This is a genomic window from Pseudomonas sp. Kh14 (assembly GCF_900291005.1).
GTDB lineage: Bacteria > Pseudomonadota > Gammaproteobacteria > Pseudomonadales > Pseudomonadaceae > Aquipseudomonas > Aquipseudomonas alloputida.
The window spans coordinates 1-113366 of the sequence record NZ_OLKJ01000012.1; the positions used below are offsets into that span (position 1 = coordinate 1).

Below are 113366 nucleotides of genomic sequence, written 5' to 3' on the forward strand. Positions count from 1 at the left end.
CGCCGATGGTAGTGTGGGGTTTCCCCATGTGAGAGTAGGTCATCGTCAAGATTCATTTCGCAAAACCCCTATCTGCGTATGCAGGTAGGGGTTTTGTCTTTGTGGGCAAAAAAACTCGACCTGTTCGAATCACTGCGGGAGCGGGCACGCCCGCTCCTGCGGCCTGATGGCGTTCGGCCGTTTCATGTACGCGTGATATCGTTCCCCTCTCAGCCATCAGCGCCTCCAGAGACCTTCCGATGCTCAACACCGCCCATCTCCATCCTGGCTTCATGATCGTCCACGGCAACCGCCTCGACGACCTGCGTAGCCTGGTAGTGAGCTGGATGCGTCGCTACCCGCTGGCGCCTCTGGAAAACGAAATTGCCCTGGTGCAAAGCAATGGCATCGCCCAATGGCTCAAGCTGGCCCTGGCTGAAGATCCGCTGGAAGATGACCAAGGCGGCTGCGGCATCGCCGCTGCAATCGATGTACAACTTCCCGGTAGCTTTATGTGGCAGCTCTACCGCAGCGTGCTTGGCCGTAGCGAAATTCCCGAAGTGTCTCTGCTCGACAAGGCACCACTGACCTGGCGGCTGATGCGCCTGTTGCCAGCGCTCATCGAGCGCCCGCATTTCGAGCCACTGCGGCGCTTCCTCACCGACGACAGTGACTTGCGCAAGCGCTACCAGCTCGCCGAGCGCCTGGCCGACCTGTTCGACCAGTACCAGGTCTACCGTGCCGATTGGCTCAAGGACTGGGCCACTGGTGAGCACGCCATCAACACGGCCCGCGGCGAGCGCAAAGTTTTGCCGCCAGGCAACCGCTGGCAAGCCGAGTTGTGGCGAGCATTGCTGGAGGATGTTGGCGAGCAAGGCATGGCGCAAAGCCGCGCCGGGGTACACCAACGTTTCATCGAGCGCATCAACAGCCTGGAGCAGGCGCCTGCAGGGCTGCCACCGAGGGTGATCGTGTTCGGTATCTCTTCGCTGCCGGCCCAGGCCCTGGAAGCGCTGGCAGGCCTGTCGCGTTTCAGTCAGGTATTGCTGTGCGTACACAACCCATGCCGCCACCACTGGGCCGATATCGTCGCCGACAAGGACCTGCTGCGCCACCAGTACAAACGCCAGCAACGCAAGCAAGGCATGCCCCTGCAACTGGACGACCAGACGCTGCACCAGCATGCCCACCCGTTGCTGGCAGCCTGGGGTAAACAAGGCCGCGACTACATCAACCTGCTCGACAGCTATGATGACCCAGGCAGCTATCAGGGCGTGTTCAGCGACGGCCGCATCGACCTGTTCAGCGACGGTTCGCCCACCACGCTGCTCAACGAACTGCAGGACGACATCCTGGAATTGCGCCCGCTCGCCGAGAGCCGCGAACGGTGGCCGCCAGTCGACACCACAAAAGACCGCTCGATCCGCTTCCATATCGCGCACAGCCCGCAACGTGAAGTGGAGATCCTCCACGACCAGCTGTTGGCCCGCTTCAGCGCCGACCCGACTTTGCGCCCGCGCGACGTGATCGTCATGCTGCCGGACATCGACACTTATGCGCCGCATATCCGCGCCGTCTTCGGCCAGTTGCAGCGCAACGACCCGCGCTACATCCCGTTCACCCTGACAGACCAAGGCCAGCGTGGTCGCGAGCCTTTGCTGATTGCGCTTGAGCACCTGCTCAAACTGCCTGACAGCCGCTTCGCGGTCAGCGAAGTGCTCGACCTGCTGGACGTGCCGGCAGTCCGCGCCCGCTTCGGCATCCGCGAAAACGACCTGCCCACCCTGCACCGCTGGATCGAGGGCGCTGGCATCCGTTGGGGCCTTGACGCCGAGCAGCGGGCGAGCCTGGGCTTGCCCGCCGGGCTTGAACAGAACAGTTGGCGTTTCGGCCTGCGCCGCATGCTGTTGGGTTATGCCGTGGGGGTGGGTGAGGCCTGTGATGGCATTGAACCCTACGATGAAATCGGTGGCCTGGACGCGGCACTGATCGGCCCGCTGGTCGCGTTGCTCGATGCGCTCGAAGTCGCCTGCCAGGCCCTGTCCGAGCCTGCCACCGTCAGCCAGTGGGGCGAGCGACTACATGCCTTGCTGCACGTGTTCTTCCTCGCCGAGGACGAGGGTGATGAATTCCTGTTGATGCAGTTGCAGGATCTGCGTGATAGCTGGCTTGAGGTGTGCGAGACCGTCGGCCTGCACGACCCCCTACCGCTTACCGTGGTGCGTGAAGCCTGGCTGTCGGGCCTCGATCAGGGCAAGCTGTCGCAACGTTTCCTCGCCGGCTCGGTCAACTTCTGCACACTCATGCCCATGCGCGCGATCCCGTTCAGGGTGGTCTGCCTGCTGGGCATGAACGATGGCGACTACCCGCGTGCGCAGCCACCGCTAGACTTCGACCTGATGGCCAGCGACTATCGCCCCGGCGACCGCTCACGCCGCGAAGACGACCGTTACCTGTTGCTTGAAGCGCTACTGTCAGCACGTGATCAACTGTATGTCAGCTGGGTCGGGCGCAGTATCCGCGACAATAGCGAACGCCCGGCCTCGGTGCTGATCGGCCAGTTGCGCGATCACATCGCTGCGGGTTGGCATTTGGCCGACGCGCAGCAGGGCCAGCCCGCGAAACCGGGCGAGCAACTGTTGCACGCACTGACCCAGGAGCACCCGCTGCAGCCGTTCAGCCCTCGGTACTTCCAGAAGGGCAGCCCACTGTTCAGCTATGCCCATGAATGGCAGGTGCTGCACCAGCAGGGTGAGGCAGACGAGCAGAGCGAGCCGGGCTTGCCGCCTTATCAGGACGCTGAAGCCCTGAGTCTGCACCAGCTGAATGACTTCTTGCGCCACCCGGTACGGCACTTCTTCAGCCAGCGTTTGAAGGTGTACTTTGAGGCGCTGGAAGCGCCGACCCCGGACGAAGAGCCCTTCGTCCTCGATACCCTGCAACGCTACGGCGCCAGTGAAAGCCTGCTTGGCGCCGCCTTGGCCGAACCGGACAACGCCGAACAGGCCTTGCGCGCCCAGGCCCGACGGCTGCAGGCCTGCGGTTTGCTGCCGCTAGCAGGTTTCGGCGAACTGCTGCAAAACGAGTTGATCGAACCGCTGCCGGACCTGCTGCAACGTCACCAGCAATTGCTGCAACGCTGGCCACAGCTGGTCGAGGGCGCTTTGCCGGTGCATTTCGAGCACGGTCAGCACCGTCTGGAGGGCTGGCTGGGGCGGGTGTTCCAGGCGGAAGATCAGAGCCTTCTCAGCATCACCACAGTACCCAACACCATCAGTGCCGGGCGCAACAACCTCAAGTGGCATCGCCTTATCGCGCCCTGGGTTACGCATTTGGCGGCCTGTGCAGCGGGCTACCCCTATAACAGTGCATTGGTAGCCAGTGACCTGACCCTGTTGCTTGCACCGCTGCCGCAAGCGCTGGCCGCGCAACTGCTGGGCGACCTGTTGGTGGCCCGTCAGGCGGCAATGAATGCGCCGTTGCCAGTCGCGGCCAAGACCGCGTTCGCCTGGTTGGCCCAGGACGATGCCGTTAAAGCCATGGCCGCAGCAGCTCGCGCCTACGAAGGCGACGAACGCACCAGCTTTGGCGAGCGGAGTGAAAGCATTGCCTTGGCCCGCCAGTTCCGGGACTTTGCAGCACTCACTGCTGACGAAACGTTTGAAGGCTGGTGCGAAACCTTGTATCGCCCGTTGTTCACCGCCCCTTGGCAGACCTTGGGCAACCCGGAGAAAGGCGCATGACCCAGGACCGTCCTCTGGCACTGAGTTTCCCCCTGCACGGTAGCCAGCTGATCGAGGCCAGCGCCGGCACGGGCAAGACCTTCACCATTTCGGCGCTGTACCTGCGCCTGATCCTCGGTCACGGTGGCGAACAGGGCTTCGAGCGCGAGCTGCTGCCACCGCAGATCCTCGTGGTGACCTTCACCGACGCCGCCACCAAAGAGCTGCGCGAGCGTATCCGCGCCCGCCTGGCTGAAGCCGCACGGTTCTTCCGTGGCGAGCTGGAAGGCGCCGATCCGCTGTTGCACCAACTGCGTGACGATTACCCACAAGAGACTTGGCCGCGTTGCGCCGGCCGGTTGGAAATCGCCGTGCAGTGGATGGACGAGGCTGCGGTATCGACCATCCATGGCTGGTGCCAGCGCATGCTGCGCGAGCATGCCTTCGACAGCGGCAGCCTGTTCACCCAGACCCTGGAAACCGACCACAGCGAGTTGTTGGGCCAGGTCATGCGCGATTACTGGCGGCGCTTCTGCTATGGGATGCAAGGTGACGCACTGGCCTGGGTGCGCGGCAACTGGGGGAGCCCCGACGCTTTGCTGCCACGCATTCGCCCACTGTTCGGCCGTGTGCGCGCCCAGCAGAATGGGCCAGAGCCCGCTGCGTTGATCCAGGCATCGCTGCAGCAACGTGGCGCACAGTTGGCCCGGATCAAGGCGCCATGGGCACAGTGGGCCGAGGAACTGCGGCAAATCTGCCGCGATGCGCTGGCCGCCAAACAGGTCGACGGCCGCAAGATGCAAGCCCGTTACTTCGAGCCCTGGTTCGACAAGCTCTGCGCTTGGGCCAGCGATGAGCAACTGGTAGAGCTCGACTTGGGCACTGGCTTTACGCGGCTGACCCCGACGGGCATGGCCGAGGCCTGGAAGGGAGAACCTCCCGAGCACCCAGCCCTCAACGCCATGCAGCACTTGCAGCAGCAACTGCAGGCACTGGACAGCCCGGATGCTCCGCTGCTCGAGCACGCCGCCAGTTGGGTATCGGCGCGTTTCGAAGTGGAGAAGCGCCGGCGTGCAGAAATGGGCTTCGACGACATGCTCGTGCGCTTGCAGCACGCGCTCGCCAGCGAGGCCGGCGAGCGCCTGGCCAGCCTGATCCGTGAGCAGTTCCCGGTAGCGCTGATCGACGAATTCCAGGACACCGACCCGGTTCAGTACGGCATTTTCGAGCGCATCTACCAGATCAGCGAAAACCGCGCAGAAACCGGCCTGTTCATGATCGGCGACCCCAAGCAGGCGATCTACGCCTTCCGGGGTGCCGACATCTACACCTACCTTGCCGCGCGACGCGCTACCAGCGGCCGCCTGCACAGCCTGGACACCAACTACCGCTCCAGCAAAGCCATGGTGGCGGCGGTCAACCAGGTGTTCCTGCAGGCCGAGGCGCGTGAAGCGGGGCGGGGTGCATTCCTGTTCCGCGAGGCCGATGACAACCCGCTGCCATTCATCGAGGTGCGCGCCAAGGGGCGTGGCGAACAGCTGCTGATTGACGGTGAAGTCAGTGCAGCCCTGCAATGCTGGCAGCTGGAAAGTGAAGAGCCAGTCTCCAGCAGCGTTTACCGCCAGCAACTGGCCGCCAGTTGCGCCAGCCATATTGTGGCCTTGCTCAATGGCGGCCAGCAGGGCACGGCGGGTTTCCAGAATGCCGAAGGCGAATTGCGCGCTTGCTTGCCCTCGGACATCGCCATCCTGGTGCGCGATGGTCATGAGGCGCAGATGGTCCGCGCCGAACTGGCCGCACGCGGGGTGCGCAGCGTCTACCTGTCTGACAAGGACTCGGTGTTTGCCGCCCAGGAAGCCCACGACCTGCTGGCCTGGCTGAAGGCCTGCGCCGAGCCTGACTCAGAGCGCCTGCTCAAGGCTGCTTTGGCCAGCCTTACACTGGGCCTGTCGCTGGCTGCGCTGGACCGGCTTAACCAGGACGAGCGGGTCTGGGAAAGCTGGGTGATGCGTTTTCGCCTGTACCGCGACACCTGGCAGCGCCAGGGGGTGTTGCCGATGTTGCGCCACTTGCTGCATGACTTCCAGCTACCGCGCACGCTGATCCGCCGCAGTGATGGCGAGCGGGTGCTGACCAACCTGCTGCACCTGGCCGAGCTGCTGCAGCAGGCCGCCGGCGAGCTGGACGGCGAACAGGCGCTTATCCGCCACCTGGCCGAGCACCTCGCCAGTTCCGGTCAGGCCGGTGAAGAGCAGATCCTGCGCCTGGAGAGCGACGAACAGTTGGTCAAGGTGGTGACCATCCACAAGTCCAAGGGCCTGGAATATCCCTTGGTCTACCTGCCATTCATCTGCACCAGCAAACCGGTGGATGGTAGCCGTCTGCCGCTGGCCTGGCATGACAGCGAAGGTAATGCCCACCTCACCCTCACACCCGATCAGGAGCAGATCGAGCGAGCTGACGACGAGCGCCTGGCCGAAGACCTGCGCCTGCTCTACGTGGCCCTGACCCGCGCCCAGCATGCTTGCTGGCTGGGTGTTGCCGACCTCAAGCGCGGTAATTTGAAGAGCTCGCAGCTGCACCGCTCGGCGTTTGGCTACCTGTTGGGGGGCGGCCTTGCCTTGGCTGGTTCGGCGCAGCTGACGGACTGGTTGCAGGCTCTGGCGGCAAGTTGCCCGCACATCAGTTGCCCAGGCCTGCCGCAGGCGGATGAGCAGATGTATCGCATGCCACACGCCGAACGTGAGCTGTTGCCAGCACGCAGGCCACGCCATGCGGCTGCCGAGCACTGGTGGATCGCTTCGTACAGTGCCCTTCGTGTCGGCGATCAGACACTCGGCGCCGACAGCTCGCAGGCCCAGCAACTGCTGGATGACGAGGTGCCCGATGCCCAGGTGTTGCGCGAGGTCCCGGCCGACAGCGGCGATATCCATCGCTTCCCACGGGGGCCTAACCCCGGCACCTTCCTCCATGGTTTGCTGGAGTGGGCAGGTCGTGAGGGCTTCAGCGAGGTCAGCGCTAACCCTCAACTGATCGAGCGCACCGTTGGCCAGCGCTGCAACCGCCGTGACTGGGCCGGCTGGATCCCCACCCTGAGCCACTGGATGCAGCGTTTGCTGGGCGAGGCGTTGCCGCTGCCGGGCAGCGACCAGAGCGTAACGCTGGGCCAGCTGCGTCATTACCAGATCGAAATGGAATTCTGGTTCGCTAGCCACCGGGTCGACGCAGAACAACTCGATCGCCTGGTGGCCCGCCACACCCACCCCGGTCTGGCGCGCCCAGCAGCGCAGCCGACAGTGCTCAACGGCATGTTCAAAGGGTTCATCGACCTGGCGTTCGAGCTGGACGGGCGTTACTACGTGACCGACTACAAGTCCAACTGGCTGGGTGCGGACATCCAGGCCTACGATGCCATGGCCATGGAAAAGGCGATTCTTGAGCACCGCTACGACCTGCAGTATGTGCTGTACCTGCTGGCCCTGCACCGGCAGTTGCGCGCGCGGCTGGCGGACTACGATTATGACCGCCATGTTGGCGGCGCCCTGTTCATCTTCCTGCGCGGTGCCAGCAGCAGCGGCCACGGCGTGTACCACGCCAAGCCACCGCGTGAGCTGATCGAAAGCCTCGATGCACTGTTCCGTGGCGAGCACGCGCCGGTACAGCAGGACCTGTTTGCCGGAGTTGCGCCATGAGCCGAAGCCTTGTCGACCTGTTGCCCACCCCGTTGCACGCAGAGCACCTGCTGGCGCTGGCACCACAGCACAACAGCGCTGATCTGCTGCAATTACTCGACCGCTGGGTTGAGCGGGGCTGGCTACGTGCCCTGGACCGCGCGTTCGTGTCGTTCCTGGAGGAGCGTGCCCCCGGCAGTGATCCCTTACTATTGCTGGCAGCGGCGCTGGCCAGCCACCAACTGGGGCACGGACATGTCTGCCTCGACCTGCAACAAACCTTGGCCGAGCCGGATTTCGCCCTCTCGTTGCCGCCGGAAGGTGACGCCCTTATCGGCCCTTTGCTACTGCCATCGCAACTGCTGGCCAACCTTGACTTGAATGCCTGGCTTCAGCGCATCAGCGCCAGCCCGCTGGTGGCCGCAGGTGATACGCCTGGCCAGCAAGCGCGGCCACTGGTACGCAGTGGCGAGCGCCTTTACCTGCGCCGTTACTGGAGTTACGAGCGGCGCATCGACCAGGCCCTGCGCCAGCGCCTGAGTCAGGCCGAAGCACCGCCTGCGGACCTGCCAGAGCGCCTGGCGCAACTGTTCGAGGGCGGTGCGCCAGCTGGCCAGGTGGACTGGCAGAAGCTCGCCTGCGCCTTGGCCACCCGGGCCGGTTTCAGCATCATCACTGGCGGACCCGGCACCGGCAAGACGACCACCGTGGTGCGCCTGCTGGCGTTGCTGCAGGCGCCGGCAGTGGAGCAGGGCAGGCCACTGCGCATCCGCCTGGCTGCGCCGACCGGCAAGGCCGCTGCGCGCCTGACCGAATCCATTGGCCAGCAAGTCGAGCGCCTGCAAGTCAGCGCCGAAGTACGCGGGCAAATCCCCACTGAAGTCAGCACCGTGCATCGCCTGCTCGGCAGCCGCCCGGGCTCGCGGCATTTCCGCCATCATGCTGGCAACCCGTTACCGTTGGACGTGCTGGTGGTCGACGAAGCGTCGATGATCGACCTGGAAATGATGGCCAACCTGCTCGATGCCTTGCCGCCGCGGGCGCGTCTGGTGCTGCTGGGCGACAAGGACCAGTTGGCCTCGGTCGAGGCCGGCGCGGTACTGGGTGACCTGTGCCGGGATGCTGAGGAGGGCTTTTACTCGCCGGCGACTGCAGCGTGGCTTCAGCAGGTCAGTGGCGAGTCGCTGGCCGGCAGTGGCCTCAAGGCCGGCGATGAGCAGCGTCACCCGCTGGCCCAGCAGGTGGTGATGCTGCGTTTTTCACGGCGTTTCGGTGAAGGCAGCGGAATTGGCCAGCTGGCCAGACTGGTCAATCGTCAGGACGCTCACGCGGCGCGCAACCTGCTGGCCGCGCCGCCTGCCGACGTGCACAGCCTGTCGCTCAAGCACGAACAGGATCGTGCGTTCGACCGCCTGTTACTCGACGGCCTGAACCGCGGTACCGATGGACCGCAAGGCTACCGCAGCTACCTGCGCACCCTTGGCCGTTACCGGCCGGCACTTGATACCGCCTTTGACGACCCCGCCTGGGAGCAATGGGCGGGCAAGGTGTTGCGCAGTTTCGAGGATTTCCAGTTGCTGTGCGCGGTGCGCCGGGGCGCCTGGGGTGTCGAAGGCCTCAACGAGCGGGTGGCGCGGGTGCTGCACAATGCCGGTCTGATCGACAGTCATCAGCCCTGGTACGAAGGGCGCCCGGTGTTGGTGACCCGCAACGACTACGGCCTTGGCCTGATGAACGGTGACATCGGTATTGCCCTGCGCCTGCCGGATGAGCATGGCCAGCCGCTGCTGCGTGTGGCGTTCCCGCGCAACGACGGCAGTGGTGGTGTGCGATTCGTTCTGCCGAGCCGGCTCAACGAAGTGGAAACGGTGTTCGCCATGACCGTGCACAAGTCGCAAGGCTCGGAGTTCAGCCACACAGCCCTGGTGCTGCCGGAGGCGCTCAACCCGGTGCTGACCAAGGAACTGGTGTACACCGGCATCACTCGGGCCAAGCACTGCTTCAGCCTGGTCGAGCCACGGCAAGGCATTTTCGAAGAAGCGGTGGCGCGCAAAGTACGGCGTATTTCCGGGTTGATGCTCGAGCAGGTCTAGGGCCATGAGACCCATTACACGTGGCTGCAGGCTCATACAATAAAGCGGCCATGTGCTATCGTTGCGCCGATATCGGAAGGGGCTTAAAGGGATTTCCCACATGAACGTGGCCGCAAGGCGAGTGACAAGCTGTGCGCTTTCGCTATTGCTGGCCGTCCTGTTCCTTTCTGCAGGCGCTGCCCAGGCAGACCCCGGCACAACCTCCGCCCAGGTACAGCAACGCGCCAAGGCGGTCACCCAGGTAGTATTGGGTATCTTCAGTTACGCCCGCTGGCCCGTCGATCCTTATCCTTTACGCCTGTGCCTGGTCGGCCCGACCGAGTACGCCGACGATCTCATCAAGGGCCATGTCCAGGCGTCTGGCAGACCGCTGCAGGTGCGGCGCCTGCTGGCAGAGGACACCCAAGTCGCCCAGGCCTGCGATGCCCTCTACATTGGCAAGCTTGACCAGGGCCAGCGCGATCGGCTGTTCCAGCGTATCGGCGGCCACCCGGTGCTGAGCATCAGCGAGGCGGATGACCCCTGCACGGTCGGCAGCCTGTTCTGCCTGCGGGTCAGCGACCAGCAGGTGGCCTTTGAAGTCAATCTCGACTCGGTGGCACGCTCTGGCGTGCGCATTCACCCCAGCGTGCTGCAATTGTCGCGGCGCCGGGCGGAGCAGCCATGAAGCCGACCCGCAAGCGTACCGTGCGCCCGACCCTGCGATCGGTGCTAGGCCGTGGCCACCTCAGCGTCGCCCTGCTTGCCGTTGGCCTGGCGGGTATCTCCCTCACCCTGCTGGGCGTGCTCGCCCTGCGTGTCTATGCCAACCATAACCTGCAGTTGATCGCCCGCTCGATCAACTACACGGTAGAGGCAGCGGTGGTGTTCGATGACAGCGCCGCCGCCAATGAATCGCTGGCGCTGATTGCCAGTACCGAAGAAGTGGCCGAGGCCAAGGTCTTCAACAACGAGGGCGAGCAACTGGCGCACTGGCAACGCGACAATACGGGCATGCTCGCGCAGCTGGAGGTGCAGGTTGCCAGCGCCTTGCTGGATGAGCCGGTCATGTTGCCGATCGTGCACCAACAACAGCAGGTCGGGCACATCGAGCTGGCAGGCCAGGGCAGGAGCCTGTTGCTGTTCCTGCTCAGTGGCTTGGCCGGTATCCTGTTCTGCACGGTCCTCAGCGCCTTGGCTGCCCAGTATCTGTCGCGGCGCCTGCTCAACGATATCACCCGCCCGCTGCGTGGCCTGGCCAGTGTCGCCCATGCCGCCCGCCGCGAGCGCAGCTTCGACCGGCGCGTGCCAGAAGCGCCGATTGCCGAGCTGAACGAGCTGGGTAACGACTTCAATGCCCTGCTGGATGAACTGGAGGTGTGGCATAGTCACCTGCAGAGCGAAAACCAGACCCTGGCCCATCAGGCCAGCCACGACAGCCTGACCGGCTTGCCCAACCGCGCCTTCTTTGAAGGGCGCCTAAGCCGCAGCGTGCTGAATGCGGCGCGTCAGCAGGACCACCTGGCACTGCTGTTCCTCGACAGCGACCACTTCAAGCAGATCAACGACACCCTCGGCCACGCCGTGGGTGACGAGGTGTTGATCAGCGTGGCCGAACGTGTGCGCGCCCAGCTGCGCGAGCAAGACCTGGTGGCGCGCCTGGGGGGCGACGAGTTTGCTGTGCTGCTGACGCCTTTGCATACGCGCAAGGACGCCGAACACATTGCCGAGAAGATCGTTGCCAGCATGAAGCTGCCGGTGCAACTGGACAGTGGCCGCAGTGTCTCCACCTCGCTAAGTGTCGGAATTGCCTATTACCCGGATGACGGCGCTGACCCCGCCAGTCTTCTGAATGCCGCCGATGCGGCAATGTACCAGGCCAAGCGCAAACGCCGTGGCCATTGGCAAGTGGCGCAGATGGAACGGTCCGCCAACGAAATCAGGAACAGGAGTTGAACCCGTGATGCAAGCTTTACGTTTTCCGCTTTGGGCCTTGTTGCTCGCCCTGCTGGCGCTGACGGGGTGCCAGAGCGCCCCCCCGAAAGGCCTTACCCCAGAACAGATTGCCGTGCTCAAGCGCGAAGGTTTCACCCCGACCGATGAAGGTTGGGCCTACGACTTGTCTGGCAAAGTGCTGTTCGGCAGCGATCTGGACAGCCTCAACGGCCAGAGCCAGGCGATTGTCGAGCGCATCGGCAAGGCGCTGCTCGGCGTTGGTATCCAGGGCGTGCGGGTGGACGGGCATGCCGACTCGTCGGGCAAAGCGGCGTACAACCAGCAGCTGTCCGAGCGCCGCGCGCAGAGCGTGACCAAAGCGCTGGTCGGGGTTGGCATGCAGGCGCAGAACATTCAGAGCCGTGGCCTGGGCAGCAGCCAGCCGGTGGGGGACAACCGCACCAGCGCTGGGCGTACCGAGAACCGTCGGGTGTCCATTGTGGTTGCGTCCTACTGATCGTTGCCGCTCGGGCTGTCACATATCCCCTGTAGGCGCTGGCAACGCGGCCTGGCACCGGCTTCGCCGGTGTTCGCGGGCAAGCCCGCTCCTACAGGGGCTGTGTTGCCTTCGGAAATGCGCAGGCCCATCAGTCCTGGGCGAAGCGCATCTCGCGGGTTTGCCCCATCAACAATGGCGCATTCGCCTCGGTCACCCCGCGGATGTAATCCCACAGCAGGGTAATGCGTTTCAACTTGCGCAAATCCTCCCGGCAATACATCCAGAACTGCCGCGTCACTTCGATCTCCTCCGGCAGCACCGTGACCAATCGCGGGTCCTGCGCGGCGAGGAAGCACGGCAATATCGCCAGCCCACGCCCCTGCAGCGCTGCCGTGTACTGCGCGATCACGCTGGTACTGCGCAAGTGCGCGCTGGCGTTGGGAATCAGGTTGGCCAGGTACAGCAGCTCGGAGCTGAACGCCAGGTCATCCACGTAACTGATGAAGGGGTGTTTGGCCAGATCCGTCACCTGGCGGATCGGCGTGTGGCTGTCCAGGTAGCCCTGGGTGGCATACAGCCGCAGGCGGTAGTCGCACAGCTTGCAGCACACATAAGGCCCGTGCTCGGGCCGCTCCAGCGCGATGACGATGTCCGCCTCACGCTTGGACAGGCTGATGAAGTGCGGCAGCGGCAGGATGTCCACCGAAATCGCCGGGTAGGCGTCGACGAAGTGGCTTAGCTGCGGCGTGATGAAAAAGCTGCCAAAGCCCTCCGTGCAGCCCATGCGCACATGGCCCGACAACGCCACCCCCGACCCGGACACCTGCTCGCAAGCCATGTGCAGCGTGCTCTCGATCGACTCGGCATAGCCCAGCAGGCGCTGGCCCTCGGCGGTCAGCACAAAGCCGTTGGTCCGCGACTTTTCGAACAGCAAGGTGCCCAGCGCGCCCTCCAGCGAGCTGATGCGTCGCGACACGGTGGTGTAGTCCACGCTCAGCCGTTTGGCGGCACTGCTGGCCTTGCGGGTGCGAGCCACTTCGAGGAAGAACTTCAAATCGTCCCAGTTGAGCGCGCTCAGGGATGTGAGGTCTTTTTGCATGATGATCCGGTTTTTTTGTGCGTTCTTGTTGGATGTTTGCACATCTATACTCGAAACAAGCCTCAGGACGCCACCTCGCGTTTGCCCGGCGCTGGCGATCTCGTCCCGACAACAATTCCAAGGAGAACGCAGATGAACGCACCGCAATCCCCTAACAGCACCAAGGTCGAGCAGGTCAAGCTGCTGATCGACGGCCAGTGGGTCGAGTCCAAAACCACCGAATGGCGTGACATCGTCAACCCGGCCACCCAAGAGGTGCTGGCGCGCGTACCGTTCGCCACCGTCGAGGAAGTCGACGCAGCCGTGGCCGCTGCTCACCGCGCTTTCCAGACGTGGCGTAACACCCCGATCGGCGCGCGCATGCGCATCATGCTCAAGCTGCAGGCACTGATCCGCGAACACACCAAACGCATTGCCCAGGTGCTCAGCGCCGAGCAGGGCAAGACCCTGGCCGACGCTGAAGGCGATATCTTCCGCGGCCTGGAAGTGGTCGAGCATGCGGCGTCCATTGGCACCCTGCAGATGGGCGAATTTGCCGAGAACGTCGCCGGCGGTGTCGATACCTACACCCTGCGCCAGCCGATCGGCGTATGCGCTGGCATCACCCCGTTCAACTTCCCGGCAATGATCCCGCTGTGGATGTTCCCCATGGCCATCGTTTGCGGCAACACGTTCGTGCTCAAACCGTCCGAGCAGGACCCGCTGTCGACCATGCTGCTGGTCGAGCTGGCGCTGGAAGCTGGCGTACCGGCCGGCGTGCTGAACGTGGTGCACGGCGGCAAGCAGGTGGTGGATGCCATTTGCACCCACCAGGATATCAAGGCGATTTCCTTCGTTGGCTCTACTGAAGTCGGCACGCACGTGTACAACCTCGGCAGCCAGCATGGCAAGCGTGTGCAGTCGATGATGGGCGCCAAGAACCACGCGGTGGTGCTGCCTGATGCCAACCGCACGCAAACCATCAATGCGCTGGTCGGTGCTGCCTTTGGCGCGGCGGGCCAGCGCTGCATGGCCACCTCGGTGGCGGTGTTGGTGGGCAAGGCCCGCGAATGGTTGCCGGATATCAAGGAGGCTGCCAGCAAGCTCAAGGTCAATGCTGGCTGTGAGCCGGGCACCGACGTTGGCCCGGTGGTATCCAAGCGTGCCAAGGAGCGTGTGCTGGGCCTGATCGAAAGCGGTATCAAGGAAGGCGCCAAGCTGGAACTTGACGGCCGTGACGTCAAGGTGCCGGGCTACGAGCAAGGCAACTTCGTCGGCCCGACCCTGTTCTCGGGCGTGAAGACCGACATGCAGGTGTATACCCAGGAAATCTTCGGCCCGGTGCTGGTGACCCTGGAAGTCGATACGCTCGACGAGGCCATCGCCCTGGTCAACGCCAACCCGTTCGGCAACGGCACCGGCCTGTTCACCCAAAGCGGCGCTGCAGCCCGCAAGTTCCAGAGCGAAATCGATATCGGCCAGGTCGGCATCAACATCCCGATCCCGGTACCCGTACCGTTCTTCAGCTTCACCGGCTCGCGGGGTTCCAAACTCGGTGACCTCGGCCCGTACGGCAAGCAAGTGGTGCAGTTCTACACTCAGACCAAGACCGTCACTGCTCGCTGGTTCGATGACGACAGCGTCAACGACGGTGTGAACACCACCATTAGCCTGCGCTAAGGAGTACGTCATGCGTATCGCATTCATCGGCCTGGGCAACATGGGCGCGCCCATGGCCCGCAACCTGATCAAGGCCGGGCATCAGCTGAACCTGTTCGACCTGAACAAGGCCGTGCTGGCCGAGCTGGCAGAACTGGGCGGGCAGATCAGCCCCTCGCCCAAGGACGCGGCGGCCAACAGCGAGCTGGTGATCACCATGCTGCCGGCCGCAGCCCATGTGCGTAGCGTTTACTTGAACGAGGACGGCGTACTGGCCGGCATTCGTCCTGGCACGCCGACCGTTGACTGCAGCACCATCGACCCGCAGACCGCACGTGATGTGTCCAAGGCCGCAGCGGCAAAAGGTGTGGACATGGGGGATGCGCCGGTTTCCGGTGGTACTGGCGGCGCGGCGGCCGGCACCCTGACGTTCATGGTCGGCGCCAGTACCGAGTTGTTTGCGAGCCTCAAGCCGGTACTGGAGCAGATGGGCCGCAACATCGTGCACTGCGGGGAAGTCGGTACCGGCCAGATCGCCAAGATCTGCAATAACCTGCTGCTAGGCATTTCGATGATCGGCGTGTCCGAGGCCATGGCCCTGGGGAACGCGCTGGGTATCGATACCAAGGTGCTGGCCGGCATCATCAATAGTTCGACCGGGCGTTGCTGGAGCTCGGACACCTACAACCCGTGGCCGGGCATCATCGAAACCGCTCCGGCATCGCGTGGCTACACCGGTGGCTTTGGCGCCGAACTCATGCTCAAGGACCTCGGGCTGGCTACCGAAGCGGCACGCCAGGCACACCAACCGATGATTCTCGGTGCCGTGGCCCAGCAGTTGTACCAGGCCATGAGCCTGCGAGGCGAGGGGGGCAAGGACTTCTCGGCCATCGTCGAGGGTTATCGCAAGAAGGAGTGATGCAAGAGGTGGACTTCATCGCGGGCCAGGTGGCCTTCCCTCTGTAACTGCGCACCAGAGGGAAGGGCGCCTGCTCCGCGATTTTTTTCGTCCACGCCCACAGGTATTGCGCGGCAGTGGTAGGAGCGGGTTCACCCGTGAATGCTGCAGAAACCTCACCGCCGCATTCGCAGGTAAACCCGCGCCTGCAAATTAGGCGAACACGAAATACTTACGTACAGTCTCGACCACTTCCCAGGTACCTTTCATGCCTGGCTCGATCACGAACACATCACCCGCTTTCAGGTGTTTCGGTTCTTCGCCTTCCGGGGTGATGATGCAATAGCCATCGAGGAAGTGGCAGAACTCCCATTTATCGTAGTTGACCTCGAACTTGCCCGGGGTGCAGATCCAGGTGCCCATGATCTTGCTGCCGTCGGCCGACAGGTAGGCATTGAGGTTGACGGTGTGCGGATCGCCGCCGATGCGCTTCCACTTGGTGGCGTCCACGACCGGCGTCGGGCAGGTTTCGCGCAGGACGGTGATGAAATCGGACATGGCACAACTCCTGGTGACTGGCTGAATGACTGGTCACCATAGGCCCAACGGCCGAGCCGCAGTTGCCTGGGCTCGACGTCCAGGTGTCTGACCGCGCTATGCCAGGCGGTTTACCTCGACAGTGATGTGCGCCAACTCTTCGTGCACGGCCAGGGCCTGGCGCACGCTGTCGGCGTTCAGCGCGGCGTGGGTGGCCAGACCAAGAATGCAGGCGTATTGGTCCTTGCCCACCCGCCACACGTGCAGGTCGGTGATGCTGGCCGGCACCGGCAACTGCGTGACCACTTCGCGGATTTCTTCCACCACTGGCGCGTCCATCTCCGCATCCAGCAGCACCCGCCCGGTATCGCGCAGCAGGCCGCGGGCCCACAGCGCCACCAGCAACGCACCCACCAGGCCCATGACTGGGTCGAGCCAGCTGGCGCCCCAGAACTTGCCGGCCAGCAGGGCCACGATTGCCAGCACCGACGTAGCGGCGTCGGCCATCACATGCAGGTAGGCCGAGCGCAGGTTCAAGTCGTGATGGTGGTGGTCAGGGTGATGATCGTCGCCATGGTGATCATGATGGTGATGGTCATCGCGCAGCAGCCAGGCGCAGATCAGGTTGACGGCCAGGCCCACCACCGCGATTAAGATTGCCTCGTCATAATGGATTGGTCCCGGTGCCAACAGCCGTTCCACCGACTGGAACACCATCAGCCCGGCCACGCCCAGCAAAAGCAAGGCGCTTGAGTAGCCGCCGAGAATCTCGATCTTCCAGGTGCCGAAGGCAAAGCGCCGGTCACCTGCATAGCGCCGAGCGGCAGCGTAGGCCAGCAAGGACAGGCCAAGTGCCAGAGCGTGGGAGCTCATGTGCCAGCCGTCGGCCAGCAGCGCCATGGAGTTGAAGTACCAGCCTCCGGCAACCTCCGCCACCATCATCACTGCGGTCAGCCAAACCGCCAGGCGGGTTTTGCGCTCAGCGCCCAGGTTGCTGGTGTGGAACTGGTGGCTGTGCTGCCAGCGGTCTGAGGTTTGTGTCGCCATGGTTTATCATGCTCCCGGAAGATCGAGAAGAATACTATACCCCAGTATACCTAGCATGGTGTGAAACCCAATGGCACATACCCTGAAGAGCAAGAAGCAGCTGTTGACCCGGGTGCGCAAGATCAAAGGCCAAGCCGCCGCCCTGGAGACGGCGCTGGAGCAGGACAAGGACTGCCTGGCGATCCTGCAGCAGATCGCTGCCGTGCGCGGCGCGGTGAACGGGCTGATGGCCGAGGTGATGGAAGGGCACATCCGCGATCACCTCGTGGCGGACGGCCTGAGTGCCGAGGAACGGCAGGACGAGGCAGACAAGGTGGCAGCGTTGCTGCGTTCATATCTGAAGTAGGAGGTCGCCGTACCCTTTCACGAATACCCCAGGGGGGTATCAATACCTTCACGGTCCGAGCGGTACGCGAACGAGTTTGTGGAAGCAGGCCAGCGAAGGCTGTCAGTGGGTAAGGGTGGATACCAGTCCGGCGGCATAGCCTGGTAATGCCGCGAAATCCCGCGCGCACACCAGCAGCCGGCGGTTGGCCCATGGCTCCTGCAGCGCCGCCCAGTGCAACGGCAGCATGCCTTGCCAACGCTGCACCGCTGCCAGCGGCACCACCCCGATTCCAGCCCCGCCCGCGACCATGCGGATCACCCCATCAAACCCCTCCGCACGCACCCGAACCTGCATGCGCTGCCCCTCGTGCAGCGCTTGCTCTTCCAGGTACAACCCCAATGCACTGCCGGCCCCCAGGCCGACATAGCCATGGGCCAGGCTGTCGACGAAACTTGGCGCCAGCGCACTGGCCAGGGGGTGGCCCGGTGGAGTCACTAGCACCAGCGGGTCGTCTCGAAACGGCCGGGTCTGCAGGTGCTCGCTGGGGGCGGCTGTGGACACGATGCCCAAGTCGGCCATGCCTTGGGTAATTGCCTGCACGATGCGCAAACTCGGCAGCTCTTGCACATCCACGCTGACGCCCGGGTTTTCAGCCAGGTAGCTGGCCAGCAGTTCGGGCAGGTATTCGGTCAGCGCAGCGGTGTTGCACAGCAGGCGCACCTGGCCTTGCTGCCCTTGTGCGTATTGGCCCAGGTCGAACTGCAGGCGTTCGACCTGCTGCGTTATCAGCCGTGCATGTTGCAACAATGCCTGGCCAGCCGGCGTTGGTTGTACGCCACGGCGGTTACGTTCCAGCAAGGGAATGCCCAGCGATGCTTCCATGGCGCGGATGCGCGCACTGGCCGCTGGCAGCGACAGATGGCTGCGGCCGGCGCCGGCGGTAATGTTGCCGCACTCCACGGTGTGCTGGAACAGCTTGAGGTCGATCAGGTCGAAATGCATGTGGCTCTGTCCGGGCAAGAGGCTGGCTGAGTATATGGCAGATTCTCACGTCGCCCGGGGCACGGCATCATCGGCCCATGACTACCTTGCTCGCTTTCTACCAGAACATTGGCCCGGCTCTGTCGTTGCTGGTTGTACTGACCTTTCTGCTGGCTGGCGCAGTGAAGGGGGTCATCGGCCTGGGCCTGCCGACCATTGCCATGGGCCTGTTGGGCCTGGCTATGCCGCCGGCGCAGGCTGCCGCGTTGTTGATCGTGCCCTCGACACTCACCAACCTGTGGCAGCTGGCCAGCGGCGGGCACCTGCGAGGGTTGTTGGTCCGCCTGGGGCCGATGCTGGCATTGATTTTTGTCGGCACCTTGCTGGGCAGCGCCTGGCTGGGAATCAACACTGGCCCTTGGGCTGCGCATGCGCTGGGGGGCGCCTTGCTGGTCTATGCGTTGTATGGGGTGGTCGGCCCGGGCTTGCAGGTAGCCCCGGGACACGAGCGCTGGCTGGGACCGCTTTGCGGTCTGGTCACGGGCGTTGTCACCGCGTCAACCGGGGTGTTCGTGATGCCAGCGGTGCCTTACCTGCAGAGCCTGGGCTTGAGCCGCGAGCAGATGATCCAGGCCCTGGGCCTGTCGTTTACGGTGTCGACCCTGGCCTTGGCCCTAGGCCTGGCCGGGCAGGATGCCTTGGGTGGCCAGGCGCTGGGGGCGTCGCTGCTGATGCTGGCGCCGGCCTTGCTCGGCATGCTGGCGGGCCAGTGGCTGCGTCAGCGGATCAGCGCGCTGCTGTTCAAGCGTTGCTTTTTCATCGGCCTGGCCGCCCTCGGCGGCCACCTGCTGATCAACGGTTAGCGGACGAAGTGCTGAGCATGTCGACCCTCTGGATATCGAAATCGCGCTCCAGGTAATCCATGCGTTTTTCGAAGAAGGCAGCCATGTGCGGGAGGGCCGAGTGCACGTCCAGCGCGGCCTTGTCGGCCCACACTTCGAAGAACACAAACAGGCTCGTGTCCTGCTGGTCGCGCAGCATGTGGTATTCGATGCAGCCGGGTTCCTGGCGGCTTGGCTCGACGTAGGGACGGAACAGGTTTTCGAACGCATCAGCCATTTCCGGGCGGGTCTTGGCTTTGAGGATAAAGGCGAACGGCTCACTCATGGGGCGCTACTCGGTGATGGGTGGAGACGCTATTCTAAGGCAATAATGTATTGCCCATTCGTGACTTCTGGTCAATTGTATTTTGCCCCGTCACCGCTGTATCCCGCCTCCGCGAGCCTCTAACCTGCCGGCATCAATTTTTGATTCGGCCGTGGAGGCCAGCATGAAAAAGATCCTTCTGCTCAACGGTGGTAAACAGTTCGCTCACTCCGAAGGCCGTCTCAACGCGACCTTGCACGAAGCGGCTATCGCTCACCTGGACCACGCCGGCTTCGACGTGCGCCAGACGTTCATCGATGGCGGCTACGACGCCCAGGAAGAGGTGGAGAAATTCCTCTGGGCCGATGTGGTGATCTATCAGATGCCCGGCTGGTGGATGGGCGCGCCGTGGACCGTGAAGAAGTACATCGACGACGTGTTCACTGCCGGCCACGGCAGCCTGTATGCCAATGACGGTCGTACCCGTTCGGACCACTCGCAGAAATACGGCAGCGGTGGTCTGGTGCACGGCAAGCAATACATGTTGTCGCTGACCTGGAACGCGCCGCAGCAGGCGTTCGATGACCCCAGCGATTTCTTTGAAGGCAAGGGGGTGGATGCCGTGTACTTCCCGTTCCACAAGGCCAACCAGTTCCTGGGTATGACCGGCCTGCCGACCTTCCTGGCTGTGGATGTGATGAAGCGCCCGGATGTGCCGGCGGCGTTGGCAGCTTATGAGGCCCATCTGGACAAGGTGTTTGGCAAGGCACAGTAATTTTATGTCTGTACCAGCCTCTTCGCGGGCTTGCCCGCTCCCACAGGTATTACGCAGGTTTCAAGGACTTTGCAGTACTTGTGGGAGCGGGCAAGCCCGCGAATAGGCCCGTACAGGCGCCGCTGGACTTGGCCTCGACAAGCGGTTATCTAATCCTTGCACAGACCAACCACAGGCCCTGATGTGAAAACCCGATCCGAAGAACTCCAGGTATTCGTCGCCGTCATCGACTGCGGCTCGATTTCCGCTGCTGCCGAGCAGATGGGCCAGACCCCGTCTGCCGTCAGCCGCACCCTTTCGCGCCTGGAGGGCAAGCTGGGCACCACGCTGGTCAACCGCACCACCCGGCGCATGGACCTTACCGAAGAGGGGCGCTACTTTCTTGAGCGCTCGCGGCTGATCCTGCAGCAGATGGACGAGATGGAAGAGCGTCTGTCGATGAACCGCCAGACCCCGACCGGGCGATTGCGCATCAATGCCGCTGCGCCGTTCATGCTGCATGCCATCCTGCCCTGGATCGGCGAGTTCCGCCGCCAGTACCCAGGCATCGAGCTGGAGCTCAACACCGACGACCTGATCATCGACCTGCTGGAGCAGAGCACTGATGTGGCGATCCGTATCGGAGAGCTGGCCGACTCCAGCCTGCACGCGCGCAGCCTGGGTTGCAGTCCGGTGCAGGTGCTGGCCAGTCCGGCCTACCTGGAGCAGCACGGCACGCCACGGCAGGTCGAGGAGCTGGCCGACCACTGTCTGCTCGGCTTCAGCCAACCTGAATCGCTCAATCACTGGCCGCTACGCCACGCTCAGGGCGATCGCTGGAGCATCCGCCCGGCGCTGGTCGCTTCCAGCGGCGAAACCCTGCGCCAGCTGGCGTTGGCCGGGGAGGGCATCGTCAGCCTGTCGCACTTCATGACCCACGAAGATATCCGCACAGGGCGCCTGCAGGTGCTGCTGAGCGAGGCCAACAATGGCTACCGTCAGCCGATCCACGCGGTGTATTACCGCAACACCCAGTTGGCGCTGCGCATCCAGTGCTTCCTGGACTTCATCCAGCGCAAGCTGGCGATGTACGCCTGCTGAGTTGCCTGATCGCGACAAATCCTGTCCACAGGCGGCGAAACTTCCGACGGTTGATTGCACAGTCGAAGCGCTTCGGCCTTACTGACTGCTCAACAAAAACAACACCAAGGAAGTGTCATGCGTATGGTCCCGTTCCAGTACCTGGCTCTCGCAGCCGCGATCCTGAGCTGTTCCTCGGTTTACGCCGCCACCCTGGAGGGTGGCGCGGTGGCCGCCCCCGATCAATATGGTGCACAGGTGGCCGCCGATATTCTGAAAAAGGGCGGCAACGCGGTGGACGCGGCAGTCGCGACTGCCTTCACCCTGGCGGTGACTTACCCGGAGGCCGGTAATATCGGCGGTGGCGGCTTCATGACCCTGTTCGTCGATGGCAAGCCTTACTTCCTCGACTACCGCGAAGTCGCGCCCAAGGCCGCCACCCGCAACATGTACCTGGACGACAAGGGCGAGGTCATCGAGAACCTCAGCCTGGTCGGGGCACGCGCAGCAGGTGTACCCGGTACGGTAATGGGCCTGTGGGAGGCGCACCAGAAGTTCGGCAAACTGCCTTGGAGCGAGTTGCTGACCCCGGCCATCGGCTATGCGAAAAACGGCTTCAAGGTGGCGGAAAAGCAGTACCAGTACCGCAACGATGCCCAGGGCATGTTCAAGACGGCGACCAACTTCAACGATTACTTCGGCAACATGAAGGTCGGCGAGCTGTTCAGGCAGCCGGAAATGGCCCAGACCCTGGAGCGTATAGCCGACAAGGGCGTGAGCGAGTTCTATCAAGGCAAGACCGCCGATTTGCTGGTGGCGCAGATGCAGGCTGACAAAGGCCTGATTACCAAAGATGACCTCAAGGATTACAAGGCGGTATGGCGTGAACCGATGGCCGTGAGCTGGCGTGGCAATGTGGTGTATACCGCGCCACCGCCGAGCTCAGGCGGTGTGGCACTGGCCCAGTTGCTGGGCATCAAGGAAGACCGCGCGGCCGACTTCAAAGGGGTGGCGCATAACTCGGCGCAGTACATCCACCTGTTGGCCGAGATCGAGAAGCGGGTGTTCGCCGACCGCGCCGACTACCTGGGCGACCCGGCCTTCACCAAGGTGCCGGTGGACCAGCTGGTGGCCAAGGATTACCTGGCCAACCGCGCAGCCCAGGTCAACCCGAAGGCCATTTCCGCAACCGACAAAGTCAAGCCGGGCCTTGAACCGCACCAGACCACGCATTTCTCGATCGTCGACAAGCAGGGCAACGCGGTCAGCAATACCTACACCCTCAACCTCGACTACGGCAGTGGCGTCGTGGTGAAGGGTGCCGGTTTCCTGCTCAACGACGAGATGGATGACTTCAGCGCCAAGCCGGGGGCGGCGAACGCCTTTGGCGTGGTCGGCGGTGATGCCAACGCGATCGAACCGGGCAAGCGCATGCTGTCGTCGATGAGCCCCAGCCTGATGACCCGCGATGGCAAGGTCGAGCTGGTTATCGGTACCCCGGGTGGCTCGCGGATCTTCACCTCGATCTTCCAGGTGATGAACAACCTGTACGACTACGGCATGCCGCTGGACAAGGCGGTGGCGGCGCAGCGCGTGCACCATCAGTTGCTGCCCAAGGACACCATCTACTTCGACAGCTATGCGCCGCTGACCGGGCGGGTAGCTGAGGAGCTGAAGAAGATGGGCTATGTGCTGGAGGACCAGGGCTGGGAGATGGGCGACATCCAGGCGATCCGCGTCGATGGGGCGAAGCTTGAGACCGCTTCCGACCCACGTGGGCGTGGGGTGGGGATGATCGTCAAGTAGTGCCTGTGAGCACGCCGGGAGGGCTTTGCCCTCCTATCGCGACACAAGGCCGCTCCCACGAGGACCTGCGTACGTCGATCAATATGGGAGCGGCCTTGAGTCGCGAAAGGGCCGCAAAGCGGCCCCAGGTTCCAACGGTCAGACGCGGAATTGGCTGACCAGTGTCTGCAACTGCCCACCCAGCCGCGCCAGCTCCACACTCGACGCTGCCGTCTCGTCACTGGCTGCTGCGGTCTGCTCTGACACATCACGCACATTCAGGATGCTTCGGCTGATCTCTTCAGCCACCGCACTCTGCTGCTCTGCCGCCGCAGCAATCTGCTGGTTCATCGACTGGATGCTCGATACCGTACTGGTGATGCTCTCCAGCGATGACCCGGCCTTTCGCGCCAGTTCGACGCTGCTGTCGGTCAGGGTACGGCTGCCCTGCATGGCATTCGCCACTTGCTGGGTTCCGTGCTGCAGGCTGGCAATCAGCTCTTCGATCTCTTCGGTAGACTTCTGCGTGCGCTGGGCCAGGCCGCGCACTTCGTCGGCAACCACGGCAAAGCCACGGCCTGCCTCGCCGGCACGCGCTGCCTCGATCGCTGCGTTGAGCGCCAGCAGGTTGGTCTGTTCGGCCACCGACTTGATCACGTCCATCACGCTGCCGATTTTCTGGCTTTCCTGCTGCAGCAGGTTCATGGCCTCGGTGGAGCGGTGCATGTCCTCGGCCAAGCGTTCGATCTGGCCAATCGCTTCGCCCACCACGCGGTCGCCGGCACGGGCTTCGTCATCGGCTCCGGTGGCTGCATGTGAGGCCTGCTCGGCATTGCGCGCCACTTCCTGAACGGTAGCGGCCATTTCGTGCATGGCGGTGGCCACCTGGTCGGTCTCGACTTTCTGGCTGTTGGCGCCCGCGCTGGTCTGTTCGGTGACTGCCGACAGCTCTTCGGCGGCGCTGGCGATCTGGGTGACGCCATCGCGGATGCCGCTGATCAGCTCGCGCAGGGTGGTGCCCATGCGCGCGATGCCTTGCTGCAGCACGCCCAGTTCGTCACGGCGGGTGACGCGCATGTGCTGGGTAAGGTCGCCACTGGCGATTTTTTCCACGGCCACCAGGGTGTCTTGCAACGGGCGGGTGATCTGGCGGGTGATCAGCACCGCCGCCAGTACGCCGACCAGCAGCGCCAGCAGTGTGGCGATGGCCTGCAGGCTGCGGGCCTGGGTACTCTCGATGTCACGGCGCTCTAGCTGGATCTGGTACAGCGCGTCACTGCGCTTGACGATGTCGGCGCCCTGCACGGTCATTTCGGCGCGCGAGGTGGTGATGTTGGCAACCGCGTCGCGGAACTGGCGTACGGCGTCACGATAGGCCAGTACCGCGTTTTCGAACTGTTGCAGGCGCGCGTCTGCGCTGGGCAGCTGGCGCTTGAGGTTGTCGGTATCGGCCAGTGCTGCATCCAGCTGGCGCAAGGCGGCCTGCTCGTTGGCGCTGCTGTTCTCGGCGATGTAGCCACGCACATCGATGCGTACCTGCAGCAGTTGCTGGCGGGCCTTGCTGATCAGCTGGTACTGGGCCAGACGCACGCTGTCAGCCTCGGGGCGAGCCATCACCTCCTGGCTAAGCGCATCCATGGCCTGGTCGGCGCGAATGGCCGAGCTGTCCATGGAAACGCGCGCTGCGCGGGTGGCGTCGTAGCCCTGGCGCATCTTGTTCAGCGACAGCTTGTAGGCACTGATGGTATCGCCCAGCTCACCCAGCAGCTTGACGTTCTCCGGGCTTTTGAAGGTGGTGGCCAGGTAGGCCTGCTGCTTGCTGAATGCGTCCAGCTTGGCCAGGGTGTTGGCGGCGGCGGTATCGTCGCCGTTGGCGATCATGTACTGCAGGCGCGCAATGCGCAGATCGGTGAGGTCCTTGTTCAGCTGGCCAATATCGCCCATCCAGTTGCTACGGTCGATCAGGCTGCCCAGGCTGGTCCAGCCGGTGAGGGCCAGCAGGCCAGTGAGGACCAGCACCAGGCCGAAGCCCAGGCCGAGTTTAAGGTTGACGCTGATGTTGGCGAACCAGCTGTTCATGCACGCTCTCCAGAAGTTGATTTCGCTCTCTTGATCTTCGATCGCGAGGCGTTGTTGTTCTGGATGCCCGCTGATTCGTGCAGGGGTTATCGGCCATGATTGGGGAAGCTGAAACGCTTTTTCAGCAAAATATCAGCAAGACGGTCTCACTCGCTCCCTGTTGGGCCTGGGATCAGAGGGTGCGTGCGCTGAAGGTGTCGCAGCGGTTCACTTCACCTTCGGCAAACCCGGTCTTGAACCAGCGCACCCGCTGCGCCGAGGTACCGTGGGTGAACGAGTCCGGCACTACGCGGCCGCGGCCTTGCTGCTGCAGGCGATCGTCGCCAATGGCATTGGCCGCATTCAGCGCTTCCTCGACATCGCCTGGCTCCAGCCAGTTCAGGCGTTTCTGCGCCTGGTAGGCCCATACACCGGCCAGGCAGTCAGCCTGCAACTCCTGGCGCACCAACAGGCCGTTGTCGCCCTCCATGCGCTGGCCGGCGCGTCGTGCGGCATCGACCTTTGCCGAAACGCCCAGCAGTGTCTGCACATGGTGGCCGATTTCGTGGGCGATCACGTAGGCCTGGGCGAAGTCGCCAGCTGCAGCGAAGCGGGTTTCCATTTCACGGAAGAACGACATGTCCAGGTACACCCGCTGGTCCGCCGGGCAATAGAACGGCCCGACCGCTGCCGAGGCAAAACCACAGGCCGAATTGACCTGGCCGCTGAACAGGACCAGTTTGGGGTCACGGTATTGTTTGCCGGCCTGGGCGAACAGGGCTTTCCAGGTGTCCTCAGTGTCGCCCAGAATCGAGGCGACGAACTCGGCCTGCTGGTCGTTGGCCGGGGGGGCCTTGGCGCTTGTACCACTGGGGGCCGTTTGCTGTTGCTCCATCTGGCCGGTGAGCTGGCCAAGAATCTGCAGCGGGTCCTGCCCGGTGAGCCAGCCGATGCCGACGATCAGCAGAATCGCCCCGAGCCCCAGCCCCTTGCCGCCGCCGAAGCGCATGCCGCCACCGCCACCTTCGCCCCGGGCATCGACCACGTTGTCGCTGCGTCGGCCTTTTCGCCATTCCATGAATGCTCTCCCGAGCGTGAAACAAGAAGTCAAAGATTAGTTCAGGAAAGCGGCAGGTGTCAGGCAAAGGTGTTAAGCCATAACCATTTGGTTATGTATGAGGTGGTCGATTTCAATATTCATCGCGCGCGACCTGCCGGAAACTGCAAGTCCGCCTGCCACGCCCAGGCGTTCTCATAATTCCAAGAGAGGAAACCGGCATGCCCGCCCAGGACAACAGCCGCTTCGTGATCCGTGATCGCAACTGGCACCCTAAAGCCCTTACGCCTGACTACAAGACCTCCGTTGCCCGCTCGCCGCGCCAGGCACTGGTCAGCATTCCGCAGTCGATCAGCGAAACCACTGGTCCGGACTTTTCCCATCTGGGCTTCGGCGCCCACGACCATGACCTGCTGCTGAACTTCAATAATGGTGGGCTGCCCATTGGCGAGCGCATCATCGTCGCCGGCCGTGTCGTCGACCAGTACGGCAAGCCTGTGCCGAACACTCTGGTGGAGATGTGGCAAGCCAACGCCGGCGGCCGCTATCGCCACAAGAACGACCGCTACCTGGCGCCGCTGGACCCGAACTTCGGTGGTGTTGGCCGGTGCCTGACCGACCGTGACGGCTACTACAGCTTCCGCACCATCAAGCCGGGCCCGTACCCATGGCGCAACGGCCCGAACGACTGGCGCCCGGCGCATATCCACTTCGCCATCAGCGGCCCATCGATCGCCACCAAGCTGATCACCCAGCTGTACTTCGAAGGTGACCCGCTGATCCCGATGTGCCCGATCGTCAAGTCGATCGCCAACCCGCAAGCTGTGCAGCAGTTGATCGCCAAGCTCGACATGAGCAACGCCAACCCGATGGACTGCCTGGCCTACCGCTTCGACATCGTGCTGCGTGGCCAGCGCAAGACCCACTTCGAAAACTGCTGAGGACCCCGCCATGCCAATCGAACTGCTGCCGGAAACCCCTTCGCAGACTGCCGGCCCCTACGTGCACATCGGCCTGGCCCTGGAAGCCGCCGGCAACCCGACCCGCGACCAGGAAATCTGGAACTGCCTGGCCAAGCCAGACGCCCCGGGCGAGCACATTCTGCTGATCGGCCACGTTTACGACGGAAACGGCCACCTGGTGCGCGACTCGTTCCTAGAAGTGTGGCAGGCCGACGCCAACGGTGAGTACCAGGATGCCTACAACCTGGAAAACGCCTTCAACAGCTTTGGCCGCACGGCTACCACCTTCGATGCCGGTGAGTGGACGCTGCAAACGGTCAAGCCGGGTGTGGTGAACAACGCTGCTGGCGTGCCGATGGCGCCGCACATCAACATCAGCCTGTTTGCCCGTGGCATCAACATCCACCTGCACACGCGCCTGTATTTCGATGACGAGGCCCAGGCCAATGCCAAATGCCCGGTGCTCAACCTGATCGAGCAGCCGCAGCGGCGTGAAACCTTGATTGCCAAGCGTTGCGAAGTGGATGGGAAGACGGCATATCGCTTCGATATCCGTATTCAGGGGGAAGGCGAGACCGTTTTCTTCGACTTCTGAGGTGAAGCTTGGGGCCGCTTTGCGGCCCATTCGCGGGCAAGCCCGCTCCTACAACGATCTGCGTACGCCGAGCAATGGGCTGTACGCCGATCAATGTAGGAGCGGGCTTGCCCGCGAATGGGCTGCAAAGCAGCCCCGGCGATACAACGATCAGCGCCGAACCAGCAGAACCCCACTCTCCATATGGTGGGTATACGGGAACTGGTCAAACAATGCACAGCGCTCGATGCGGTGGGTGTCCTGCAACTGGGCAATGTTCGCTGCCAGCGTTTCCGGGTTGCACGAGATGTACAGGATGCGTTCGAAACGCCGGGTCAGCTCGCAGGTATCCGGGTCCATCCCGGCCCGCGGTGGGTCGACGAACACGGTACCGAACTGATAACTCTTCAGGTCGATGCCTTCCAGGCGACGGAACGGCCGCACCTCATTCAGTGCCTGGGTCAGCTCCTCTGCCGACAAGCGTACCAGCCGCACGTTATCCACAGCGTTTTCGTCAAGGTTGCTCAGGGCGGCATTGACCGACGTCTTGCTGATTTCGGTGGCCAGCACCTGGCGTACACGCGTGGCCAGCGGCAGGGTGAAGTTGCCGTTGCCGCAATACAGCTCCAGCAAGTCATCCTCACGCTCGCCAATGGCCTCGAAGGCCCAGCTGAGCATCTTCTGGTTCACTGCGCCGTTGGGCTGAGTGAACGCACCCTCCGGCTGGCGGTAACTGAACACGCGGCCAGCCACATCGAGTTTTTCCACCGCGTAGTCGCGGCCGATAACCAGGCGCTTGCCCTTGGAGCGGCCGATGACGCTCACCCCCAGCGCTTCAGCCAGTTGCCGGGCTTCCACTTCCCAGGCCTCGTCCAGCGGGCGGTGATAGCACATCGTGATCATCGCATCGCCAGCCAGGGTGGTGAGGAACTCCACCTGGAACAGGCGGTTGCCCAGTTCTTCGCTGGCCTGCCAGGCTGCCTTCAGGCGTGGCATCAACGCGTTGATGCGTTCGCTGGCAATGGGGAAATCGTCGATCAGGATTGCTTTGTGCTTCTCGCCCGGGGCGAACATGGCGTAGTGGCGCTGGCCATCCTCGCGCCACAGGCGGAACTCGGCGCGCAGGCGGTAATGCTCGCGCGGTGAGTCGAAAACAGCCGGTTCCGGCGCGCCGAATGGCGCCAGCAGCTCGCGCAGCCGGGCCACCTTGGCGTCCAGTTGGGTGGCGTAGGAGGAGGGGTCGAAAGCAGCACTCATGCGTTGAACCAGCCTAGCTTGATGACGAACAGGATGGAAAGGATCACCAAGGCCGGGTTCAGGTCGCCACGGCGGCCGGAAATCAGTTTGACGGCGGTCCAGGCGATGAAGCCGAAGGCGATGCCATTGGCGATCGAGTACGTCAGCGGCATGGCCAAGGCAGTTACCACCACCGGTGCAGCTTCGGTGACGTCGTCCCAGTTTATTTCCGCCAGGCCCGAGGCCATCAGCACGGCGACGAACAGCAGCGCCGGGGCCGTGGCGAACGCCGGCACGCTACCGGCCAAGGGGGCGAAGAACAGCGCCAGCAGGAACAGCACGGCAACCACGATGGCCGTCAGGCCGGTACGGCCGCCGGCGCTCACACCCGCAGCGGACTCGATATAGCTGGTGGTGGTCGAGGTGCCCAGCAGGGAGCCGGCCATGGCGGCGGTGCTGTCGGCGATCAGGGCGCGGCCCATCTTCGGCATGTGGCCGTCCTTGCCCATCAGGCCGGCGCGCTTGGCCACGGCGATCAGGGTGCCGGAGTTGTCGAACAGGTCGACGAACAGGAACGCGAAGATCACGCTGATCAAGCCCACATCAAGGGCACCGGCGATGTCCAGCTGCAGGAAGGTGGGTGCCAGCGAAGGTGGCATCGACACGATCCCCCCGAACGGCGTGACGCCCATGGCGATCGACGCGACGGTGACGGCCAGGATGCCGATCAGCACCGCGCCGCGCACTTTCAGCGACTCAAGGCCGACGATCAGGAAGAAGCCCAGTGTGGCGAGAATCACCGAAGGCTGCTTGAGGTCGCCCATGCCCACCAAAGTGGCTGGGTTATCGACGACGATGCCGGCATTATGCAGGGCGATCAATGCCAGGAAGAGGCCGATACCGGCGGCAATCGCCGAACGCAGCGGCAGCGGGATGCTGTTCACGATCCACTCGCGGATGCGGAAGATCGACAGCAGGAAGAACATCACCGCCGACAGGAACACGGCACCCAGTGCCACCTGCCAGGTGTGGCCCATGTGCAGCACCACGGTGTAGGTGAAGAACGCGTTCAGGCCCATGCCCGGTGCCAGGGCGATCGGGTAGTTGGCAATCAGGCCCATGGTGGCGGAGCCGATGGCTGCTGCCAGGCAGGTGGCGACGAAGATCGCGCCCTTGTCCATGCCGGTCTCGCCGAGGATGCTCGGGTTGACGAACAGGATGTAGGCCATGGCCAGGAAGGTGGTGACGCCCGCGAGAATCTCGGTGCGCACGTTGGTGTTGTGTGCTCTTAGTTGAAACAGCCTTTCCAGCATGCCCGCTCCCCAAGGCGCCCCCGGCGCCATGAATGTATCGACCCCATCAGCAAAGCACAGACCGTACCGGATGCCGTGGTTTTGTGTGGGGAGGAAAAAAGCCGCGCATCATACCAGCATGCATGGCGGGGGCCTATGGCCGTTGGGGAATGGGTTTTTCTGGCCCTTCACGGATAAAGTCCCCTGCAGGCGCGGGCTTGCCCGCGAACAGGCCGGCACTGGTGACGCATCACCCGTTATGCAACCGGTCCCGCTTGGCCAGGGTAGGGAACAGTTTTATCCACACCCCGGTCACCACCAAGGTGCCCACCCCGCCCAGCACTACCGCCGGCACTGTACCAAACCAGTGCGCGGTCACTCCCGATTCGAACTCACCGAGCTGGTTCGAGGCACCGATGAACAAGCCGTTCACTGCGCTCACCCGCCCTCGCATTTCATCCGGTGTCTCCAGCTGCACGAACGAGCTGCGAATGACCATGCTGATCATGTCTGCCGCACCTAGTACCACCAGTACCGCCAGCGAGAACCAGAACGACGTCGACAGGCCGAAGGCGATGGTCGCCACGCCGAACACGCCGACCGCAGTGAACATCGTCCGCCCGACGTTGCGCTGGAACGGGAAGCGCGCCAGCCAGAGCGACATCAGCAACGCCCCCACCGCTGGCGCCGAGCGCAACAGGCCAAGGCCCATCGGCCCGGTCAGCAGGATGTCCTTGGCAAATACCGGCAGCAACGCGGTGGCTCCGCCCAACAATACGGCGAACAGGTCCAGCGAGATGGCGCCGAGGATGTCGGGCCGGCTGCGAATGAAGCGGATGCCAGCCAGCAGCGATTCGATGCTGGCGCGCCCGCGCTGTGCGATCTGGCCGCGCGCCTGCAGGGTCAGGGTCAGCACGCAGGCAATGGCGTACAAGGCCACCGTCGGGCCGTACACCCACATGCTGCCAAAGGCATACAGAAAGCCGCCCACCGCCGGCGCCACGATGGTCGCCGACTGGGTGGCCGAGGCCGACGCCGCCACTGCCCGCGGGAACAGCCCGGCCGGTACCACATTGGGCAACAACGCCTGGGTTGCCGGCATTTCGAATGAGCGGCTGGCGCCGAGCAGGAAGGCCAGGGCAAAGATCAGTTCGCGGGTGACGTTGTCGGTGGCACTGCCCACCGCCAGCGCCAGGGCAATCAGCCCCTGAAGGCTCTGGCACAGGGCGGCGACCTTGCGTCTGTCATAGCGGTCGGCGACATGGCCGGTGTGCAGCATGAACAGCACCCGTGGGGCGAACTCGACCAGGCCGACCAGGCCCAGGTCCAGTACGTTGCCGGTCAATTGGTAGAGGTGCCAGCCGATGGCCACGGTGAGCATCTGGAAGCCGCTGGCGGTGAATACGCGGGCCAGCCAGAAGGCCAGAAAAGGACGATGGTGACGCAACAACTGCGGTGCGGAATCGGACATCGGAAACCAGGGGCCTCGGCGCAGTAGAGGGGGGCGCAGCGTATCATCTGTTTGTAACAAACGGTTACTGTTTGCTCAGGTCGGCACTTTTCTACTGTTAATCAAAGAGGGTGAGGCAACAGGTCACGCGGCAATCCACCACACGGCCCACCGGGCCATTCGGGACTATGCTTCCTAGCATTAATTGATCTGGGTCAATCGTTCCAGATCAATGAAATGGCCGTCTGGCCGGAATCCCTGCGATCGAACAGAACAATTCCAACACGCCGTACTCGACCCAGTGGGGGCAGTGGGCGACTGGGGCCACAAGCCCGGACGCCGGATTATCTGAAGAGGAAGCACCATGTTCGGAATAGAGGCCTTAGAGCTCGCCCGAATGCAGTTTGCCTTTACCGTGTCGTTCCACATCCTGTTCCCGGCCATCACCATTGGCCTGGCCAGCTACCTGGCAGTCCTCGAAGGCCTATGGCTGCGGACCCACAACCAGGTCTACCGTGACCTCTATCACTTCTGGTCGAAGATCTTCGCCGTCAACTTCGGCATGGGCGTGGTCTCCGGACTGGTCATGGCCTACCAGTTCGGCACCAACTGGAGCCGCTTCTCCGACTTTGCCGGTGCCGTCACCGGCCCGCTGCTCACCTACGAAGTACTGACTGCGTTCTTCCTCGAGGCGGGCTTCCTGGGCGTCATGCTGTTTGGCTGGAACCGCGTCGGCCGTGGTCTGCACTTCTTCTCCACGGTGATGGTCGCGCTCGGTACGCTGGTCTCGACCTTCTGGATTCTCGCCTCGAACAGCTGGATGCAAACGCCGCAAGGTCACGAGATCATCGATGGTCGGGTGGTGCCGGTGGACTGGTTTGCGGTGGTGTTCAACCCCTCCTTCCCCTACCGCCTGATGCACATGGCCACTGCCGCGTTCGTGTCCACCGCGTTCTTCGTCGGTGCCTCGGCGGCCTGGCACCTGCTGCGCGGGCGTGACAACCCGGCCGTACGCAAGATGCTGTCGATGGCCATGTGGATGGCACTGATCGTCGCCCCGATTCAGGCAGTGATCGGCGATTTCCACGGCCTCAATACCCTCAAGCACCAGCCGGTGAAAATTGCCGCGATCGAAGGCCACTGGGAGAACGTGCCCGGTGAGCCGACTCCGCTGATCCTGTTCGGTATTCCCGACATGGAGGCCGAGACTACCCGGTTCAAGATCGAGATCCCGGCGCTCGGCAGCCTGATCCTGACTCACAGCCTGGACAAGCAGGTGCCGGCGATGAAGGAGTTTCCGCCCGAGGACCGGCCTAATTCGACCATTGTGTTCTGGTCGTTCCGGATCATGGTCGGGCTTGGTTTCCTGATGATCTTCGTTGGCCTGTGGAGCCTGTGGTTGCGCAAACGCGGCACGCTGTACAGTTCACGCCCGTTCCTGCATGTGGCCCTGTGGATGGGGCCATCCGGGCTGATCGCGGTGCTGGCCGGCTGGTTCACTACCGAAATTGGCCGCCAGCCCTGGGTGGTGTACGGCCTGATGCGCACGGCGGACGGTGTTTCCAACCACAGCTACGCCCAGCTCGGCTTCACCCTTGTGGCATTCGTGGTGGTGTACTTCGCCCTGTTTGGCACCGGCCTTGGCTACATGATGCGCCTGGTGCGCAAAGGGCCGCAGACCGGTGAGGGTGACGAGCACACTCCGGGAGGCCCAGGCCAGAAACGCACGCCGGCACGGCCTTTGTCCGCCGCCGATGATGGCCGCGAGGCCACCTCTGCCAGCCTGAACAAGGGGAACTGAACCATGGGTATCGACCTTCCACTGATCTGGGCCGTGATCATCATCTTCGGCGTCATGATGTACGTGGTGATGGACGGATTCGACCTGGGGATCGGCATGCTCTTCCCCTTCGTCAAGGGCGAGCAGGACCGTGATGTCATGATGAACACTGTCGCGCCGGTATGGGACGGCAACGAAACCTGGTTGATCCTGGGCGGTGCCGGACTGTTCGGGGCCTTCCCGATGGCGTATGCCGTGGTCCTCGAGGCCCTGTACCTGCCCCTGATCCTGATGCTGATCGGCCTGATCTTCCGGGGCGTGGCCTTCGAGTTCCGCTTCAAGGCCAAGGCTGACAAGCGGCATATCTGGGACAAGGCTTTCATCTGGGGTTCACTGATCGCCACCTTCTTCCAGGGCGTGGCGCTGGGCGCGTTCCTGGAGGGGTTCAAGGTGGTCGACCGGCATTTTGCCGGTGGCACCCTGGACTGGCTGACGCCGTTCAGCCTGTTCTGCGGGCTGGGGTTGATCGTGGCCTACACCCTGCTGGGTTGCACCTGGCTGATCATGAAGACCGAAGGGCCGCTGCAGCAGAAGATGCACGATATGGCCCGGCCGCTGGCGCTGGTGCTGCTGGTGGTGATCGGTATCGTCAGCCTGTGGACGCCAATCGCCTACCCGCAGATTGCCGACCGCTGGTTCAGCATGCCCAACCTGATCTGGTTCATGCCGGTGCCGCTGCTGGTGCTGGTGACCTTCTACGGGTTGCTCAAAGCGGTGGCACGCAACGCGCACTACACGCCGTTCCTGCTCACGCTGGTACTGATCTTCCTTGGTTACAGCGGCTTGGGAATCAGCCTGTGGCCTAACATCATCCCGCCGTCGATTTCGATCTGGGATGCCGCAGCGCCACCGCAAAGCCAGGGCTTCATGCTGGTGGGTACCCTGTTCATCCTGCCGTTTATCCTCATGTATACCTTCTGGAGCTACTACGTGTTCCGCGGCAAGGTGACCCACGAAGACGGCTATCACTAGGAGGGCCGCATGATGGCTGGCAAGCATGGTTTGGAAGACAAGAAACCGCTGTGGCAGCGACTGGGTTGGCTGTTGCTGATCTGGGCGATGAGCGTCGCAGCGCTGGGTGTGGCGGCCTGGGTGATGCGGCTGTTCATGGGGGCGGCGGGCCTGACCACACACTGATAAAGAGCGGCAGCGGGCTTGCCCGCGAAGCAGGCAACGCGCTAGATGGCACCGGCGTTGCCGGTGTTCGCGGGCAAGCCCGCTCCTACGGGGGCGGTGGCGCGCTTACTTGCGGGCTTTCAGAATGACGAACTTGGGCGTTGCCGCCACCTGCTCCACCCCCCGGAACAACCGCGCCAGCTTGCTGTGATAGCCCAGGTGCCGGTTACCCACGATGTACAGCGCCCCACCTACCACCAGCGCCTCACGCGCCTGTTGGAACATGCGCCAGGCGAGGAAATCGCCTACTACCTGCTGTTGGTGGAACGGCGGATTGCACAGCACCACGTCCAGCGACTGTTTCTCCAGCCCGGCCAGGCCATCGGCCGCAAAGAAGGTCGCCGGGCGCTCGCCCAACGCTGCCAGCCAGTTCTCCCGCGCCGATTGCACTGCCATGTACGACTCGTCGACCAGGGTGTACTCGGCCTCCGGGTTGGCCAGGGCGCTGGCGATCGCGAGCACGCCGTTGCCGCAGCCCAGGTCCGCCACCCGCGCACGGCCGAGGTCGCGTGGCAGATGCGGGAGGAACGCCCGCGTCCCGATATCCAGGCCTTCACGGCAGAACACGTTGGCGTGGTTGACCAAGTCAAGAGCCGGCGCGTCGAGGCGGTAGCAGCTGGGGTAGGGGGACTTGGCGAGCGGCCGCTCGGCAACCGTTGCTGTCAGCAAACGGGCCTTTTTCAGGGCCAGCGAAGCCTGTACGGGGCCGATATACTTCTCCATCAGGTCGCCGGCCGCCCGCGGCAGGTGCTTGATCATCGCCCCGGCAATCACCTGCGCACCGGGTGCCAACTGGCCTTGCAGGCGGATCAGTTGTTCTTCGAGCAGGGCCAGGGTCTTGGGCACACGCACCAGCACCCGGTCGAACGGGCCTTGCCAGTGTTCGCTGGCCGGTACGAACGGCACGCTGTCGAATGGCAGGCCATTGCGCGCCAGGTTCTTTTCCAGGGCCAGGTGCCCCAGGTGCGAGTCACCGCTGCTGACCACCTGCAGCTGGCCCGCAAGGCTTGCGGCCAGGGCACCGAAGCTGTCATTGAGCACCAGTACCCGGCAATTGGCGTCGGGTGCCTGATCGTGTAGCTGCGCAAGCAGGTACTCGTCGGCGGCATCGAAGGCCTGCAACGGGTCGTTGGCCTGCTCCGGCTGGCGGATCAGGTCGAGTTCGGCGTAGGGGGTGGTCAACAGGGGCATGGCGTCTGGCTCGGGTACGAAACTGCCCGTTGCGGTTCGCGCCGGGCTTTGCCGGGCGATTCTACAGGGCTTTGCCCAAGGTCGCAGGTTTGAAGGTCAGATCCAGCCACGCAAGGCGGCAATGGCAATGGCTCCGGCCTTGTTGGCTGCGTTGGTCTTGGTGATCACGCTGCGGATATGGAAGTTGACCGTGCTTTGCGACAGCGAGAGGATGGAGGCAACATCGGCAGCGGTCTTGCCGGCGGCAGACCATTTCAGCACTTCCAGTTCGCGCTCGCTCATTTTCGGCTGGGGTGGGCATAGCGCGTTCAGATGGTGCTCGCCCAGTACCGCGTGAAGGGCGTGGCACAGCCACTGCACACTCCCGGCTTTGTCGTACAGTTCGACCTCATCGATGGGGCCGTTTGGCCGAGCGACACTGATCTGGCTTTCGTTGTGCTGCTGATCGTGAAGCGACTGTGTCCAGCCGTGGCGCAAGCCATGCAGGCAGGCCATTTCGCGAAATTGCGGGGCTTCCTTGTAAAGCTCATCGGTCCACAGCACCGGCATCGTCGAGCTGTGGCTCAGGTTCGCCGCCGGGTCCTGCTTGTAGAAGTCGTCGCGCTGGTAGCGCTCGATCCACTCACTTGGGTAGTTGCTATAGAGGTACAGCCTTGGCGTTTGCGTAGCGATCTGAATGCGGATGTTCAGCCCAAGGTAATCCATGTCCAGGTCCTGAGCCAGATGGACTGCAATGTCGAATAGCTTCTGCGGGCTGCGTTCGCTGACGAACGCCTGAAGATACTCGGGTTTCCAGTGAAGCATCTGAAACACTCCTTCGGGTGCACAGGATCCAATCCGTTTGAGTACCCGGATGATTGTAGGAAAAGACCTACCATCCTGTTGGGATTTTTTTGTTATAGCGAACAGGATTTTCTGCGAGTTCGGCACGTTCATCCTGGATGAGGCCCTACAAAGCGGTGGTTTTTATCCTGGCCACTTTAGGCGACACTGTGCACACGCCAACCCTGGAGCCCGATATGACCGCTAGCGCCGAAAAGTTCACTCGCCAGACACTGCTTGATGTTCAGCCACTGACGCCGAACCTCTTCAGCCTGCGGGTTACGCGCGATGCGGGGTTCCGCTTCCGTTCCGGCCAATTCGCCCGGCTAGGTGTGACCAAGGCCGATGGTAGTGTGGTGTGGCGCGCCTATTCCATGGTCAGCGCCCCCCATGACGAGCACCTGGATTTCTTTTCCATCGTGGTGCCAGGTGGTGAGTTCACCAGTGAGCTGAGCCGTTTGGGTGCAGGCGATACGTTGCTGATCGACCGCCAGGCGTTCGGTTTTCTCACCCTCGACCGCTTCGTCGGAGGTCGTGACCTGTGGCTGCTGGCTACCGGTACCGGCATTGCGCCATTTATGTCGATCCTGCAGGACTTCGAGGCCTGGGAGCGCTTTGACAGCATCAAGCTGGTGTATTCAGTGCGCGAAGCGAAGGAGCTGGCCTATGTGGATGAAATTGCCGGCCTGGAACAGCGCGATTACCTGGCCGAGTACGCGGGCAAGTTGCAGTTCATTCCCGTGGTGACCCGTGAACAGCACCCCGGGGCCTTGAATCAGCGCATTACCACGTTGATCGAGAATGGCGAGCTGGAGAAGGCGGCAGGGCTTGAACTGTCGCCGGAGCATTCGCGGGTGATGCTGTGCGGTAACCCGGAAATGATCGACGAAACCCGCAAGGTCCTCAAGGCGCGAGACCTGCAACTGAGCCTGAGCAAGCGGCCCGGGCAGGTGGCTGTCGAGAACTACTGGTAAGACAATTGCGGCCGTTGTGGGCCTGTAGGCGCGGGTTCACCCGCGAAAGGGCCGGCCCTGCTGGCCAATTTCCACCCGCCGTTCACCGTTGCCGCCGCCACCGTATTCGCGGGTAAACCCGCTCCTACGCAGATTGGTGATGGACACACATCGGTGGTTGGACACAGGCCGCCGTGTAGGAGCGGGTTTACCCGCGAACACCGGCAGAGCCGGTGCCATCCACCGCACTGGATTCTTCGCCAGCATGCCCGCTCCTACAGCGCCCCCGGCAATTTCAAGGCAAGCGATTCTGGTTCTGCGTCTTGAGCAAATCGCGGATTTCGGTCAGCAGCGTCTCTTCAGCCGAAGGCACAGGCGGCGTAGTCGGTGCCACGGCTTCTTCACGCTTGAGCTTGTTGATCGCCTTCACGCCCATGAAGATGGCAAAGGCCACGATCAGGAAGTCGATCACGGTCTGGATGAACTTGCCATACGCCAGCATCACCGCTGGCACGTCACCTTCGGCAGCCTTCAGGGTAATGGCCAGGTCGCTGAAGTCCACGCCACCGATCAGCAGGCCCAGTGGCGGCATGATCACGTCGCCGACGAAGGACGAGACGATCTTGCCGAAGGCCGCGCCGATGATGATACCGACCGCCATGTCGACGACATTGCCTTTGACTGCGAAAGCCTTGAACTCGTTGAGCACGCCCATGTTTGGTTCCTTGTAACAAAAGGTGAGGTTAACGCAGTGTAAGCCACTTAAACGCTTCATGCGTTGTGTTCAGGGCTACTGACTGCAGTTAGAACGAATAGTTTTGTCGCATCTCGAGGCGTTCGAGACACGTCCTGCTCGGTTATCATGGCGAATTTTTCCAGGAGACCCCACTCATGGCCAAGGCCAAGCGCTTGTATGGCTGCACCGAATGCGGCGCGACCTTCCCCAAATGGGCCGGCCAGTGCGGCGAATGCGGGGCCTGGAACACCCTGGTCGAAACCATGATCGAAAGCGGCGGCGCTGCTGCACCCAGTAGCGGCCGCGCTGGCTGGACAGGGCAGCAGGCGCAGATCAAGACCCTGGCCGAGGTCAGTGTCGAGGAAATCCCGCGTTTCACCACCAGCAGCACCGAACTGGACCGTGTGCTGGGTGGCGGCCTGGTGGATGGCTCGGTGGTGCTGATTGGCGGTGACCCCGGCATCGGCAAATCGACCATTTTGCTACAGACCTTGTGCAACATCGCCGTGGGCATGCCGGCACTGTATGTCACGGGGGAGGAGTCGCAGCAGCAGGTGGCCATGCGCTCGCGGCGGCTGGGCCTACCCCAGGACCAGCTCAAGGTGATGACCGAAACCTGCATCGAGACGATCATTGCCACGGCGCGGGTCGAGAAGCCGCGGGTAATGGTGATCGACTCGATCCAGACCATTTTCACCGAGCAGTTGCAATCGGCCCCGGGCGGCGTGGCCCAGGTGCGCGAAAGCACAGCGTTGCTGGTGCGCTATGCCAAGCAAAGCGGTACGGCAATCTTTCTGGTCGGCCACGTTACCAAGGAAGGCTCGCTGGCTGGCCCAAGGGTGCTGGAGCACATGGTCGACACGGTGCTGTATTTCGAAGGTGAGTCCGATGGCCGGCTGCGCTTGCTGCGGGCGGTCAAGAACCGCTTTGGCGCGGTCAACGAGCTGGGCGTGTTCGGCATGACCGATCGTGGCCTCAAGGAGGTATCCAACCCGTCGGCGATCTTCCTCAACCGTACTCAGGAAGAGGTGCCGGGTAGCGTGGTGATGGCAACCTGGGAGGGTACCCGGCCAATGCTGGTCGAGGTGCAGGCGCTGGTCGACGATAGCCATCTGGCCAACCCGCGGCGGGTAACCTTGGGCCTGGACCAGAACCGTCTGGCCATGTTGTTGGCCGTGCTCCACCGCCATGGCGGTATCCCGACCCATGACCAGGATGTGTTTCTCAACGTGGTCGGCGGGGTGAAGGTGCTGGAAACGGCTTCGGACCTGGCGCTGCTGGCGGCGGTGATGTCCAGCTTGCGTAATCGGCCACTGGCCCATGGTTTGCTGGTGTTTGGCGAGATCGGCTTGTCGGGCGAGGTACGGCCGGTACCCAGTGGCCAGGAGCGCTTGAAGGAAGCGGCCAAGCACGGCTTCAAGCGTGCCATCGTACCCAAGGGCAATGCGCCGAAAGAAGCGCCTGCGGGGTTGCAGGTGATTGCCGTTACCCGCCTGGAACAGGCGCTGGATGCATTGTTCGAATAGCGTGCAGGAGCGAGCAAGCTCGCTCCTGCAACCCGTCAGTGCTCGGCAACGGCCGTGCGCCTGACCGTTTCATTGCCATGCTCGTCCAGTTCCAGCATCGGTACTTCGTTACCCTCGGCATCGAACAGCTTGCCATCTTTGAAGTAGTCCCCATCACGCAGCGCGGAAATGTCCGAATACTGGATGGTGCGCTCATAGGCTGCAGCGAACACTGACTGGTTTTCCGAGTTGCCGGTGGTGAAATGGTTGAAGATCAGGTTCAGCAGGATGGCCATGATCGCCGCCGAGCTGATGCCGGAGTGGAAGATGGTCTCGAACCAGTTCGGGAAGTGGTGGTAGAAGGTCGGCGCGGCAATCGGGATCATGCCGAAGCCCAGCGAGGCCGCGACGATGATCAGGTTGACGTTGTTCTTGTAGCTGACCTTGGACAGGGTGCGGATACCGCTGGCCGCCACGGTACCGAACAGCACGATACCGGCGCCGCCCAGTACCGGGGTAGGCACGGCGGCAATCACCCGGCCCATGACTGGCAGCAGGCCGAGTACCACCAAAATCACGCCGCCGGTAGCCACCACGTAGCGGCTCTTGACGCCGGTCACGGCCACCAGGCCGACGTTCTGGGCGAACGCGCTCTGGGTGAACGAACCGAAAATCGGCGCCAGGATGCTCGATGCCATGTCGGCGCGCAGGCCGTTGCCCAGGCGCTTGGAGTCCACCTTGGTGTCGATGATCTCACCCACGGCGAGGATATCGGCCGACGTTTCCACCAGGGTCACCATGATCACGATGCACATCGACAGGATCGCGGCGATGTGGAACTCCGGCATGCCAAAGTGGAACGGCGTGGGGAAGGCGAACATCGGGCCTTCGCTGACCTTGCTGAAATCGGTCATGCCCAGTGCCCAGGCGATCAGCGTGCCAACCACCATGGCCAGCAGGATCGACAGGCGTGAGATGGTGGCGCTGCCAAGCTTGCTCAGCAGCAGCACGATGGCGAAGGTCAGCCCGGCCAGGCCGATGTTGGCCATGCTGCCGAACTCCGGCGAGGCGCTGTTGCCACCCATCACCCAGCGTGCGGCAACCGGCATCAGGGTCAGGCCGATGGTGGTGATGACGATACCGGTCACCAGCGGCGGGAAGAACTTGGTGATGCGCGAAAACACCGGTGTGATCAGAAAGCCGATCAGCGATGCAGCCATGACCGCGCCGAGCACCCCTGGCAGGCCACCGCCCCCCTCGCTGCTCAGGATCGCGCCCATGGTCGCCACACCGGCGAACGACACGCCTTGCACGAGTGGCAACTGGCAACCGAAGAATGGCAGGCCAAGGGTCTGCAGCAGGGTGGCAAGGCCACCGGCGAACAGCGAGGCGGCGATCAGCATGCCGATTTCGGCACCATTCAGGCCCGCGGCCTGCCCCAGGATCAGGGGTACTGCGACGATCCCACCATACATGGTCAGCACATGCTGCAGACCATAGGCCAGGTTGGCACCAAGGCCGAGGTTTTCATCCTCGGGTCGCTTGGCGGGAGACGTGCTAGGGGACGTAGTCATGGAGCAGGCTCTCTGTTTATTGTTGTGCCGCTACTGTAGACACTTCCTACAATTGATTGCTACAAGAATTGTATACAATATTTTGATCGGAGCGCGAACAGATCCGGCTGCAGGGTGTGTTAAAACCCAATGCAGAAGGCGTACCAACTTGGCAGAAGCTGTATTGGAAGGGTGTGTACAAAGCATCGCTACCCAGGCTTAAAGCTGTCTGGGTAGACAAGAAACACCAGGCGGGAAGGCTATTAGCTAGCTAAGAGATTTCATTATTCGATGAGTTCGCGCAGCTCACGCATCATTTCGGTGCTGTCAGCCACGTTCAACTCCACAAGACGGTGCAAATGGCTCATCGAATCGAGGTCAATGTACAGGCAGATGAAGCCCAGGCGGTCCGGTTCTTCGTGGCGCAGTTCGACCTGCATCTGCACACGGGCATCTTCGTTCAGCTCGATGATGGCGTCGAAGTCCTGAGTCAGGTCGGCATCCCAGCCTGCGGGGCGTTCGATCAGCAAGCCTTTGAGTGAAAGGTCCAGCAGTTTTGCAGGCCAGCGTTTCAGCCCCTGGCGCAGCTCGATGGGGGCATCGAAGTCGATGCGTTGAAAGCGGCGGCGTTCGTCATGATCGCTCATGGCTTGGATCCTCGAATAGGTCATCAGGTGTCATCCTGACTATAGTTAGAGTTGCATGTGCATCAGGTACTGCAATCTGGCCGCAGAGGCTCTAGAACGAAGCAAGTGTGGCAATGCTGCTTGACTGGCCCTAGACTCGGTGGGCGGTCTTTCCAATCCACCAGCTGGAAGCTAACCATGAACAACAATAATAGCCTGCTACGCCATATTCCGTGGCTGGCGCTGGCAGTCATAGGCGCCTGCGCACTGGGTGTGGTTGCCCTGCGTCGCGGCGAGGCGATCAACGCCTTGTGGATCGTGGTCGCGGCGGTGGCCATCTACCTGGTCGCCTATCGTTACTACAGCCTGTTCATCGCCACCAAGGTGATGCAACTCGACCCCCGCCGTGCCACCCCGGCGGTGCTCAACAATGACGGCCTGGACTACGTCCCGACCAACAAACACATTCTTTTCGGTCACCACTTCGCTGCCATCGCCGGCGCAGGCCCCTTGGTCGGGCCGGTACTCGCCGCGCAAATGGGCTACCTGCCCGGCACGTTGTGGCTGATCGCCGGCGTGGTGCTGGCCGGTGCGGTGCAGGACTTCATGGTCCTGTTCCTGTCTACCCGCCGCAATGGGCGCTCGCTGGGCGACATGGTGCGTGAGGAGATGGGCAGAATCCCGGGTACCATCGCCCTGTTTGGCTGCTTCCTGATCATGATCATCATCCTCGCGGTGCTGGCGCTGATCGTGGTCAAGGCCCTGGCCGAAAGCCCATGGGGCATGTTCACGGTGATGGCGACCATCCCGATCGCGATGTTCATGGGCATCTACATGCGCTACATCCGCCCGGGCCGCATTGGCGAAATCTCGGTCGTTGGCGTGGTACTGCTGCTGGCCTCGATCTGGCTGGGGGGCGTGATCGCTGCAGATCCGGTGTGGGGCCCGGCGTTCACGTTCACCGGCGTGCAGATCACCTGGATGCTGGTGGGTTACGGCTTTGTCGCCGCCGTGCTGCCGGTGTGGCTGGTACTGGCGCCGCGGGATTACCTCTCGACCTTCCTGAAGATCGGCACCATCGTTGGCCTGGCCATCGGTATCCTGATCATCGCGCCCGAGCTGAAAATGCCGGCGCTGACCCAGTTCACCGACGGCACCGGCCCTGTGTGGAAGGGGACCCTGTTCCCGTTCCTGTTCATCACCATTGCCTGTGGTGCGGTGTCCGGCTTCCACGCGCTGATTTCCTCGGGGACCACTCCGAAGCTGCTGGATAACGAAACCAACGCCCGCTATATCGGCTACGGCGGCATGCTGATGGAATCGTTCGTCGCCATCATGGCCATGGTTGCGGCCTCGGTGATCGAACCGGGCGTGTACTTCGCCATGAACAGCCCGGCGGCAGTAGTCGGTACCGATGTCGCGTCGGTGGCGCAGACCGTCAGCAGTTGGGGCTTCCTGATTACACCCGAGCAGCTCGAAGCCGTTGCCCGTGACATCGGCGAGCACACCATCCTGGCCCGTGCCGGCGGTGCGCCAACCCTGGCGGTCGGTATCGCGCAGATCCTGCACCAGGTGTTGCCAGGTGAAAACACCATGGCCTTCTGGTACCACTTCGCGATCCTGTTCGAGGCGCTGTTCATCCTCACGGCGGTAGACGCTGGTACTCGTGCCGGGCGCTTCATGCTGCAGGACCTGCTGGGCAGCTTCGTGCCTGCACTCAAACGCACCGAATCGTGGGGGGCCAACCTGCTCGCCACCGCTGGCTGCGTGGCGCTCTGGGGCTATCTGCTGTACCAGGGCGTCATCGACCCACTGGGTGGCATCAACACCTTGTGGCCGCTGTTTGGTATCTCCAACCAGATGCTGGCCGGTATCGCCTTGATGCTCGGTACTGTGGTGCTGATCAAGATGAAGCGTCAGCGCTACATCTGGGTCACCCTGCTGCCGGCCGTATGGCTGCTGATCTGCACCACGGCTGCAGGCCTGATCAAGCTGTTTGACCCCAATCCGGCTGTCGGCTTCCTGGCCCTGGCCAAGAAGTACAGCACTGCGCTGGACGCCGGCCAGGTACTGGCCCCGGCCAAGGACATCGGGCAGATGCAGCACGTGATCTTCAACGCCTACACCAACGCGGGCCTGACGATCTTGTTCCTGCTGGTGGTCTTCAGCATCCTGTTCTTCGCCATCAAGGTCGGCTACGCCGCCTTGGGCCGCAAAGAACGTAGCGACAAGGAAACCCCGTTCCAGGCGTTGCCTGACGCGTAATCGAGAGGACTGCAATCATGTTCAACGACTTGGGTCGACTGGGCAAATACCTGGGGCAGGCAGCCCGCCTGATGGTCGGCATGCCCGACTACGACAACTATGTCGAACACATGCAGAAAACGCATCCGGACAAGCCGGTGATGAGCTACGAGGCGTTCTTCCGCGAACGTCAGGAAGCACGTTACGGTGGCAAGTCAGGGCCCAAGTGCTGTTGAGCCTGCGGTACGTGTAAACCTGTGGGAGCCTGGGTAACCGGCTCCCACAGTCATTTTCAGATTCAGGAGTATTTTGCGTGCAGACGCCCATTCCCGTAACCGTCCTCACAGGCTTCCTCGGTGCCGGCAAGACCACCTTGCTCAAGCACATGCTCAAGGCCGAGCATGGCCTGAAGCTCGCCGTGATCGAAAATGAATTCAGCGAGGCCGGCATCGACAGCCAACTGCTGGGTGACCAGCCGGTGCAGGTCATGACCTTGGCCAACGGTTGTGTATGTTGCAGCATCCATGGCGACCTGACTCGCGCGCTCTACCTGCTGCTTGAACGCCTGGATGCCGGGGAAATCGCTTTCGATCGCCTGGTGATCGAATGCACCGGCCTGGCCGACCCGGCGCCGGTAGCGCAAACGTTTTTCATCGACGAGGAGCTGCGTGAGCGCTACATCCTCGACGGCATCATCACCCTTGTCGATGCCGCGCATGCCGAACTACATCTGACCCAGACCATCGCTCAGGCGCAGGTCGGCTTTGCCGATCGTCTGCTGCTGAGCAAGACCGACCTGGTTGAGCCTGCTGCGGTTGAAGCCCTGCGCGAACGCCTGGTCCGCATCAATAGCAGGGCTGCGATCCGTGTGGTTGAGCACGGCTGCATCGACCTGGCTGAATTACTGGATGTGCGAGGTTTCAACCTCAACCCCGACCTTGGGGTGAACCTGAAACCGATGTTGCGACCGGTGCTCAAGCCTGCCACCCCGGACCGTATCTCCACGATGGTGCTGCGTACCGAAGCCCCGCTGGATATCGACCGCCTCAGCAACTTCATGAATGAGCTGCTGGAAACCCACGGCAAACAGCTGCTGCGCTACAAGGGCGTACTGAACATTGCCGGCGAGGAGCGCAAGCTGGTGTTTCAGGGCGTGCTCAAGCTGTATGGCTTCGACTGGGACGCCGAGTGGGCTGCAGGCGAAGCGCGCGAGAGCGTGATGGTGTTCATTGCCGATGAACTGCCCGAGGCTACGATTCGGGCTGGCTTCGAGGCAATGGCTGCGGGCTGAGCCGCTGCGGCGCCTGCCCCGCGAACCACTGCGGCCATGAGCTGCGGTGGCGGGTTTCGACCTCGATGCACGGGATCAGGCGTTCGGTCAGCACAGCGGTTTGCCGCACTGCTTTGGCGGTGCGGTACTTGACGCTGTGGATGCACTCGCGGTCGCCGAACTCGCAGCGGTTCAGGGCGGTTCCGCCGCAAGGGCCATTGGCCAGGCCTTTAGGGCAGGTTTCCGGGCAGATATACAAGGTGTCTTCCAGGCGGCAACGGCCGCAGGTGTCGCAACCCACCAGCGGGCGCTTCACACTGCGCTCCAGCGTGTGCAGCACGTGTGCGCCGACGCGTGTACCCCACAGAGGCTGGCGCACCGCCCAGCCGAAGGCCTTGCTCAGGCTGTTGCGCCGGCTGAACAGCAGTGCGTGCATGCCATGCATCAGGTGATAGCGGGCTTTTTCCTTGAGTGAGGCATCGACCCGAGACTCGCCCAGGCGCCAGCCAGCCTGTGGCGGATGGAAGGTCACCGCCGGCAGGCCAGGCATCTGCCAGCTGGCGTGCCAGGCCGGTGCCCATTGCTCCAGAGACTGAACCTGGGTTTGCCAGTGCTCGATACGGGCCTCCAGGGCCAGCAGCTGTTCGAGTGTGTGAACCCCTGACAGGTGCACACCGGCGTACCCCATCAGCTTTGTACCGATAATCTGCAAGGCCAGGCGGTCAACACTGCGCGCCTGGGCAAAGGCCTTGGACTGCGCCGTCTCCGCTTCGAGCATGTCGCGCATGGATGGCGTGACAGTGACGCCGGCCACGTGGTCGAGCATCGCCGCGCGCCCGTGGGTGAGGCTCATGAGGCAGGCCAGCATGGGCTTGGGTGAGGCCTGACGGCGCATCCAGTGTATGGCTTCCTGATGCTTGGCGGCATCGAAGCCCAGCTGCAAGGTGAGGAAGTCAGCCCCCGCTGCCAGCTTTTTCTCGGCCTTGAAATACTGGGCGCCGCCTTCTTCCTCGTGGTACTTGAACGGGTTAAGCGCCGCGCCCAGCAGCCAGTGCGGGCAGGCCTGGCGAGCAACCTGCAGGGCGGCGACCGATTCCAGATAACGCACCGGGCGCTGGCCAGGTTCATGGCCGGGCAGGCGGTCGCCAGTCAGCAGTAACAGCTGGTCGAGGCCGGCGGCGTCCATGCGCTGCAGTTGGGCGAGCAGGTGGTGGCGCTCGCGATCCTTGCCTGAAAAATGCGGCAGGGCGGGCACCGGGTTGCTGAACGAGGCGAGGGCGTCCAGCGGTGACATGTCCAGCGGGCTGCCGACACGATCACCGATGGCCACGGTCATGGGCCAGCCGCATAGGTGCGCACGGGCCATGATCGCTTCCATGGCGGCAAAGCGTTCTGCGGAAGGCTTGGGGACGAACTCCATTACGCAGACGAAGTTCTGTTCGCGCAGGGCGGTTTTCAGCAGGCTCATATTGGCCGGGCACCTGGTGTGGTCAGGGTGGCATTGTGCGGCAGAAGGCGAGCCGGGTCATGTCCGGATGCGCAAGGTGGTGATCTGAATGAGACATGGGGCGCGAAGACCATGACAGCATGATCATGAAGATTTCTTGGGTTCATCTCAAATTTAATGAGTTTGTCTCAATACCCCGCCAGCCGGAGAATCCCCTTCATTCATTCAAGCATGCTGAAGGGACAAGACATGGCACTGGCACATAACCTGGGCTTTCCACACATCGGCCGTGACCGCGAGCTGCGTGCCCGCCACTGGCAGGTGCAGAAAGACGCTGGCATCGAGCTGCTGCCGGTCGGCGATTTCGCCTGGGACAGCCACGTGCTTAGCGCAGGCGATCAGCCGTTCATTCTGAACTGGGAACCACTGTTCGATGAAGTGGAGCACGCCAAGGCACTGGGTCATGCAGTCAAGCCGGTAGTGATCGGCCCCTTGACCTACCTGTGGCAGGGCCAGACCCTGGGCGGTGACTTCGACAAGCTGGAGCTGCTTGACCGCCTGCTGCCCGTGTATGACCAGCTCCTCAACCGCCTGGCCGCGCTGGGCGTTGAATGGGTGCAGATCGATGAACCCATCCTCGCTCAGGCGCTGCCCCAGGACTGGAAAAACGCCTATGAACGCGTCTACAACATCCTTCAACGCGCACCGTTGAAGAAGCTGATCGCCACGTACTTCGGTGGCCTGGAGGGCAACCTCGGCCTGGCCGCCAACCTGCCGGTCGATGGCCTGCACGTCGATCTGGTTCAGGCGCCCGAGCAGTACCAGACCATTCTCGACCGCCTGCCGGCCTACAAGGTCCTGTCGCTGGGCCTGGTCGACGGTCGCAACGCCTCGCCCTGCGATCTGGGCAAGACCCTGGGGCTGCTGCACGAAGCCCATGAACGCCTGGGTGAGCGGCTGTGGTTGGCGCCGGCCTGTTCGTTGCTGGAGAGTCCAGTGGATCTGGCTGTGCAGAAGTGCCAGGAAGTGGCGGTGCTGGCCGCTTCGCTGGAGCAGACCCGAGCCGCGGCTTGATCATTTGCTGCCTGTGCCGGCCCTTTCGCGGGTAAACCCGCTCCTACAACGGCCTGCGCCCGATCACCGATGTGTGCCCACCACCAGTGTAGGAGCGGGTTTACCCGCGAATACGGTGGCGGCTGCAACGGTGAACGACGGGTGGGAATTGGCCAGCAGGCCCGGCCCTTTCGCGGGTGAACCCGCTCCTACGACGGCCTGCGCCCGATCACCAATGTGTGTCCACCACCAATCTGTGTAGGAGCGGGTTTACCCGCGAATACGGTAGCGGCGGCGACGGTGAACGACGGGTGGAAATTGGCCAGCAGGCCCGGCCCTTTCGCGGGTGAACCCGCTCCTACGACGGCCTGCGCCCGATCACCGATGTGTGTCCACCACCGATCAGTGTAGGAGCGGGTTTACCCGCGAAGAGGCCGGGCCTGCTTGAATCAATCAGCGCTCGATGGCCAGCGCCACCCCTTGTCCACCACCAATGCACAAGGTCGCCAGGCCTTTCTTGGCATCCCGTTTGATCATTTCGTGCAGCAGGGTCACCAGCACCCTGCACCCGGAAGCACCAATCGGGTGGCCCAGGGCAATCGCCCCTCCATTGACGTTAACCCGCGCGGCATCCCATGCCAGCGCATTGCCCACGGCCAGCGCCTGGGCGGCAAAGGCTTCGTTGGCTTCGATCAGGTCCACTTCGGCCAGTTGCCAACCGGCCTTGTCCAGGCAACGCTGGGTCGCCGAAACCGGACCAATGCCCATGATCGCGGGGTCTACCCCGGCACTGGCGTAGGCGGCGATCTTCGCCAGTACCTGCAAGCCCAAAGCCTCGGCCTTCGCTGCGCTCATCAAAAGCACGGCGGCGGCGCCGTCGTTCAGGCTGGAGGCATTGCCTGCGGTGACGCTGCCGTCCTTCTTGAAGGCCGGGCGCAGTTTGGCCAGGGACTCGGCGGTGGTGTCCGGGCGTGGTTGCTCGTCACGGGCAAAAACCTTGGGCTCTCCCTTTTTCTGCGGCAGCACGATGGGGGTGATTTCAGCGTCGAAACGGCCAGCCTCGATCGCTGCCACTGCCTTGCGCTGCGATTCGGCAGCAAAGGCATCCTGCTGCTCACGGCTGAGGCCGTACTTGTCCACCAGGTTTTCGGCAGTGATGCCCATGTGGTAGTCATTGAAGGCATCCCACAGGCCGTCCGTGATCATGCTGTCGATCAGTTGGCCATGGCCCATGCGCTGGCCGGTGCGGGCCGAGGGCATGACGTAGGGGGCAAGGCTCATGTTCTCCTGGCCACCGGCAATCACCACTTCGGCATCGCCACAGCGGATCGCCTGGGCGGCCAGGTGCAGGGCCTTGAGGCCCGAGCCGCAGACCTTGTTCAGGGTCAGGGCCGGTACGCTGAAAGGCAGGCCAGCCTTGATTGCTGCCTGGCGTGCCGGGTTCTGACCGGCACCGGCAGTGAGCACTTGGCCGAGGATGACTTCGTCGACCTGCGCCGGGTCCAGCCCGGTTTGTTTCAGCAGTTGCTTGATCACGGCGGCGCCGAGGTCGACCGCAGGCACTGTGGCCAAGGCGCCCTGAAAGCTGCCGATGGCGGTACGGGTTGCGGCGACGATCACCACGTCGTTCATGTTGTTGTTCTCCGTGCAATGGGCGTAGTGCCGCCAGCATCGGCGGGTTTGGCTTATTTGTTAAGTTTGTTTTTCTTTCTGATTGATGTGAAAAGCAAATCAATGGCTGGCGAAGGTTCTAACCAGCCAATCTGGATTTCCTGCAGCCATGACCCTCCTGCACAGACGAACTCTGGTTTTGCATCCCTCTGATCACCCCGTAATATGTGTCGGATAACCTGCGGGGGTAGTCTCACCCTCTGATCAATCGGAATCGCCCCAAGCGGCGCTTTCCTGGCATAAACCTGACGAGGTACAGACATTGGCCATCATTCATCCTAAGGTTCGCGGTTTCATCTGCACCACGACTCACCCGAAGGGCTGCGAGCTCAACGTCCGTGACCAGATCGAAGCCACCCGCAAGCTGGGCGTACGCGAGGATGGCCCGAAGAAGGTCCTGGTCATCGGTGCTTCCAGCGGCTACGGCCTGGCTGCCCGCATCACGGCGGCCTTCGGCTTCAAGGCCGACACCCTGGGCGTGTTCTTCGAAAAACCAGGCACCGAGACCAAGGCCGGCACTGCTGGCTGGTACAACGCTGCCGCCTTCGACAAGTTCGCCAAGGCCGAGGGCCTGTACAGCAAGTCGATCAACGGTGACGCCTTCTCCGACGAAGCCCGCGCCAAGGTCATCGAGCTGATCAAGAACGAAATGGGTGGCAAGGTCGACCTGGTCATCTACTCGCTGGCTTCGCCCGTGCGCAAGCTGCCGCAGACCGGTGAAGTCATTCGCTCGGCACTCAAGCCGATCGGCCAGCCATATAAGTCGACCGCCATCGACACCAACAAGGACACCATCATCGAGGCCAGCATCGAGCCGGCCACCGAGCAGGAAATTGCCGACACCGTCACCGTCATGGGTGGCCAGGACTGGCAGCTGTGGATCGATGCGCTGGCTGGCGCCAATGTACTGGCCGAAGGCGCTCGCACCGTGGCCTTCAGCTATATCGGCAGCGATATCACCTGGCCGATCTACTGGCACGGTGCACTGGGCCAGGCCAAGCAGGACCTGGACGAAACCGCCCTGCGTCTGAACCAGAAGCTGGCCGGTGAAGTGAAAGGCGGCGCCAATGTGGCGGTGCTCAAGTCGGTGGTTACCCAGGCCAGCTCGGCCATCCCGGTGATGCCACTGTACCTGTCGATGGTCTTCAAGATCATGCAGGAGAAAGGTGTTCACGAAGGCACCCAGGACCAGCTCGACCGCATGTACCGCGACCGTATGTACCGTACCGACGGTGCGCCGGCAGAGGTCGACGAGAAGGGGCGCCTGCGCCTGGACGACTGGGAACTGCGTGACGACGTGCAGAACGCCTGCAAGGCCCTGTGGCCACAGGTGACCACCGAGAACCTGTTCGAGCTGACCGACTATGCCGGTTACAAGAAGCAGTTCCTCAACCTGTTCGGTTTCGAGCGCGCTGACGTCAACTACGACGAAGACGTGGCCACCGATGTGAAGTTCGACTGCGTCGAGCTGTAATCGGATCAGCCTGCACCGGCCTCTTCGCGGGTGAACCCGCTCCTACAGGTCTCCACCCCTGTAGGAGCGGGTTCACCCGCGAAGAGGCCGGTACAGGCTACAAAATATTTGCTAGTTTTGGCGCACAACGACAGGGAATGCGCCATGAGTAGCCTCACCCAACCTGCTACCCCATTTCGCCACCCCGCGGCCGACGGCTACCGCCTCGGCGGCTTCTGCTGGCGCCACGCCCAACCTGACCCCCAGCGCCCGCTGGTGATCATCAACGCTGCCACTTCGGTACGCTGCCGCTATTACGCCCGCTTTGCCGACTACCTGTTCGCCCACGGCTGCGATGTGCTGACCTACGACTACCGTGGCATCGGCGAATCCCGGCCGGCGTCGCTGCGTGGTTTCCAGGCCTCCTGGAGCGACTGGGGCCGGCTGGATTTCGAAGCCATGCTGGCGCATGCGGCAGCGCATTTTCCAGGTCAGCCGGTGGACGTGGTGGGGCACAGTTTCGGCGGTTGTGCAGTAGGCCTGGCACCGTCGGCTGGCCTGATCCGTCGGGTCGTGATGGTTGGCGCGCAGTTCGCCTACTGGCGCGACTACGCGGCCAACCAGCGCTGGCAGCTGTTCGGCAAGTGGCATGTGGTCATGCCGCTGTTGACCCGGGTATTCGGCTACTTTCCCGGCAAGCGCCTGGGTTGGCTGGAAGACACGCCATACGGCGTGGTGCACGACTGGAGCACGCGTACCCCACGTTATGAGCACCGCCCCAGCGGGCGGGCGTTGGCGGCGCTACCGTTCGCCCAGGTGCGTGCGAAGACGCTGGCCATCAGTCTAACGGACGACCCTTTCGGGACCGTAGCGGCAACCAAGCGTTTGTTGGGTTATCTGCAAAGTGCCGAGCGCCAGCACCTGCGCATTGCACCTGTGGATATCTCGGTCGAGAAAATTGGCCATTTCGCGTTCTTCCATGACCGGTTTCGCGAAAACCTGTGGCCGGTGGCCTTGCAGTGGTTGCGGCAGGGGAGGCTGGAAGGTGGGGGGCCTGGCACCATTATCGATTGATGGTGGGTGCTGGATCGTGGGGCCGCAAAGCGGCCCCGGCAATCTCAAGCCTTGCGCGCAAGCGGCTGCGCAGCGAACTTCACGCCCGCCAGTCCGTGTTTGATCAGTGCACGGATGTTGCCATGGTCGCTGCCCTCAGGCGTGGCCACCACATCACGGTAGTGCTCGCCGAAGGCCAGCAGCGCTTCCTGGTCGCTCAGCCCTTCAAGCAAGGCCAGGCCCAGGGTTTTGCACGAACCTTCGTTCTGCCCTGCCGCATTCTCCACGCCGCCGTTGTTGAAGGCCTGTGGCTGGTAGCTGTAGTTGTCGGCAATGAACGCCAAGGTATCGGCAAATACATGTTGGCCGCTGGCCAGGCTTGCGCGCAGGGTATTCAGGTCAGTCACGAGGTTTTCCTTTTTCGAACGCCGCTTGTTGTTCGGCGCTGGCTTCTTTCTGGTATTGGGCTTTCCACTCGGCGTAGGGCATGCCGTACACCGCTTCGCGGGCATCATCCAGGCTCAGGTCCAGCTGACGCTCGTCAGCGGCGGCCTTGTACCACTTGGACAGGCAGTTGCGGCAGAAACCGGACAGGTTCATCAGGTCGATGTTCTGTACATCGGTGCGCTTTTGCAGGTGTTCGACCAGGCGCCGGAACGCGGCGGCCTCGAGCTCGAGCTGTTGCTGTGGGGTCATGGTCTTCTCTCAAGTCATGCGGTTCTTCAGGTGGCGGCCACCGTTGATGACCACCTGGCTGCCGGTGCTGTACTGGCTGGCGAGCAGGTACTTGACGGTCTCGATCAGCGGGCCGGCGCCGGGTTCGAACTCCAGCAGGGCCTTTTTCAGGGTTTGCTGGCGGTAGGCGTCGTCACCCCCTTCCTTGAGGATCAGCAGCCCAGGCAGGATACCGTTCACACGCACCTTGGGCGCATATTTTTCGGCGAATGACAGCACCATGTTCTGCAGCGCGGCCTTGGTGGCGGCGTAGCCGATGTGGCTTTTACTGCCGCGCGAGGAGGTTTCGTCGCAGATGTGGATGATGTCGGCCTTTTCCACCTTGGCCAGCAGGTCGCCCAGGGCCAGGTTGAGGTGGTAGGGCGCTTCGACGTGCAGGCGGAACATGGTCTCGAGGTTGTCGAGGCCGTCGTCGAGCCATAGCGAGGCGTTGTGGATGATGGCGCGCAGTCCGTCGTAACGATCGTGCAGGTGATCGATCAGCGCCTGGCGGTCGCCCGCCTGGCACAGGTCGGCCTGAAACTGCACGATGTTGGGGTGGGCTGCCTGCGGCTGGATGCTGCGGCTGGCACTGACCACCGTATGGCCGGCCTGTGCCAGTTCGAGGGCCAGGGCCAGCCCGACGCGCTGGCTGGCTCCGGTAACGAGAATGGGGCTGTTCATGTTCGGGGTGGTCAACTTGTCTGTCCTTTGGTTGCCACCCAGCATACCCGAACTGTTTCCCTGTTGTATGGCCTGGCCTCAGCGGCTGCGCAAGGCGCCGGCAGTGGCCGGGGAGGCATGCAGCCAACTGGCTAGCAGGCGGGTGGACAGCGGGATGAACAGGTACACCATGACCGGCGTCAGGGCCAGGGTGCTGAGCAGTACCCGGGGCACGAGGTCGAGCGCCGTCAACCAATGGCCGAACACCAGGTTGAAGGCCAGCGAAACTGGGAAAAACGCCAGCCAGATGGCCACGGCCTGCTTCCAGCGTGGCGGTTTCTGCACCGTGTTGGTGCCGAACCAGTCGTCGATACCGCTAACGCGCGCCTCTTTGGGGCGTTCGAACAGACCGTTGCCGCGTTGTAACCATGCGCGGCGAGAGGCGGAGTGCTCCCAGGCATGCAGCGTCGGCTCGTCGCTGAAGCGGAAGATGATCTGAAATTCGTCGCCATCCCGGGGCGGGGCAAGGATGCCCGAGCCGAGGTAGCCAGGGAAGTCGGTGGCCAGCTGTTCGCCTTCGTGCAGCCAGGCCAGCAGGTCCTGGTAGCGGCCATGGGCGGCGCGGCGCGACACCATGAGGGTGACGGGTGGGGTAGACATTGTGTATCTCCTGGCAATGGGGCTGGCGGGTAGCTGGCCCTTTGGCTGTGTGGCCCGGGGTGGTGGGCGACGCAGTCGTGCATGCAAGAATCGGGCACGCATTATCGCGAAGTTGCGTTCCTCGGCAACTATCAGCTGGCAAACGGTGGGTCCAACAGACCGACACAGTCGTAGTAAGCTATGTGCACAGTTTTTACGCACTCAGGGTACTTCGTGCAGATGAACGAGCAGGGACGTAAACCGGTGATCGATGCGAGTTTCGAGCAGCAGGAGCTGTTTCCGATTCGTGAAGTGTCACGCTTGACCGGTGTCAACGCCGTGACCCTTCGCGCCTGGGAACGCCGTTATGGGCTGATCCAGCCCATCCGTACCGACAGTGGTCACCGCCTGTATTCCCTGGCTGATATCGATGAAATCCGCCGTATCCTCGGGTGGCTGGAGCGCGGCGTGGCGGTCAGCAAGGTGGGCAGCATTCTTGCTCGCGGACATGCTCTCTCCGGGCAGGCTGGCGGCGCGGTGGACGCCTGCCTGCGCTGGCAAAACCAGATTCGCCTGGCGGTACAACACTTCGATGTGGAGAGCCTGAATCGCCTCTATGACGAGGTGTTCGCGGCCAGCACCCTGGACCAGGTTTTCGCCGATGTGTTCATGCCGGTTTGGCATGACATGGTCGTTCGGCAAGGCGGCTATGGGCAGGCCAGCGAATGGCTGTTCTATGACCAGTTCCTGCGCGGTCGGGTTTTCGCCCGTTTGCAGCTGGCCCGTGTGCCGTGTAGCCGCACTGTGCTATTGGCGCCATTGCCGGGGCAGTGCCATGAGCTTGAATTGCTGGTAACCAGCCTGATCCTGGGTAGCGATGAAACACGCGTGATCCCGCTGGCGAACGGGCAGCCGCTGCAAGAGCTTGCGCTGGTCTGCGAACGGCTGAAGCCGGACGCTTTGGTGCTGTTTTCCCATCCGTCGCCCACAGTAGAACTCACCCGGCACCTCAAGCGCCTGGCGTCGATGCTGGAATGCCCGTTGTTACTGGCCGGTGAAGCGGCGGAAGCGGTACAGGACAGCCTGGCTGGCAGCCCTGTAGCCTGCCTGGGCGCGCAGGGCAGTGTGATGCGCCAGCGCTTGCGGCAGTTTCTGGCCCGTCAGCTCGATACTTGAGTGTGCAGCTCGGGGTGGGCGTGGCGGTGGGCCTGGAGGATGTAGTCGCGCAGGCGTTCGATTTCTTCGGCCGGGCTTTGGCCGAGGTCATAGGCAGCCAGGTCCGTGCCGATGCGCCGTCCCAACACGCCATGCAGTTCGATCGGGGTGATGCCGCCCGGGGCGAAGCGCAGCTCGAAGCGGGTGGGTGCTGTTGGCAAATCACGGACTTCCAGCAGCACACCTTTGAAGGAAATCTCGCGCACCCACAGGCCGCTTGCCTCGTCATGGGCATTGAGCAGTGCGCTCGGCTGGTCCAGCGACAAGCGCCATGGGCGCAGCATGGGGCCGTCTTCGTAGATTTCCGGTGAGCCCAGCTGCAGGTGCAGGGCGTGGAACTCGTCCTCTACCAGCTGCAGCGGAAAACTGATCTGCTGGTTGTTGAACTGGGCCTGCAAGGTCACCTGCTCGTTAGCCACCAACCGGGTGAGCAAGCTTTGTATGCGGCGGTCGCCATTGACCAGCAGGCTCGACATAGTGTCAGCCAGGTTAAGTTGCGGCGAATGCTGCATGTTCTGTATGAAATCCAGCTCGTCCTGGGTCAGGAGCGCGTCTGCTTGCATAATCGAACTCGGTGGTGGCGATTTCTTCAACGGAATTGACCGTGCGTGGCGGACTTGGTTCAGGCGCGTTCGTCGGGTTTCGGACGAGCGCGCAGTTCTGCCAGCTCCCGTTCCAGTTCGACCTGGCGGCTGACGTCCTTCTGGATGCCGATGAAGTAGGTGCGCTGGTCGAAGTCGCTCTTCACCGGCGTGATCGACAACTCGTTCCAGAAGGCGCTGCCATCCTTGCGATAGTTGCGCAGCACTTCGCGACATGGGCGGCCCTCGGCCATGGCCTTGCGGATGCGTGCGCGGCCAAGCTGGTCACGGTCGTCACCCTGCAGGAACCGGCAATCCTGATAGAGAATCTCGTCACGGCTGTAGCCAGTGAGGCATTCGAAAGCGGCGTTCACGTAGATCAGGATGGTGTCGTCGCCTTCCTTTTCGGCAACCACGATGCCGTCATTGGACGCATCGACCATCGATTGCAGCAATTGCGCGTTGATCATGTCCGGGCCATTGGTAAAGAAAAACGGAAGATGGCGACGTGGGTAACGGCGGCCTTTTGCCAGCGTTGAATGCTAGTATCCTACGTTTTCACTCAGTTTCGGAATCCTCTACCCGATGAAAGTCGCCATTATTTCCGGCTCGGTCTACGGCACCGCCGAAGAAGTCGCCCGTCATGCTGAATCGCTGCTCAAGGCGGCGGGGTTCGAGGCCTGGCATGCTGCGCGTGCCACCCTTCAGGATCTTCAGGGCTTTGCCCCCGACGCCTTGCTGGCCGTGACCTCTACCACCGGCATGGGGGAGTTGCCGGACAACCTCATGCCGCTGTACAGCACCCTTCGTGACACACTGCCCGCGGCCTGGCGCGGCCTGCCTGGCGCGGTGATCGCCTTGGGCGACTCCAGTTACGGCGATACCTATTGCGGTGGTGGCGAGCAGATGCGTGAGCTGTTCGCCGAACTGGGCGTGCGCGAAGTGCAGCCAATGCTGCGCCTGGATGCGAGCGAGACGGTGACCCCGGAGGCGGATGCCGAGCCTTGGCTGGCTGAGTTGGCGAGCGCACTGAACGCCTGACCCGGCACCTGTGCAGGCGTGTTAGCCGAGGGGCTCGCGCAACAAGGCCAACCACGCCTGCGCCGCCCGTGACAGGTAGGCGCCGCGTCGCCAGATAAACGCGATATCCCAACGCAAATCCTCCTGCGCATTCAACGGCACACGCACCACCCCGGGGCGCTCCAGCGCTTTTGCCACCACCCGGGGCAGCATCACCACGCCCTGGCCCGCCGCCACCAGCGCCGCCAAAAAATCCGCCTGGCCGCTGCGCCCGCCTTCCTTGGGGGTGAAGCCCTGCTGCTGGCACGCCTTCAGCAGCCGGTCGTTGAGCACGAAACTGCGCTGGTACAGCAGAAACGGTGTGTCGGCCAGTTGCCCCAGGCCCACGGCGTCCAGGCCCGCCAGGGCATGGCCAGCCGGCAGCAAGGCATCCAGTGGTTCGTTGCAGAAGGGCTGGTAGTCGAATGCCTCGTCGGTGGGCGTCAAGCAGCCGCCCAGTTCCAGTTCGCCACTTCTGACGGCCTGTTCGACGCTGCGGCTGCCGCCTTCAAGCAGCTGGATGGCGATGTTCGGATGGCGCCGCCGGTACTCGGCGAACAAGCCGGCGAACAACGTGTCGCTGCCAAGCATCGGCAAGCCCAGGCGTAGTTCGCCACGCTCCATCTGGCTGAGATCGTCCAGCTCGTTGAGCAGCGCCTGGCGCTGGCGCAGCAGGGCTTCGCCACGCTCCAGCACGATGCGCCCGGCAGCGGTCAGGTGCAGGTGCGACGCCTGGCGCTCCAGCAGCGGCTGGCCCACATCTTGCTCAAGCTGGGCCACCTGCTTGCTTACGGCCGACTGGCTGATGTGCAGTGTCTGTGCCGCCTGGGTAAAGCCGCCGCGGTGGACCACTTCGATAAAGCTGCGAAGTTGTTTGAATTCCATTGCTTCGATTCCATTCTGGAATGGTAGGCAGTCTAACAATTCGCTTCTGGCCTAGACAGCCAAATCTTAAAATGAGGGCCTGTCGAGGAACCCCGCCATGAATCCTGCATTATTGAAAAAAGCCCTGCGCCTGCTCGTCGAGCTGGCGGTTATCTGTGCCCTGTTCCTGCTCGGTGGCCAGATTGCCAGTTGGCTGGGCTGGCCGATCCCCGGCGGTGTGATGGGCCTGGCACTGCTGTTGATACTGTTCGCTTCGGGTGTGCTCAAGCCGGCCATGCTGCAATTGGGGGCCGGCTGGCTGATGGCTGAGATGCTGTTGTTCTTCATCCCGGCGCTAATGAGCCTGCTCGACTATGGCGCACTGATCCGTGAAGAGGGCTGGCGCATCTTGCTGGTGATCGCCGTGAGCACGCTGATGGTGATGATAGTGACCGCCATGACCGTTGAGATGGTGTGCCGCTGGAGGCTGCGCCGTGAGCCTTGAACCCATGCCGCTGTTCTGGTTGGCCTTGACCTTGCTGGCTTACCTGGGCAGCCGTTGGTTGTATCGGCGTAGCAAGCGCTACCTGCTGTCGCCGTTGATCCTGGTGCCGGTGTTGCTGCTGGGTGTGGCCGTGCCGCTGCATACGGCCTATGCCGAGTATGCGCGCAACACCCACTGGTTGATGGGTGTGCTCGGCCCGGTGACTGTAGCTTTCGCGGTGCCGATCTGGCAGCAGCGGGCCATGCTGGCGCGTCATTGGCCGGCCCTGATGGTGGGCATGGTAGCCGGCAGCAGTGCCTCGATCGCCAGCTCCTGGGGGTTGGCGCACCTGTTGGCGCTGGACAGCGCAACCAGCCTGTCGCTGGTGCCGCGCTCGATCACCACGCCATTTGCCATGCCCCTGGCCCATGACCTGGGTGGGGTGCCAGAACTGACCGCGGTGTTCGTGATGTTCACCGGCGTGCTCGGTGCCATGTTCGGCGGTGTGCTGTTGCGTTGGCTGCCGCTGCGTACGCCGTTGGCACGGGGGGCGCTGTTCGGTGTTGGCGCGCATGGTGCCGGGGTCAGCCGGGCGCAGGAAGTGGGCCGTGAGGAAGGCTCGGTGGCCGGCCTGGTGATGGTCCTGACCGGGCTGCTCAACCTGTTCGCGGCGCCTTTGTTGGCCTTGCTGCTCTGACCGTTCGTGCCACTGACTCGCTCAGTCATCAAGCTGGCTGGCAACGCAAGTTCCAGCCAATGGGCTGCTGGCTAGACTTTGCGTCGACATAGAGAGCACATGTAAGTGCCGAGGTGACATGCAATGACCGCAGCCTTGCCCTATTCCGCCAATACCCCTACACCGGGACCCATCTGATGCCTATGGCCGAGATTCCATTGTGCGTCTGGCGTACCCGGGCACAGAGTTTCATGTTCCGGGGCCAGAGCATCCGCTACTGGACCGCAGGGCAAGGAGAGCCTCTGCTTCTGTTACACGGTTTCCCCACCGCCAGTTGGGACTGGCACTACCTGTGGGGCCCTCTGAGCCAACGTTTCCGGGTGATCGCTTGCGACATGCTCGGCTTTGGTGATTCGGACAAGCCCGTCGATCACACTTACAGCCTGATGGAGCAGGCAGACTTGCAGCAGGCATTGCTTGCCCATCTGCAGGTCGCGCAGCCCGTGCACCTGCTCGCCCACGACTATGGCGGCAGCGTGGCTCAGGAACTGTTGGCGCGACACCATGAGCAGCGTGCCGGCATCGCCAGTTGCGTGTTTCTCAACAGCGGGCTGTTCCCCGAAAGCTGCCGCATGCTACTGATCCAGAAGCTGCTGCTCAGCCGGTTTGGCTGGCTTGTCGGGCGCTCGTTCGGGCGTGACGACCTGGTGCGTAATGTGATGCAGGTGTATGGCCCCTGCACCCATCCCAGTGAAAGCGCGCTGGATGATTTCTGGAGCCTGATCGCTGCCAACCGGGGCACGCGCATCCTGCACAAGCTGGTGGGTTACATGCCGGAGCGCAGGTTGCACCGCGAACGCTGGGTCGGGGCGATGCAACGAAAAGGCGTGCCGCTGCGCTTGATCAATGGCGTGGTCGACCCGCTTTCCGGCGCGCACATGCTTGAGCGCTACCGGCAACTGGTGCCGGAGCCGGACACCGTGCAGTTACTGGGCATTGGCCATTACCCGCATACTGAAGCGCCGGTGCAGGTGCTGCGCCACTACCTGGCCTTTCGTGAGCAGCTGCTGAGCTTCTACCCGCCGAAGGTGGCGTGGTCATGACGAGACTTTGAGCGGACAGCCAGGGTACATGTTCAGACGCCAAAAAAAAGGCCGCTGCAAGCCGCAGCGGCCAATCGAGACGTCAGATCAAGGAGCTTCAAAATCTACGTCGGTGAACCTGGCAGGCTTGCAAGGCGGGGGGGGAGAGCCCTTCAAGCCGGCCAGTGAGTCAAGAATAAGCGCTTGATCCGTCAGGAAAAATAGCTTCTGTCGACATTCACCGTTACGTTTCAGGCAACAGTGCCAAGTGCTGGGTAAGCTTCCCTGCGCTATTGCCTTTATCATCCGTTCACTCTGCTGCTTCGGTAATTTTGGAGCACAGTTCATGTCTTTCGATTTCAATCTTGGCACCCCCGATCTCGGTGAAGGGTGCCCAGATGCACGCTCTGTGAAAGAACAGGTGAAGGCCATGATGGCTCACGCCCAGGAGCTGCAACAACTGATGGCTACGGTTGTGCAACTGGCCAGCCTGATCCCCGAGGCTCATCGACAACAGTTCACCGAGCAGAAGCGTTTACCGTTGGCGGTTGTCGAGTCGCTTGTGCCGCAAAGGCAGGCGGTTCTTGACCGGTGGTGGGAGCAACAGTCCAGATTAAGTACGAAGCCACTTACGCTGGCGTCCCATTTGATCCAGCTGATGTTTGCTGAAACGCGCCTCAAGGCCCTTACGTTCAAGGCCTGGGAAGCCGGTATCGAGGCCCTTGAGCAGGACGGGGACATAAACAAGCATGAGGTGTATCTGGTTGCCGGAGATTTGCGCTTTCGCTTGCCGGGTGTCGTTGCCAGCAGTCATGACCTCGAACAGAACCCCGACGCACCTGCGGATTTTCTGGTCTACAGCCTGGCCAGCGGTTGCTGGTTCGACACTGAACGCGCGCGCGCAGCCCGTGAGCTCGCCCCTGCCTTTGCTGAAGGCAGCCCGTTGCGTTGGCTGTTGTCTTCGCAAGAGCGGGCGGCGTTGTCTACAGAGGGTTTGACACTCGATTTCGTGCCGCTGCAAGTGCCACTTCACAGGTATTTCATCCGTGATCTACGAGCTATCCAGCTTAAGGCCACCCAGCGCAGCCTACGGGTCAAGGTCGACGACGCGCGGCGTCTGGCCCAGCTCGACAGTGCGGCTCGGCTTGAGCCTCTGGTGGCTGCGCTGCAGAAACGTGCGACGCGGCATGTGCGAGCTTACCGCACCAGCCTGCTGCCCGAATGGCGGCGGTTCATGCAGGGCGAGGAACTGCAAGCCTATCGACATCTGGAAGATGACTTGCAGGTGAAGGAGAAGCGTTGCGCCGAGCGTCTGGCGCAATGGCGCGACCTGCGCAGCTTCGCCAAGAAACAGGTCAAGCAAGCCCTTGGCCTGGATATCGACCCCGAGCAGGTACGACTGCGTGTCAGTCACGTCGATGACCCTGAGCAGGCGATGAAGTACACCCTGCTCGATTGGGCGCTGAGTGGTGGCTACAGCGGGGGCCAGCTCAAGGTCGAAGTCCTGGGGGAGCGGCACCGTTCATTGTTGGGGAATATCTCTATCCAGAGCGTGATCGAAAAACTGGATTTGCGCGTGAACTACGTCAAACAGATCCGTACGCTCTATGACGACGCTTTGACCATGGCCGCACTGTGTGAGGTGCTTGATGCGCGGCTGGCGCTGGCCAATCAGGCCGCTCGTCATCAGGGTTTTCACACAGCGGCGTTCGATCTGTTGCACCACGCACGCCTGGGGAAAATGCAGGCCAATGTCATCAGCGCCGGTCTGGTTTGCCTCGATGGTGCGCAAACGCCCTTGAAGGACCTGCTGTGCCTGGTGCAGGGCGATCAGTACCTGCTCTATGCCCCTGGGGCGCCGGGAGGCGATTTTCATCTTTTCGACTCACTCCAGGAAATGGCGCTCGAAATCGGTAGCTGGACCTTGTTGCCGGTAGGCAGTAAGTACCTGCTGGGGCAATGCTCGCGGGCCCAGCATGATTCGCTCAAACGCCATTTGCGCAAGGTCGAGATGCTGCCCACCGACTGGTCCATGCACAGCGTGACGCTCGCGCCGATCAAGTCGCAGCAGTGGCCGGATGTGCTCAATGCTCTTGCCAGGCGCAAGATCATTGCCCTGATCGAGGATCAACAGGCCACCACGCCAAGCTGGTTCATCAAGGCCAGTCGTACCGAGCAGCAGGCACTGGTTGATACCGACCAACTGCTCAAGCTTGCGCAGGCCAGGTACCAGTCGCTGATGAAGATGCCGAGTTTTCGCACCTTCGCCCATCGACAGGTGACGGAAAAGATCAATTCATACCCGGGCAATCGCGGCGGCCCGATCAACCCGGATCAGGTATTGATAGCGCTGGAAGAGGATGCTTTTCGCACACTGACGCAGACCGTCATCAAAGGGTACCCCACGTATTACAATTTTTCCGGCTTTGCCCGCATCACCTCGGCTAACGGCCAGGATATCTCGCACCTGAGCCCGGCGCTGCTGGGGAGCTACATCCGTGCTGCCGACCTGGGCAGCAAGTACATCGAAGAAGTGAAAGCGCAGTTACTCGACCGCTCCAAGCCGGAATATGAAAGGCTCAGGCAGTGTTATCGCACGCTCTTTGCTTTGAAGATCAGGCGTGCCGTGCTCAGCGAGAAACTTCAGGGCAGCTTGTCGGGCCGCCATGCGCAGTGGCTGGAGTCGGTGATCGACACTTTTTCGGGAACCTCGATCGACGCGGCGTGCAGCCTTTATCCGTTGTGGATGGACGATTGCCCCGTCCAGGGTGCCTACCTGCTGAAACATGCTTGGGACCGCGAACTTGAGCCCCTGGTCTATCTGCCGGAAATCGCACAAGGCCCCACGCTGCGGACCCTCAGCGAGCTGGCAAGCACCTGGCGTGAGCACGACTTGGCAGGTTATTGCCAAGACCGCGTGCCGTTATCGAGCCAGTCGCGCTTGAACGCATTGATCGAAGAGCAACTGCGCGCCGGAGATGGCATTGGGGTGGTGCTGGATGCCGTCGCCCGAGGCAGGGGAGTGCGGCCGCCGATAGGGGAGATCGGGCATATCGGGGATCCTGTCCAGGACCTTGAAAAACGTATCAGGCGGATGATCAACGAAGCCGCTGAAGACAGCGCCGGTGCTGCCGAGCGTATTTCGGCCGTGGTGGTGGAGTGGGGGATCGTACTGGCAGGCATCCTCTGCGTGCCGTTTCCGCCGGCGGCCATGGCCGTCGGGCTGTTCTGTGCGGCCAGGTCCTTTGTCACCGGGGCCATCGCGTGGAGCGATGGCGACCGCTCTGCCGCCTTGCTGTCGTTCGCGGCGGGGGTTGCAGGAACGGTGGCTTCCACGGGGGTTTTGGCGCGGCTGTTCGGTGCCGCGCAGAAATACATCACCGTACTTTCCCGGGCAGAGGTGTCGCAGCCCACGGCCTTCTCGCGTGTGATCGGGCGGCTATGCGATGACTACAGCGATTTGGTGAGCGAGGTGGCACCCGCCCTTTATGACGGCTTCTCTCAGGAACTGCTCTGGCTCGTCGAGGAGGAAACACAAGACGTCGAGGCGCAGTGTGGGTTGCCCGCGTAACCCATGCGCCAGCTCACGGTTCGTGCGGCCGTGAGCAGGCGCTGCGCCGCCGGCCCATGTTCATCGGCATGGAAGATCGACGTCGGCCCGACCACGGTCATCACCGCGGCGATCTGCCCCATGGCGTTGAATACCGGCGCCGACAGCGCATCCACCCCCGGCATCAGCAGGCCATGCACATGGTGCAGGCCCTGTTCGCGGATGCCGGCCAGCAGTGTGTGGTAGTCACTGGCGGTTTGTTGCAATGCGGCCAGTTCCCTGTCGCGCAGTTCCTGGGTTTCTCGCTCGGGCAGGTAGGCGGCGAATACCAGCCCGGTGGACGAGCTGAGCAACGGCAGCACCGAACCGATCTGGGTCACCACGGTGACCGCGCGCACGGCAGGTTCGATGCTTACCACCGTGGCCCCCTGGTTACCCCACACGGCGATGAAGCAGCTTTCGTTGAGTTCATCTCGCAACTGCGACAACGGCATTGCCGCCACCTTGAGCACATCGATGCTGCCCAACGCCGCCAGCCCCACCCGTAATGCCTCACGCCCCAGCCCGTAATGGTTGGTGGCCGCATCCTGTTCGGCAAAACCACTTGCGATCAGCGCCTGCAGGTAGCGATGCACTTTGCTCGCAGGCATCTGCACGTGCTCGGCCAGGCGTGATAGTGACGTCGAGGGTGAGAGTTCAGCGAGGGCCTTGAGGATATCGGTGCCGACTTCCGCCGAGCGGACCTTCTGCTTGCCGGTGTCGGTGGAGGCGTTGGCTTTGGCCATGGGAGGGGAGGTTCCGGGTTTATCGTGTCGCCTTTATAGCTTGACGCCTTGAACGGAGCAAATTACGTTATTCGTAATCTGATTACGATAAAAACAAAACCCGGAGGCATCGATGAACCGCGACACGTCGCCCGACCTTCACTACCTGAGCGGCTTCGGCAACGAATTCGCCAGCGAAGCATTGCCCGGGGCGCTGCCTGTCGGGCAGAACTCCCCGCAGAAGGCCCCGTATGGCCTGTATGCCGAGCTGCTGTCGGGCACGGCGTTCACCATGACCCGCAGCGAGCTGCGCCGTACCTGGCTGTACCGCATTCGCCCTTCTGCCTTGCACCCACGCTTCGAGCGCCTGGCGCGCCAGCCGCTCGGCGGGCCACTGGGTGGCATCAACCCCAACCGCCTGCGCTGGAGCCCGCAGCCGATTCCTGCTGAACCGACCGATTTCATCGAAGGTTGGCTGCCCATGGTTGCCAACGCCGCAGCGGAAAAACCGGCTGGCGTGAGCATCTACATCTATCGCGCCAACCGGTCCATGGAACGGGTGTTCTTCAACGCTGACGGTGAGCTACTGCTGGTGCCGGAACAGGGTCGCCTGCGTATCGCCACCGAACTGGGCGTGATGGAGGTCGAACCGCTGGAAATTGCGGTGATCCCACGTGGCATGAAGTTCCGCGTCGAACTGCTCGACGGCCAGGCCCGTGGCTACATCGCGGAAAACCACGGTGCGCCGCTGCGTCTGCCGGACCTGGGCCCGATCGGCAGCAACGGCCTGGCCAACCCCCGCGACTTCCTCACGCCCGTGGCCCACTACGAAGAAGCCGAAGGCCCGGTGCAACTGGTACAGAAGTTCCTGGGGGAACACTGGGCCTGCGAGCTGCAGCACTCGCCACTGGACGTTGTGGCCTGGCATGGCAGCAACGTGCCGTACAAGTATGACCTGCGCCGCTTCAACACCATCGGCACGGTCAGCTTCGACCACCCGGACCCCTCGATCTTCACCGTGCTCACCTCGCCAACCAGCGTGCATGGCATGGCCAACATGGACTTCGTGATTTTCCCGCCACGCTGGATGGTGGCCGAGAACACCTTCCGTCCGCCATGGTTCCACCGCAACCTGATGAACGAGTTCATGGGCCTGATCAATGGCGCCTACGACGCCAAGGCCGAGGGCTTCCTGCCGGGTGGTGCCTCGTTGCACGGGGTGATGAGTGCCCATGGCCCCGACGCCGAAACCTGTGAAAAGGCCATTGCCGCTGACCTGGCGCCACACAAGATCGACAACACCATGGCCTTCATGTTCGAGACCAGCCAAGTGTTGCGCCCGAGCCTGCAAGCCCTTGAATGCCCGCAATTGCAGGCCGACTACGATAGTTGCTGGGCGACTTTGCCGAGCACCTTCAACCCGAACCGGAGATAACCCATGAACCACTCTGCCAATGCCCGTAGCTGGGTCGAGCACGCCAACGGGCACAGCGACTTCCCCCTGCAGAACCTGCCATTGGGCATCTTCAGCCGGCCGGGTGAAGCCAGGCGCTGTGGCGTGGCCATCGGCGACGCGATCCTCGACCTGGAGGCGGTGCTGGCCGCCGGGCTGTTCGACGGGGCGGCCAAGGCCGCCGTTGAAGCCACCCGCGGCGGGGCTCTGAACGCATTCTTCGCTTTGGGCCGCAACGCCCGCGTAGCCCTGCGCGAGCGTTTGCAGGTGCTGCTGGGCGAGCACAGCGAACACCAGGCAGCCCTGAAGCCGGCGCTGCTCCCGGCCAGCGACTGCCAGCTGCACGTGCCAGCGCAGATCGGTGACTACACCGATTTCTACGTTGGTATCGAGCATGCGAAGAACGTGGGCAAACTGTTCCGCCCCGACAACCCACTGCTGCCCAACTACAAGTACGTGCCGATCGGTTATCACGGCCGCGCCTCCACCATCCGCCCGTCCGGCACCGACGTGCGTCGGCCCAAGGGTCAGACCCTGCCGGCCGGGCACACCGAGCCGAGCTTCGGCCCTTGCGCTCGTCTGGACTACGAACTGGAACTGGGTATCTGGATTGGCCAGGGCAATGACATGGGCCAGGCAATTCCGGTAGGTGATGCCGCCGAGCACGTAGCCGGCCTGTGCCTGCTCAACGATTGGTCGGCGCGCGATATCCAGGCTTGGGAATACCAGCCACTGGGGCCGTTTCTGTCCAAGAGCTTCATCACCACCATTTCGCCCTGGGTGGTCACCGCCGAAGCGTTGGAGCCGTTCCGCTGTGCTCAGCCGGCACGCCCCGAAGGTGACCCGCAGCCGCTATCGTACCTGCTGGACAAGCGCGACCAGGCCAGTGGTGCATTCGATATCGAACTCGAAGTGCTGCTGCTGACCGAGCGCATGCGTGAACAGGGCATTGCCCCGCACCGCCTGACCCTGAGCAACACCCGCAGCATGTACTGGACCGTGGCGCAGCTGGTGGCGCACCACAGCGTCAACGGCTGCCAGTTGCAGCCAGGTGACCTGTTCGGTTCGGGCACGCTGTCGGGCGCCACGCCGGGATCGTTCGGTAGCCTGCTGGAGATCACCGAAGGCGGCAAACTGCCGGTCGAGCTGGCCAGCGGCGAGGTGCGCAAATTCCTCGAAGACGGCGACGAAATCATCCTGCGTGCCCGTTGCACACGTGACGGCGTAGCCAGCATCGGTTTCGGTGAATGCCGCGGCACGGTCATCGCAGCCAACTGAGGAGGCAGGGGTATGGAGCTGTACACCTATTACCGTTCCACCTCGTCCTACCGGGTGCGCATTGCCCTGGCACTGAAGGGGCTGGCTTACCAGTCCCTGCCGGTCAACCTGCTGCAGGGTGAGCAGCGCGGCGAGGGCTATGTAGCCGTCAACCCGCAGGGCCGCGTACCGGCCTTGCGCACCGACGGTGGTGAGGTGCTGGTGCAGTCGCCGGCGATCATCGAGTACCTGGAAGAGGTTTATCCACAGCCTGCGTTGCTGCCGGCCACAGCCGAGGCACGGGCCAAGGTACGTGGGGTGGCGGCCATCATTGGTTGCGACATTCATCCGCTGCACAACGTCAGTGTGCTCAACCGGCTGCGCCAGGCCGGTCAGGATGAGGGGCAGGTCAACCAGTGGATCGGCCACTGGATCAGCCAAGGGCTCGCGGCAGTGGAGCAACTGATTGGCGATCACGGTTTCTGCTTTGGCGATACGCCAGGGCTGGCGGATGTGTATCTGATCCCGCAGTTGTATGCGGCCGAACGCTTCAACATCGACCTCGCCAGCTTCCCGCGCATCCTGCGGGTTGCCGCACTGGCGGCCGCGCACCCGGCGTTCGCCAAGGCCCACCCCGCCCAGCAGCCGGACAGCCCGGCTCAGTGAAGTGAACGGTTCGCCGCCGGAAGCTTGCCGATTCGCTCGGACAGCTTCAGGCGCTGGACCGGGTCTTCCGTCAGCAGCAATGCATGCTCCAGGTCGAAGCGCTCGGCCTGCGGGCAATCCAGATGATGGTAGAGCGAGGCGCGGGTCATGTAGTCGCTCACCTGCACTGGGCCCAACTGCATGATCCGCTCTGCATCGATCAAAGCCGCCAGGTGGTTGTCGTTACTGATGTGCAGTTGGCGCAGGTTGCGTGACAGGCGTTGCAGTATCTGCAGCGGGCTGGCGCTGCGAAGGTGCTCGGCTGTCAGCGCCAGGTGCGGGCCGAACTGGCGCGCCAGCAATTCTCGGCAGTCGCTGGGGTATAGGCGCCGGCCGCCACAGGGATCGAGCAGGTGGTCGGCACCCGGCACGCGCAGCAGGAAATGGCCAGGGAAGCCCACACCCTCCAGCGGTATGGACAGGCGCCTGGCCAGTTCCAACGCGAGGATGGCCAGGGTCAGTGGTTGGCCGCGGCGGCGCTGCAGTACCTTGTCCATCATCGCCGCATGGGGGCGCAGGGGGTGATATTCATCCTGCTGAAAGCCCAGTGCATTGAGCTGGCGCAGCAATGGCTGGGCCAGTTCGCATAGGGGAAGCATCGGCAGGTTGGCGCTTATCTCGCGCTGCAGGTCGTGCAGCGCAGCAAGGCTGGCCGCGGGCTCGACACCAGGATCGTGCTCGGCGGCAATCCACAATGCGGCTTCCAGCAGGTCGACAGGCTCGCGTTCCAGGCAGGCCAGGCAGGCTTGACGTGGCTTCATGGGGCATCTCCACACACGTTTGAGTATTAGCCGTGGCGCGTGGTTTCGTCCAGTGGTCCGGCGGCGGCGTCAACGCCGAGGCCATGCCTATACTGGAAGGAGCACCTCGCAGGGGAGCCAGTCGATGTTCGCGCTGATGCAAAGCACCCGTACCCAGTCACTGCACCTGTTCAATGACCCGCCTACGGGCCTGAAAGCCGTTGTGGCAATCCACAGTGAGCATTTGGGCCCGGCCATGGGGGGGTGCCGCTACCTGCCTTACGCCGATGACGAAAGCGCCATGACTGACGCGATTCGCCTGGCCCAGGGCATGAGCTACAAGGCAGCACTGGCCGGCTTGCCGATGGGAGGTGGCAAAGCGGTGATCATGCGCAACCCGCATGTGGAAAACCGCGCCGCGCTGTTCGAGGCCTTTGGCCGCTTCATCGATACCTTGCATGGGCGCTTCATTATCGCCGTGGACAGTGGCACCTCTACCTTGGACATGGACTGCATTGCCCACAGCACGCCCTACGTGACCAGCACCACTGCGTCGGGCGACCCATCGCCACATGCGGCGATGGGGGTGTTCGCGGGCATACGTGCCACAACCTCGTTCCGGCTGGGCAGCGATGACCTGAGAGGCTTGCGGGTAGCGGTGCAGGGATTGGGCAATGTCGGTTATGCACTGGCGGAGCAATTGCATGCGGTGGGCGCGGAGCTGCTGGTCAGCGACCTGGATCCGGGGCGTGTGCGACTGGCGATGGAGCAGTTCGATGCCAAACCGGTGACCAACGATGCGTTGATCAGTACCCCTTGCGATATCTTTGCACCCTGCGGCGTGGGCCCGGTACTGAACGGGCAGAGCGTGATGCAACTGCGTTGTGCGGCAGTCGCGGGGGCGGCCAACAACCAGCTGACCACCTTGCAGGTGGCGGACCAGCTGGAGTCGCGCGGTATATTGTATGCACCTGACTACGTGATCAATGCCGGTGGGCTGATCTATGTAGCACTCACCCACCGTGGCGAAGACCAGCGCACCATTACTGCGCACCTGGCGCGGATCCCTTCACGGCTGACCGAAGTGTTTGGCCATGCGCAGGCGGAGAAGCGTTCGCCGGCAAGGGTGGCGCAGATGTTGGCGGAGCGGTTGTTGTATGGCTGAAGGTTGATGATGGGGTGGGCCACTTCGCGGGTGAACCCGCACACCTCCAGCGATATCACTCGGCAGCAGTACCCTCAAGCAGTTCGGCCAACGCATCCGGCTGGTTTTTGAACGCCCGGGCGAACACATCGCGGTTCTTCGCCATGTAAATTCCGGCTTCCTCGACCTGTTGCTCGCTCAGCGACGGCACCGCCTTGTGCAGCACTTCGGCCAGGCGCTCGGCCAGTTCGAGCATCTTGTCGTGACGGTCTGCTTCGGCCTTATCCATGAACAAGCGCTCCGGGTCGCGGCTGCTGCGGTACACCACTTCGACGGCCATTCATCACCTCTATGCCTTTTTGCTGGTTGCGTTGCGATTTACTGTATCTATATACAGTAATGGCAATGCCGGTTGGTTCGCAAGCAGAAATTGTAGCGTGGCATAGACCGAGCGCTGCGGGTGCGCCTTTGCCAGGAACCATTTTCTAGAAACGGATGTAGGAACGGGCTTGCCCGGGAATGGGGTGGCGGCTGCGACGGTGAATGACCGGGAGATATTGGCCGGCAGGTCCGGCCTATTCGCGGGTGAACCCGCTCCTACAACGGGTTTGAGCTGCGCCCCGGATGTTGGACATAAAATCCAACATCCGGGGCGCAGCTCAGTTTTTGGCGACACCACCGATTGACGAATGCGGTGGCGGGTTCGACGGTGAATGACCGCGGGATATTGGTCGGCAGGTCCGGCCCTTTCGCGGGCACGCCCGCTCCCACAGGTACTGTGCAAGTCTTGACGACTGTGGTGACCCTGTGGGAGCGGGCGAGCCCGCGAAGAGGCCGGCCCTTCCGTCACATTAACCAGCCTTAGTGCGAAGTCCTGGGCTCAGCGGGCATCTGCACCTGAACCAGTGCCGACTCAAGCAGAGCCCGCAGCGCCTCCAGTTCATGCATCGTGCCACGCCTCAAGGTGCCTTGCGGCAATCGGTCGCCTTCCAAGACAGGGGCTTGGCCCTTTAACTGCATGGCACAAGCGTCACATCAGCGACGCATCATCCTTAAAGACGTATCGGGGAATGGAACATCGTGAACATCAAATGGGCAGAAAAACTGCGCAAGGGCCTGCACGGCTCGGCCGACTCGCTGGGCAACCTGTGCGTCGAGGCGTTCCATTACCTGGCGCTGTTCGGCATTGGCGCCATCACCGCCTACGCGGCAGTGGTGACGTTCCTGGACATGCTGGGCAAGGGCGGGATCAGTGTCGATGACATCCTGCTGTTGTTCATCTACCTGGAGCTGGGGGCGATGGTGGGGATCTACTTCAAGACCAACCACATGCCGATCCGCTTCCTGCTGTACGTGGCAATCACCGCACTCACTCGCCTGCTGATCGGCGATGTTTCGCACCACAAGGCACCGGATGAAGGGCTGCTGTACCTGTGCGGCGGCATCCTGCTGCTGGCGTTCTCGATCCTGGTGGTGCGCTACGCGTCGTACCGCTACCCCTCGACCAAGGTGCTGGACGCCAACGGCAAGGCAGTGGAGGAGGGCAAGTAGCCCTCAGTTGGCAACGAAATGGCGCGGCTCGTGGCGGGCGTCACGGGTCAGCGCGGCCAGCACTTGCAGGGGGTTCTGGCTGAGTTCGATCGCAAGGCCCAGGCGGATGCTGTCGATCACCCGTTGCAGGCGCACCGGGTCGTTGCGTTGGGCCGGGGTGATGAGGCGTTTGGCGACCACGCCGGCGTCGTCGGACAGGGTCAGCATGATGCTGCCGTCGAGGTTGGCAATGCTCAGGTTCACCCGGTATTCGGGGGCGAATGCAGCACTGATTCGTTCGAATGGGTTGTTCATGGTCTTGCTTCTGCGGTGAGTGATGCAGAGGTTGACCGGGACGTTCGCACGTTGGTTCAGCGCCATTGATCGGCACAAACGAAAACGCCCGGCTCAAGGCCGGGCGTTTTGCATTGCCGATCAGGCGTCCGGGTCACTCAGTTCCAAGGCGCCGCGCTTGCTGCGCAGTTTGCCGTAGAAGTGCTCCAGCGCGTGATTGAGCTTGGTGGCGGCACCGTCGACTGCCTGGTCCAGCGAACTGGCGGTGTGGGTCACGGAAATCGGTTGGTGGCCTTTCGGGCGAGCCTCCATCTGGCAGCGTTTGTCATGCGGTCCGGGCTTGACGCCGTTCTCGTCGCGCAGGTGAACCTCGATGCGGGTGAGGTCTTCTTCGTAACGTTCCAGCGAGTTCTGCAGTGTGCTGCGGACCCACTGGTCGAGCCGGGCGTTACCGTCGAAATCGTTGCTGCTGTTGACCTGGATTTGCATGATTCAATCCTTATTCAGCTTGCTCGCATGGAGACGCGCCTAGGCCCTTGAGACCCTTGGAATTTCTGCGCCTCTTGACTCTAAGGTCAGGCAACTGCGGAATGAATTCAAGCCCTTTTTGAAAATAAATTTCTTGTTGCAGATTGGCTGACTGCGGCATGCCGCTCCGTCGGCCAATCGGCTGGCGGGTTCTGGGCTTTGCTTATGAGAATTGAAATCATTATTATTGCAGCCTTTAAAACGCCCGGACCCCGCCATGACGCGCAAAACCGCCGGCCTTCCCCTCAGCTATCGCCTGGCCGTGACATCCCGTAGCCTGGCCGCGCTGCTGGGCGGCTACTTGCTGGCGTCGATGGCCAGCGTCTGTATTGCCTTGCTGGCGCCACTGCCCAAGGTCGATGCCACGCTCACCGGCCTGCTGATGTCGTTCGTCTTCTACCTGCTGGCGTTCATCTGGTGTTTCGCCTGCCGCAGCGCCTGGCGTGCCTGGTTGGGCGTATTGGCGCCAAGCCTGCTGCTGGGCGTGATCAGCGGCGTTGCCTACTGGATGAAAAACCCATGAAAGAAGGCTTCCGCCAGGCCATGGCCTGGCTGCACACCTGGACCGGCCTGATCTTCGGCTGGCTGTTGTTCGCCATCTTCCTTACCGGCACGCTGTCGTACTTCAAGGAAGAAATCACTCATTGGTCGCAACCTGAAGTGCGCAGCCATGCCCTGGACCCGATCAACAGCCTTGCTGTCGCTCAACGTTACCTGCAGGACAATGCAGGGCATTCGAGTACCTGGTTCATTCGCATGCCGAACGAGCGGGAGGCCGCCTTGAGTGTGGGCTACCGCGACCCCAGTGGCGGCCCGCGTGGCTTCGTCAGGAAAACCCTCGATACCCAGACCGGCCAGCCGGTGGAAGCACGTGACAGCCGCGGTGGTGAGTTCTTCTACCGCTTTCACTTCCAGCTTCAGATGCCTTACCCGGTTGGTCGTTGGCTCTCGACGTTCTGCGCTTTCATCATGCTGCTGGGGTTGGTCACCGGCATCATTACCCACAAGAAGATCTTCAAGGAGTTCTTCACCTTCCGCCCTGGCAAGGGGCAGCGTTCCTGGTTGGACGGGCACAACGCCATCGGCGTGCTGGTGCTGCCGTTTCACCTGATGATCAGCTACAGCAGCCTGGTGCTATTCATGTACATGGTGATGCCGGCGGGCATCATGGCCAGCTACGGCAATGATACCGACAAGTACTTCAACGACCTGTTTGGCCGCAACGATGCGCCCAAGGCGGCCCAGGTGGCCACGCCGCTGGTAGCGCTGCCGAGCCTGTACGCCAAGGTGCAGGAGCTGCAGCCGGGGGCGCGTGTCGGCAACATCCAGGTGCAGAACCCGGGCGACAGCAATGCCCGCGTCACCTTCACCCAATCGGCAGCCGACCACGTGGCTTATCGGCGCAGTGCCAACTGGACATTCGATGGGGCCAGTGGTGCGCTGTTGGGCCAGGGCAAGCCAGAGAGCGGGGTAATGATGACCGCCTTCAGTTTTGCCGGCCTGCACATGGGTAACTTTGCCGGGCCTTGGCTGCGCTGGCTGTACTTCTTCTTTGGCGTGGCCGGTACTGCGGTGATTGGTACCGGGTTGGTGATGTGGTTGGGCAAGCGCCAGCTCAAGCACGCCAAAAACGGACATATGCCAGGTGAGCTGCGCCTGGTCGAAGTGCTCAATATTGCCAGCATGAGTGGCTTGTTGCTGGCGGTGGCGGGCTTCTTCTGGGCCAACCGCCTGGTGCCCTTGGCTGTCGAAGGCCGGGCCGACTGGGAGGTCAGTGCTTTCTTCATCGCCTGGGGCCTGTCGCTGGTGCACGCCGTGCTGCGTAGCGGGCGCAAGGCCTGGGGCGAGCAACTCGCGCTGGGGGCGCTGGCCTTCGCCCTGCTGCCGTTGCTCAATGGCCTGACGACTGGCAGGGGCTTGAACCATTCGGTACCGGAGGGCGACTGGGCCATGGCCGGCTTCGACCTGACAGCCCTGGGGGCCGGCCTGTTTCTGGCCTGGCTGGCCCGCAAGATGCTGGCCAGCCCCACGCCCGTAGCCAAGCGCGCCGCGCGTGCGACAAAAAAGCCGAGCGTTGAAACGGTGGGGGCGAGCTGATGCTGGGTAATGCACTGATCGCCTTTGCAGGCTTCGTTGCCCTGTGCCTGGCGATGGAAAAGCACTTCAGCGACTTGCTCGGGCGCAAGCCGCGCCCGCGCCACTTGCACCTGTTGCGTGTCGCAGGTTGGCTGCTGCTGATACTGTCGCTGGTGCTCAGCGTGCACCAGCGTGGCTGGGCCCTCGGCCTGGTGGAGTGGACCGCGGTGATGATGGCCGGGGTAACACTGTGGGTGTTCGGCCTGCCGTACCAGCCTCGTCTGCTGCTGGGCCTGGCCGCCGCCAGCGTGGTGCTGGGCCCGATGCTCGCCGTGTTTGCCGTGTGACCCCCGTGAGCGAGCCAGGGGATATCATCGAGCCTCACGCTGACAGCGCAGGCGCACGTGCACGTTTCGTCCAGGTGTTCCAGGCCCAGCGTGCGCGTATGGAGGCGCTGGTGAGTCGTCGAGTCGGCTGCCGCGCCACCGCTTCGGACCTGGTCCAGGAGTTGTTCCTGCGTTTCTGGCGTCGCCCCGAGGTCAAGGTCGAGGCGCTGGACACATACCTGCTGCGTTGCGCGGGCAACCTGGCCATAGACCACCTGCGCAGCGAAAGTAGCCGCGAACGCGTGGCCGAAGCCGCTGTGCCGGTGAGCGAGGCGAGCCTGGCCCAGGCCCCTGAACAGGCCGTGGAGGTCGACCACGACTTGCAGCGTATCGAGGCCACCTTGCGTGCCTTGCCCGAGCGCACCCGGCAGATCTTCCTGCTCAACCGCATTCACGGCTGCAAGTACAGCGAGATCGCCAAAGCCATGCAGCTGTCACAGAGCGCCGTGGAAAAGCATATGATGCGCGCCCTTGAAGCGTGCAAGGCGAGTGTTGCCGAGCCCGCGTCCACCCCACGCCGGCCAGGGAGCGCCCGTCGATGAGCCGTTTACCGCCGATCACCGAAGCGCAGTTTCAGGCTGCCCTGCAATGGCTCAACCGGATCAACGAGCAACCCGGGCAAGCCGAAGGGGCGGCATTCAAGCGCTGGTTGCTGGCCGACCCCGCGCACCGGGCAGCTTATGAACAGGCCCAGGTGCTGTGGCAGAAAAGCGCCGCCCCGGCGGCGCGGCTGGCGGACGAGGAACAGGACGCCCTGCAGCGCTACCTCGATGCCATGGCCAGACCACCCGCTCGTGGCGGCTGGCGGCGGGTGGCAGGGCTGGCGTTGGCAGCCTGCCTGGTGCTGGCCGTGGGCGTCGCTGGTGGTTGGCACCCAGGGTACTGGTTGCAGGACCTGCAGGCGGACTACCGCAGTGCCGGGCAGATTCGCCAGGTGACCTTGGCCGACCAGTCACAGGTGACGCTTGATGCAGGTAGCGCCATTGCGGTCGATTTCGCCCAGGGTGAGCGCCGTGTGCGGTTGCTGCATGGCGCGGCGTTCTTCGAGGTTACTCATACCGGTGAGCCGTTCCTGGTGGAAGCTGCCGGCGGCGAAGTGCGGGTGCTTGGCACCCAGTTCGAGGTGCGTGAGCAAAGCGAAGGCGCCCAGGTGACGGTGCGTAGCGGGCGTGTGGGTGTCAGCCCCGCGCAGGGCACTTTGGCGCGAGAACTGACAGCCAACCAGCAGGTGGCCTACAGCGCAGGCAGGGTAGGCGACACCTTGGCTGTGGACAGTGACAACCGCCTGGCCTGGCGCCAGGGGTGGCTGAACTATTACCAGGTGCCGCTGGCGCAGGTGATAGATGACCTTGGGCGTTATTACCCGGGGCGTATCCTGTTGCTCGATGGTGACCTGGGGCAGCGCAAGGTCAGCGGCAGTTTCCCGGTGGCCGAGCCGCTGCTGGCGCTGGATTCGCTGGGCAAGGTGATGGGTTTCTCGCGGCAGACCGTGTTGGGGCGTTTGACCCTGATTCGGTAGTTGCCTGTGCCGGCCTCTTCACGGGTAAACCCGCCCCTACAGCCCCCCCTGTAGGGGCGGGTTCACCCGCGAAGAGGCCGGCACAGCAAAAATATTCTCAGGCAACAGGTGAAGTAACAGCAGGTGGCCTCCGTGTAATGGTCGCGCGCCCCCCTGTAGGAGCGGGTTTACCCGCGAAGAGGCCGGCACAGCAAAAAATATTTCAGGCAACGGGTGAGGTAACAGCACGTGGCATCCGTGTAATGAGTGAAAGTGCGATTCATTCGCAGTAATCACCCTCTCACAGGTCAGCGTCCATGAAGTTCTCCCCGCGTTGCGTCCCTCTCTGGTTCGGCCTTGCTGCGCTCCCGGCCTTCGCTGTCGCCCCCCTGGCAAGCGCCGCCGAGCAGCTGCAGGCCTATGCCTTCGCCCAGCCGGCCCAACCCTTGGCCCAGGCCCTGAACGCCTTCAGCCGTACCACTGGCCAGAGCGTGGTCTACACCCTCGAGCTGCCGGGCGTGCAAGCGCCAGCGCTGAATGGTCGGTTCAGCGCCGAGCAGGCGCTGCAACAACTGCTGGGCAACGCTGGGCTGGCCTGGCGCCGCGTCGACGCACGTACCCTGACCCTCGAACCTGCAGACACCTCCGGAGCCCTCAGCCTGCAGGCCACCACCGTGACCTCGCAACTGGACGACTACAGCTACCAGCCCCCGGCCAGCGCTTCGATCATGCGCGGGCAGGGCCCGAACCAGGACATCCCCCAGGCGATCAACGTGGTACCGGCCCAGGTCATCCGCGACCAGGCCCCGCGCAACCTTGATGACGCCCTGGCCAACGTCAGCGGCATTACCCAGGGCAACAACTTCGGCGGCACATCCGACACGGTGATGAAACGTGGCTTCGGCGACAACCGCGACGGCTCGATCATGCGCGATGGCATGCCCGTGGTGCAGGGTCGCAACCTCAACGCCAGCACCGAGCGCGTCGAAGTGCTCAAGGGCCCTGCTTCGCTGCTGTACGGTATCCAGGACCCGGGTGGGGTCATCAACGTGGTTAGCAAGCGTCCGCAGTTGCAGCAGTACAACGCCCTGACCGTGCGCGGCTCGACCTATGGCAGCGGCAAGAACGGCAGCGGTGGCGGGCTCGACAGCACGGGCGCACTGGGTGACAGCAACTTCGCCTACCGCCTGGTCGTCGACCACGAAGACGAGGACTACTGGCGCAACTACGGCGTGCACCGCGAATCGCTGGTGGCGCCGTCGCTGGCCTGGCTGGGCGAAGACACCCAGGTGGTGCTGGCCTACGAGCACCGTGAATTTCTCTATCCGTTCGACCGTGGCACCGCGTTCGGCAACAACGGCCACCCGCTGAACATCCCTGCCACGCGCCGCCTGGACGAGCCGTTCAACGACATGGAAGGGCGCTCCGACCTGTATCGCCTGGAAGTCGACCATCAGCTGGCCGATGACTGGAAGCTGCACTTCGGCTACAGCTTCAATCGTGAGACCTACGATGCCAGCCAGGTTCGCGTGACCGGCGTCAACGAAACACAAGGCACGCTGACACGCAGCATCGACGGCACCCACAACGCCATGAGCCGTGACCAGTTCGTGACCCTGAGTCTCAATGGCAATGTCGAGCTGGCGGGAATGCAGCATGACCTGCTGTTCGGCATCGACCATGAAGACCGCAAGATCTTTCGCGGTGACCTGATTCGCCAGACGTCTCAGTCCACGTTCAGTTATCTGGACCCGGTCTACGGACAGGAAGTGGAGGGCACCAACGTGCGAGCCAGCGACAGCGACCAGACCGACAAGCTGCGCACCGATGCGCTGTTCGTGCAGGACGCGCTGCACCTCGATGAGCACTGGATCCTTGTAGCAGGTGCGCGTTTCCAGCAGTACGACCAGTACGCTGGCCGCGGTCGCCCGTTCAAGGCCAATACCGACATCAGTGGCCAGGCCTGGGTACCCCACGCCGGTATCGTATACAAAGTCGACGACCAGCTCTCGTTCTATGGCAGCTACAGCGAGTCGTTCAAGCCCAACTCGACCATCGCGCCGCTGACCGGCAATGTCGTGCTCGACTCCTCGGTGGCACCTGAGGAGGGCAAGTCGTGGGAGCTGGGCGCCAAGCTCGACATGCCAGGCCGCATCACAGGCACCCTGGCATTGTTCGATATCACCAAGCGCAATGTACTGGTCTCGAACTTTGACGCCGTCACCCGCGAGACGGTCTACAGCAATGCGGGTGAAGTCAGTTCACGCGGTGTGGAACTCGACGTGACCGGCCAGCTCAGCGAGCGCTGGAGCCTGATCGGCAGCTATGCACTGACCGATGCCAAGGTCACCAAGGACCCTGATCTTGAGGGCAATCGCCTGCAGAACGTGGCCCGGCACAGCGGCTCGCTGTCGGCGGTGTATGACTTTGGCAGCCTGTTTGGGGGTGACCGGCTGCGCTTCGGTGCCGGCGCCCGTTATGTGGGCGAACGTTCGGGTAACGCGACCAACACCTTCGACCTGCCGAGCTATACCGTTGCCGATGCATTTGCCACTTATGAAACCAAACTCGACGAACACAACGTGCGCCTGCAACTGAACGTGAAGAACCTGTTCGACAAGGTGTATTACAGCTCGGCGGTGAACCAGTACTTTGTGGCGATTGGCGATGCGCGGCAGGTAAGTTTGTCGAGCACCTTCGAGTTCTAGGCAAATGGGGCCGCAGAGCGGGCGCGGTTTCAGGTGAAAAAGGCCTTGCGGTATTCGCCAGGTGTGGCCCCCAGGGCTTGGCGAAACCGGTTGCTGAAATGGCTGGCACTGGCAAACCCGCACAACAAGGCAATTTCCCCCAGCGGTAACACGCCCAGCCGCAACAGCTGGCATGCCCGGTGCAGCCGCCGGGCCAGCAGATACTGATGCGGCGGGAGCCCGAAACTGGCGCGGAACATGCGCGCAAAGTGGTATGCGGACAGATTGCAGCGCAGCGCCAGCTCGTCCAGGGTGATGGGCTGGTCCAGGTGTGCCTCGAGGTAGTCGACCAGCTGCCGGCGCAGGTTTGGCGCCAGCCCGCCTTTCAGGCGCAGGCCTTGGCGCAACCCGACCTGGCTGAGCAGCGCATGGTCAACGATCTCGTGCGCCAGGCTGCTGGCCAGCAGGCGCTCGCCGGGCGCGTCCCAGTCCAGCTGGATCAGTTGACGAAAGCGGGCAGCCTGCTGCGGGTCGTCCAGAAAGGTCGCTTCCTGCAGTTGCAGCTCGCGCGGTTCCCGGTCGAGCAGGCGCACACAGCCCAAGGCGAACTGCGCCTCGCTGACATACAGGTGTGCCAGGCGGATCGCGCCATTGACGACCCAGTTCGATTCCTGCCCGGCCGGCATCACGCACAGCTTGTCGGGCGCACCTTTGTCGGCCGGGCGCTGGCGGCGGAAGGTGCCGGTGCCGTCGGCGATGTAGCACGACAGGGTGTGATGGCTAGGCGCCTGGTAGTCGCGCGCATCGTCACGGTTACTCCACAACGCCGCCGCCAGTCCGTCGCCCAGGTGCGCGCTCAGCTCCAGCCTGGCGTTGGGCGAGGCATGCATGGCGTTGAACACTTGCAACTGGGTGAGTGGCGTCATTGGCGGGTCCTCCTGCCTGCCATCCTACTGCGCCCTGGATCGAGTGACAGCTACCGGCGCAAGAAAAGCGCAAGTTCGTGCAAGCAGACAGAGGCCGATCGAAAGAACACTGGTGATCCCTGTAGGAGCGGGTTTACCCGCGAAGCGCCGGGCACCGATTTCCAAAGGCCCAAGGAACCGCCACCATGAACCTGTCACTCTACCTGCTCACCGTCCTGATCTGGGGCACCACCTGGATCGCCCTGAAACTCCAGCTAGGCGTGGTCGCGATCCCGGTGTCGATCGTCTACCGCTTCGCCCTGGCCGGCCTGATCCTGTTTGCTTTCCTGTTGATTACCCGCCGGCTGCAACCCATGAACCGCCGTGGCCACCAGATCTGCCTGGCCCAGGGCCTGTGCCTGTTCTGCGTCAACTTCATCTGCTTCCTCAGCGCCAGCCAGTGGATCGCCAGCGGCCTGATCGCGGTGGTGTTCTCAACCGCCACACTGTGGAACGCGCTTAACGCTCGCATTTTCTTCGGCCAGAAAATCGCCAGCAATGTGCTTGGCGGTGGTGCCTTGGGCTTGCTTGGCCTGGGTCTGCTGTTCTGGCCGGAGCTGTCGCATCACGCAGCCAGCCGCGAAACCCTGTACGGCCTTGGCTTGGCCCTGTTGGGCACGCTGTGCTTCTCGGCCGGCAACATGCTGTCGAGCATGCAGCAGAAGGCCGGGCTCAAGCCGATGACGACCAATGCCTGGGGCATGGTCTATGGGGCGGTGATGCTGGCGGTGTTCTGTGTGGTCAGCGGCGTGCCGTTCAGCATGGAGTGGAATGCGCGCTATATCGGTTCGCTGCTGTACCTGGTGGTGCCGGGGTCGGTGATTGCCTTTACTGCCTACCTGACCTTGGTCGGGCGCATGGGCCCGGAGCGGGCAGCTTACTGCACGGTGTTGTTCCCGTTGGTGGCGTTGAATGTGTCGGCGGTGGCTGAGGGTTACCAATGGACGGCGCCGGCCTTGCTCGGCTTGGTGGCTGTGATGGCGGGGAATGTGCTGGTGTTTCGCAAGCCCCGGGCCAGGGTGGCTGAGGGTGTTGTGGTCGCCAAATAGTGATGCTTGCCTGGGCCGGCCCTTTCGCGGGTAAACCCGCTCCTACAGGGCAGTGCACACCCTTTGTAGGAGCGGGTTTACCCGCGAAGAGGCCAGCACAGGCACTCCAAATTGTAGGAGCGGGTTTACCCGCGAAGGGGCCGGCACAGGCACTCCAAATTGTAGGAGCGGTTTTACCCGCGAAGGGGCCGGCACAGGCACTCCAAATTGTAGGAGCGGTTTTACCCGCGAAGGGGCCAGCACAGGCATTCCAAAACGGTCAGCCCTTCCACACCTGCGGGTTCACCAGGTCCCGCGGCCGCTCGCCCAGCAGCGCCGCACGCAGGTTGTCGATCGCCCGGTTGGCCATGGCCTCTCGGGTTTCGGCAGTAGCCGAACCAACGTGCGGCAGGGTCAGCGCATTGGGCAGCTTGAACAGCGGCGAGTCGCTCAGCGGTTCTTTCTCGTACACGTCCAGGCCTGCGCCCCGAATGGTGCCGGCCTGCAGCGCCTCGATCAACGCCGCCTCATCCACCACCGGCCCACGGGCAATGTTGATCAGGAACGCGCTCGGCTTCATCAGCTTCAGCTCGCGGCTGCTGATCAGCTTGCGGGTGGCATCGGACAACGGCACCACGATGACCACGAAGTCGGCTTCGGCCAGCAACTGATCCAGGCTGCGGAACTGCGCGCCCAGCTCCTGCTCCAGCGCGGTCTTGCGGCTGTTGCCGCTGTACAGGATCGGCATGTTGAAGCCGAAGCGGCCACGGCGTGCCACTGCTGCACCAATGTTGCCCATGCCGACGATGCCCAAAGTCTTGCCATGCACATCGCTGCCGAAGTGGGCCGGGCCCACGGTGGCCTGCCAGTTGCCGGCCTTGGTCCAGGCATCCAGCTCGGCGGTGCGCCGGGCGCAGCCCATGATCAGCGAGAAGCCCAGGTCGGCGGTGCTTTCGGTCAGTACGTCGGGGGTGTTGGTCAGGGCGATGCCGCGCTCGTTGAAGTAGTCGAGGTCGTAGTTGTCATAGCCGACCGACACGCTGGACACCACCTCCAGCCTGGCCGCACCTTCAAGCTGCGCGCGGCCGAGCTTGCGGCCAACGCCGATCAGGCCATGGGCTTCGGGCAGGGCTTCGTTGAACTGGGCGCTGATGTCGCCAAGCTTGGGGTTGGGCAGGATCACGTTGAAGTCTTGCTGCAGGCGTTCGGCCATGGCCGGGGTGATACGGCTGAAGGCCAGGACGGTCTTTTTCATCGGGCAACTTCTCTGCTAGGCGGGGTGGGGGGCTGTGCTGGTCCCTTCGCGGGCAAGCCCGCTCCTACGGGGGGCGCGGTGCCTTGCAGGAACGGGCTTGCCCGCGAAAGGGGCGGAACAGGCGAAATCAATGGTTAGCAACCTACCATTGTCAGCCCCCGCAATGCAGCAGCTTTTTAGTTGGCGATCAGCACCTGATGGGTTTTCAGGTCTGCCTCATGCGCGGCAAGAATCTCTGGCAGCGAGTTGCGCAGGTACTCCACCCAGGTCTTGATCTTGGCATCCAGATACTGCCGCGATGGATAGATGGCATACAGGTTCAGCTCCTGCAGGCGATATTCGGGCAGCACCCGCACCAGGCTACCGTCCCGCAGGCCCTCGATAGCCGAATAGATCGGCAGCACGCCTACGCCCATGCCACTGCGGATCGCAGTCTTCATGGCATCGGCGGTGTTCACCATGAACGGCGAACTGGTGATGTTGACCATCTCTTGGCCTTCCGGGCCATCGAACAGCCACTTCTCCAGCGGTATCACCGGGCTGACCATGCGCAGGCAGGCGTGCTTGAGCAGGTCGGCAGGCTTGTGCGCCACGCCATGCTGGGCGATGTAGGCGGGCGAGGCACAGACAATGCTGTAGGTGATGCCCAGGCGCTGCGAAACGAACCCCGAGTCGGGCAATTCGGTGGCCAGCACGATGGAGACGTCATAACCCTCGTCGAGCAGGTCGGGCACGCGGTTGGCCATGGTCAAATCGAAGGTCACGTCCGGGTGCGTTTCGCGGTAGCGGGCGATGGCATCGACCACGAAGTGCTGACCGACCCCGGTCATCGAATGCACCTTCAACTGCCCGGCCGGGCGCGCATGGGCGTCGCTGGCTTCGGCCTCGGCTTCTTCGACGTAGGTAAGAATCTGTTCGCAACGCATCAGGTAGCGCTTGCCGGCTTCGGTCAGCGCAATGCGGCGGGTGGTACGGTTGAGCAGCCTTGTTTGCAGATGGGCTTCCAGGTTGGAGACCGCCCGCGACACGTTCGCGGTGGTCGTATCCAGTTGCGCCGCAGCGGCAGTGAAGCTGCCGAGTTGGGCTACGCAACTGAAAGCACGCATGTTTTGCAGGGTGTCCATGGGTCACTCTCGAGGTAGAGGACAAAATTGTGTCACGAAGTAACTTAGAAAAGAGAAAAAGTTGCCTTCGACCAAAGGCGGATTATCGCTGTTTTGGTAACAAAGATTCGCAGGAATCTGTGCTTATCGCCAGTGCTGCCGCCCCCTAGAATTGCCCGGCCCCCTTCACCTCTTCCTCGGGAAATCGCAGCTGTGCCGCGTCGCATCATCAGAACGCTCAAGGCGTTCAGTGCCTGTGCCCTTGCCCTCACCTTGAGCGGCTGTATCGGAACCTGGGGCATTGCCCCGCAAAGCAAGACGCTGCAAGCCAATACCTTGACTACCGACGCGGCCATTCGCGAAGCCGCGACCGACGCCCACTGGCCTGACCAGCAGTGGTGGCATGCCTATGGCGACCCGCAGCTGGACCGCTGGATTGCCCTGGCCGTGGCCGGTAGCCCGAGCCTGGCCATGGCTGCGGCGCGGGTGCGCGAAGCCAAGGCTATGGCCGGTGTGGTCGAGTCGGCGGAAAAGCTCCAGGCCAACGGCCAGTCTACGCTCAAGCGCCACAACTGGCCGGAAGACCAGTTTTATGGCCCCGGCGCGTTGTCGGGTGCCAACACCTGGGACAACAACGCCGCCATCGGTTTCAGCTACGCCCTTGACCTGTGGGGGCGCGAGCGCAATGCCAGCGAGCAGGCCGTGGACCAGGCGCACATGAGCGTGGCCGAAGCCCGCCAGGCGCAGCTGGAACTGCAGAACAATGTGGTGCGTGCCTACATCCAGTTGAGCCTGCATTTTGCCCAGCGCGATATCGTCAAGGCCGAGCTGGAGCAGCAAGAACAGATCCTGGCCTTGGCCAAGCGCAGGCTGGATGCCGGCATCGGCACCCACTTCGAAGTCAGCCAGGCCGAAGCGCCGCTGCCGGAAACCCACCGCCAGCTCGACAGCCTGAACGAAGAGATTGCCCTGACCCGCAACCAGCTGGCGGCACTGGCAGGCAAGGGCCCGGGCGAAGGCGCCCAGTTGCAGCGCCCGACCCTGGCCCTGGCTGCACCGCTGAACTTGCCGTCGAACCTGCCGGCCGAATTGGTTGGCCAGCGCCCCGACGTAGTTGCCAGCCGCTGGCAGGTGGCCGCACAGGCGCGGGGTATCGACATCGCCCATGCCGGCTTCTTCCCCAACGTCGACCTGGTCGGCAGCCTGGGCTTCATGGCCACCGGCGGTGGCCCGCTGGAATTCCTCACCGGGCGCAAGTTCAACTACAACGTCGGCCCTGCCATCAGCCTGCCGATCTTCGACGGTGGCCGTTTGCGCTCGCAGCTGGGCGTGGCCTCCGCCAGCTATGACGTGGCCGTGGCGCGCTACAACCAGACTGTGGTCGGTGCGCTGAAAAACATCTCCGACCAGTTGATCCGCCGCGAGTCGATGAAAGAACAGTCGCACTTCGCCGCCGAGTCGGTTGCTGCCGCGCAGAAAACCTACGACATCGCCATGGTCGCGTTCCAGCGCGGCCTTACCGACTACCTGAACGTACTCAACGCGCAGACCTTGCTGTTCCGCCAGCAGCAGGTGCAGCAGCAGGTGCAGGCCGCCCGCCTGGTCGCCCATGCCGAGCTGGTCACCGCCCTGGGTGGTGGCCTGCAGGCCGGTCAGGATGCGCCGAAAGAGGAACGTCAGGCAGCACCTAAGACCCCGGCCACCCTGGCCATTTTCGACAAGAAGCCGGATAACGCCGAATGAGCACTTCCAGTTTGCCCGCGCGCTGGCTGCAAAGCCTGGAATGGCGCCGGGGCTTCTTTGCCTGGGCGCGCACCGACGGCGTGACCTGGGTGTACATCTTCAAGGTGCTGGCCGCTGCGTTCATCACCTTGTGGCTGGCCATGCGCCTGGAGCTGCCGCAACCGCGTACAGCGATGATCACTGTTTTCATCGTCATGCAGCCGCAAAGCGGGCATGTGTTCGCGAAAAGCTTCTACCGGGTGCTAGGCACCCTGGCCGGCTCGGCGATGATGGTGGCGCTGATTGCCATCTTTCCGCAGAACACCGAGCTGTTTCTGCCCAGCCTGGCGCTGTGGGTGGGCCTGTGCTCGGCTGGTGCCATGCGCTACCGCACCTTCCGCGCCTATGGTTTCGTGCTGGCCGGCTACACCGCAGCGATGATCGGCCTGCCGGTGCTGCAACACCCCGACCAGGCGTTCATGGCAGCGGTATGGCGGGCGCTGGAAATCGCCCTGGGTATTCTGGTGTCGACCTTCGTCAGTGCCGCGATCCTGCCGCAGTCGGCCAGCGCCGCAATGCGCAACGCCCTCTACCAGCGCTTTGGCGTGTTTGCCGGGGTGGTGGTGGAGGCCCTGCGTGGTGACAGTCAAAAGGACCGCTTCGAGAGCAGCAACGTGCGGTTCGTGGCAGAGGCCGTGGGCCTCGAGAGCCTGCGCAACGTCACCGCTTTCGAAGACCCGCACATGCGCCGTCGCAGTGGCCGGCTGGTGCGCATGAACAGCGAGTTCATGGCCATCACCACCCGCTTCAATGCCTTGCACCGTTTGCTGGAGCGCCTGCGTGCCCGTGGCCCGCTGCAGATCGTCAGTGCCATCGAACCGGGCCTGAACACCTTGGTGGAGTTGCTGCAGCCCTATGTGGGCCGGGCGTTGACGGACGCCGATGCGCTGCGCCTGACCCTGGAGCTGGCCGCCTACAAGGAAGGCCTGCAGGCCCAGGTGCGAGGGCTGCGGGCTGAGTACCTGGCAACTGACCCCAGCGAATCCGACCTGCTCGATTTTCACACCGCGTTCGAGCTGCTGTACCGCTTCGTCGACGAGATGTTGAGCTACGCCGAAACCCATGCCTCGCTGGCCGCGCACAAGCACGAGCGCGAGCAGTGGGACGAGCCCTACGTGGCGCAGACCAGCTGGCTGGTATCGCTGGCGGCCGGTGTGCGCGCCTCGGCAGTGCTGTTGCTGCTGGGCAGTTACTGGCTGCTCAGCGATTGGCCCAGTGGCGCCATGATGACCCTGATCGCCACGGTCACCGTATGCCTTTCGGCGGCGTCACCCAACCCCAAGCGCATGTCGTTCCAGATGGCTTGCGGCACGGCCATCGGCGCTTTTGTCGGCTTCTTCGAAACCTTCTTCGTGTTCCCCTGGATCGACGGTTTCCCGCTGCTGTGCATGGTGCTGGCGCCTGTGTTCGTGCTGGGCGCGTTTCTTTCGTCGCGTCCTGCCTATGCCGGTTATGGCATCGGCCTGCTGGTGTTCTTCGCGATTGGTTCGGTGCCGAACAACCTCACCGTTTATGACCCGTACACCTTCATCAACGACTACATCGGCATGGTGATCGGCATGTTCGTCTGTGCCGCCGCCGGCGCGATCATCCTGCCGCCCAACAGCCGCTGGCTGTGGAGCCGCCTGGAGCAGGCGTTGCGCGAGCAGGTGCTGTTCGCCATCAGCGGCCGCCTGCGCGGGCTGGGCTCGGCCTTCGAAAGCCGCACCCGCGACCTGCTGCACCAGGCCTATGGCCTGGCGGCCGGCAAGCCGCAGGTGCAGAGCCAGCTGATGGGGTGGATGTTCACCGTGCTGGAGATCGGCCACGCCGTCATCGAGCTGCGCAAGGAGCAAGCCCGCGCCCCGGTGCACCCGGCCTATGCCGAGTCGCAGCCGTGGCGCCAGGCAATCCGTGTCATGGGCCGTGCACTGACCCGGCTGTTCCTGCAGCCCAGCGCCAGCAACCACGAACGCGCACTGGTGGCAGTGGACCACGCCATTGCCCGCGTGCAGGCCACCGACGAGCCATTCGCCCGGCACTTCGACACCTCGGTGCTGCGCCGCGTGCAAAGCTACCTGCACTTCATCCGTACTTCCCTGCTGGACCCACAGTCGCCACTGGCACCGGCGAAAGGACTGCACCATGCCCCGTGAGATCGCCTTTCATGGCGTGTACATGCCCACCATGACCTTGATGTTCCTGTTTGCCCTGGGCCTGGCCTGGGGCCTGGACCGGTTCATTGCCAGCCATGATGGCTACCGCTTCTTCTGGCACCCGGCGCTGCTGCGCCTGAGCCTGTTCGTCTGCTTGTTCGGCGCCATGGCGCTGACTGTCTACTGGTGAGAATCCTTCGATGAAAAAGTTCTTCAGCCTGATCGCCACCCTGCTGGTGCTGGTCGCTGCCGTGGCCATCGGTCGCCAGTTGTGGCTGCACTACATGACCACGCCCTGGACCCGTGATGGCCGTGTGCGTGCCGACATCATCAACGTCGCTGCCGACGTGCCCGGCTACGTGGTGGATGTACCGGTCAAGGACAACCAGCGGGTGAAGAAGGGCGACCTGCTGATCCAGATCGACCCTGAGCACTACCAGTTGGCAGTCGACCAGGCCAAGGCACTGGTCGCCTCGCGCAAGGCCACCTGGGAAATGCGCAAGGTCAATGCCAAGCGCCGTGCCGACATGGACAACCTGGTGATCTCCAAGGAAAACCGCGACGACGCCAGCAACATCGCCAATTCCGCCCAAGCCGATTATCAACAAGCCCTGGCCGAGTTGGCCGCAGCCGAGCTGAACCTCAAGCGCACGCATATCGTGGCGACGGTTGACGGCTATGTGACCAACCTGAATATCCACAAGGGCGACTACGCGCGCACGGGTGAAGCGGTGATGGCGGTGGTCGACGAGCACTCGTTCTGGGTTTACGGGTTCTTCGAGGAGACCAAGCTGCCGCATGTGAAGGTGGGTGATCAGGCCGAATTGCAGATGATGAGCGGCGAGCGCCTCAAGGGGCATGTGGAGAGCATCGCCCGCGGCATCTACGACCGTGACAACCCACAGAGCCGCGAGCTGATCGCCGACGTGAACCCGACCTTCAACTGGGTGCGGCTGGCACAGCGGGTGCCGGTGCGCATTCACATCGATGAAGTGCCGGAAGGTTTTTTGCTGGCGGCGGGGACGACCTGTACGGTGGTGGTGAAGCCGAGTTCGCCTTGAGAGATATGTCGCCAGGCCGATCGAGCGCACCCCGCGTGCTGCCCGATCCGCTTGGCGACACCTCGCACAACTCAGGCACTCGCCGCCGCCACCAACACCGGCACTTCGACCCGATCAATCACCTTCGCGCTGATCGATGGGTCGAGCAACCGCCCCAGCCGCGACAGGTGGCGGTGGCCCATGATGATCAGTTCGCAACGCAGCTCCTGTGCCTTGGCGACAATCGCTTCAACCGGCAGCCCGGCCACCATGCAGCCGTGGCTGGCGAAGCCGGCTTGCTGCAGTTCGCGCACGGCCTCGGTTACGGCGTGGTCGGCATGCTGCTGTTCCTCGCAGGCGGCGGGGTATTCTTCCAGTTCCTCGGCGGTGTAGGGCGCGGGTTGCTCGTGCACCGCGAAGGTCGAATCGATGGCCAGCAGCACGTGCAGTTCGTGCTCGCCCGGGCGGCAATAGCGGCGGGCGAGGGCAAGCAGGGAGGCAGATGCGGGGGAGGCGTCGATGGCGATCAGGACGGGGCTGGGCATGCGGGTTCCTTGATGTATTTGGGGGCTGGGGCGGCCTTTTCTTAGATCAACGGAGCGGGTTTACCCGCGAAAGGGCCGAACCTGCCATGCATCATTCTCGACCCAATGCTTTCCCTGAATAAATGGCCCACCACGCACAAGCGCATTGCGTCCGGTGCAATCCATCAACCTGATACCATCGCATTCCCCACAGCTGTAGCGGAAAACGGCCATGCAACTTCCGGACATGAACCTGCTCGTCGCCCTCGATGCCTTGCTCGATGAGGGCAGCGTGGTTGGCGCGGCGCAACGCATGAACCTGAGCCCGGCAGCCATGAGCCGGACCCTGGGGCGTATCCGCGAAGCACTGGGCGACCCGATTCTGGTGCGCGCCGGCCGTGGCCTGGTGCCGACGCCGCGTGCGCTGGCCCTGCGCGAGCAGGTGCATGGCCTGGTGGAGCAGGCCGGGCAGGTATTTCGCAGTCGCGACGATGTCGACCTGGTGAACCTGGACCGTGCCTTCAACATCCGCACCAATGACCTGTTCATCGCCCTGTATGGCGCTCAGTTGTTGCGCATGATGCTTGCCCAGGCACCGCATACGGTGCTGCGTTTCGTGCCGGAGGGCAGCGGCGACGATGATGCGGTGCTGCGCAATGGGCAAATCGACTTGATCATCAGTTCAGCCATTGAACTGGGCCCCGAAATCAAGGTTCAGAGTCTGTTCAACACCTACTTCGTGGGCTTGGCGCGTGAAGGGCACCCGGTTTTCGATGACGAGATCACCCCTGAGCGCTTCGCCGCCTACCCGCACATCAGCGTGTCACGCCGTGGCCGTGCCAATGGGCCTATCGACGTGGCGCTGGCCAATTACAAGGTGGAGCGCCGGGTAGCGCTGATCACGACGAGTTTTCACTCCGCGATGTTTTCGCTGCCGGACTCGGACCTGATCTTGCCGATACCCGCCAATATCCTGAACAGTGTGAACCGGCTGAAACTGCCATTGCGGTCCTTCGAGATCCCCGTGCCACTGGAAAAGGTCAACGTCATGCAGGCATGGCACCCGCGGTTCGATAACGACCCGGCCCATCGCTGGCTGCGGCAGACGTTGAAGGCGTGCGGCAGGATGGACCCTTGAGGCGTGTGGCACATCCGCTGCCCGATTGCGTTTGACGCAATATAAAACTGCCAACAAGTCAGTTTTCGTAAGCATTCGACCTTTTTAGACTTGCTCCAGTCGCAAATTTTGTTGCCGGAGATGTCTGCCCATGAGTTCCCTGTCCGTCCCGTCTGCCGCCATGGCCGCCGCCCCTGCGCCGGCTGCGCCCGCGCAGGCTGCGTTCGGCCTGCAGGTAGTGGTCGGGTTGTTCGGTGTGTTGCTGGCTGTGCTGTGCGCCGGCCTCAACGAGTCGGTGACCAAGATTTCCCTGGCCGATATCCGCGGCGCCATGGGCATCGGTGCCGATGAAGGTGCCTGGTTACTGGCGGTATACAGCGCCGCTTCGGTCTCGGCCATGGCCTTTGCGCCGTGGCTGGCCACGACCTTCTCGCTGCGGCGCTTCACCATGTGCGCAATTGGTCTGTTCGCCGTGCTTGGCCTGCTGCAGCCGTTCGCCCCCAACCTGCACAGTTTGATGTTACTGCGCGTACTGCAGGGCTTTGCCGCTGGCGCCTTGCCGCCGATGTTGATGAGCGTGGCCCTGCGCTTTCTGCCGCCAGGTATCAAGGTCTATGGCCTGGCCTGCTACGCCCTGACCGCCACCTTTGGCCCCAACCTCGGCACGCCGCTGGCGGGGCTGTGGACCGAATACGTCGGCTGGCAATGGGCGTTCTGGCAGATCATCCTACCCTCGCTGCTGGCCATGGTCTGCGTAGGCTGGGGTCTGCCGCAGGACCCGCTGCGCCTGGAGCGTTTCAAACAGTTCGACTGGCGCGGCGTACTGCTTGGCCTGCCCGCCATCAGTTGCATTGTGCTGGGCCTGTCGCTGGGCGACCGCTGGGGTTGGTTCGACTCGCCGCTGATCTGCTGGCTGCTGGGCGGTGGCCTGCTGTTGCTGGTGTTGTTCATGTACAACGAGTGGTCCGAGCCGTTGCCGTTTTTCCAGTTGCGCTTGTTGCAGCGGCGCAACTTGAGTTTCGCCTTGGTGACCCTGGCCGGTGTGCTGGTCGTGCTTTCGGGTGTGGGCAGCATCCCGTCGGCCTACCTTGCGCAGATCCAGGGCTACCGCCCGGCGCAGACCAGCCCGTTGATGATGCTGGTGGCCATGCCGCAACTGATCGCCCTGCCACTGACGGCGGCACTGTGCAACATCCGCGCAGTGGACTGCCGCTGGGTGCTGGGCATTGGCCTGGCGATGCTGGCGGTGTCCTGTGTTGGCAGCAGCCTGCTGACCAGCGAGTGGATCCGTGGCGACTTCTACCCGTTCTACCTGCTGCAGGTGTTCGGCCAGCCGATGGCAGTGCTGCCGCTGCTGATGCTGTCTACCAATGGCATGACCCCGCAGGAGGGCCCGTTCGCCTCCAGCTGGTTCAACACCGTCAAGGGCCTGGCCGCCGTCATCGCCGGTGGCCTGCTGGATGTTCTTGGCACCCTGCGCCGGCATTTCCATTCCAATCACCTGGTGGACAGCCTGGGCAACGCCCCGCTGGTCGACGGCAACGCCGCTGGCCTGGCCAAGCGCATTCACGACCAGGCTCAGGTATTGACCTCGGCTGACCTCTACCTGGTGTTGGCCTGTATCGCCGTGGCCCTGATCTGCCTGATTCCTTTCGTGCCTACCCGGGTCTATGCGCCGCGTGCGGTGGCTTGAACCCTGGATGATTTCGAGAACCATTGAAATGACCAACAACCGCAAAACCCTTTTCATCGGCTCGGTGCTGGCCGTGGCCGTCCTGGCTGGCATCGTCGGCCCCTGGATGTTTGGCAGTGATCACCGCCAGAGCACCAATGACGCCTATGTGAGCGCCGACTACACCGTGGTCGCGCCCAAAGTCGCCGGTTTTATCAAGCAAGTGCTGGTGGAAGACAATCAGCAGGTCACGGCTGGCCAGTTGTTGGCGACCATCGATGCGCGTGACTACCAGGCTGCGCTGGATGCTGCGCAGGCGCAGTTGCTGGTAGCCCAGGCACAAAGCGCCGATGCCCGCGCCACGCTTGAACGCCAGGACGCGCTGATTGCCCAGGCCGAAGCGGCAGTGAAGGCGGCCCAGGCTGAGGTGGCGTTCGCCGACCATGAAGTCAACCGCTACAGCCGCCTTGCCGAGCAGGGCGCGGGTACCGTGCAGAACGCCCAGCAGGCGCGCAGCGCGGTCGACCAAGCCCGTGCTCGCCTGGCCAACGCTCAAGCTGCGCGGGTGGCGGCGCGCAAGCAGGTGGACATCCTCAAAGCTCAAGTGGCCAGCGCCGATGGCCAGCTCAAGCGTGCCGAAGCAGGCCTGGAAAAGGCCCAGCTCGATCTGTCCTACACCCGCATCACAGCACCGGTGGACGGTATGGTCGGCGAACGCGCCCTGCGGGTGGGGGCCTACGTCAACCCGGGCGCTCGCCTGCTGTCGGTGGTGCCGTTGCAGCAGGCCTATGTGGTCGGCAACTTCCAGGAAACCCAGCTGACCCACGTACAGCCGGGCCAGCCGGTGCGCATCAGCGTCGACACCTTCTCCGGCGAAACCCTGCAAGGCCATGTGCAAAGCATTGCCCCGGCTACCGGCGTAACCTTCGCCGCAGTCAAGCCAGACAACGCCACCGGCAACTTCACCAAGGTGGTGCAACGCATTCCGGTCAAGATCGTTCTCGATGATGGCCAGCCACTGCTCACCCGCCTGCGTGTGGGCATGTCGGTCGAAGCCACCATCGACACGCGTGGCGACAAGCTGGACGGCAAAGAGGTAAGCGCGCGATGAAACCGGGATTACGCTTGAGCCCCTTGCTGCTGGCTGTGCTGTTGACCGGTTGCACCCTGGGCCCGGATTTCCAGCGCCCAGAAAGCCAGGCCCCGCAGCAGTGGGCGCCGCTGCAAGGCGAGGCAGCGGCCAGCCAGCCCCAGGCCGAACCGCTTGAGCTGCGCTGGTGGGAAACGTTCCACGATGCCCGCCTGAGCGCTTTGATCCAGCGCGTTGCCGAACGCAACCTCGACCTGCAGATGGCCAGCGCGCGGCTGCTGCAAAGCCGTGCCCTGCGCAGTACCTTGGCTGCTGACGAAGTACCGTCGGTGGACATGAACGCCGGTTACAGCCGCGCTCGTAACAGCGCCGATGGCTTGAGCGATCCGTCCGGCAAGGCCGGGAAAGAAGCCTTCAACCTCTGGCAGGGCGACCTGGTGGCCGGTTGGGAACTGGACCTGTGGGGCCGTGTACGGCGTCAGGTCGAGGCTGCCGATGCCACGGTCGAAGTGGCCGAGAATGACCGACGCGGTGTGCTGCTGGCACTGCTTTCGGAAACCGCCGGCAACTACATACAGCTGCGTGCCGTGCAGCACACCCTCGATGTGACGCAGGATAACCTCAGGGTCGCCCGGCACAGCCTGAAGTTGTCCCAGGACCGCCAGGCCGAAGGCGTTGCCACGCGCCTGGATGTGGCCCAGGCCAGCGCCCAGGTCGCGTCTATCGAAGCGCGCCTGCCGAGCCTGGAAGCGCGGCGTGATGACTTGATCAATGCCCTCAGCCTGCTCGCTGCCGAGCCGCCGCGCAGCCTCCAGGCCGAATTGCTGCAAAGCGGCGAGCTGCCCGCGCCGCAGCAGAAGTTTGCCATCGGCTTGCCGTCCGAACTGGCCGAGCGCCGCCCGGACATCCGCCAGGCCGAGGCCCGCCTGCATGCCGCCACTGCCAGCATTGGCGTGGCCAAGGCGGATTTCTACCCGAGCATTCGCCTGTCGGGCAGTGTCGGCTTCCAGGCCCTGCAGCTGTCGGATTTCGGTGGCTGGGATTCGCGCCGGTTCGCCTTCGGTCCGCAGATGTCGCTGCCGATTTTCGAAGGCGGCCGGCTCAAGGGCACCCTGGAACTGCGCGAGGCGCAACAGCAGGAAGCCGCGCTGAACTATCGCAAGGTGGTGCTGGGGGCCTGGCATGAAATTGACGATGTGCTACGCCTGTACAACGCCAGTCAGTTGCGCCGTGATCACCTTGCCGAGGCCGTGCGGCAAAACCGTATCGCCCTGGAAACCGCCCAGCGCCAGTATGTGGAAGGGGCGGTGGACTTTCTCAATGTGCTGACGGTGCAAGGCGCGCTGCTGGCCAGCGAGGAGCAATGGATCGACAGCTCGGCCGCGGTGTCGCAGGCGCTGGTGGGGCTGTACAAGGCGCTGGGTGGAGGCTGGCAGGCGTTTGATGAGCAGCCGCAGAATGTTCACAGTTAGAGAGGACGCGCAGCATCTGGAGGGCGGGGTACTGCGGTCCATGGCCTGATGCTTTGCAGCCTGTACTGGCCTCTTCGCGGGTAAACCCGCTCCTACACGACGGCCTGCGCCCAACCACCGATGTGTGTCCACCACCAATCTGGTGTAGGAGCGGGTTTACCCGCGAATACGGTAGCAGCGGCAACGGTGAACGGCGGGTGGAAATTGGCCAGCAGGGCCGGCCCTTTCGCGGGTAAACGGCGGCCTGTGTCCAACCACCGATGTGTGTCCACCACCAATCTGTGTAGGAGCGGGTTTACCCGCGAATACGGTAGTGGCGGCAACGGTGAACGGCGGGTGGAAATTGGCCAGCAGGCCCGGCCTTTTCGCGGGTACAGGCAGGCGATCACTCAGAGCGGGCGCAGCAGGCCGAAGCGCTTGCGCAGCGCCCAGTCCAGCAACCGCCGCGGCAGCAACCGTGCCATCAGCGGCAAGACTGTACTGCCATTCCCCAGCCGCACCCGTGCTGGCGCCGACGACTTGCCGACGGCTGCCAGCACGCCTTGGGCAAATACCGCCGCCGACGTTGGCTTGTCCTGCGAAGCCCGCGCCCGCGCCTGCACATGCTCACGCAAAGGCCACCACGGCGAGTCCATCGCCAGCACCTGCTCGGCCTGGCGCTGGGCATTGCTGGCGAACTGCGAGGCGATTGCGCCCGGCTGTACTTCCATCACCTGCACACCGAACGGCGCCAACTCCAGGCGCAAGGCATCGCTCAGGGCATGCACAGCCGCTTTCGAGGCGCAGTAAGCGCCGGCGAATGGCGTGACCAGCACGCCCGATACACTGCCGATATTCACCACCAGGCCGCGTGAGCGGCGTAACAGCGGGAACAGCGCCTGGGTAACGCCGACCACGGCGAAAACGTTGGTTTCGAACTGCTGACGCAGGGCGTCGACGCCACCATCGAGCAGTGGCCCCATGGCGCCGTAGCCGGCGTTGTTGATCAGGATATCGAGGGTTTCCAGTTCCTCTGCCAGGCGGGCCAGCGCCTCGCCGTCGTTTACATCCAGCTGCCGGGCCGTGTAGCCAGCGGCACTCAGTTGCTCGACATCCTCAGGCTTGCGGGCGGTGGCCCAGACATGGTGGCCCGCATCGCGGAAGGCGTCGGCCAGGGCGCGGCCGATGCCGCTGGAACAACCGGTGATCAGGACGGTGGGCATGGTTGGGGCCTGTTGTCATGGAGGATCGGTTGTTGCCTGTGCCGGCCTCTTCGCGGGTAAACCCGCTCCTGCAGGGCGTAGGAGCGGGTTTACCCGCGAAGAGGCCGGCATAGGCAACACATCAATTGGCAAATGTACCTTGCAGGCGTTCTGCCCGGAACTCCAGGGTCTGCGGCCGATAGCCGGAACGCAGTGGCGGCAATGGCAGGCAGTCTTGCCACTCGGCCCCCGGCTGCAATTCACCTGGCCCTCGGTATCGCGGGGCGTTGTAGGTGTTCTCGGCCAGGTTCACGGTATCGCCCGGTGCGTACGCCGCCACGCGCCAGCGCAGTTCGGTCAGCGGCACGTCGTTGCCGTTCTTCATGCGTACCTGCAAGGCACGGTCGGCGGGACAGTGTTCTGGGGCGTAGGTCAGACGCAGGTCCAGGCGCGCCAGTCGACTGCTTTCGCGGCTGTCTTGCCAGACGACGAACAAGGCCACCAGGCCCAGGCCACACACAGCCGCCAGGGAGATGGGAAGAGCCTTGGCTGGGTAACGCAACAACAACACCAGCCAGGTGAGGATCAGCAGGGCACCGATCAGCATCGCGTTATCGCCTCATTCGCGCGCAGGGATGGCTACAGCCTACCTAAAACCCAGCAGTCAGGTAACCGCTGAGCAACCATGCCAGAAGCCAGACCTGGCAATACTGCGAGTAGTGGAAAGGGTATATCCATTCTAGATTCCGCCATGCCTATTCAAAAGGAGCATGGCCATGAGTCACACAGCAATTGAGCGAGAGCTTGCGCAAGAAATGAAAAAAACGCCTGCCAAGGGCAACGTTACGGCTGTCATCAGCCTTGCGGGTCAAAAGGAGGATTTCGTTTCCGAGGGCGTGGACTACGGGAGCGCTGAAAAATCAGCGTGGTTGTACGCCTACAAGGGGCAGGCCGAAGATGCGGACGTCTACATTGACTTCGATCTGGAACTACAGGAGGGCGTGCGGGATGTCGTTATCGGGGGTGAGGCTAACCGGGCGCTTGTTCACAAGCGCGGCACAACCTATGGCGGCTATGCGAAATCCGGTCGTATCCGGAAACTCGAAATGACTGCCACGAGCATCAGGGCTGAATCCTTCGAATTTGAAGGGGAGGATGATTTGCAGCGACCTTTCAGGGTGGTGGGTGGCCCATTCGACATCTACGTCATAGCCCCGAGCGTTGAATGAGCAGGCTCGCCCCTGGTCAACCCAGGGGCGAGTCAGCATTTACTGCGCGATGGTCTTCACCGAAACGCCGCGCTCGATGGGGGTGGACGTGCGCCCATACACATCCTCGAAGCGCTCGATATCATCCTCGCCCAGGTAGCTGCCGGACTGCACTTCGATGATCTCCAGCGGGATCTTGCCCGGGTTGCGCAAACGGTGCACCGAAGCGATGGGGATATAGGTCGACTGGTTTTCGGTCAGCAGGAACACGTTTTCGTCGCAGGTCACCTCGGCGGTACCGGATACCACGATCCAGTGTTCGGCGCGGTGGTGGTGCATCTGCAGCGAGAGGCTGGCGCCCGGCTTGACGGTGATGTGCTTGACCTGGAAGCGGCCGCCCATGTCCACCGAGTCGTACGAGCCCCACGGGCGATACACTTCCAGGTGGTTCTGGGTTTCCGTGCGGCCCTGTTCGTCGAGGGTCTTGACCATCTGCTTGACGCCCTGGACCTTGTCCTTGTGGGCAATCATCATGGCATCCTTGGTCTCGACCACCACGATGTTCTCAAGGCCGATCACCGACACCAGTTTGCCGTTGCCGTGGATCATGCAGTTGCGGCTGTCTTGAACCACTACGTCGCCCTTGGTGACGTTGCCGTTGTCGTCTTTCTCGTGCACTTCCCACAGCGACGACCAGCAGCCTACATCGCTCCAGCCGGCCGACATCGGCACCACGCAGGCACGCTGGGTTTTCTCCATCACCGCATAGTCAATGGAGTTGTCCGGGCAGCAGGCGAAGGTGGCTTCGTCGATGCTCAGGACATCGCCGTCTTCCTGGCTGCGCTCCAGGGCCAGTACGCAGGTATCGTAGATGTCGCCGTCGTGCTTTTTCAGCTCTTCGAGGAAGCGGCTGGCGCGGAACAGGAACATACCGCTGTTCCAGAAGTAACCACCGGCCTGGACGAACTCGGCGGCGCGTTTTTCGTCGGGCTTCTCGACGAACTGCGCAACCCGCGCCACGCCTTCGGGTAGCAGCGCATCCTGGCTGGAACGGATGTAGCCATAGCCGGTTTCCGGCTTGGTCGCCGGCACGCCGAACAGCACCATCTCGCCACGCTCGGCGGCCACAGTGGCCAAGGCCAGGGCACGTTGCAGGGCTTTCTGGTCATCGATCACATGATCGGCAGGCAGCACCAGCATCAGCTCGTCGCGGCCTTCGTTGACCAGCTTCATGGCAGCCATGGCCACGGCCGGCGCGGTGTTGCGGCCGAACGGTTCCATGAGGATGCCCTGGGTTTCCAGCTTCAGTGCGGCCAGTTGCTCCTGGACGATGAACTTGTGGTCCTTGTTACAGACCACAATCGGGGTGTCCATGCCCTCGAATACCAGGCGCTCGATGGTTTGCTGGAACAGCGTGTGTTCTCCGGTCAGGGCCAGGAACTGTTTGGGGAACTGCTTGCGCGACAGAGGCCAAAGACGGGAACCGCTACCACCAGAAAGAATTACCGGGATCATCATGTTTCTCCAATAGTCGTTGAGAGGCAGGGGAATCAGTTGCTAGCCACGGGGCGAGTTACCCACACCGGCGACAAGGCGTTGCCGGAACCCGTTACGTACAGCACTGCGGCTTCGCCGCGTTCCAGGGCGACGGGTTTTACGTCACCCACTTTCTTGTCTCCTTGGTACAGCGCCAGGTTGACCTTGACCGGGTTGATTTCGCGTTCGCCACGGCCGTTGGCGGCCACCGGCTTGACCACTTCGGTCTTGCCGTCGGCGGTTTTCAGGGTCAGTTGCTGGTCGCTCAGGTTCTGCACGCGCACCAGGGCTTTCTGCTTGTTCTTGAACGGTGGTTCTTCGATCAGCTGCGGGTTGCCGCTGTTGCTGTTGACCAGGGTGTAGTACTTGTCCGAGGCCAGCTTGACCGGCACGCTCTTGCCGCCGACCTGGGCGGTGTAGTCGCCGCCTGGCAGGAAGCTGAAGTCGCTGCTGGCTTGTGCGCCAACCTGTTTGATCTGGGTGTTGCCGACCGACGCGGCGGCCGGTGCGCTGGTCGCGTTGTACAGGCGTACGAAGGTCGAGCCTTTCGGCGCACTTGGGCCATACAGTGCGGCGTCGGCACCGGCGAAGGCCTGCATCGAAGCAAGGGAAAGGCCAGCCGCGAGGGTGAGGGCTTTGGCAATGGAAGTCTTGGTAGTCATGTGCGTTTCCTCTCTATCAGTCAGTGGTCTGTCCGGGTGGACGACAAGGCCAGGTTTTCTTCGGATTTACGGGAGTTTTTCAGCTGCGCGATCCACTGCGGATCGAAGCTGCTGAGGTCGTTTTTCATTGGCAGATAACGTTCGGGGAATTCCCACACCACCACTTGTGGTGCGGCGTTTTTAAAGGCATCGCTTTGCAGGTACTTGAGCATCGGCAGCAGCGGGCCATGGCCGTCTTCGGCGTAGTTGGCGACGTCACTGCGCAGGGCCTGCTGCAGCGCGCCGAGGAAGTTCCAGTGCGGGTTGGCGCTGTAGCTGGTGCCTACCAGTGCAACCGGGATCTGCTTGTCGGCGAACAACGCGTCGCCGGCGTCACCCTCGGCATCGACCGGCCGGGTGGTGCGTTTCTGCAGGTTGTCCGGGGCCGGCAGCAGGTTGCTGAACAAGGGGTCCAGTGGCAGGAAATTGGTCAGGTCGCCCTTGTAGGGGGCGGTGTTGCCGGCTTCGGTGATGAAGGCTTGTGGGTCGCCGTTGAGCAGGCTCTGGCGGCTGACCGCTTCGGCCAGCGCCTGCGCCGCCACTTCGGCTCCCATAGGCGTCCAGTGGGTGTCAGTACGCAGGAACACCTGGCCGCGGGCCTTGGCCTGCTCCATCGGTGCCATCAGGTCCGGTGCGAACACGTTGGCCTGGCGTGCCTGGGCATGGAACTGGTTGTACAGGTCGTCATGCAGGCTGGCAGGCTGCTCTTTGCCCAGGTACTCGGCGTATACCCGCGCCTTGGCCGGCACGATCGCCAGCACCAGCTGGCTACCGTGTTGCTGCAGGGTGTCGCGTACGCCACGGATCAGTGCCAGGTTTTCCTGCATCAATTGCTCGGCACCGGCGGTGGGCTTGAACTCTTCGTCGCTGAACAACCACTGGTCGCGGCCCAGTACCACACCGGGGCGGCCTTCGTTGAACAGCTTGAAGTCCATTGCCGCCCACAGGTTGGTGCCCAGGCGCTTGATCGGGAATTCGGCGTCGTAGTGGGTCTCGGCGGCCTTGGCCAGCTTGCCGTTGAGCAGGGTCATCTGCTCGGTGCGCTGGAAGCTCTGCAGGCCACCGGTGGACCAGGCGCCCATGCCGACCAGCAGGCCAAGGAACGACAGGGAGTAGGTAATACGTAATGTCCGGGTCATGGTCATCAACCTCAGAACTGGAAGTAAAGGAACGGCGAGTAGCTTTGCGCCGAAAGCTTGAGGATCGAGGCGACGAACAGCAGCAGGATCAGTGCGCGGGTCATCACCCGGGTCCAGTCAAGGCCGATCGAGCCGTCAGCGTTGACCTGCACCGGGGTCGCCTTGGGCGTCGGCCTGGCGTTGCGGTAGAAGTCGCGCAGGCCGAAGAACGCCAGGGTGAGGTAGGCGATGACCAGGGTGGCCACCTGCAGACCGGTGAGCTGGGCGCGGTTGAGCTCCGACAGCTGCCAGTCGCCGAAGCTGAACATGGCGCCGTACATACGGGCGGCCACCTGCAGGTTTTCGGCGCGGAAGATCACCCAGCCGACTACCACCAGCAGGAAGGTGAAGGCCCATTTCACCGGATTGAAGCGCTGCGGGTTGGTGTCGAGGCCCAACGCGCGCTCGATGGCCAGCCACATGCCGTGCCAGGCGCCCCAGATGATGTAGGTGAAGTTTGCACCGTGCCACAGGCCGCCCAGCAGCATGGTCAGGAACAGGTTGCGGTAGGTATTGAAGGTGCCTTTACGGTTACCGCCCAAGGTGATGTACAGATAGTCGCGCAGCCAGGTCGACAGGCTGATATGCCAGCGCCGCCAGAACTCGGTGATCGACTGGCTGATATAGGGCTGCTTGAAGTTTTCCATGAAGCGGAAGCCCATCATCAGGCCCAGGCCGATGGCCATGTCGCTGTAGCCGCTGAAGTCGAAGTACAGCTGTGCGGTGTAGGCCAGGGCGCCGAGCCAGGCATCGCCCGTGGTGGGGTTTTGCAGGGCGAAGCAGTGGTCGGCGACCACGGCCAGGGTGTCGGCGATGAACACTTTCTTGATGAAGCCCTGCATGAAGCGGGTGCAGCCTTCGGAGAACTTGTCCAGCGTGTGGGTGCGGTTGTTGAACTGGTCGACCAGGTCCTTGAAGCGCAGCACGGGGCCTGCGATCAGGTGCGGGAAAATCGCCACGAACGCTGCGAAGTCGATCAGGTTGCGGGTAGCCGGGGTGTCACCGCGGTATACGTCGATGATGTAGCTGATCGACTCGAAGATGTAGAACGAGATACCGATCGGCAGCAGCACGTGGGTCAGAATGAATGGCTCCAGGCCAAACGACGTCATGATCGCGTTCAGGCTGTCGACGCCGAAGTTGGCGTACTTGAAGTAGCCGAGGATTGCCAGGTCGACACCCACGCCGAGCAGCAGCCAGCGCTGCGCCGGTTTGGTGCGCACACCAGCGGCACCGACTTTCAGGCCGATCCAGTAGTTCCACAGGGTGACGCCGGCGAACAGTGCCAGGAAGTCCACCCGCCACCAGGCGTAGAAGATGTAGCTGGCGACCAGCAGTAGCAGGTTGCGATAACGTTGCCCGCTCAAGTAGTACAGGCCGAGGAAGATCGGCAAGAACAGGAACAGGAACACGTTGGACGAGAAGACCATCCCGGTTCTCCTAATTTGTTCACAGCATCCGGGGCAAAGCGCCCCCCAAACCCCCCAGTGCAAGACTGGAAGGCAACTTAGGTCCCTGTGGGAGCGGGCAAGCCCGCGAACAAGGGCGAAGCCCTTGCCATGCACCGCGGTGGCTTCTTCGCGGGCATGCCCGCTCCCACAGGTTCCGCCCCCGCAATGGGGGTCAATTCATTTCTTGCTCTCTGCACTCGGGTCGTAGACCCGGGTCACATCGCCGCCCAGCCGGAAGCTGTTGAACGGCTGCATGTCGTGCTTGCGCTCAAGCGTGTCGCCAACGCAGTGGTACAGCGCACACCAGGGCTCGAGCCAGGAGTACTTGCTGTCGACCTTGAGGTCGGTCATGTCCTGTTTCTTGCCCGCACGCGCCTTGAAGTGGCTGGGATCGCGGGCGCCGGCCAGCACGCCTTCACCCAGGCGCTGCAAGGCGAAGTTGTTCTCGGCGCGCAGGTCGACGCCATTGGCCTGGGCGAAGCTGGCAATCATCGCCAGCGGCGGCAAGGCGTAGTTGTGATAGGCCAGCGCGCGCTGCTTGCGCTTGATTTCGTTGGGCAGGAAGCCCTGGTCATCCACCTGGTTGGCGCCAACCTTGTATTCCTTCACGGCCCAGTCGAACAGGTCGCGACGGTCGGTGGCGACGGCGGTAGCCATGACCGACCAGGCCGCCCAGTAGCTGTGGTTGTTGATCTTCTCCAGCGGCAGGTCGCTCCAGTCACGCACAGTCTGCTCGGCCAGGCGGCTGAGCCATTTTTCGATCAGGTCGGCCTCGGCCTGGTGTGCGGCCAGCGGCTGCGAGTTGGAGAATTTCAGCCGCAACCATGAACCGCTCATGCTGCCCAGCGCCCATTTGCGCATCGACTTGCCGGTATGGTTGTAGTCGGTGGACAGCAATGCACCGGCACGTGCCCAGGTGCCCAGCCACGTCAGGGTGCAGTCGAGTTGCGCCGGGCGGCCGTCGCGCATGTACTGGCCGACCATCTTGCTCACGCCTTTCTCCAGCGTGGTGATGTCTTCGGTCGACTTGCGGAAGGCCTTTTCCGAGGCTGCGTTGAGTGTTGCCCGTGCCTTGTCCGAGCCTTCGTACTTGCTGCGAAACTGCAGCGGGCCGGTGTATGGCTTGGGCGCCGCTTCGCAGCGGAAGTTACCATCACCGGTCTTGAGCTTTTCGATCCCCTGGTAGTAACCCTGCGGCGGTACCAGCGCGGCGTGCGCAGCACCGCCAAACAGGGCCAACGCGAGCAGGGCGGGGCTGGAAATTCGTTTGAAAATGGTCATGGGTCGCCTCACTGGCCTGCCTGCGCGGTCTGCGCGGGCACGGCGAAGTTGTTGCGTTTGCAGAGCTTGGCTTCGACCTTCTGGGTGCCGCTTTCCGGCCCTTGTACCTCGAACGCCAGCAGGCTCTGGCTGGCCCAGTCCTCGTCTTCGCGCATCTGGAAGACGAAGCGGCCGTCGGTGTCGGAGGTTTCCGGTTTTTCCAGCTTGATGTCCTCATGGCGACCGTTGAGGTACCAGAGGGTGGCCTGCAATACCTTCACCGAGGGGTCTTCGAACTTGACGTCCATCTGCAGGTTGCGGTTGATCAGGTCTTTGATCACGCCGCCCTTGCCGTTGACCATCAGCTCGTTCTTGCCAGGCTTGAGGGTGGTGCTGGCGCTCATCAGGGCTGGGCGGTCGTCGCAGCCGTCGTCGAGCAGGCCAAGGATTTGCCGCCAGATGGTTTCCTGGTCCAGGCGGTACAGCGGGGAGAATTCCCAGATCAGGATCTTCGGCGGGTTCTTCTGGAATTCCTCACTGCCCAGGTACTGGATCATCGACCCTTCCAGGCCACCGCCTGGGAAGGCGACGTTGAGCACGTCGGCGCCGATGTATTGCTCGAGGAAGCCAGAGAAGTTGTAGTTCTTGCCACTGTGGCTGGTACCGACCAGGGTGATCTGCGCATTGCCGCTGTCACCGAACAGGTCGTCGCCACCGCTCGCGCCTTTCGGCTCGGTGGCGAACTGGTCCATGTACTGGACGGCGTAGCTGGTGCCGCACAGTTGGCCGGCAACGTTGTGCAGGGTGCCGGTCTTGCCCATGCGCCCTGACTTCTTGGTCTCGAATTCCTTGCGCGGGATGCCTTCGAAGGCCGGCATCTTGTGCACGGTGTCGGCCACGATCTTCGCCGCGCGCTCGGCACCGTACGGCGTCCAGTGCTGGTCGCCACGGAAGTAGAAGTCCTTGCCCTGGTCAGCGGCGGCCAGTTGCTCGTTGGTCAGCGGTGACAGGTCGGGCACGTTGTAGCCCATGCTGGCGAAGCGCTTGAGCATGGCCTGGTAGTTGCCCAGGGCCTTCTGGTAGTCGAACGCGGCCTTTTCGGCCGGGTTGAGCATGTTGCGGTTCACCAGGCCGCGGGTCGGCTGGTACACCACCACCAGTTCCACGCCACGTTTCTTGAACGCGTCGTGCACTTGCTGCAGGCGTTTGTAGCCGGCTGGGGTGGTGTTGAACTCGGTGCGCAGGTCTTCGCGGGTGCGGAACAGCCAGTCGCCTTGGGCCTGCACCAGCGTGGTGAAGTTTTGCTGATAGCGGGTGGTGTAGCGGCTGGCATCGTGCGCTTCAGGGCACAACTGGCAGCAGGGCTCGGCGTTGAAGGTCGGGGCCTTGACGTCTTCGGCGCGCGCGCCCTGGCTGATTGCCAGAAGGGCGGCGGACAGGCCCAGCAGTTTCATCAGGTGTGGAGTCATGGTCTGGGCTTCCTTAATCGATCATTTCGGTCTGGCGTTCGACCGGGTCGATCAGCACAGCCTTCTGCTGGCGTACCAGCAGGTCGAGGATTTCGTCCTGGCGCTCGCCCAGCACACCATTGAGGCTGATGCCGCTGGCCTTGCGTGGCGCGAGCATGGACACCTTGTACAGCTCGACCGACAGCGGCGAGTCGATCGACAGCGGGCCGGAGCCGTTGGCCGACAGCTCGCCACCCACCACGATCAGCGACACCTTGGTGTCGAATGGGTCGAGGGCGATGTCGCGGTCGGTGTCGGACAGGTCCTTGATGTGGCCATATACGCCGACCAGGCCGTTGGCCATGGCGACGTTTTCGTACAGGCGGATGTTCACGCTGTTACGCACGCGGATGCCGTGGCGGCGGTTGTTGACCAGCTTGTTGCCCCAGATCAGGTTGTCGCCGCTTTCGTACAGGGTGATGCCGTCGGTGTGGTTGCGGTAGATCTCGTTGTAGGCCACCAGGTTGTTGACGCTGTTACGGTCGATCACCACGCCCGAGAGCTTGTTGTCGTAGCTCTTGTTGTTGATGATCCAGCTGTCGTTGACCTCACGCGAAACGATGATGCCGTGCTTCTTCTTGGTGCCGTACACCGTGTTGCCGGCGATGATCAGGCGATGCGAACGGTCGTGCGGGTCGATGCCGTAGACGATGTTGTCGCGGTAGGTGCTGTCCTTGATCACGAAGTCCTGGGTTTCGTAGCAGTAGAAGCCGTACCACATGTCGCTGAACTCCGAACCGATGATCCAGCCGGTGGGCTCCGGGCGGCCCATGCGCTTGGCCATGTTCGGCGTGTACTGCGAGATGCTCACGCCATACGACTTGGACTTGGCGTAGCCGAAGCTGGCCATCTTCGTATTGACGATGTAGGTCTCGGTACCACCCCACGACAGCAGAAACGGGCGGAATTCCTTGGGCGAGCGGAAGGTCGCCGGGCCGTTGTCCTTTTCCCGCCAGCCGGTCACCTGGGTGTCGGTTACGAACAGCTTGCCGTCATTGACCAGAAATGCGCCGCCCTCCTGGGACAGGCGCAGCTGTTTGACCTTGCCGTCGATCTCGAGGATGCCCTTTTGCCCGACCACGATCGGCAGGCGTGCCAGGTAAACCCCAGGCTCGACTTCGCTGAAGTACTGTTTGGGCACCTTCTTGCTCAGCTCGGTCAGGTCGACATGGCCGTCATCGACGAAGATCGCCTGCGGGATGCCGTGCTGGCGCTGCACCCACTCGGCGGCCTTGTTGTCGCCGCCGACGAACTCCTTGAGGGTGTCCTCCTGGAACATACGGCGCAGGCTGACCTTGCCCTTGTGGCGGCGGTCGATTTTCTTCTGCACCGCCTCGGCCGTGAAACCGGTGAGGTCGGGCAGCTTTGGCGGGTCCATCTGCAGCGGCTCTATCGGTGCGCTGGCCACCGTATAGGTCTTGGCCTGCTGCAGCTCCTTGGCGATCACCTGGGGCTCTGCGGCAGTGGCCAGGCCGCTTGCCAGCAGCAAGGCACTGGCCAACAGGCTGTGACGTAAGTGCGGGTGAAGGTTCATCACGGTCAGTCCCCTACCGGCCTCAGAAGCGCCAGATGACGTCGACGAAGGCGCGGTGCATGTACGAGTCCGCTTCCTTGCCGTAGGCGTCGCCCGGCTTGAATACACCGGCACGCAGGCGCACCAGGGCTGACGGCTCGTCGATTGCCTGGCTCATCGAAGCCGGCAGCAGGCCTTGCTTGAAGTACTTGGTCACGACCACGTCCATTTCCTGGCCAAGGTCCTTCTCGCCGTCGACCAGCTGACGGTTCACGCCGTTGTCGTTGACCACGGCGTTGATGCCGCTGGAGCCGATGTTCTGGTTGCCATCGACCCGCCAGAATTTGTGGTAGATCAGGCTGGCGTCATAGTCGTCACGCAGCTGCCACGAAGCGAACAGGGTGGCGGCCTGCAGGTTGCCCAGCTCGCCGCGGAACGCTTCGCCGAAGCGGTGCACACGCGAGCGGGTGCCGGTGAAGTTGGAGCGGTTGCTCTCCAGGCCGGTCTGCTCGAAGTTGTTCGAACCGTCATCGCCGCCGCCGCCGCTACCGCGGGCGTAGGCAGCGCCGACCTGCCATTGCGGGTCCAGGCGCAGGCGGATACCGAGGTCGGTTGCCCAGGCGTTGACGTCACCGCTCTGCTTACCGGTGGCGACCTGGTCGTCACCCACCTGCTGGGTGCTCAGCTTGTCGCGGTCACCGGTTAGCCAGGTGACGCTGCCCCAGTAATTCACGGTGTGGTCGTTGCGCCAGTTGTAGGCGTCGCTGTTGGCCTCCAGACCCAGCCAGGTAAGGTCGCCAGTGCGGGACTTGTCCAGCGCGTCGACCGTTTCGCCGGGGTTCTTCAGGCTGCCACTGTCATGCGTGTGGTGAGCGCGCAGGCCAACCCAGTGGCCAGGGGTCCACTGCGTGGCGACGTTGCCGTAGATGTGGGTGCGGTCCTTGTCTTCCGGCGCCAGTTCGGTGAGATCGGTGCGGTATTCGCTGAAACGCTGGGCGACGCCCAGATCGGCCTTGAGCAGCGTGGTGTCGAAGGTCCAGTTCAGCGCTTCGATGTTGGTATCGCGCCACATGCCATCATCGCTGCGCAGGCGCTGGCGACCGAAGCGCAGTTGCTCGCCTGGGTAGGCGGTAAGGCCGCTGTAGCCGACCCAGAACTCGCGCATGGCCAGGTAGCTTTTGTCTGGTTGACGGCTGTCGTCGCCGGTGTCGGTGCTGGTGCCGTCGTCATTCTGGCGCAAGGTGTCGGTTTCGATGGTGTCGGTCGCAGCGACCGCCTGGCCCATGGCGTAGGCACTCCAGTTACCGCGCTCGCCATACACCCAAGGGCGCAGGTCCAGGCCCAGGCCGTTGAGGTCGCCGCCAGAGCGGGTGCCGAGGTCACGGTCGTCTTCCGACTGGCCGGTGATTTTCACGTCCAGGCCGAAGTTCTTTTCAGCGGTCATTTCCGCCAGGGTCGGGCAGGACCACAGCAGGGCGAAGCTCAGGCCGATGCCGGCTTTCACGAAGGGATTGAGCGTCATAGCGAGTCCTCACCGTCTACTTCTTTTTCGTCGTCTTGCAGGGCTTCGAGGGCCAGGGTGCTATTCGCGCCCTGCGCCATGCTGCCGCGTGCACGCTTTTCCTGGTCCAGCAGTTGCTGGGCCTGGTTGCGCTGGTCAGGTGTCAGTTGCTGGTCGAGCTGCTGCAGCAGTTCGGCTGATTGCGGCGTCGGGTTGGCCTGCGACAGCTGGGCGAACACCCAGGCGTTGCCCGGTTGCGGGCGGATGCCGTGGCCCTCGCTGAACAGCTGAGCCAAGGCATAGTCGGCGCTGTTCTGCCCGCCACGGGCGGCGGCCAGCAGGTGGTCGACGGCCTTCTGCGGCTCGACATTGCCCAGGTAGCCGCGGCGGTAAAGCTGGCCCAGGTAGTAATGGGCGCTGATCTCACCGGCTTCGGCAGCGGCTTGCAGGTGCTGCTCGGCTTTTTGAGCGTCGGCTGGCAGGGTTTTGCCTTCGTAGTACAGACGGCCCAGCAGCAGTTCGGCGCGTGGCTGTTCAGCTTCGCGGCCTTTGTCGATGTAGGCCATCAACTGGTCGGTGTCGCCCAGTTCTGGGAAGTCGTATACCAGCTGTGCCAGGCTGACCCAGGACGCCGGGTTGGCCGGGGCTACTTGCTCGAGCAGCTCCTTGGCGGTTTTTTCGTCGGTCTGGCCAAGGCTGCGATCGGCCAGCACCCGGGCCACGCTGTCAACCCGGGTGGCCGGGACAGCGCCACGGGCATAGGCGGATTTCAGCTGGCCGAGCAGGGCGGCTTGCTGGTCGGCCTGGCCGCGTTTCTGGTACACGGTGGCCAGTTCGACGTAGCAGATGTCGGTGGTGTTCAGCGCGGCCTTGCAGATTTTCTCCACTTCGCCCAGGTGCTGGTCGTAGGTGCCCTGGGTGCGGTACAGCAGCACCTGGGCCAGGCCCGCTTCCGGGTTGCCGGCGGCGCGCCACTGGTCGATCTGCTGCTGCGCGTTGACCTTGGGGAAGCTCTGCGGGTAGCTGAGGTAGAGCATCGCCAGTGGGATCAGGGTGTTGCTTTCGCCTTGACCGGCCGCTTGCTTGAGCAGGGTCTCTGCTTCTTCGCGCTCGGCCTGGGTGCTGTCCGGCTTGGCCACCAGCAGGCGGCCAAGGCGCGCCTGGGCGCGTGGCGACGTAGCGGCTGCAGCGCGATAGGTGGCTTCGGCTTCCTTGATTTGCGAGGGGTCGCGGGTGGCCACCTTGATGTCCGCAAGGCCGACTTGCGCTTCGCTGTAGCCCAGGTCGGCCAGCGCCTTGTAGTTGCGCTCGGCCAATGCCGTGTCACCGCGCTTCATGGCCTCGTTGGCCAGGCGCTGGTCGGGCAGGCCGGCACAGCCGGCCAGGGTGATGGCGGCGGCCAGTGCACACAATCCCAGGTTCACGCGGACCCTGTGGGAGCGGGTGTTGGTATCAGAGATCATTGTCCGTCCCTCACAGGCCACGGGCCACGGCTTTGTCGATCAGCCAGTTCAGCGATGGGCCACGGTCGCTGTTGACCGAGGCCGGGCGGCCGGCCAGTTCTGCCGGCAGGCCGCTGTCTGGCTTGATCTGCACGCGGATGTCGGAGGACAGGTCTTCGCTGTTGAGGCTGGTGCTGCTGACGATCTGACCGGTGCGCACTTCGTCTTCGCCGGCCACCTGGAAGTTGACCCGGGTACCCGGCTTGACCTCGTCGAATTGGCGGTAGCTGAAGCGCGCTTCGACCATCGGGGTGGTGGTGCGTGGGATCAGCTGGAAGATCGGCTGGCCCTTGGCGGCGTACTGGCCGTCGTCCACCAACTGGCGCGCGACCACGCAATCGCAGGGGCTGGTGAGGGTGCCGGACAGCTGCTTGCCGAACAGCTCCTCGATCTTCGCCGGCTCCAGCTGTGCGTCTTCAAGGTTGCCCTTGAGCATGTCCAGCATGCTGGTGGTGAAGCTGGCCAATGGCGCGCCCTTGGCGATCTGCCCACCGCTTTCGACCAGGCTGCTTACGGTACCGTCGCGCGGCATGGTGACGTTGGTGGTCGGCACTGCGACCACACCGGCTTCGGCGTGGCTGACGAAATACATGCCATACAACGATTTGGCGACGAAGCCGAAGGCCGCAACGCCGACCACGAACACGCCCAGTGTGACGGTGACTGCCTTGAAGCGGCCGAAGGCGCTCAGGCCCGACCCTCCGTCCTTCTGCTTGCGCGCCTTGGTGAAGTTGTCGCGTTGCAGGGTGCTGAGTACGTCGCCGATGCTGATCAGCTCACCCGACAGGTGGCTGGTGATGATGTGCCGCAACGTGGCGATGTCGCGAGGTTCAAGGTTCTGGAACTGCGCACCGATACGGCCATTGTCCGGGTTGTACGAGCGCACCTGGAACTCGATGTCCATCGACAGGCCCAGGTTGTCGACCACGAACTGCAGGCGTCCGCGCAGCACATCGCCCACCGACTGCGGTTGCTTGGTGTAGAAGCTCAGGCCGCCGGCAGAAAGGTCTTCGACCTTGACTTCGTGGACCTGGCGCTGGGCGTCCAGGAACCGCAGTTTGGCGGGAATGCGTACCCGGGCGTGTTGGCGCTGGGCTTCGGACTCATGCACGACATTGACGTTCACGGCGGTATTCATGGTGGTTTGTTCCTGTTAGATCCGATCCGGGTTTGGCTCACACGACCATGAACAGCACAGCAACGAAGATGCTGGCAGCCGAGAAGGTCATGGTCCGCGAGGACCAGGTGTTGAACCATTGTTGAAAGCTGGCGAGGTCACGCTTGAGGGCAGTGGGCTGACGCGTCCACGACTGCTTGTCGAGGCGGAAGAACACGTAGATCTTCATCAGCGCGCCGATGATCTGGTTGTAATAGAGAATCAGCGGGTAGGCCGGGCCTACGTTGTGGCCGGAGCACAGCAGCATGATGGTGAGGATCAGGCGGGTGATGCCGATCCACAGCAGGTACACCAGCAAGAAGGCCATGCCGAACTTGAGGCTGGCGATCACCGCCACGGTCAGGCCCAGCAGGCTGGTCCACATCGACACGCGCTGGTCGAACAACACGATGCTGGTGAACAGCCCCAGGCGACGCAGGCCAAGGCCCAGTGCCCGTGAGTTCTGCCGCAGGTTGTTGCCGTACCAGCGGTACATCAGCTTGCGGCTGGCCTTGAGGAAGCTTTTTTCCGGCGGATGCTCGACCGTGTTGATGGCGGCGTCCGGCACGTAAAAGGTGTCGTAGCCCAGGCGCATCAGGCTGAACCAGCTGGACTTGTCGTCCCCGGTAAGGAACTTGAAGCGGCCCAGGCGCCAGTGCATCAGCGAGTCGCTTTCGACGTCGGCGATGAACTCGGGGTTGGTCACCACGCTGGCGCGGAACATCGACATGCGCCCGGTCATGGTCAGTACGCGCTTGGACAGGGCCATCGAGCACATGTTGATGTGGCGCTGGGCGAAGCGCAGCTTGTGCCACTCGCTCATGATGTAGCCGCCACGCACTTCGCAGAATTCATTGGTGGTCAGGCCGCCCACATTGGGGAACAGCTTGAACCACGGTACGGTCTTGCGCACCACGCCGTCGGCCAGCACGGTGTCACCGTCGATCACCGCCACCACGGCGTTCTCGTCCGGCAGCATGCGCGAGATGGCGCGGAAGCCGTAGGCCAGGCCATCGCGCTTGCCGGTACCGGCGATACGCACGATGTCCAGCTTCACGTGGGCCGGCGGGTTGTACTTGGCCCACAGGCTCTTCACCAGCAGTTCATCGGACATTTCCACCAGCGAGCAGACCACGGTGGTGGGGAAGCCGCAGTTGATCGCCTCGCGGATCACCGAGCTGTACACCTGGGCGGTGGTCAGTGCTTCGATACGGAAGCTGGTGACCATCAGGTAGACATGCGACGGGTCGGTGGCATTACCCATTTTCTGCACCTTGCGGCGCAGGTACGGGTACACGCCGTAGAGGAAGATCATGCCGCGGATGAAATGGGTGGCGCCCATGGAGTAGCGCCAGATGCCGACTGCGCCGACCAGGAAGATGAAGTGCTTCGACTGCGAGTCGAAGATATCAGCTGGCAGGGCCAGGGCGATCAGCATGAGCAGGCTCATGTAGAGCAGCCACCCGGCGCACTGCAACAGCACTGTCTGGAGCCTTTGCATGTTCAGCATCCGTCGAGAATTCGGGAAAGGGTGGGCAGCGAGGAGGCGGCTCTTGTCGAGTGCCTCATCGCTGCCCGGCCGGGCACTTACCAGCAGATGCCTTCGGTACGGGCGGTGGTGCTGGTCGGTTTGTTCATGAAGCCGACCAGGTCGATCACCTGCTTGCCGGCTGGCGCTTGCAGGGCCAGCGCACGGAACTGCTCGTCACGGTTGCCGAGGACGATGATGTCGGCGTTGTCGATCACCTGCTGCAGGTTGGCGTTGAGCAGCGACGACACGTGCGGGATCTTCGACTCGATGTAGTCCTTGTTGGCGCCGTGAACACGGGCGTACTGGACGTTCTCGTCGTAGATGTCCAGCTGGTAGCCCTTGCCGATCAGGCGCTCGGCCAGTTCCACCAGCGGGCTTTCGCGCAGGTCGTCGGTGCCGGCCTTGAAACTCAGGCCCAGCAGGGCGACCTTGCGTTTGTCGTGGGCTTCGATCAGCTCGAAGGCGTTCTGCACCTGCGATTCGTTGCTGCGCATCAGCGAGTCGAGCAGCGGTGCACGGACATCGAGGCTGGCGGCGCGGTAGGTGAGGGCGCGTACGTCCTTGGGCAGGCAAGAGCCGCCGAAGGCGAAGCCAGGGCGCATGTAGTACTGGGACAGGTTGAGGACCTTGTCCTGGCAGACCACGTCCATCACTTCGCGGCCATCGACGCCCACGGCCTTGGCGATGTTGCCGATTTCGTTGGCGAAGGTGACCTTGGTGGCGTGCCATACGTTGCAGGTGTACTTGATCATCTCAGCCACTTCGATCGGCTTGCGGATGACCGGGGCGTCGAGTTCTTCGTACAGGGCCTGGAGGATGTCACCGCTGGCGCTGTCCAGTTCGCCGATGACCGTCATCGGTGGCTGGTCGTAGTCCTTGATGGCGGTGCTTTCACGCAGGAATTCCGGGTTGACCGCCACACCGAAGTCGACGCCGGCCTTCTTGCCCGAGCAGTCTTCGAGGATCGGGATGACCACGTTCTTGACCGTGCCAGGCAGTACGGTGCTGCGCACCACGATGGTGTGACGGCGGGTGGTGTCACGCAGCACGTAGCCGATTTCGCGGCACACGGATTCGATGTACTCCAGGCCCAGGTCGCCGTTTTTCTTGCTGGGGGTGCCCACGCAGATCATCGATACATCGCTGGCACGGATGGCTTCGGCGAAGTCGGTAGTACCGCGCAGGCGGCCATTGGCGATGCCCTGTTGCAGCAGTGCTTCCAGGCCAGGTTCGACGATGGGCGACTTGCCCTGGTTGATCAGGTCGATCTTGGTGCTGGACACGTCCACACCGATCACTTCATGGCCACGCGCCGTCAGGCAGCCTGCACAGACTGCACCCACATAACCCAAACCAAAGATGCTGATACGCATCGCTATCACCTCATGTGTTTATCACGCCGACGCCTCCGCAGAGAGCCGGGCTGGGTTGATTAACAACAGTTTTCGGGCGCACGGATCCATGGCGAATGCACACTTCGCCGAGCGCAGGCAAAATAAATCCGGAACGCAAAAAGTTATGCGCTCAAAGTTGGCATTCAATAGCCATTCATTAAAAAACGTGCCCTGAAATGCAGCCGTCTTTATTGCAATGCGCTACTTGGCGCGTTGCTGTGCTTGTTTTTTCAAGTGAATAAATCCTTTGAAATCAACCACTAGGACGATTTGTAAGGGACGCGTCTCTCCTGCATGGACAAGGTCTTCGGAGGGTTCCGTGATACCTGTCGAATTTCTTATGGCGGGCAGTGGATGCCCACCGTTGTCATCTGTAAGTCATCTCTCACAGCCCGTAGGCAGGAAAATCGTTACGGCACTATGAGCGATTGGCTTTGGGAGAAGTTCCTGAGCCGGTTTCGCTCGAATGAAAGATTTCTAAATATTTATTCAGTTGCGGACAGTTTCAATTTGATAGCACGCGGGTGTTTCGCCCCGGTGTATCAAGGGCGTAACTGTTGCGAGATATTTTTATGCCAGCA

General features: G+C 63.0%; 100 protein-coding genes. 53 read left to right on the plus strand and 47 right to left on the minus strand.

Annotation, left to right across the window (positions count from 1 at the left end):
- The first annotated feature begins 239 nt into the window (after positions 1-239).
- The 6 genes from recC (at position 240) to FQ668_RS05355 (ending at position 11896) form a co-directional block, all read left to right on the plus strand.
- Positions 240-3722 (plus strand): exodeoxyribonuclease V subunit gamma, encoded by a 3483-nt coding sequence (recC, locus tag FQ668_RS05330; RefSeq protein ID WP_014592379.1) that lies wholly within the window; start codon positions 240-242, stop codon positions 3720-3722.
- Complete coding sequence (gene recB / locus FQ668_RS05335) at positions 3719-7393, plus strand: exodeoxyribonuclease V subunit beta (protein WP_019438861.1); 3675 nt, start codon at positions 3719-3721, stop codon at positions 7391-7393. Before recC ends, recB begins: the two co-directional genes overlap by 4 nt.
- A complete protein-coding gene (gene recD, locus FQ668_RS05340; RefSeq protein WP_019438860.1) occupies positions 7390-9465 on the plus strand; it encodes an exodeoxyribonuclease V subunit alpha in 2076 nt (691 codons plus the stop codon). The genes recB and recD overlap by 4 nt, the downstream gene beginning before the upstream one ends.
- 100 nt (positions 9466-9565) lie before the next feature.
- The gene (locus tag FQ668_RS05345) at positions 9566-10132 is read left to right on the plus strand and encodes a YfiR family protein (protein WP_076402264.1); all 567 of its coding nucleotides are present in this window, start codon (positions 9566-9568) and stop codon (positions 10130-10132) included.
- Complete coding sequence (locus FQ668_RS05350; RefSeq protein WP_135199301.1) at positions 10129-11400, plus strand: diguanylate cyclase; 1272 nt, start codon at positions 10129-10131, stop codon at positions 11398-11400. Before FQ668_RS05345 ends, FQ668_RS05350 begins: the two co-directional genes overlap by 4 nt.
- 4 nt (positions 11401-11404) lie before the next feature.
- Positions 11405-11896: an OmpA family protein gene (locus FQ668_RS05355; RefSeq protein WP_135199300.1), complete on the plus strand. Its 492-nt coding sequence runs from the start codon at positions 11405-11407 to the stop codon at positions 11894-11896.
- A gap of 130 nt (positions 11897-12026) precedes the next feature.
- Here the strand turns inward: FQ668_RS05355 and FQ668_RS05360 are convergent, their stop codons facing one another.
- Positions 12027-12977: a LysR family transcriptional regulator gene (locus FQ668_RS05360; RefSeq protein ID WP_014592372.1), complete on the minus strand. Its 951-nt coding sequence runs from the start codon at positions 12975-12977 to the stop codon at positions 12027-12029.
- Between the two features lie 132 nt (positions 12978-13109).
- Between FQ668_RS05360 and FQ668_RS05365 the strand changes: the two genes are divergently transcribed.
- A complete protein-coding gene (locus FQ668_RS05365; RefSeq protein ID WP_003251574.1) occupies positions 13110-14636 on the plus strand; it encodes a CoA-acylating methylmalonate-semialdehyde dehydrogenase in 1527 nt (508 codons plus the stop codon).
- A gap of 10 nt (positions 14637-14646) precedes the next feature.
- Positions 14647-15534 (plus strand): 3-hydroxyisobutyrate dehydrogenase, encoded by an 888-nt coding sequence (gene mmsB, locus FQ668_RS05370; RefSeq protein WP_144179926.1) that lies wholly within the window; start codon positions 14647-14649, stop codon positions 15532-15534.
- A 192-nt stretch (positions 15535-15726) separates the two neighbouring features.
- Here mmsB and FQ668_RS05375 read toward each other — a convergent pair whose 3' ends face one another.
- Both FQ668_RS05375 and dmeF read right to left on the minus strand, forming a co-directional pair.
- Positions 15727-16071 carry a cupin domain-containing protein gene (locus FQ668_RS05375; RefSeq protein WP_003251579.1) on the minus strand — a complete coding sequence of 115 codons (345 nt, stop codon included), beginning with the start codon at positions 16069-16071 and terminating at the stop codon, positions 15727-15729.
- Between the two features lie 96 nt (positions 16072-16167).
- Positions 16168-17097: a CDF family Co(II)/Ni(II) efflux transporter DmeF gene (dmeF, locus tag FQ668_RS05380; RefSeq protein ID WP_014592370.1), complete on the minus strand. Its 930-nt coding sequence runs from the start codon at positions 17095-17097 to the stop codon at positions 16168-16170.
- A 70-nt stretch (positions 17098-17167) separates the two neighbouring features.
- Here dmeF and FQ668_RS05385 point away from each other — a divergent pair, with 70 nt between their 5' ends.
- Entirely contained in the window at positions 17168-17443 is a 276-nt protein-coding gene (locus FQ668_RS05385) for a metal/formaldehyde-sensitive transcriptional repressor (protein WP_003251584.1), read from the plus strand.
- A 102-nt stretch (positions 17444-17545) separates the two neighbouring features.
- On the opposite strand, the gene FQ668_RS05390 is transcribed toward FQ668_RS05385, so the two are convergent.
- A complete protein-coding gene (locus FQ668_RS05390; protein WP_019438856.1) occupies positions 17546-18427 on the minus strand; it encodes a LysR family transcriptional regulator in 882 nt (293 codons plus the stop codon).
- Between the two features lie 77 nt (positions 18428-18504).
- Between FQ668_RS05390 and FQ668_RS05395 the strand changes: the two genes are divergently transcribed.
- Positions 18505-19269 carry a sulfite exporter TauE/SafE family protein gene (locus FQ668_RS05395; protein WP_019438855.1) on the plus strand — a complete coding sequence of 255 codons (765 nt, stop codon included), beginning with the start codon at positions 18505-18507 and terminating at the stop codon, positions 19267-19269.
- Here FQ668_RS05395 and FQ668_RS05400 read toward each other — a convergent pair.
- Positions 19259-19573 carry a putative quinol monooxygenase gene (locus tag FQ668_RS05400; protein ID WP_019438854.1) on the minus strand — a complete coding sequence of 105 codons (315 nt, stop codon included), beginning with the start codon at positions 19571-19573 and terminating at the stop codon, positions 19259-19261. The two genes, FQ668_RS05395 and FQ668_RS05400, sit on opposite strands and share 11 nt — an antisense overlap.
- 163 nt (positions 19574-19736) lie before the next feature.
- Here FQ668_RS05400 and FQ668_RS05405 point away from each other — a divergent pair, with 163 nt between their 5' ends.
- The 3 genes from FQ668_RS05405 (at position 19737) to ggt (ending at position 23192) form a co-directional block, all read left to right on the plus strand.
- Positions 19737-20327, plus strand: coding sequence for an NAD(P)H-dependent oxidoreductase (locus FQ668_RS05405; RefSeq protein WP_014592365.1), 591 nt, complete (start codon positions 19737-19739; stop codon positions 20325-20327).
- A gap of 183 nt (positions 20328-20510) precedes the next feature.
- Complete coding sequence (locus FQ668_RS05415; RefSeq protein ID WP_014592364.1) at positions 20511-21407, plus strand: LysR family transcriptional regulator; 897 nt, start codon at positions 20511-20513, stop codon at positions 21405-21407.
- 117 nt (positions 21408-21524) lie between these two features.
- Positions 21525-23192, plus strand: coding sequence for a gamma-glutamyltransferase (gene ggt / locus FQ668_RS05420; protein ID WP_019438406.1), 1668 nt, complete (start codon positions 21525-21527; stop codon positions 23190-23192).
- A gap of 138 nt (positions 23193-23330) precedes the next feature.
- On the opposite strand, the gene FQ668_RS05425 is transcribed toward ggt, so the two are convergent.
- Entirely contained in the window at positions 23331-25250 is a 1920-nt protein-coding gene (locus tag FQ668_RS05425) for a methyl-accepting chemotaxis protein (protein ID WP_019438405.1), read from the minus strand.
- A 172-nt stretch (positions 25251-25422) separates the two neighbouring features.
- Positions 25423-26307 carry a neutral zinc metallopeptidase gene (locus FQ668_RS05430; RefSeq protein WP_014592361.1) on the minus strand — a complete coding sequence of 295 codons (885 nt, stop codon included), beginning with the start codon at positions 26305-26307 and terminating at the stop codon, positions 25423-25425.
- Between the two features lie 200 nt (positions 26308-26507).
- On the opposite strand from FQ668_RS05430, the gene pcaH reads away from it, so the two are divergent.
- Together pcaH and pcaG are read left to right on the plus strand one after the other, a co-directional pair.
- On the plus strand, positions 26508-27227 hold the full coding sequence (gene pcaH / locus FQ668_RS05435) for a protocatechuate 3,4-dioxygenase subunit beta (protein WP_009682255.1): 720 nt from the start codon (positions 26508-26510) through the stop codon (positions 27225-27227).
- Positions 27228-27237: 10 nt separating this feature from the next.
- Positions 27238-27843, plus strand: a complete 606-nt coding sequence (gene pcaG / locus FQ668_RS05440) for a protocatechuate 3,4-dioxygenase subunit alpha (protein ID WP_010955312.1) — start codon at positions 27238-27240, stop codon at positions 27841-27843.
- Positions 27844-27993: 150 nt separating this feature from the next.
- On the opposite strand, the gene trmA is transcribed toward pcaG, so the two are convergent.
- The 3 genes from trmA to FQ668_RS05455 form a co-directional block, all read right to left on the minus strand.
- Entirely contained in the window at positions 27994-29079 is a 1086-nt protein-coding gene (trmA, locus tag FQ668_RS05445; RefSeq protein WP_004575991.1) for a tRNA (uridine(54)-C5)-methyltransferase TrmA, read from the minus strand.
- Complete coding sequence (locus tag FQ668_RS05450) at positions 29076-30371, minus strand: NCS2 family permease (protein ID WP_014592360.1); 1296 nt, start codon at positions 30369-30371, stop codon at positions 29076-29078. Before FQ668_RS05450 ends, trmA begins: the two co-directional genes overlap by 4 nt.
- Positions 30372-30600: 229 nt before the next feature.
- Entirely contained in the window at positions 30601-31821 is a 1221-nt protein-coding gene (locus tag FQ668_RS05455; RefSeq protein ID WP_019438404.1) for an MFS transporter, read from the minus strand.
- 343 nt (positions 31822-32164) lie between these two features.
- On the opposite strand from FQ668_RS05455, the gene FQ668_RS05460 reads away from it, so the two are divergent.
- The 3 genes from FQ668_RS05460 to FQ668_RS05470 are packed head-to-tail and all read left to right on the plus strand — an operon-like array spanning position 32165 to position 34777.
- Entirely contained in the window at positions 32165-33601 is a 1437-nt protein-coding gene (locus FQ668_RS05460) for a cytochrome ubiquinol oxidase subunit I (protein WP_019438403.1), read from the plus strand.
- A gap of 3 nt (positions 33602-33604) precedes the next feature.
- Positions 33605-34612: a cytochrome d ubiquinol oxidase subunit II gene (cydB, locus tag FQ668_RS05465; protein WP_003251612.1), complete on the plus strand. Its 1008-nt coding sequence runs from the start codon at positions 33605-33607 to the stop codon at positions 34610-34612.
- A gap of 9 nt (positions 34613-34621) precedes the next feature.
- Positions 34622-34777, plus strand: a complete 156-nt coding sequence (locus FQ668_RS05470) for a DUF2474 domain-containing protein (protein ID WP_003251614.1) — start codon at positions 34622-34624, stop codon at positions 34775-34777.
- 105 nt (positions 34778-34882) lie between these two features.
- Here FQ668_RS05470 and FQ668_RS05475 read toward each other — a convergent pair whose 3' ends face one another.
- Together FQ668_RS05475 and FQ668_RS05480 are read right to left on the minus strand one after the other, a co-directional pair.
- Positions 34883-36007 (minus strand): methyltransferase, encoded by a 1125-nt coding sequence (locus tag FQ668_RS05475; RefSeq protein ID WP_014592357.1) that lies wholly within the window; start codon positions 36005-36007, stop codon positions 34883-34885.
- A 96-nt stretch (positions 36008-36103) separates the two neighbouring features.
- Positions 36104-36811, minus strand: a complete 708-nt coding sequence (locus tag FQ668_RS05480; protein ID WP_014592356.1) for an autoinducer binding domain-containing protein — start codon at positions 36809-36811, stop codon at positions 36104-36106.
- A gap of 215 nt (positions 36812-37026) precedes the next feature.
- On the opposite strand from FQ668_RS05480, the gene FQ668_RS05485 reads away from it, so the two are divergent.
- A complete protein-coding gene (locus FQ668_RS05485) occupies positions 37027-37803 on the plus strand; it encodes a ferredoxin--NADP reductase (protein WP_014592355.1) in 777 nt (258 codons plus the stop codon).
- Between the two features lie 274 nt (positions 37804-38077).
- On the opposite strand, the gene mscL is transcribed toward FQ668_RS05485, so the two are convergent.
- The gene (mscL, locus tag FQ668_RS05490; RefSeq protein WP_014592354.1) at positions 38078-38497 is read right to left on the minus strand and encodes a large-conductance mechanosensitive channel protein MscL; all 420 of its coding nucleotides are present in this window, start codon (positions 38495-38497) and stop codon (positions 38078-38080) included.
- 176 nt (positions 38498-38673) lie between these two features.
- Here mscL and radA point away from each other — a divergent pair, with 176 nt between their 5' ends.
- Positions 38674-40044, plus strand: a complete 1371-nt coding sequence (gene radA / locus FQ668_RS05495) for a DNA repair protein RadA (RefSeq protein WP_003251626.1) — start codon at positions 38674-38676, stop codon at positions 40042-40044.
- 35 nt (positions 40045-40079) lie between these two features.
- Here the strand turns inward: radA and FQ668_RS05500 are convergent, their stop codons facing one another.
- Together FQ668_RS05500 and FQ668_RS05505 are read right to left on the minus strand one after the other, a co-directional pair.
- Positions 40080-41597 (minus strand): nucleobase:cation symporter-2 family protein, encoded by a 1518-nt coding sequence (locus tag FQ668_RS05500; RefSeq protein WP_014592353.1) that lies wholly within the window; start codon positions 41595-41597, stop codon positions 40080-40082.
- 263 nt (positions 41598-41860) lie between these two features.
- Entirely contained in the window at positions 41861-42223 is a 363-nt protein-coding gene (locus FQ668_RS05505; RefSeq protein WP_003251630.1) for a PilZ domain-containing protein, read from the minus strand.
- A 177-nt stretch (positions 42224-42400) separates the two neighbouring features.
- Between FQ668_RS05505 and FQ668_RS05510 the strand changes: the two genes are divergently transcribed.
- The 3 genes from FQ668_RS05510 to yjiA all read left to right on the plus strand — a co-directional run bounded on the left by FQ668_RS05510 (position 42401) and on the right by yjiA (position 45737).
- A complete protein-coding gene (locus FQ668_RS05510) occupies positions 42401-44467 on the plus strand; it encodes a carbon starvation CstA family protein (protein ID WP_014592352.1) in 2067 nt (688 codons plus the stop codon).
- A gap of 17 nt (positions 44468-44484) precedes the next feature.
- Positions 44485-44682, plus strand: a complete 198-nt coding sequence (locus FQ668_RS05515; protein WP_003251633.1) for a YbdD/YjiX family protein — start codon at positions 44485-44487, stop codon at positions 44680-44682.
- Positions 44683-44759: 77 nt separating this feature from the next.
- Positions 44760-45737: a GTPase gene (gene yjiA, locus FQ668_RS05520; RefSeq protein WP_014592351.1), complete on the plus strand. Its 978-nt coding sequence runs from the start codon at positions 44760-44762 to the stop codon at positions 45735-45737.
- Here yjiA and FQ668_RS05525 read toward each other — a convergent pair.
- Positions 45697-47184: a methylenetetrahydrofolate reductase C-terminal domain-containing protein gene (locus tag FQ668_RS05525; protein ID WP_019438400.1), complete on the minus strand. Its 1488-nt coding sequence runs from the start codon at positions 47182-47184 to the stop codon at positions 45697-45699. The two genes, yjiA and FQ668_RS05525, sit on opposite strands and share 41 nt — an antisense overlap.
- Before the next feature lie 228 nt (positions 47185-47412).
- Here FQ668_RS05525 and FQ668_RS05530 point away from each other — a divergent pair, with 228 nt between their 5' ends.
- Entirely contained in the window at positions 47413-48237 is an 825-nt protein-coding gene (locus FQ668_RS05530) for a 5-methyltetrahydropteroyltriglutamate--homocysteine methyltransferase (RefSeq protein ID WP_026031930.1), read from the plus strand.
- 432 nt (positions 48238-48669) lie between these two features.
- Here the strand turns inward: FQ668_RS05530 and FQ668_RS05550 are convergent, their stop codons facing one another.
- Positions 48670-49848, minus strand: coding sequence for an acetyl-CoA C-acetyltransferase (locus FQ668_RS05550; protein ID WP_019438398.1), 1179 nt, complete (start codon positions 49846-49848; stop codon positions 48670-48672).
- A 301-nt stretch (positions 49849-50149) separates the two neighbouring features.
- Here FQ668_RS05550 and fabV point away from each other — a divergent pair, with 301 nt between their 5' ends.
- Both fabV and FQ668_RS05560 read left to right on the plus strand, forming a co-directional pair.
- Entirely contained in the window at positions 50150-51361 is a 1212-nt protein-coding gene (fabV, locus tag FQ668_RS05555; protein ID WP_003251642.1) for an enoyl-ACP reductase FabV, read from the plus strand.
- A gap of 144 nt (positions 51362-51505) precedes the next feature.
- Positions 51506-52414 carry an alpha/beta fold hydrolase gene (locus tag FQ668_RS05560; protein WP_019436975.1) on the plus strand — a complete coding sequence of 303 codons (909 nt, stop codon included), beginning with the start codon at positions 51506-51508 and terminating at the stop codon, positions 52412-52414.
- Between the two features lie 44 nt (positions 52415-52458).
- Here the strand turns inward: FQ668_RS05560 and FQ668_RS05565 are convergent, their stop codons facing one another.
- The 4 genes from FQ668_RS05565 to FQ668_RS05580 are packed head-to-tail and all read right to left on the minus strand — an operon-like array spanning position 52459 to position 54430.
- Complete coding sequence (locus FQ668_RS05565; RefSeq protein WP_003251646.1) at positions 52459-52800, minus strand: HopJ type III effector protein; 342 nt, start codon at positions 52798-52800, stop codon at positions 52459-52461.
- The gene (locus FQ668_RS05570) at positions 52793-53089 is read right to left on the minus strand and encodes a DUF1244 domain-containing protein (protein ID WP_010955294.1); all 297 of its coding nucleotides are present in this window, start codon (positions 53087-53089) and stop codon (positions 52793-52795) included. The genes FQ668_RS05565 and FQ668_RS05570 overlap by 8 nt, the downstream gene beginning before the upstream one ends.
- A gap of 9 nt (positions 53090-53098) precedes the next feature.
- Positions 53099-53836, minus strand: coding sequence for a dihydromonapterin reductase (folM, locus tag FQ668_RS05575; protein ID WP_010955293.1), 738 nt, complete (start codon positions 53834-53836; stop codon positions 53099-53101).
- A gap of 33 nt (positions 53837-53869) precedes the next feature.
- On the minus strand, positions 53870-54430 hold the full coding sequence (locus FQ668_RS05580; RefSeq protein WP_019436974.1) for an antibiotic biosynthesis monooxygenase: 561 nt from the start codon (positions 54428-54430) through the stop codon (positions 53870-53872).
- A gap of 219 nt (positions 54431-54649) precedes the next feature.
- Here FQ668_RS05580 and FQ668_RS05585 point away from each other — a divergent pair, with 219 nt between their 5' ends.
- Complete coding sequence (locus FQ668_RS05585) at positions 54650-55585, plus strand: MerR family transcriptional regulator (protein WP_019436973.1); 936 nt, start codon at positions 54650-54652, stop codon at positions 55583-55585.
- Here the strand turns inward: FQ668_RS05585 and FQ668_RS05590 are convergent.
- Complete coding sequence (locus FQ668_RS05590; RefSeq protein ID WP_014592345.1) at positions 55570-56187, minus strand: hypothetical protein; 618 nt, start codon at positions 56185-56187, stop codon at positions 55570-55572. The two genes, FQ668_RS05585 and FQ668_RS05590, sit on opposite strands and share 16 nt — an antisense overlap.
- A 59-nt stretch (positions 56188-56246) precedes the next feature.
- On the minus strand, positions 56247-56675 hold the full coding sequence (locus tag FQ668_RS05595) for a PAS sensor domain-containing protein (RefSeq protein WP_014592344.1): 429 nt from the start codon (positions 56673-56675) through the stop codon (positions 56247-56249).
- 115 nt (positions 56676-56790) lie between these two features.
- On the opposite strand from FQ668_RS05595, the gene FQ668_RS05600 reads away from it, so the two are divergent.
- Positions 56791-57246 (plus strand): flavodoxin, encoded by a 456-nt coding sequence (locus FQ668_RS05600; RefSeq protein ID WP_003251656.1) that lies wholly within the window; start codon positions 56791-56793, stop codon positions 57244-57246.
- A gap of 21 nt (positions 57247-57267) precedes the next feature.
- Here FQ668_RS05600 and FQ668_RS05605 read toward each other — a convergent pair whose 3' ends face one another.
- Complete coding sequence (locus tag FQ668_RS05605) at positions 57268-58149, minus strand: LysR family transcriptional regulator (RefSeq protein WP_014592342.1); 882 nt, start codon at positions 58147-58149, stop codon at positions 57268-57270.
- 97 nt (positions 58150-58246) lie between these two features.
- On the opposite strand from FQ668_RS05605, the gene FQ668_RS05610 reads away from it, so the two are divergent.
- The 4 genes from FQ668_RS05610 to FQ668_RS05625 all read left to right on the plus strand — a co-directional run bounded on the left by FQ668_RS05610 (position 58247) and on the right by FQ668_RS05625 (position 63941).
- Positions 58247-58633 (plus strand): CidA/LrgA family protein, encoded by a 387-nt coding sequence (locus FQ668_RS05610; protein WP_014592341.1) that lies wholly within the window; start codon positions 58247-58249, stop codon positions 58631-58633.
- On the plus strand, positions 58623-59309 hold the full coding sequence (locus FQ668_RS05615) for an LrgB family protein (RefSeq protein WP_014592340.1): 687 nt from the start codon (positions 58623-58625) through the stop codon (positions 59307-59309). The genes FQ668_RS05610 and FQ668_RS05615 overlap by 11 nt, the downstream gene beginning before the upstream one ends.
- Positions 59310-59485: 176 nt before the next feature.
- Complete coding sequence (locus tag FQ668_RS05620; RefSeq protein WP_019436972.1) at positions 59486-60391, plus strand: alpha/beta fold hydrolase; 906 nt, start codon at positions 59486-59488, stop codon at positions 60389-60391.
- A gap of 325 nt (positions 60392-60716) precedes the next feature.
- Complete coding sequence (locus FQ668_RS05625; RefSeq protein WP_019436971.1) at positions 60717-63941, plus strand: hypothetical protein; 3225 nt, start codon at positions 60717-60719, stop codon at positions 63939-63941.
- On the opposite strand, the gene FQ668_RS05630 is transcribed toward FQ668_RS05625, so the two are convergent.
- Positions 63872-64705, minus strand: coding sequence for an IclR family transcriptional regulator (locus tag FQ668_RS05630; protein ID WP_019436970.1), 834 nt, complete (start codon positions 64703-64705; stop codon positions 63872-63874). The genes FQ668_RS05625 and FQ668_RS05630 overlap by 70 nt on opposite strands.
- Positions 64706-64817: 112 nt before the next feature.
- Between FQ668_RS05630 and hmgA the strand changes: the two genes are divergently transcribed.
- Genes hmgA through maiA form a run of 3 tightly spaced genes read left to right on the plus strand, consistent with a single transcriptional unit; the run spans position 64818 to position 68060 of the window.
- The gene (gene hmgA / locus FQ668_RS05635) at positions 64818-66119 is read left to right on the plus strand and encodes a homogentisate 1,2-dioxygenase (RefSeq protein WP_019436969.1); all 1302 of its coding nucleotides are present in this window, start codon (positions 64818-64820) and stop codon (positions 66117-66119) included.
- 3 nt (positions 66120-66122) lie between these two features.
- The gene (gene fahA / locus FQ668_RS05640; RefSeq protein ID WP_019436968.1) at positions 66123-67415 is read left to right on the plus strand and encodes a fumarylacetoacetase; all 1293 of its coding nucleotides are present in this window, start codon (positions 66123-66125) and stop codon (positions 67413-67415) included.
- A gap of 12 nt (positions 67416-67427) precedes the next feature.
- On the plus strand, positions 67428-68060 hold the full coding sequence (gene maiA, locus FQ668_RS05645; RefSeq protein ID WP_019436967.1) for a maleylacetoacetate isomerase: 633 nt from the start codon (positions 67428-67430) through the stop codon (positions 68058-68060).
- On the opposite strand, the gene FQ668_RS05650 is transcribed toward maiA, so the two are convergent.
- A complete protein-coding gene (locus FQ668_RS05650; RefSeq protein ID WP_019436966.1) occupies positions 68054-68860 on the minus strand; it encodes a SirB1 family protein in 807 nt (268 codons plus the stop codon). The two genes, maiA and FQ668_RS05650, sit on opposite strands and share 7 nt — an antisense overlap.
- 124 nt (positions 68861-68984) lie before the next feature.
- Between FQ668_RS05650 and FQ668_RS05655 the strand changes: the two genes are divergently transcribed.
- A complete protein-coding gene (locus FQ668_RS05655; protein ID WP_010955279.1) occupies positions 68985-70004 on the plus strand; it encodes a Glu/Leu/Phe/Val dehydrogenase dimerization domain-containing protein in 1020 nt (339 codons plus the stop codon).
- A gap of 55 nt (positions 70005-70059) precedes the next feature.
- On the opposite strand, the gene FQ668_RS05660 is transcribed toward FQ668_RS05655, so the two are convergent.
- Complete coding sequence (locus FQ668_RS05660; protein WP_014592333.1) at positions 70060-70323, minus strand: YebG family protein; 264 nt, start codon at positions 70321-70323, stop codon at positions 70060-70062.
- A gap of 740 nt (positions 70324-71063) precedes the next feature.
- Here FQ668_RS05660 and FQ668_RS05670 point away from each other — a divergent pair.
- Positions 71064-71534, plus strand: a complete 471-nt coding sequence (locus FQ668_RS05670) for a phosphate-starvation-inducible protein PsiE (RefSeq protein ID WP_003251685.1) — start codon at positions 71064-71066, stop codon at positions 71532-71534.
- A 3-nt stretch (positions 71535-71537) separates the two neighbouring features.
- Here the strand turns inward: FQ668_RS05670 and FQ668_RS05675 are convergent, their stop codons facing one another.
- Both FQ668_RS05675 and FQ668_RS05680 read right to left on the minus strand, forming a co-directional pair.
- On the minus strand, positions 71538-71828 hold the full coding sequence (locus FQ668_RS05675) for a DUF3509 domain-containing protein (protein ID WP_026031873.1): 291 nt from the start codon (positions 71826-71828) through the stop codon (positions 71538-71540).
- A 120-nt stretch (positions 71829-71948) separates the two neighbouring features.
- A complete protein-coding gene (locus FQ668_RS05680; RefSeq protein ID WP_014592331.1) occupies positions 71949-72296 on the minus strand; it encodes an HPF/RaiA family ribosome-associated protein in 348 nt (115 codons plus the stop codon).
- Between the two features lie 256 nt (positions 72297-72552).
- On the opposite strand from FQ668_RS05680, the gene FQ668_RS05685 reads away from it, so the two are divergent.
- The 6 genes from FQ668_RS05685 (at position 72553) to FQ668_RS05710 (ending at position 79003) form a co-directional block, all read left to right on the plus strand.
- Entirely contained in the window at positions 72553-72858 is a 306-nt protein-coding gene (locus tag FQ668_RS05685; protein WP_070384340.1) for a DUF3649 domain-containing protein, read from the plus strand.
- Positions 72855-74432, plus strand: a complete 1578-nt coding sequence (locus tag FQ668_RS05690; RefSeq protein WP_144179928.1) for a PepSY domain-containing protein — start codon at positions 72855-72857, stop codon at positions 74430-74432. Before FQ668_RS05685 ends, FQ668_RS05690 begins: the two co-directional genes overlap by 4 nt.
- Positions 74432-74758: a DUF3325 domain-containing protein gene (locus FQ668_RS05695; protein WP_014592328.1), complete on the plus strand. Its 327-nt coding sequence runs from the start codon at positions 74432-74434 to the stop codon at positions 74756-74758. The genes FQ668_RS05690 and FQ668_RS05695 overlap by 1 nt, the downstream gene beginning before the upstream one ends.
- A gap of 5 nt (positions 74759-74763) precedes the next feature.
- Positions 74764-75339: an RNA polymerase sigma factor gene (locus FQ668_RS05700; RefSeq protein ID WP_010955272.1), complete on the plus strand. Its 576-nt coding sequence runs from the start codon at positions 74764-74766 to the stop codon at positions 75337-75339.
- Entirely contained in the window at positions 75336-76316 is a 981-nt protein-coding gene (locus FQ668_RS05705) for a FecR domain-containing protein (protein WP_014592327.1), read from the plus strand. The genes FQ668_RS05700 and FQ668_RS05705 overlap by 4 nt, the downstream gene beginning before the upstream one ends.
- A 296-nt stretch (positions 76317-76612) precedes the next feature.
- Entirely contained in the window at positions 76613-79003 is a 2391-nt protein-coding gene (locus FQ668_RS05710) for a TonB-dependent siderophore receptor (RefSeq protein WP_135199078.1), read from the plus strand.
- A 29-nt stretch (positions 79004-79032) separates the two neighbouring features.
- Here the strand turns inward: FQ668_RS05710 and FQ668_RS05715 are convergent, their stop codons facing one another.
- Positions 79033-79908, minus strand: a complete 876-nt coding sequence (locus tag FQ668_RS05715; RefSeq protein ID WP_144179930.1) for a helix-turn-helix domain-containing protein — start codon at positions 79906-79908, stop codon at positions 79033-79035.
- A 185-nt stretch (positions 79909-80093) separates the two neighbouring features.
- On the opposite strand from FQ668_RS05715, the gene FQ668_RS05720 reads away from it, so the two are divergent.
- On the plus strand, positions 80094-80996 hold the full coding sequence (locus tag FQ668_RS05720) for a DMT family transporter (protein ID WP_019437544.1): 903 nt from the start codon (positions 80094-80096) through the stop codon (positions 80994-80996).
- A 259-nt stretch (positions 80997-81255) separates the two neighbouring features.
- Here the strand turns inward: FQ668_RS05720 and FQ668_RS05725 are convergent, their stop codons facing one another.
- Complete coding sequence (locus FQ668_RS05725; RefSeq protein WP_014592323.1) at positions 81256-82230, minus strand: D-glycerate dehydrogenase; 975 nt, start codon at positions 82228-82230, stop codon at positions 81256-81258.
- Between the two features lie 176 nt (positions 82231-82406).
- A complete protein-coding gene (locus tag FQ668_RS05730; protein ID WP_003251712.1) occupies positions 82407-83354 on the minus strand; it encodes a LysR family transcriptional regulator in 948 nt (315 codons plus the stop codon).
- Between the two features lie 192 nt (positions 83355-83546).
- Here FQ668_RS05730 and FQ668_RS05735 point away from each other — a divergent pair, with 192 nt between their 5' ends.
- Genes FQ668_RS05735 through FQ668_RS05750 form a run of 4 tightly spaced genes read left to right on the plus strand, consistent with a single transcriptional unit; the run spans position 83547 to position 88311 of the window.
- Complete coding sequence (locus FQ668_RS05735; RefSeq protein ID WP_019438407.1) at positions 83547-85076, plus strand: efflux transporter outer membrane subunit; 1530 nt, start codon at positions 83547-83549, stop codon at positions 85074-85076.
- The gene (locus tag FQ668_RS05740; protein WP_019438408.1) at positions 85073-87250 is read left to right on the plus strand and encodes an FUSC family protein; all 2178 of its coding nucleotides are present in this window, start codon (positions 85073-85075) and stop codon (positions 87248-87250) included. Before FQ668_RS05735 ends, FQ668_RS05740 begins: the two co-directional genes overlap by 4 nt.
- Positions 87240-87440 (plus strand): DUF1656 domain-containing protein, encoded by a 201-nt coding sequence (locus tag FQ668_RS05745; RefSeq protein WP_009685040.1) that lies wholly within the window; start codon positions 87240-87242, stop codon positions 87438-87440. The genes FQ668_RS05740 and FQ668_RS05745 overlap by 11 nt, the downstream gene beginning before the upstream one ends.
- 10 nt (positions 87441-87450) lie before the next feature.
- The gene (locus FQ668_RS05750) at positions 87451-88311 is read left to right on the plus strand and encodes an HlyD family secretion protein (protein WP_004575355.1); all 861 of its coding nucleotides are present in this window, start codon (positions 87451-87453) and stop codon (positions 88309-88311) included.
- Positions 88312-88382: 71 nt separating this feature from the next.
- On the opposite strand, the gene FQ668_RS05755 is transcribed toward FQ668_RS05750, so the two are convergent.
- On the minus strand, positions 88383-88835 hold the full coding sequence (locus tag FQ668_RS05755) for a universal stress protein (protein ID WP_019438409.1): 453 nt from the start codon (positions 88833-88835) through the stop codon (positions 88383-88385).
- 211 nt (positions 88836-89046) lie between these two features.
- Here FQ668_RS05755 and FQ668_RS05760 point away from each other — a divergent pair, with 211 nt between their 5' ends.
- The 4 genes from FQ668_RS05760 (at position 89047) to FQ668_RS05775 (ending at position 94165) form a co-directional block, all read left to right on the plus strand.
- Positions 89047-89952, plus strand: a complete 906-nt coding sequence (locus FQ668_RS05760; RefSeq protein ID WP_003251728.1) for a LysR family transcriptional regulator — start codon at positions 89047-89049, stop codon at positions 89950-89952.
- A gap of 130 nt (positions 89953-90082) precedes the next feature.
- Positions 90083-91624, plus strand: coding sequence for an MFS transporter (locus tag FQ668_RS05765; protein ID WP_019438410.1), 1542 nt, complete (start codon positions 90083-90085; stop codon positions 91622-91624).
- Between the two features lie 28 nt (positions 91625-91652).
- A complete protein-coding gene (locus FQ668_RS05770; protein WP_026031931.1) occupies positions 91653-92714 on the plus strand; it encodes an HlyD family secretion protein in 1062 nt (353 codons plus the stop codon).
- Positions 92711-94165, plus strand: coding sequence for an efflux transporter outer membrane subunit (locus FQ668_RS05775; RefSeq protein ID WP_019438411.1), 1455 nt, complete (start codon positions 92711-92713; stop codon positions 94163-94165). Before FQ668_RS05770 ends, FQ668_RS05775 begins: the two co-directional genes overlap by 4 nt.
- Positions 94166-94554: 389 nt before the next feature.
- Here FQ668_RS05775 and FQ668_RS05790 read toward each other — a convergent pair whose 3' ends face one another.
- Positions 94555-95367: an SDR family oxidoreductase gene (locus FQ668_RS05790; RefSeq protein ID WP_019438412.1), complete on the minus strand. Its 813-nt coding sequence runs from the start codon at positions 95365-95367 to the stop codon at positions 94555-94557.
- A 121-nt stretch (positions 95368-95488) separates the two neighbouring features.
- On the minus strand, positions 95489-95953 hold the full coding sequence (locus FQ668_RS05795; protein ID WP_014592314.1) for a hypothetical protein: 465 nt from the start codon (positions 95951-95953) through the stop codon (positions 95489-95491).
- A 169-nt stretch (positions 95954-96122) separates the two neighbouring features.
- Here FQ668_RS05795 and FQ668_RS05800 point away from each other — a divergent pair, with 169 nt between their 5' ends.
- Positions 96123-96575: a hypothetical protein gene (locus tag FQ668_RS05800; RefSeq protein WP_019439205.1), complete on the plus strand. Its 453-nt coding sequence runs from the start codon at positions 96123-96125 to the stop codon at positions 96573-96575.
- 39 nt (positions 96576-96614) lie between these two features.
- Here the strand turns inward: FQ668_RS05800 and FQ668_RS05805 are convergent, their stop codons facing one another.
- The 12 genes from FQ668_RS05805 to FQ668_RS05865 all read right to left on the minus strand — a co-directional run bounded on the left by FQ668_RS05805 (position 96615) and on the right by FQ668_RS05865 (position 112764).
- On the minus strand, positions 96615-98069 hold the full coding sequence (locus FQ668_RS05805; RefSeq protein ID WP_003251742.1) for a mannose-1-phosphate guanylyltransferase/mannose-6-phosphate isomerase: 1455 nt from the start codon (positions 98067-98069) through the stop codon (positions 96615-96617).
- Between the two features lie 35 nt (positions 98070-98104).
- Positions 98105-98752, minus strand: coding sequence for an alginate O-acetyltransferase AlgF (locus tag FQ668_RS05810; RefSeq protein ID WP_019439206.1), 648 nt, complete (start codon positions 98750-98752; stop codon positions 98105-98107).
- Positions 98753-98772: 20 nt separating this feature from the next.
- Positions 98773-99930: an alginate O-acetyltransferase gene (locus FQ668_RS05815; RefSeq protein WP_019439207.1), complete on the minus strand. Its 1158-nt coding sequence runs from the start codon at positions 99928-99930 to the stop codon at positions 98773-98775.
- Positions 99931-99941: 11 nt separating this feature from the next.
- Positions 99942-101399: an MBOAT family protein gene (locus FQ668_RS05820; RefSeq protein WP_014592311.1), complete on the minus strand. Its 1458-nt coding sequence runs from the start codon at positions 101397-101399 to the stop codon at positions 99942-99944.
- A 198-nt stretch (positions 101400-101597) separates the two neighbouring features.
- On the minus strand, positions 101598-102701 hold the full coding sequence (locus FQ668_RS05830; protein WP_014592310.1) for a mannuronate-specific alginate lyase: 1104 nt from the start codon (positions 102699-102701) through the stop codon (positions 101598-101600).
- An 8-nt stretch (positions 102702-102709) separates the two neighbouring features.
- Positions 102710-104149, minus strand: coding sequence for an alginate O-acetyltransferase (locus FQ668_RS05835; protein ID WP_014592309.1), 1440 nt, complete (start codon positions 104147-104149; stop codon positions 102710-102712).
- A 13-nt stretch (positions 104150-104162) separates the two neighbouring features.
- The gene (gene algG, locus FQ668_RS05840; RefSeq protein ID WP_003251754.1) at positions 104163-105722 is read right to left on the minus strand and encodes a mannuronan 5-epimerase AlgG; all 1560 of its coding nucleotides are present in this window, start codon (positions 105720-105722) and stop codon (positions 104163-104165) included.
- A 22-nt stretch (positions 105723-105744) separates the two neighbouring features.
- Positions 105745-107223, minus strand: coding sequence for an alginate export family protein (locus FQ668_RS05845; protein WP_053868114.1), 1479 nt, complete (start codon positions 107221-107223; stop codon positions 105745-105747).
- Positions 107220-108665: an alginate biosynthesis TPR repeat lipoprotein AlgK gene (algK, locus tag FQ668_RS05850; protein ID WP_019439209.1), complete on the minus strand. Its 1446-nt coding sequence runs from the start codon at positions 108663-108665 to the stop codon at positions 107220-107222. The genes FQ668_RS05845 and algK overlap by 4 nt, the downstream gene beginning before the upstream one ends.
- Positions 108666-108675: 10 nt before the next feature.
- Positions 108676-109842 (minus strand): PilZ domain-containing protein, encoded by a 1167-nt coding sequence (locus FQ668_RS05855; RefSeq protein WP_019439210.1) that lies wholly within the window; start codon positions 109840-109842, stop codon positions 108676-108678.
- A gap of 37 nt (positions 109843-109879) precedes the next feature.
- Entirely contained in the window at positions 109880-111361 is a 1482-nt protein-coding gene (locus FQ668_RS05860) for a glycosyltransferase family 2 protein (protein WP_003251762.1), read from the minus strand.
- A gap of 86 nt (positions 111362-111447) precedes the next feature.
- Entirely contained in the window at positions 111448-112764 is a 1317-nt protein-coding gene (locus FQ668_RS05865) for a nucleotide sugar dehydrogenase (RefSeq protein WP_004577139.1), read from the minus strand.
- Positions 112765-113366 lie beyond the last annotated feature (602 nt).

Coding starts and splice junctions, on each gene's coding strand:
- recC (WP_014592379.1), top strand. CDS start 240: ATGCTCAACACCGCCCATCTCCATCCTGGCTTCATGATCGTCCACGGC.
- recB (WP_019438861.1), top strand. CDS start 3,719: ATGACCCAGGACCGTCCTCTGGCACTGAGTTTCCCCCTGCACGGTAGC.
- recD (WP_019438860.1), top strand. CDS start 7,390: ATGAGCCGAAGCCTTGTCGACCTGTTGCCCACCCCGTTGCACGCAGAG.
- FQ668_RS05345 (WP_076402264.1), top strand. CDS start 9,566: ATGAACGTGGCCGCAAGGCGAGTGACAAGCTGTGCGCTTTCGCTATTG.
- FQ668_RS05350 (WP_135199301.1), top strand. CDS start 10,129: ATGAAGCCGACCCGCAAGCGTACCGTGCGCCCGACCCTGCGATCGGTG.
- FQ668_RS05360 (WP_014592372.1), bottom strand. CDS start 12,977: ATGCAAAAAGACCTCACATCCCTGAGCGCGCTCAACTGGGACGATTTG.
- FQ668_RS05365 (WP_003251574.1), top strand. CDS start 13,110: ATGAACGCACCGCAATCCCCTAACAGCACCAAGGTCGAGCAGGTCAAG.
- mmsB (WP_144179926.1), top strand. CDS start 14,647: ATGCGTATCGCATTCATCGGCCTGGGCAACATGGGCGCGCCCATGGCC.
- FQ668_RS05375 (WP_003251579.1), bottom strand. CDS start 16,071: ATGTCCGATTTCATCACCGTCCTGCGCGAAACCTGCCCGACGCCGGTC.
- dmeF (WP_014592370.1), bottom strand. CDS start 17,097: ATGGCGACACAAACCTCAGACCGCTGGCAGCACAGCCACCAGTTCCAC.
- FQ668_RS05385 (WP_003251584.1), top strand. CDS start 17,168: ATGGCACATACCCTGAAGAGCAAGAAGCAGCTGTTGACCCGGGTGCGC.
- FQ668_RS05390 (WP_019438856.1), bottom strand. CDS start 18,427: ATGCATTTCGACCTGATCGACCTCAAGCTGTTCCAGCACACCGTGGAG.
- FQ668_RS05395 (WP_019438855.1), top strand. CDS start 18,505: ATGACTACCTTGCTCGCTTTCTACCAGAACATTGGCCCGGCTCTGTCG.
- FQ668_RS05400 (WP_019438854.1), bottom strand. CDS start 19,573: ATGAGTGAGCCGTTCGCCTTTATCCTCAAAGCCAAGACCCGCCCGGAA.
- FQ668_RS05405 (WP_014592365.1), top strand. CDS start 19,737: ATGAAAAAGATCCTTCTGCTCAACGGTGGTAAACAGTTCGCTCACTCC.
- ggt (WP_019438406.1), top strand. CDS start 21,525: ATGCGTATGGTCCCGTTCCAGTACCTGGCTCTCGCAGCCGCGATCCTG.
- FQ668_RS05425 (WP_019438405.1), bottom strand. CDS start 25,250: ATGAACAGCTGGTTCGCCAACATCAGCGTCAACCTTAAACTCGGCCTG.
- FQ668_RS05430 (WP_014592361.1), bottom strand. CDS start 26,307: ATGGAATGGCGAAAAGGCCGACGCAGCGACAACGTGGTCGATGCCCGG.
- pcaH (WP_009682255.1), top strand. CDS start 26,508: ATGCCCGCCCAGGACAACAGCCGCTTCGTGATCCGTGATCGCAACTGG.
- pcaG (WP_010955312.1), top strand. CDS start 27,238: ATGCCAATCGAACTGCTGCCGGAAACCCCTTCGCAGACTGCCGGCCCC.
- trmA (WP_004575991.1), bottom strand. CDS start 29,079: ATGAGTGCTGCTTTCGACCCCTCCTCCTACGCCACCCAACTGGACGCC.
- FQ668_RS05450 (WP_014592360.1), bottom strand. CDS start 30,371: ATGCTGGAAAGGCTGTTTCAACTAAGAGCACACAACACCAACGTGCGC.
- FQ668_RS05455 (WP_019438404.1), bottom strand. CDS start 31,821: ATGTCCGATTCCGCACCGCAGTTGTTGCGTCACCATCGTCCTTTTCTG.
- FQ668_RS05460 (WP_019438403.1), top strand. CDS start 32,165: ATGTTCGGAATAGAGGCCTTAGAGCTCGCCCGAATGCAGTTTGCCTTT.
- cydB (WP_003251612.1), top strand. CDS start 33,605: ATGGGTATCGACCTTCCACTGATCTGGGCCGTGATCATCATCTTCGGC.
- FQ668_RS05470 (WP_003251614.1), top strand. CDS start 34,622: ATGATGGCTGGCAAGCATGGTTTGGAAGACAAGAAACCGCTGTGGCAG.
- FQ668_RS05475 (WP_014592357.1), bottom strand. CDS start 36,007: ATGCCCCTGTTGACCACCCCCTACGCCGAACTCGACCTGATCCGCCAG.
- FQ668_RS05480 (WP_014592356.1), bottom strand. CDS start 36,811: ATGCTTCACTGGAAACCCGAGTATCTTCAGGCGTTCGTCAGCGAACGC.
- FQ668_RS05485 (WP_014592355.1), top strand. CDS start 37,027: ATGACCGCTAGCGCCGAAAAGTTCACTCGCCAGACACTGCTTGATGTT.
- mscL (WP_014592354.1), bottom strand. CDS start 38,497: ATGGGCGTGCTCAACGAGTTCAAGGCTTTCGCAGTCAAAGGCAATGTC.
- radA (WP_003251626.1), top strand. CDS start 38,674: ATGGCCAAGGCCAAGCGCTTGTATGGCTGCACCGAATGCGGCGCGACC.
- FQ668_RS05500 (WP_014592353.1), bottom strand. CDS start 41,597: ATGACTACGTCCCCTAGCACGTCTCCCGCCAAGCGACCCGAGGATGAA.
- FQ668_RS05505 (WP_003251630.1), bottom strand. CDS start 42,223: ATGAGCGATCATGACGAACGCCGCCGCTTTCAACGCATCGACTTCGAT.
- FQ668_RS05510 (WP_014592352.1), top strand. CDS start 42,401: ATGAACAACAATAATAGCCTGCTACGCCATATTCCGTGGCTGGCGCTG.
- FQ668_RS05515 (WP_003251633.1), top strand. CDS start 44,485: ATGTTCAACGACTTGGGTCGACTGGGCAAATACCTGGGGCAGGCAGCC.
- FQ668_RS05525 (WP_019438400.1), bottom strand. CDS start 47,184: ATGAGCCTGCTGAAAACCGCCCTGCGCGAACAGAACTTCGTCTGCGTA.
- FQ668_RS05530 (WP_026031930.1), top strand. CDS start 47,413: ATGGCACTGGCACATAACCTGGGCTTTCCACACATCGGCCGTGACCGC.
- FQ668_RS05550 (WP_019438398.1), bottom strand. CDS start 49,848: ATGAACGACGTGGTGATCGTCGCCGCAACCCGTACCGCCATCGGCAGC.
- FQ668_RS05560 (WP_019436975.1), top strand. CDS start 51,506: ATGAGTAGCCTCACCCAACCTGCTACCCCATTTCGCCACCCCGCGGCC.
- FQ668_RS05570 (WP_010955294.1), bottom strand. CDS start 53,089: ATGACCCCACAGCAACAGCTCGAGCTCGAGGCCGCCGCGTTCCGGCGC.
- folM (WP_010955293.1), bottom strand. CDS start 53,836: ATGCTGGGTGGCAACCAAAGGACAGACAAGTTGACCACCCCGAACATG.
- FQ668_RS05580 (WP_019436974.1), bottom strand. CDS start 54,430: ATGTCTACCCCACCCGTCACCCTCATGGTGTCGCGCCGCGCCGCCCAT.
- FQ668_RS05585 (WP_019436973.1), top strand. CDS start 54,650: ATGAACGAGCAGGGACGTAAACCGGTGATCGATGCGAGTTTCGAGCAG.
- FQ668_RS05590 (WP_014592345.1), bottom strand. CDS start 56,187: ATGCAAGCAGACGCGCTCCTGACCCAGGACGAGCTGGATTTCATACAG.
- FQ668_RS05595 (WP_014592344.1), bottom strand. CDS start 56,675: ATGATCAACGCGCAATTGCTGCAATCGATGGTCGATGCGTCCAATGAC.
- FQ668_RS05600 (WP_003251656.1), top strand. CDS start 56,791: ATGAAAGTCGCCATTATTTCCGGCTCGGTCTACGGCACCGCCGAAGAA.
- FQ668_RS05605 (WP_014592342.1), bottom strand. CDS start 58,149: ATGGAATTCAAACAACTTCGCAGCTTTATCGAAGTGGTCCACCGCGGC.
- FQ668_RS05610 (WP_014592341.1), top strand. CDS start 58,247: ATGAATCCTGCATTATTGAAAAAAGCCCTGCGCCTGCTCGTCGAGCTG.
- FQ668_RS05620 (WP_019436972.1), top strand. CDS start 59,486: ATGCCTATGGCCGAGATTCCATTGTGCGTCTGGCGTACCCGGGCACAG.
- FQ668_RS05625 (WP_019436971.1), top strand. CDS start 60,717: ATGTCTTTCGATTTCAATCTTGGCACCCCCGATCTCGGTGAAGGGTGC.
- FQ668_RS05630 (WP_019436970.1), bottom strand. CDS start 64,705: ATGGCCAAAGCCAACGCCTCCACCGACACCGGCAAGCAGAAGGTCCGC.
- hmgA (WP_019436969.1), top strand. CDS start 64,818: ATGAACCGCGACACGTCGCCCGACCTTCACTACCTGAGCGGCTTCGGC.
- fahA (WP_019436968.1), top strand. CDS start 66,123: ATGAACCACTCTGCCAATGCCCGTAGCTGGGTCGAGCACGCCAACGGG.
- maiA (WP_019436967.1), top strand. CDS start 67,428: ATGGAGCTGTACACCTATTACCGTTCCACCTCGTCCTACCGGGTGCGC.
- FQ668_RS05650 (WP_019436966.1), bottom strand. CDS start 68,860: ATGAAGCCACGTCAAGCCTGCCTGGCCTGCCTGGAACGCGAGCCTGTC.
- FQ668_RS05655 (WP_010955279.1), top strand. CDS start 68,985: ATGTTCGCGCTGATGCAAAGCACCCGTACCCAGTCACTGCACCTGTTC.
- FQ668_RS05660 (WP_014592333.1), bottom strand. CDS start 70,323: ATGGCCGTCGAAGTGGTGTACCGCAGCAGCCGCGACCCGGAGCGCTTG.
- FQ668_RS05675 (WP_026031873.1), bottom strand. CDS start 71,828: ATGAACAACCCATTCGAACGAATCAGTGCTGCATTCGCCCCCGAATAC.
- FQ668_RS05680 (WP_014592331.1), bottom strand. CDS start 72,296: ATGCAAATCCAGGTCAACAGCAGCAACGATTTCGACGGTAACGCCCGG.
- FQ668_RS05685 (WP_070384340.1), top strand. CDS start 72,553: ATGACGCGCAAAACCGCCGGCCTTCCCCTCAGCTATCGCCTGGCCGTG.
- FQ668_RS05690 (WP_144179928.1), top strand. CDS start 72,855: ATGAAAGAAGGCTTCCGCCAGGCCATGGCCTGGCTGCACACCTGGACC.
- FQ668_RS05695 (WP_014592328.1), top strand. CDS start 74,432: ATGCTGGGTAATGCACTGATCGCCTTTGCAGGCTTCGTTGCCCTGTGC.
- FQ668_RS05705 (WP_014592327.1), top strand. CDS start 75,336: ATGAGCCGTTTACCGCCGATCACCGAAGCGCAGTTTCAGGCTGCCCTG.
- FQ668_RS05710 (WP_135199078.1), top strand. CDS start 76,613: ATGAAGTTCTCCCCGCGTTGCGTCCCTCTCTGGTTCGGCCTTGCTGCG.
- FQ668_RS05715 (WP_144179930.1), bottom strand. CDS start 79,908: ATGACGCCACTCACCCAGTTGCAAGTGTTCAACGCCATGCATGCCTCG.
- FQ668_RS05720 (WP_019437544.1), top strand. CDS start 80,094: ATGAACCTGTCACTCTACCTGCTCACCGTCCTGATCTGGGGCACCACC.
- FQ668_RS05725 (WP_014592323.1), bottom strand. CDS start 82,230: ATGAAAAAGACCGTCCTGGCCTTCAGCCGTATCACCCCGGCCATGGCC.
- FQ668_RS05730 (WP_003251712.1), bottom strand. CDS start 83,354: ATGGACACCCTGCAAAACATGCGTGCTTTCAGTTGCGTAGCCCAACTC.
- FQ668_RS05740 (WP_019438408.1), top strand. CDS start 85,073: ATGAGCACTTCCAGTTTGCCCGCGCGCTGGCTGCAAAGCCTGGAATGG.
- FQ668_RS05745 (WP_009685040.1), top strand. CDS start 87,240: ATGCCCCGTGAGATCGCCTTTCATGGCGTGTACATGCCCACCATGACC.
- FQ668_RS05750 (WP_004575355.1), top strand. CDS start 87,451: ATGAAAAAGTTCTTCAGCCTGATCGCCACCCTGCTGGTGCTGGTCGCT.
- FQ668_RS05755 (WP_019438409.1), bottom strand. CDS start 88,835: ATGCCCAGCCCCGTCCTGATCGCCATCGACGCCTCCCCCGCATCTGCC.
- FQ668_RS05760 (WP_003251728.1), top strand. CDS start 89,047: ATGCAACTTCCGGACATGAACCTGCTCGTCGCCCTCGATGCCTTGCTC.
- FQ668_RS05765 (WP_019438410.1), top strand. CDS start 90,083: ATGAGTTCCCTGTCCGTCCCGTCTGCCGCCATGGCCGCCGCCCCTGCG.
- FQ668_RS05770 (WP_026031931.1), top strand. CDS start 91,653: ATGACCAACAACCGCAAAACCCTTTTCATCGGCTCGGTGCTGGCCGTG.
- FQ668_RS05775 (WP_019438411.1), top strand. CDS start 92,711: ATGAAACCGGGATTACGCTTGAGCCCCTTGCTGCTGGCTGTGCTGTTG.
- FQ668_RS05790 (WP_019438412.1), bottom strand. CDS start 95,367: ATGCCCACCGTCCTGATCACCGGTTGTTCCAGCGGCATCGGCCGCGCC.
- FQ668_RS05795 (WP_014592314.1), bottom strand. CDS start 95,953: ATGCTGATCGGTGCCCTGCTGATCCTCACCTGGCTGGTGTTGTTGTTG.
- FQ668_RS05800 (WP_019439205.1), top strand. CDS start 96,123: ATGAGTCACACAGCAATTGAGCGAGAGCTTGCGCAAGAAATGAAAAAA.
- FQ668_RS05805 (WP_003251742.1), bottom strand. CDS start 98,069: ATGATCCCGGTAATTCTTTCTGGTGGTAGCGGTTCCCGTCTTTGGCCT.
- FQ668_RS05810 (WP_019439206.1), bottom strand. CDS start 98,752: ATGACTACCAAGACTTCCATTGCCAAAGCCCTCACCCTCGCGGCTGGC.
- FQ668_RS05815 (WP_019439207.1), bottom strand. CDS start 99,930: ATGACCCGGACATTACGTATTACCTACTCCCTGTCGTTCCTTGGCCTG.
- FQ668_RS05820 (WP_014592311.1), bottom strand. CDS start 101,399: ATGGTCTTCTCGTCCAACGTGTTCCTGTTCCTGTTCTTGCCGATCTTC.
- FQ668_RS05830 (WP_014592310.1), bottom strand. CDS start 102,701: ATGACCATTTTCAAACGAATTTCCAGCCCCGCCCTGCTCGCGTTGGCC.
- FQ668_RS05835 (WP_014592309.1), bottom strand. CDS start 104,149: ATGACTCCACACCTGATGAAACTGCTGGGCCTGTCCGCCGCCCTTCTG.
- algG (WP_003251754.1), bottom strand. CDS start 105,722: ATGAACCTTCACCCGCACTTACGTCACAGCCTGTTGGCCAGTGCCTTG.
- FQ668_RS05845 (WP_053868114.1), bottom strand. CDS start 107,223: ATGACGCTCAATCCCTTCGTGAAAGCCGGCATCGGCCTGAGCTTCGCC.
- algK (WP_019439209.1), bottom strand. CDS start 108,665: ATGATCTCTGATACCAACACCCGCTCCCACAGGGTCCGCGTGAACCTG.
- FQ668_RS05855 (WP_019439210.1), bottom strand. CDS start 109,842: ATGAATACCGCCGTGAACGTCAATGTCGTGCATGAGTCCGAAGCCCAG.
- FQ668_RS05860 (WP_003251762.1), bottom strand. CDS start 111,361: ATGCAAAGGCTCCAGACAGTGCTGTTGCAGTGCGCCGGGTGGCTGCTC.
- FQ668_RS05865 (WP_004577139.1), bottom strand. CDS start 112,764: ATGCGTATCAGCATCTTTGGTTTGGGTTATGTGGGTGCAGTCTGTGCA.